This is a genomic window from Phocicoccus pinnipedialis (assembly GCF_903994035.1).
GTDB classification, from domain to species: Bacteria; Bacillota; Bacilli; order Staphylococcales; family Salinicoccaceae; genus Phocicoccus; species Phocicoccus pinnipedialis.
The window spans coordinates 230,685-346,027 of record NZ_CAJEWB010000010.1; the positions used below are offsets into that span (position 1 = coordinate 230,685).

Annotated in this window: 132 protein-coding genes and 1 riboswitch (2 of these 133 cut by a window edge); of the genes, 20 read left to right on the forward strand and 112 right to left on the reverse strand. The window is 34.7% G+C overall.

The features are described from left to right. The 14 genes from aroC to H9D55_RS05440 form a co-directional block, all read right to left on the reverse strand. On the reverse strand, window positions 1-813 hold the 5' portion of the coding sequence (gene aroC, locus H9D55_RS05375) for a chorismate synthase (RefSeq protein WP_186077528.1). The gene continues 354 nt to the left of window position 1, outside the view; 813 of the gene's 1,167 nt are visible here — the first part of the coding sequence; its start codon is at window positions 811-813; its stop codon lies off the left edge, out of view. A 65-nt stretch (window positions 814-878) separates the two neighbouring features. After that, window positions 879-1,325, reverse strand: a complete 447-nt coding sequence (ndk, locus tag H9D55_RS05380) for a nucleoside-diphosphate kinase (RefSeq protein ID WP_186077530.1) — start codon at window positions 1,323-1,325, stop codon at window positions 879-881. Between the two features lie 61 nt (window positions 1,326-1,386). Then, window positions 1,387-2,343 (reverse strand): polyprenyl synthetase family protein, encoded by a 957-nt coding sequence (locus tag H9D55_RS05385; RefSeq protein ID WP_186077532.1) that lies wholly within the window; start codon window positions 2,341-2,343, stop codon window positions 1,387-1,389. Then, window positions 2,336-3,034 (reverse strand): demethylmenaquinone methyltransferase, encoded by a 699-nt coding sequence (locus H9D55_RS05390; protein WP_186077534.1) that lies wholly within the window; start codon window positions 3,032-3,034, stop codon window positions 2,336-2,338. The genes H9D55_RS05385 and H9D55_RS05390 overlap by 8 nt, the downstream gene beginning before the upstream one ends. A 13-nt stretch (window positions 3,035-3,047) precedes the next feature. Beyond that, window positions 3,048-3,482, reverse strand: coding sequence for a hypothetical protein (locus tag H9D55_RS05395; protein WP_186077536.1), 435 nt, complete (start codon window positions 3,480-3,482; stop codon window positions 3,048-3,050). A 56-nt stretch (window positions 3,483-3,538) separates the two neighbouring features. After that, on the reverse strand, window positions 3,539-3,811 hold the full coding sequence (locus tag H9D55_RS05400) for an HU family DNA-binding protein (protein WP_186077538.1): 273 nt from the start codon (window positions 3,809-3,811) through the stop codon (window positions 3,539-3,541). Window positions 3,812-3,921: 110 nt separating this feature from the next. Continuing rightward, window positions 3,922-4,641 (reverse strand): hypothetical protein, encoded by a 720-nt coding sequence (locus H9D55_RS05405; protein WP_186077540.1) that lies wholly within the window; start codon window positions 4,639-4,641, stop codon window positions 3,922-3,924. Beyond that, a complete protein-coding gene (locus H9D55_RS05410) occupies window positions 4,634-4,840 on the reverse strand; it encodes a DUF2768 family protein (protein WP_186077542.1) in 207 nt (68 codons plus the stop codon). Before H9D55_RS05410 ends, H9D55_RS05405 begins: the two co-directional genes overlap by 8 nt. A gap of 5 nt (window positions 4,841-4,845) precedes the next feature. Further along, window positions 4,846-5,895: an NAD(P)H-dependent glycerol-3-phosphate dehydrogenase gene (locus tag H9D55_RS05415; protein WP_186077544.1), complete on the reverse strand. Its 1,050-nt coding sequence runs from the start codon at window positions 5,893-5,895 to the stop codon at window positions 4,846-4,848. A gap of 14 nt (window positions 5,896-5,909) precedes the next feature. Then, complete coding sequence (gene der / locus H9D55_RS05420) at window positions 5,910-7,223, reverse strand: ribosome biogenesis GTPase Der (protein ID WP_186077546.1); 1,314 nt, start codon at window positions 7,221-7,223, stop codon at window positions 5,910-5,912. A 95-nt stretch (window positions 7,224-7,318) separates the two neighbouring features. Beyond that, on the reverse strand, window positions 7,319-8,506 hold the full coding sequence (gene rpsA / locus H9D55_RS05425) for a 30S ribosomal protein S1 (RefSeq protein WP_186077548.1): 1,188 nt from the start codon (window positions 8,504-8,506) through the stop codon (window positions 7,319-7,321). 41 nt (window positions 8,507-8,547) lie between these two features. After that, window positions 8,548-9,150, reverse strand: a complete 603-nt coding sequence (locus H9D55_RS05430) for a lysophospholipid acyltransferase family protein (RefSeq protein ID WP_186077550.1) — start codon at window positions 9,148-9,150, stop codon at window positions 8,548-8,550. Continuing rightward, on the reverse strand, window positions 9,151-9,801 hold the full coding sequence (gene cmk, locus H9D55_RS05435) for a (d)CMP kinase (protein ID WP_186077552.1): 651 nt from the start codon (window positions 9,799-9,801) through the stop codon (window positions 9,151-9,153). It abuts the gene before it with no gap. A gap of 26 nt (window positions 9,802-9,827) precedes the next feature. Continuing rightward, window positions 9,828-10,907: a LysM peptidoglycan-binding domain-containing protein gene (locus tag H9D55_RS05440; protein ID WP_186077554.1), complete on the reverse strand. Its 1,080-nt coding sequence runs from the start codon at window positions 10,905-10,907 to the stop codon at window positions 9,828-9,830. A 197-nt stretch (window positions 10,908-11,104) separates the two neighbouring features. On the opposite strand from H9D55_RS05440, the gene H9D55_RS05445 reads away from it, so the two are divergent. Further along, window positions 11,105-11,329, forward strand: a complete 225-nt coding sequence (locus H9D55_RS05445; RefSeq protein WP_186078193.1) for a ferredoxin — start codon at window positions 11,105-11,107, stop codon at window positions 11,327-11,329. 13 nt (window positions 11,330-11,342) lie between these two features. On the opposite strand, the gene H9D55_RS05450 is transcribed toward H9D55_RS05445, so the two are convergent. From H9D55_RS05450 to H9D55_RS05490, 9 genes are all read right to left on the reverse strand, one after another. Beyond that, a complete protein-coding gene (locus H9D55_RS05450; protein ID WP_186077556.1) occupies window positions 11,343-11,915 on the reverse strand; it encodes an ECF transporter S component in 573 nt (190 codons plus the stop codon). After that, on the reverse strand, window positions 11,902-13,608 hold the full coding sequence (locus H9D55_RS05455) for a HAMP domain-containing sensor histidine kinase (RefSeq protein ID WP_186077558.1): 1,707 nt from the start codon (window positions 13,606-13,608) through the stop codon (window positions 11,902-11,904). Before H9D55_RS05455 ends, H9D55_RS05450 begins: the two co-directional genes overlap by 14 nt. Continuing rightward, on the reverse strand, window positions 13,605-14,318 hold the full coding sequence (locus H9D55_RS05460) for a response regulator transcription factor (RefSeq protein ID WP_186077560.1): 714 nt from the start codon (window positions 14,316-14,318) through the stop codon (window positions 13,605-13,607). The genes H9D55_RS05455 and H9D55_RS05460 overlap by 4 nt, the downstream gene beginning before the upstream one ends. A gap of 14 nt (window positions 14,319-14,332) precedes the next feature. After that, window positions 14,333-15,532 (reverse strand): c-type cytochrome biogenesis protein CcsB, encoded by a 1,200-nt coding sequence (gene ccsB / locus H9D55_RS05465; protein ID WP_186077562.1) that lies wholly within the window; start codon window positions 15,530-15,532, stop codon window positions 14,333-14,335. 6 nt (window positions 15,533-15,538) lie between these two features. Then, window positions 15,539-17,182: a cytochrome c biogenesis protein ResB gene (locus tag H9D55_RS05470; protein WP_186077564.1), complete on the reverse strand. Its 1,644-nt coding sequence runs from the start codon at window positions 17,180-17,182 to the stop codon at window positions 15,539-15,541. 12 nt (window positions 17,183-17,194) lie between these two features. Further along, window positions 17,195-17,728, reverse strand: a complete 534-nt coding sequence (locus H9D55_RS05475; RefSeq protein WP_186077566.1) for a redoxin domain-containing protein — start codon at window positions 17,726-17,728, stop codon at window positions 17,195-17,197. An 81-nt stretch (window positions 17,729-17,809) separates the two neighbouring features. Further along, on the reverse strand, window positions 17,810-18,541 hold the full coding sequence (locus tag H9D55_RS05480; RefSeq protein WP_186077568.1) for a pseudouridine synthase: 732 nt from the start codon (window positions 18,539-18,541) through the stop codon (window positions 17,810-17,812). Then, entirely contained in the window at window positions 18,538-19,080 is a 543-nt protein-coding gene (gene scpB / locus H9D55_RS05485) for an SMC-Scp complex subunit ScpB (protein WP_186077570.1), read from the reverse strand. Before scpB ends, H9D55_RS05480 begins: the two co-directional genes overlap by 4 nt. Before the next feature lie 2 nt (window positions 19,081-19,082). Continuing rightward, window positions 19,083-19,793: a segregation and condensation protein A gene (locus H9D55_RS05490; protein WP_186077572.1), complete on the reverse strand. Its 711-nt coding sequence runs from the start codon at window positions 19,791-19,793 to the stop codon at window positions 19,083-19,085. A gap of 65 nt (window positions 19,794-19,858) precedes the next feature. Here H9D55_RS05490 and H9D55_RS05495 point away from each other — a divergent pair, with 65 nt between their 5' ends. Next, entirely contained in the window at window positions 19,859-20,347 is a 489-nt protein-coding gene (locus H9D55_RS05495) for a DUF309 domain-containing protein (protein ID WP_186077574.1), read from the forward strand. A 104-nt stretch (window positions 20,348-20,451) separates the two neighbouring features. Here H9D55_RS05495 and deoB read toward each other — a convergent pair whose 3' ends face one another. Genes deoB through H9D55_RS05515 form a run of 4 tightly spaced genes read right to left on the reverse strand, consistent with a single transcriptional unit; the run spans window position 20,452 to window position 23,564 of the window. Beyond that, window positions 20,452-21,624 (reverse strand): phosphopentomutase, encoded by a 1,173-nt coding sequence (gene deoB, locus H9D55_RS05500; RefSeq protein ID WP_186077577.1) that lies wholly within the window; start codon window positions 21,622-21,624, stop codon window positions 20,452-20,454. Window positions 21,625-21,631: 7 nt separating this feature from the next. After that, a complete protein-coding gene (gene xerD, locus H9D55_RS05505) occupies window positions 21,632-22,522 on the reverse strand; it encodes a site-specific tyrosine recombinase XerD (protein ID WP_186077579.1) in 891 nt (296 codons plus the stop codon). Continuing rightward, the gene (gene fur, locus H9D55_RS05510) at window positions 22,509-22,970 is read right to left on the reverse strand and encodes a ferric iron uptake transcriptional regulator (RefSeq protein WP_186077581.1); all 462 of its coding nucleotides are present in this window, start codon (window positions 22,968-22,970) and stop codon (window positions 22,509-22,511) included. The genes xerD and fur overlap by 14 nt, the downstream gene beginning before the upstream one ends. A gap of 51 nt (window positions 22,971-23,021) precedes the next feature. Beyond that, a complete protein-coding gene (locus H9D55_RS05515; protein WP_235963119.1) occupies window positions 23,022-23,564 on the reverse strand; it encodes an NUDIX hydrolase in 543 nt (180 codons plus the stop codon). A gap of 79 nt (window positions 23,565-23,643) precedes the next feature. Here H9D55_RS05515 and H9D55_RS05520 point away from each other — a divergent pair, with 79 nt between their 5' ends. Further along, complete coding sequence (locus H9D55_RS05520; RefSeq protein WP_235963120.1) at window positions 23,644-24,549, forward strand: aldo/keto reductase; 906 nt, start codon at window positions 23,644-23,646, stop codon at window positions 24,547-24,549. Window positions 24,550-24,583: 34 nt separating this feature from the next. Here H9D55_RS05520 and rnz read toward each other — a convergent pair whose 3' ends face one another. Continuing rightward, window positions 24,584-25,498, reverse strand: a complete 915-nt coding sequence (rnz, locus tag H9D55_RS05525) for a ribonuclease Z (RefSeq protein WP_186077584.1) — start codon at window positions 25,496-25,498, stop codon at window positions 24,584-24,586. Between the two features lie 97 nt (window positions 25,499-25,595). Here rnz and H9D55_RS05530 point away from each other — a divergent pair, with 97 nt between their 5' ends. Continuing rightward, window positions 25,596-26,438 carry a helix-turn-helix transcriptional regulator gene (locus tag H9D55_RS05530; RefSeq protein ID WP_186077586.1) on the forward strand — a complete coding sequence of 281 codons (843 nt, stop codon included), beginning with the start codon at window positions 25,596-25,598 and terminating at the stop codon, window positions 26,436-26,438. Window positions 26,439-26,486: 48 nt separating this feature from the next. Here the strand turns inward: H9D55_RS05530 and H9D55_RS05535 are convergent, their stop codons facing one another. Beyond that, a complete protein-coding gene (locus H9D55_RS05535; RefSeq protein ID WP_186077587.1) occupies window positions 26,487-27,602 on the reverse strand; it encodes a M20/M25/M40 family metallo-hydrolase in 1,116 nt (371 codons plus the stop codon). A gap of 77 nt (window positions 27,603-27,679) precedes the next feature. Here H9D55_RS05535 and prli42 point away from each other — a divergent pair, with 77 nt between their 5' ends. After that, window positions 27,680-27,781 carry a stressosome-associated protein Prli42 gene (prli42, locus tag H9D55_RS05540; RefSeq protein ID WP_186077589.1) on the forward strand — a complete coding sequence of 34 codons (102 nt, stop codon included), beginning with the start codon at window positions 27,680-27,682 and terminating at the stop codon, window positions 27,779-27,781. A gap of 32 nt (window positions 27,782-27,813) precedes the next feature. Here the strand turns inward: prli42 and H9D55_RS05545 are convergent, their stop codons facing one another. The 5 genes from H9D55_RS05545 to lpdA all read right to left on the reverse strand — a co-directional run bounded on the left by H9D55_RS05545 (window position 27,814) and on the right by lpdA (window position 32,995). After that, on the reverse strand, window positions 27,814-28,251 hold the full coding sequence (locus H9D55_RS05545; RefSeq protein ID WP_186077591.1) for a BrxA/BrxB family bacilliredoxin: 438 nt from the start codon (window positions 28,249-28,251) through the stop codon (window positions 27,814-27,816). A 61-nt stretch (window positions 28,252-28,312) separates the two neighbouring features. Next, window positions 28,313-29,593 (reverse strand): dihydrolipoamide acetyltransferase family protein, encoded by a 1,281-nt coding sequence (locus H9D55_RS05550; protein WP_186077593.1) that lies wholly within the window; start codon window positions 29,591-29,593, stop codon window positions 28,313-28,315. A 10-nt stretch (window positions 29,594-29,603) separates the two neighbouring features. Continuing rightward, the gene (locus H9D55_RS05555; protein WP_186077595.1) at window positions 29,604-30,587 is read right to left on the reverse strand and encodes an alpha-ketoacid dehydrogenase subunit beta; all 984 of its coding nucleotides are present in this window, start codon (window positions 30,585-30,587) and stop codon (window positions 29,604-29,606) included. After that, complete coding sequence (locus tag H9D55_RS05560; protein WP_186077597.1) at window positions 30,580-31,575, reverse strand: thiamine pyrophosphate-dependent dehydrogenase E1 component subunit alpha; 996 nt, start codon at window positions 31,573-31,575, stop codon at window positions 30,580-30,582. Before H9D55_RS05560 ends, H9D55_RS05555 begins: the two co-directional genes overlap by 8 nt. Window positions 31,576-31,585: 10 nt before the next feature. After that, window positions 31,586-32,995: a dihydrolipoyl dehydrogenase gene (gene lpdA / locus H9D55_RS05565; protein ID WP_235963141.1), complete on the reverse strand. Its 1,410-nt coding sequence runs from the start codon at window positions 32,993-32,995 to the stop codon at window positions 31,586-31,588. A gap of 197 nt (window positions 32,996-33,192) precedes the next feature. Between lpdA and H9D55_RS05570 the strand changes: the two genes are divergently transcribed. Then, window positions 33,193-33,444: a DUF2627 domain-containing protein gene (locus tag H9D55_RS05570; protein WP_186077601.1), complete on the forward strand. Its 252-nt coding sequence runs from the start codon at window positions 33,193-33,195 to the stop codon at window positions 33,442-33,444. Here the strand turns inward: H9D55_RS05570 and recN are convergent, their stop codons facing one another. The 13 genes from recN to H9D55_RS05635 form a co-directional block, all read right to left on the reverse strand. After that, window positions 33,445-35,109 carry a DNA repair protein RecN gene (recN, locus tag H9D55_RS05575; RefSeq protein ID WP_186077603.1) on the reverse strand — a complete coding sequence of 555 codons (1,665 nt, stop codon included), beginning with the start codon at window positions 35,107-35,109 and terminating at the stop codon, window positions 33,445-33,447. Between the two features lie 13 nt (window positions 35,110-35,122). Continuing rightward, entirely contained in the window at window positions 35,123-35,575 is a 453-nt protein-coding gene (ahrC, locus tag H9D55_RS05580; RefSeq protein WP_186077605.1) for a transcriptional regulator AhrC/ArgR, read from the reverse strand. Window positions 35,576-35,660: 85 nt separating this feature from the next. Next, window positions 35,661-36,443 carry a TlyA family RNA methyltransferase gene (locus H9D55_RS05585; RefSeq protein ID WP_186077607.1) on the reverse strand — a complete coding sequence of 261 codons (783 nt, stop codon included), beginning with the start codon at window positions 36,441-36,443 and terminating at the stop codon, window positions 35,661-35,663. After that, the gene (gene dxs / locus H9D55_RS05590) at window positions 36,430-38,307 is read right to left on the reverse strand and encodes a 1-deoxy-D-xylulose-5-phosphate synthase (protein WP_186077609.1); all 1,878 of its coding nucleotides are present in this window, start codon (window positions 38,305-38,307) and stop codon (window positions 36,430-36,432) included. The genes H9D55_RS05585 and dxs overlap by 14 nt, the downstream gene beginning before the upstream one ends. 79 nt (window positions 38,308-38,386) lie before the next feature. Beyond that, window positions 38,387-39,256: a polyprenyl synthetase family protein gene (locus tag H9D55_RS05595; RefSeq protein ID WP_186077611.1), complete on the reverse strand. Its 870-nt coding sequence runs from the start codon at window positions 39,254-39,256 to the stop codon at window positions 38,387-38,389. Beyond that, the gene (xseB, locus tag H9D55_RS05600) at window positions 39,246-39,452 is read right to left on the reverse strand and encodes an exodeoxyribonuclease VII small subunit (RefSeq protein WP_186077613.1); all 207 of its coding nucleotides are present in this window, start codon (window positions 39,450-39,452) and stop codon (window positions 39,246-39,248) included. Before xseB ends, H9D55_RS05595 begins: the two co-directional genes overlap by 11 nt. Continuing rightward, complete coding sequence (gene xseA / locus H9D55_RS05605; protein WP_186077615.1) at window positions 39,445-40,785, reverse strand: exodeoxyribonuclease VII large subunit; 1,341 nt, start codon at window positions 40,783-40,785, stop codon at window positions 39,445-39,447. Before xseA ends, xseB begins: the two co-directional genes overlap by 8 nt. A gap of 12 nt (window positions 40,786-40,797) precedes the next feature. Next, the gene (gene nusB / locus H9D55_RS05610) at window positions 40,798-41,163 is read right to left on the reverse strand and encodes a transcription antitermination factor NusB (protein WP_186077617.1); all 366 of its coding nucleotides are present in this window, start codon (window positions 41,161-41,163) and stop codon (window positions 40,798-40,800) included. Window positions 41,164-41,175: 12 nt separating this feature from the next. Then, complete coding sequence (locus tag H9D55_RS05615) at window positions 41,176-41,526, reverse strand: Asp23/Gls24 family envelope stress response protein (protein ID WP_186077618.1); 351 nt, start codon at window positions 41,524-41,526, stop codon at window positions 41,176-41,178. A 12-nt stretch (window positions 41,527-41,538) separates the two neighbouring features. Next, window positions 41,539-42,885 carry an acetyl-CoA carboxylase biotin carboxylase subunit gene (gene accC / locus H9D55_RS05620; RefSeq protein ID WP_186078195.1) on the reverse strand — a complete coding sequence of 449 codons (1,347 nt, stop codon included), beginning with the start codon at window positions 42,883-42,885 and terminating at the stop codon, window positions 41,539-41,541. Then, window positions 42,885-43,325 carry an acetyl-CoA carboxylase biotin carboxyl carrier protein gene (gene accB / locus H9D55_RS05625; protein ID WP_186077619.1) on the reverse strand — a complete coding sequence of 147 codons (441 nt, stop codon included), beginning with the start codon at window positions 43,323-43,325 and terminating at the stop codon, window positions 42,885-42,887. The genes accC and accB overlap by 1 nt, the downstream gene beginning before the upstream one ends. Window positions 43,326-43,420: 95 nt before the next feature. Continuing rightward, complete coding sequence (gene efp / locus H9D55_RS05630) at window positions 43,421-43,978, reverse strand: elongation factor P (protein WP_186077621.1); 558 nt, start codon at window positions 43,976-43,978, stop codon at window positions 43,421-43,423. 11 nt (window positions 43,979-43,989) lie between these two features. Then, entirely contained in the window at window positions 43,990-45,051 is a 1,062-nt protein-coding gene (locus H9D55_RS05635; RefSeq protein WP_186077623.1) for a M24 family metallopeptidase, read from the reverse strand. Window positions 45,052-45,173: 122 nt separating this feature from the next. Between H9D55_RS05635 and H9D55_RS05640 the strand changes: the two genes are divergently transcribed. Continuing rightward, entirely contained in the window at window positions 45,174-45,734 is a 561-nt protein-coding gene (locus H9D55_RS05640) for a hypothetical protein (RefSeq protein ID WP_186077625.1), read from the forward strand. Window positions 45,735-45,745: 11 nt separating this feature from the next. Continuing rightward, on the forward strand, window positions 45,746-45,967 hold the full coding sequence (locus H9D55_RS05645; RefSeq protein WP_186077627.1) for an SA1362 family protein: 222 nt from the start codon (window positions 45,746-45,748) through the stop codon (window positions 45,965-45,967). 17 nt (window positions 45,968-45,984) lie between these two features. On the opposite strand, the gene H9D55_RS05650 is transcribed toward H9D55_RS05645, so the two are convergent. Continuing rightward, window positions 45,985-46,803, reverse strand: a complete 819-nt coding sequence (locus H9D55_RS05650) for a lipoate--protein ligase family protein (RefSeq protein ID WP_235963121.1) — start codon at window positions 46,801-46,803, stop codon at window positions 45,985-45,987. Between the two features lie 84 nt (window positions 46,804-46,887). Here H9D55_RS05650 and H9D55_RS05655 point away from each other — a divergent pair, with 84 nt between their 5' ends. Beyond that, on the forward strand, window positions 46,888-47,274 hold the full coding sequence (locus tag H9D55_RS05655; RefSeq protein ID WP_186077629.1) for a rhodanese-like domain-containing protein: 387 nt from the start codon (window positions 46,888-46,890) through the stop codon (window positions 47,272-47,274). Window positions 47,275-47,319: 45 nt separating this feature from the next. Here H9D55_RS05655 and gcvPB read toward each other — a convergent pair whose 3' ends face one another. From gcvPB to H9D55_RS05705, 10 genes are all read right to left on the reverse strand, one after another. Beyond that, on the reverse strand, window positions 47,320-48,804 hold the full coding sequence (gene gcvPB / locus H9D55_RS05660; RefSeq protein WP_186077631.1) for an aminomethyl-transferring glycine dehydrogenase subunit GcvPB: 1,485 nt from the start codon (window positions 48,802-48,804) through the stop codon (window positions 47,320-47,322). Then, complete coding sequence (gcvPA, locus tag H9D55_RS05665) at window positions 48,797-50,140, reverse strand: aminomethyl-transferring glycine dehydrogenase subunit GcvPA (protein ID WP_186077632.1); 1,344 nt, start codon at window positions 50,138-50,140, stop codon at window positions 48,797-48,799. The genes gcvPB and gcvPA overlap by 8 nt, the downstream gene beginning before the upstream one ends. A gap of 29 nt (window positions 50,141-50,169) precedes the next feature. Further along, window positions 50,170-51,246 carry a glycine cleavage system aminomethyltransferase GcvT gene (gcvT, locus tag H9D55_RS05670; RefSeq protein WP_186078197.1) on the reverse strand — a complete coding sequence of 359 codons (1,077 nt, stop codon included), beginning with the start codon at window positions 51,244-51,246 and terminating at the stop codon, window positions 50,170-50,172. A 67-nt stretch (window positions 51,247-51,313) separates the two neighbouring features. Then, a riboswitch (glycine riboswitch) is annotated at window positions 51,314-51,400 on the reverse strand. Window positions 51,401-51,474: 74 nt separating this feature from the next. Further along, entirely contained in the window at window positions 51,475-51,960 is a 486-nt protein-coding gene (locus H9D55_RS05675; protein ID WP_186077634.1) for a shikimate kinase, read from the reverse strand. Between the two features lie 155 nt (window positions 51,961-52,115). Further along, entirely contained in the window at window positions 52,116-52,529 is a 414-nt protein-coding gene (locus H9D55_RS05680; protein ID WP_186078198.1) for a competence type IV pilus minor pilin ComGF, read from the reverse strand. Next, window positions 52,510-52,704 (reverse strand): hypothetical protein, encoded by a 195-nt coding sequence (locus H9D55_RS05685; protein ID WP_186077636.1) that lies wholly within the window; start codon window positions 52,702-52,704, stop codon window positions 52,510-52,512. Before H9D55_RS05685 ends, H9D55_RS05680 begins: the two co-directional genes overlap by 20 nt. Window positions 52,705-52,762: 58 nt before the next feature. Further along, window positions 52,763-53,215, reverse strand: a complete 453-nt coding sequence (locus H9D55_RS05690) for a prepilin-type N-terminal cleavage/methylation domain-containing protein (RefSeq protein ID WP_208454736.1) — start codon at window positions 53,213-53,215, stop codon at window positions 52,763-52,765. Next, a complete protein-coding gene (comGC, locus tag H9D55_RS05695) occupies window positions 53,169-53,498 on the reverse strand; it encodes a competence type IV pilus major pilin ComGC (RefSeq protein WP_186077640.1) in 330 nt (109 codons plus the stop codon). The genes H9D55_RS05690 and comGC overlap by 47 nt, the downstream gene beginning before the upstream one ends. A gap of 11 nt (window positions 53,499-53,509) precedes the next feature. Next, entirely contained in the window at window positions 53,510-54,565 is a 1,056-nt protein-coding gene (gene comGB / locus H9D55_RS05700; protein ID WP_186077642.1) for a competence type IV pilus assembly protein ComGB, read from the reverse strand. Further along, window positions 54,528-55,520 carry an ATPase, T2SS/T4P/T4SS family gene (locus tag H9D55_RS05705; RefSeq protein WP_186077644.1) on the reverse strand — a complete coding sequence of 331 codons (993 nt, stop codon included), beginning with the start codon at window positions 55,518-55,520 and terminating at the stop codon, window positions 54,528-54,530. Before H9D55_RS05705 ends, comGB begins: the two co-directional genes overlap by 38 nt. Before the next feature lie 154 nt (window positions 55,521-55,674). Here H9D55_RS05705 and H9D55_RS05710 point away from each other — a divergent pair, with 154 nt between their 5' ends. Next, window positions 55,675-55,920: a DUF2626 family protein gene (locus H9D55_RS05710; protein ID WP_186077646.1), complete on the forward strand. Its 246-nt coding sequence runs from the start codon at window positions 55,675-55,677 to the stop codon at window positions 55,918-55,920. 32 nt (window positions 55,921-55,952) lie between these two features. On the opposite strand, the gene H9D55_RS05715 is transcribed toward H9D55_RS05710, so the two are convergent. After that, entirely contained in the window at window positions 55,953-56,567 is a 615-nt protein-coding gene (locus tag H9D55_RS05715) for an MBL fold metallo-hydrolase (protein ID WP_186077648.1), read from the reverse strand. 92 nt (window positions 56,568-56,659) lie between these two features. On the opposite strand from H9D55_RS05715, the gene H9D55_RS05720 reads away from it, so the two are divergent. Then, window positions 56,660-56,899, forward strand: a complete 240-nt coding sequence (locus H9D55_RS05720) for a DUF2759 family protein (protein WP_186077650.1) — start codon at window positions 56,660-56,662, stop codon at window positions 56,897-56,899. A 33-nt stretch (window positions 56,900-56,932) separates the two neighbouring features. On the opposite strand, the gene H9D55_RS05725 is transcribed toward H9D55_RS05720, so the two are convergent. The 9 genes from H9D55_RS05725 to H9D55_RS05765 form a co-directional block, all read right to left on the reverse strand. After that, window positions 56,933-58,357 (reverse strand): rhomboid family intramembrane serine protease, encoded by a 1,425-nt coding sequence (locus H9D55_RS05725; protein ID WP_186077652.1) that lies wholly within the window; start codon window positions 58,355-58,357, stop codon window positions 56,933-56,935. Further along, window positions 58,347-58,919 carry a 5-formyltetrahydrofolate cyclo-ligase gene (locus H9D55_RS05730; protein ID WP_235963122.1) on the reverse strand — a complete coding sequence of 191 codons (573 nt, stop codon included), beginning with the start codon at window positions 58,917-58,919 and terminating at the stop codon, window positions 58,347-58,349. Before H9D55_RS05730 ends, H9D55_RS05725 begins: the two co-directional genes overlap by 11 nt. Window positions 58,920-58,993: 74 nt before the next feature. Beyond that, window positions 58,994-59,629 (reverse strand): phosphate signaling complex protein PhoU, encoded by a 636-nt coding sequence (phoU, locus tag H9D55_RS05735; RefSeq protein ID WP_186077656.1) that lies wholly within the window; start codon window positions 59,627-59,629, stop codon window positions 58,994-58,996. Between the two features lies 1 nt (window position 59,630). Next, window positions 59,631-60,464, reverse strand: coding sequence for a phosphate ABC transporter ATP-binding protein PstB (gene pstB / locus H9D55_RS05740; RefSeq protein ID WP_186077658.1), 834 nt, complete (start codon window positions 60,462-60,464; stop codon window positions 59,631-59,633). Between the two features lie 12 nt (window positions 60,465-60,476). Continuing rightward, the gene (gene pstA, locus H9D55_RS05745; protein WP_186077660.1) at window positions 60,477-61,352 is read right to left on the reverse strand and encodes a phosphate ABC transporter permease PstA; all 876 of its coding nucleotides are present in this window, start codon (window positions 61,350-61,352) and stop codon (window positions 60,477-60,479) included. Beyond that, a complete protein-coding gene (gene pstC / locus H9D55_RS05750; protein ID WP_186077662.1) occupies window positions 61,352-62,269 on the reverse strand; it encodes a phosphate ABC transporter permease subunit PstC in 918 nt (305 codons plus the stop codon). The genes pstA and pstC overlap by 1 nt, the downstream gene beginning before the upstream one ends. A gap of 23 nt (window positions 62,270-62,292) precedes the next feature. After that, entirely contained in the window at window positions 62,293-63,240 is a 948-nt protein-coding gene (locus H9D55_RS05755; RefSeq protein ID WP_186077664.1) for a phosphate ABC transporter substrate-binding protein PstS family protein, read from the reverse strand. A 140-nt stretch (window positions 63,241-63,380) separates the two neighbouring features. Next, complete coding sequence (locus H9D55_RS05760) at window positions 63,381-65,468, reverse strand: peptidoglycan D,D-transpeptidase FtsI family protein (protein ID WP_235963124.1); 2,088 nt, start codon at window positions 65,466-65,468, stop codon at window positions 63,381-63,383. Between the two features lie 203 nt (window positions 65,469-65,671). Further along, window positions 65,672-66,274, reverse strand: coding sequence for a superoxide dismutase (locus tag H9D55_RS05765; RefSeq protein ID WP_208454737.1), 603 nt, complete (start codon window positions 66,272-66,274; stop codon window positions 65,672-65,674). 126 nt (window positions 66,275-66,400) lie between these two features. On the opposite strand from H9D55_RS05765, the gene H9D55_RS05770 reads away from it, so the two are divergent. Both H9D55_RS05770 and ispG read left to right on the forward strand, forming a co-directional pair. Further along, window positions 66,401-67,126: a DUF1189 family protein gene (locus tag H9D55_RS05770; RefSeq protein ID WP_186077668.1), complete on the forward strand. Its 726-nt coding sequence runs from the start codon at window positions 66,401-66,403 to the stop codon at window positions 67,124-67,126. Between the two features lie 77 nt (window positions 67,127-67,203). Next, a complete protein-coding gene (gene ispG, locus H9D55_RS05775) occupies window positions 67,204-68,325 on the forward strand; it encodes a flavodoxin-dependent (E)-4-hydroxy-3-methylbut-2-enyl-diphosphate synthase (protein ID WP_186077669.1) in 1,122 nt (373 codons plus the stop codon). 160 nt (window positions 68,326-68,485) lie between these two features. Here ispG and H9D55_RS05780 read toward each other — a convergent pair whose 3' ends face one another. From H9D55_RS05780 to H9D55_RS05800, 5 genes are all read right to left on the reverse strand, one after another. After that, window positions 68,486-68,908: a Fur family transcriptional regulator gene (locus H9D55_RS05780; RefSeq protein ID WP_186077671.1), complete on the reverse strand. Its 423-nt coding sequence runs from the start codon at window positions 68,906-68,908 to the stop codon at window positions 68,486-68,488. Then, window positions 68,886-69,734 carry a metal ABC transporter permease gene (locus H9D55_RS05785; RefSeq protein WP_186077673.1) on the reverse strand — a complete coding sequence of 283 codons (849 nt, stop codon included), beginning with the start codon at window positions 69,732-69,734 and terminating at the stop codon, window positions 68,886-68,888. Before H9D55_RS05785 ends, H9D55_RS05780 begins: the two co-directional genes overlap by 23 nt. Further along, window positions 69,727-70,524, reverse strand: a complete 798-nt coding sequence (locus H9D55_RS05790) for a metal ABC transporter ATP-binding protein (protein ID WP_186077675.1) — start codon at window positions 70,522-70,524, stop codon at window positions 69,727-69,729. The genes H9D55_RS05785 and H9D55_RS05790 overlap by 8 nt, the downstream gene beginning before the upstream one ends. A gap of 94 nt (window positions 70,525-70,618) precedes the next feature. Beyond that, on the reverse strand, window positions 70,619-71,515 hold the full coding sequence (locus tag H9D55_RS05795; protein WP_186077677.1) for a deoxyribonuclease IV: 897 nt from the start codon (window positions 71,513-71,515) through the stop codon (window positions 70,619-70,621). A gap of 10 nt (window positions 71,516-71,525) precedes the next feature. Continuing rightward, window positions 71,526-72,848, reverse strand: a complete 1,323-nt coding sequence (locus H9D55_RS05800) for a DEAD/DEAH box helicase (RefSeq protein ID WP_186077679.1) — start codon at window positions 72,846-72,848, stop codon at window positions 71,526-71,528. A 137-nt stretch (window positions 72,849-72,985) separates the two neighbouring features. On the opposite strand from H9D55_RS05800, the gene H9D55_RS05805 reads away from it, so the two are divergent. After that, window positions 72,986-73,948: a 4-hydroxy-3-methylbut-2-enyl diphosphate reductase gene (locus tag H9D55_RS05805; RefSeq protein WP_186077680.1), complete on the forward strand. Its 963-nt coding sequence runs from the start codon at window positions 72,986-72,988 to the stop codon at window positions 73,946-73,948. Window positions 73,949-74,095: 147 nt separating this feature from the next. On the opposite strand, the gene H9D55_RS05810 is transcribed toward H9D55_RS05805, so the two are convergent. The 6 genes from H9D55_RS05810 to H9D55_RS05835 all read right to left on the reverse strand — a co-directional run bounded on the left by H9D55_RS05810 (window position 74,096) and on the right by H9D55_RS05835 (window position 80,093). Continuing rightward, complete coding sequence (locus tag H9D55_RS05810; RefSeq protein ID WP_186077682.1) at window positions 74,096-75,163, reverse strand: Nif3-like dinuclear metal center hexameric protein; 1,068 nt, start codon at window positions 75,161-75,163, stop codon at window positions 74,096-74,098. Continuing rightward, entirely contained in the window at window positions 75,150-75,836 is a 687-nt protein-coding gene (locus tag H9D55_RS05815) for a tRNA (adenine(22)-N(1))-methyltransferase (RefSeq protein WP_186077684.1), read from the reverse strand. Before H9D55_RS05815 ends, H9D55_RS05810 begins: the two co-directional genes overlap by 14 nt. A 74-nt stretch (window positions 75,837-75,910) precedes the next feature. After that, window positions 75,911-76,282, reverse strand: a complete 372-nt coding sequence (locus tag H9D55_RS05820) for a c-type cytochrome (RefSeq protein WP_186077686.1) — start codon at window positions 76,280-76,282, stop codon at window positions 75,911-75,913. Window positions 76,283-76,385: 103 nt separating this feature from the next. After that, the gene (gene rpoD, locus H9D55_RS05825) at window positions 76,386-77,492 is read right to left on the reverse strand and encodes an RNA polymerase sigma factor RpoD (protein ID WP_186077688.1); all 1,107 of its coding nucleotides are present in this window, start codon (window positions 77,490-77,492) and stop codon (window positions 76,386-76,388) included. 24 nt (window positions 77,493-77,516) lie between these two features. After that, window positions 77,517-79,271 carry a DNA primase gene (dnaG, locus tag H9D55_RS05830; protein ID WP_186077690.1) on the reverse strand — a complete coding sequence of 585 codons (1,755 nt, stop codon included), beginning with the start codon at window positions 79,269-79,271 and terminating at the stop codon, window positions 77,517-77,519. Window positions 79,272-79,286: 15 nt separating this feature from the next. After that, window positions 79,287-80,093, reverse strand: a complete 807-nt coding sequence (locus H9D55_RS05835) for a pyruvate, water dikinase regulatory protein (protein ID WP_186077692.1) — start codon at window positions 80,091-80,093, stop codon at window positions 79,287-79,289. A 324-nt stretch (window positions 80,094-80,417) separates the two neighbouring features. On the opposite strand from H9D55_RS05835, the gene H9D55_RS05840 reads away from it, so the two are divergent. Continuing rightward, the gene (locus H9D55_RS05840; RefSeq protein WP_245202367.1) at window positions 80,418-81,788 is read left to right on the forward strand and encodes a glycine--tRNA ligase; all 1,371 of its coding nucleotides are present in this window, start codon (window positions 80,418-80,420) and stop codon (window positions 81,786-81,788) included. A 42-nt stretch (window positions 81,789-81,830) separates the two neighbouring features. Here the strand turns inward: H9D55_RS05840 and recO are convergent, their stop codons facing one another. From recO to H9D55_RS05875, 7 genes are all read right to left on the reverse strand, one after another. Beyond that, the gene (recO, locus tag H9D55_RS05845) at window positions 81,831-82,571 is read right to left on the reverse strand and encodes a DNA repair protein RecO (protein ID WP_186077696.1); all 741 of its coding nucleotides are present in this window, start codon (window positions 82,569-82,571) and stop codon (window positions 81,831-81,833) included. 9 nt (window positions 82,572-82,580) lie between these two features. After that, complete coding sequence (gene era, locus H9D55_RS05850) at window positions 82,581-83,486, reverse strand: GTPase Era (protein ID WP_186077698.1); 906 nt, start codon at window positions 83,484-83,486, stop codon at window positions 82,581-82,583. After that, window positions 83,486-83,893 carry a cytidine deaminase gene (gene cdd / locus H9D55_RS05855; RefSeq protein ID WP_186077700.1) on the reverse strand — a complete coding sequence of 136 codons (408 nt, stop codon included), beginning with the start codon at window positions 83,891-83,893 and terminating at the stop codon, window positions 83,486-83,488. The genes era and cdd overlap by 1 nt, the downstream gene beginning before the upstream one ends. A 15-nt stretch (window positions 83,894-83,908) precedes the next feature. Then, on the reverse strand, window positions 83,909-84,256 hold the full coding sequence (locus H9D55_RS05860; protein WP_186077701.1) for a diacylglycerol kinase family protein: 348 nt from the start codon (window positions 84,254-84,256) through the stop codon (window positions 83,909-83,911). Window positions 84,257-84,260: 4 nt separating this feature from the next. After that, window positions 84,261-84,722, reverse strand: coding sequence for an rRNA maturation RNase YbeY (gene ybeY, locus H9D55_RS05865; protein ID WP_186078201.1), 462 nt, complete (start codon window positions 84,720-84,722; stop codon window positions 84,261-84,263). A 4-nt stretch (window positions 84,723-84,726) separates the two neighbouring features. Then, window positions 84,727-85,668: a PhoH family protein gene (locus H9D55_RS05870; RefSeq protein ID WP_186077702.1), complete on the reverse strand. Its 942-nt coding sequence runs from the start codon at window positions 85,666-85,668 to the stop codon at window positions 84,727-84,729. 71 nt (window positions 85,669-85,739) lie between these two features. Beyond that, the gene (locus H9D55_RS05875) at window positions 85,740-87,344 is read right to left on the reverse strand and encodes a M20/M25/M40 family metallo-hydrolase (protein ID WP_235963125.1); all 1,605 of its coding nucleotides are present in this window, start codon (window positions 87,342-87,344) and stop codon (window positions 85,740-85,742) included. 129 nt (window positions 87,345-87,473) lie between these two features. On the opposite strand from H9D55_RS05875, the gene H9D55_RS05880 reads away from it, so the two are divergent. Further along, complete coding sequence (locus H9D55_RS05880; RefSeq protein ID WP_186077704.1) at window positions 87,474-88,829, forward strand: alanine/glycine:cation symporter family protein; 1,356 nt, start codon at window positions 87,474-87,476, stop codon at window positions 88,827-88,829. Between the two features lie 32 nt (window positions 88,830-88,861). On the opposite strand, the gene H9D55_RS05885 is transcribed toward H9D55_RS05880, so the two are convergent. The 15 genes from H9D55_RS05885 to lepA form a co-directional block, all read right to left on the reverse strand. Further along, window positions 88,862-89,584: a YwiC-like family protein gene (locus tag H9D55_RS05885; protein WP_186077706.1), complete on the reverse strand. Its 723-nt coding sequence runs from the start codon at window positions 89,582-89,584 to the stop codon at window positions 88,862-88,864. Between the two features lie 91 nt (window positions 89,585-89,675). Further along, on the reverse strand, window positions 89,676-90,293 hold the full coding sequence (locus H9D55_RS05890) for a hypothetical protein (protein WP_186077708.1): 618 nt from the start codon (window positions 90,291-90,293) through the stop codon (window positions 89,676-89,678). Between the two features lie 11 nt (window positions 90,294-90,304). Next, entirely contained in the window at window positions 90,305-91,312 is a 1,008-nt protein-coding gene (gene floA / locus H9D55_RS05895; protein ID WP_186077710.1) for a flotillin-like protein FloA, read from the reverse strand. Window positions 91,313-91,328: 16 nt separating this feature from the next. Next, complete coding sequence (locus H9D55_RS05900) at window positions 91,329-91,973, reverse strand: NfeD family protein (protein WP_186077712.1); 645 nt, start codon at window positions 91,971-91,973, stop codon at window positions 91,329-91,331. Between the two features lie 142 nt (window positions 91,974-92,115). Further along, window positions 92,116-92,292, reverse strand: a complete 177-nt coding sequence (gene rpsU, locus H9D55_RS05905; RefSeq protein ID WP_186077714.1) for a 30S ribosomal protein S21 — start codon at window positions 92,290-92,292, stop codon at window positions 92,116-92,118. A gap of 104 nt (window positions 92,293-92,396) precedes the next feature. Continuing rightward, entirely contained in the window at window positions 92,397-93,062 is a 666-nt protein-coding gene (gene deoC, locus H9D55_RS05910) for a deoxyribose-phosphate aldolase (RefSeq protein ID WP_186077716.1), read from the reverse strand. Between the two features lie 15 nt (window positions 93,063-93,077). After that, window positions 93,078-94,448 (reverse strand): tRNA (N(6)-L-threonylcarbamoyladenosine(37)-C(2))-methylthiotransferase MtaB, encoded by a 1,371-nt coding sequence (mtaB, locus tag H9D55_RS05915; protein ID WP_186077718.1) that lies wholly within the window; start codon window positions 94,446-94,448, stop codon window positions 93,078-93,080. Window positions 94,449-94,517: 69 nt separating this feature from the next. Then, window positions 94,518-95,234, reverse strand: a complete 717-nt coding sequence (locus H9D55_RS05920) for an RsmE family RNA methyltransferase (RefSeq protein WP_186077720.1) — start codon at window positions 95,232-95,234, stop codon at window positions 94,518-94,520. Window positions 95,235-95,236: 2 nt separating this feature from the next. Then, complete coding sequence (gene prmA, locus H9D55_RS05925) at window positions 95,237-96,172, reverse strand: 50S ribosomal protein L11 methyltransferase (protein ID WP_186077722.1); 936 nt, start codon at window positions 96,170-96,172, stop codon at window positions 95,237-95,239. Window positions 96,173-96,175: 3 nt separating this feature from the next. After that, entirely contained in the window at window positions 96,176-97,309 is a 1,134-nt protein-coding gene (gene dnaJ / locus H9D55_RS05930) for a molecular chaperone DnaJ (RefSeq protein ID WP_186077723.1), read from the reverse strand. Between the two features lie 81 nt (window positions 97,310-97,390). Beyond that, window positions 97,391-99,226: a molecular chaperone DnaK gene (gene dnaK, locus H9D55_RS05935; protein ID WP_186077725.1), complete on the reverse strand. Its 1,836-nt coding sequence runs from the start codon at window positions 99,224-99,226 to the stop codon at window positions 97,391-97,393. 24 nt (window positions 99,227-99,250) lie between these two features. Beyond that, window positions 99,251-99,838, reverse strand: coding sequence for a nucleotide exchange factor GrpE (grpE, locus tag H9D55_RS05940; protein WP_235963126.1), 588 nt, complete (start codon window positions 99,836-99,838; stop codon window positions 99,251-99,253). 13 nt (window positions 99,839-99,851) lie between these two features. Further along, window positions 99,852-100,811 carry a heat-inducible transcriptional repressor HrcA gene (hrcA, locus tag H9D55_RS05945; RefSeq protein ID WP_186077729.1) on the reverse strand — a complete coding sequence of 320 codons (960 nt, stop codon included), beginning with the start codon at window positions 100,809-100,811 and terminating at the stop codon, window positions 99,852-99,854. Between the two features lie 235 nt (window positions 100,812-101,046). Further along, a complete protein-coding gene (hemW, locus tag H9D55_RS05950; RefSeq protein ID WP_186077731.1) occupies window positions 101,047-102,165 on the reverse strand; it encodes a radical SAM family heme chaperone HemW in 1,119 nt (372 codons plus the stop codon). Window positions 102,166-102,213: 48 nt separating this feature from the next. Beyond that, window positions 102,214-104,037: a translation elongation factor 4 gene (gene lepA / locus H9D55_RS05955; protein ID WP_186077733.1), complete on the reverse strand. Its 1,824-nt coding sequence runs from the start codon at window positions 104,035-104,037 to the stop codon at window positions 102,214-102,216. Between the two features lie 164 nt (window positions 104,038-104,201). Here lepA and rpsT point away from each other — a divergent pair, with 164 nt between their 5' ends. The 3 genes from rpsT to H9D55_RS05970 all read left to right on the forward strand — a co-directional run bounded on the left by rpsT (window position 104,202) and on the right by H9D55_RS05970 (window position 106,974). Beyond that, window positions 104,202-104,444 (forward strand): 30S ribosomal protein S20, encoded by a 243-nt coding sequence (rpsT, locus tag H9D55_RS05960; protein WP_186077735.1) that lies wholly within the window; start codon window positions 104,202-104,204, stop codon window positions 104,442-104,444. Window positions 104,445-104,580: 136 nt separating this feature from the next. Further along, window positions 104,581-105,738, forward strand: a complete 1,158-nt coding sequence (locus H9D55_RS05965) for a hypothetical protein (protein ID WP_186077737.1) — start codon at window positions 104,581-104,583, stop codon at window positions 105,736-105,738. Window positions 105,739-105,747: 9 nt separating this feature from the next. Then, window positions 105,748-106,974, forward strand: a complete 1,227-nt coding sequence (locus tag H9D55_RS05970) for a metal-dependent hydrolase family protein (RefSeq protein WP_186077739.1) — start codon at window positions 105,748-105,750, stop codon at window positions 106,972-106,974. A 34-nt stretch (window positions 106,975-107,008) separates the two neighbouring features. On the opposite strand, the gene holA is transcribed toward H9D55_RS05970, so the two are convergent. Continuing rightward, on the reverse strand, window positions 107,009-107,971 hold the full coding sequence (gene holA, locus H9D55_RS05975) for a DNA polymerase III subunit delta (protein ID WP_186077741.1): 963 nt from the start codon (window positions 107,969-107,971) through the stop codon (window positions 107,009-107,011). Between the two features lie 91 nt (window positions 107,972-108,062). Here holA and H9D55_RS05980 point away from each other — a divergent pair, with 91 nt between their 5' ends. Continuing rightward, entirely contained in the window at window positions 108,063-108,197 is a 135-nt protein-coding gene (locus tag H9D55_RS05980; protein ID WP_186077743.1) for a YqzM family protein, read from the forward strand. Between the two features lie 30 nt (window positions 108,198-108,227). Here H9D55_RS05980 and H9D55_RS05985 read toward each other — a convergent pair whose 3' ends face one another. From H9D55_RS05985 to yqeH, 10 genes are all read right to left on the reverse strand, one after another. Then, complete coding sequence (locus H9D55_RS05985; protein ID WP_186077745.1) at window positions 108,228-110,459, reverse strand: DNA internalization-related competence protein ComEC/Rec2; 2,232 nt, start codon at window positions 110,457-110,459, stop codon at window positions 108,228-108,230. Further along, a complete protein-coding gene (locus tag H9D55_RS05990; RefSeq protein ID WP_186078205.1) occupies window positions 110,456-110,923 on the reverse strand; it encodes a ComE operon protein 2 in 468 nt (155 codons plus the stop codon). The genes H9D55_RS05985 and H9D55_RS05990 overlap by 4 nt, the downstream gene beginning before the upstream one ends. Before the next feature lie 3 nt (window positions 110,924-110,926). Beyond that, window positions 110,927-111,493: a helix-hairpin-helix domain-containing protein gene (locus tag H9D55_RS05995; protein WP_186077747.1), complete on the reverse strand. Its 567-nt coding sequence runs from the start codon at window positions 111,491-111,493 to the stop codon at window positions 110,927-110,929. Between the two features lie 111 nt (window positions 111,494-111,604). Beyond that, complete coding sequence (locus tag H9D55_RS06000; RefSeq protein WP_186077749.1) at window positions 111,605-112,324, reverse strand: class I SAM-dependent DNA methyltransferase; 720 nt, start codon at window positions 112,322-112,324, stop codon at window positions 111,605-111,607. Next, the gene (gene rsfS, locus H9D55_RS06005) at window positions 112,314-112,649 is read right to left on the reverse strand and encodes a ribosome silencing factor (protein WP_186077751.1); all 336 of its coding nucleotides are present in this window, start codon (window positions 112,647-112,649) and stop codon (window positions 112,314-112,316) included. Before rsfS ends, H9D55_RS06000 begins: the two co-directional genes overlap by 11 nt. Before the next feature lie 4 nt (window positions 112,650-112,653). Continuing rightward, on the reverse strand, window positions 112,654-113,223 hold the full coding sequence (gene yqeK, locus H9D55_RS06010; RefSeq protein WP_186077753.1) for a bis(5'-nucleosyl)-tetraphosphatase (symmetrical) YqeK: 570 nt from the start codon (window positions 113,221-113,223) through the stop codon (window positions 112,654-112,656). Further along, window positions 113,210-113,776 (reverse strand): nicotinate-nucleotide adenylyltransferase, encoded by a 567-nt coding sequence (gene nadD / locus H9D55_RS06015; protein ID WP_186077755.1) that lies wholly within the window; start codon window positions 113,774-113,776, stop codon window positions 113,210-113,212. The genes yqeK and nadD overlap by 14 nt, the downstream gene beginning before the upstream one ends. Continuing rightward, entirely contained in the window at window positions 113,776-114,069 is a 294-nt protein-coding gene (yhbY, locus tag H9D55_RS06020; RefSeq protein ID WP_186077757.1) for a ribosome assembly RNA-binding protein YhbY, read from the reverse strand. Before yhbY ends, nadD begins: the two co-directional genes overlap by 1 nt. Continuing rightward, window positions 114,066-114,854 (reverse strand): shikimate dehydrogenase family protein, encoded by a 789-nt coding sequence (locus tag H9D55_RS06025; RefSeq protein ID WP_235963127.1) that lies wholly within the window; start codon window positions 114,852-114,854, stop codon window positions 114,066-114,068. Before H9D55_RS06025 ends, yhbY begins: the two co-directional genes overlap by 4 nt. A 2-nt stretch (window positions 114,855-114,856) precedes the next feature. Then, window positions 114,857-115,343, reverse strand: partial view of a ribosome biogenesis GTPase YqeH gene (yqeH, locus tag H9D55_RS06030; RefSeq protein ID WP_377275352.1) — the final stretch only. The gene runs 620 nt beyond the window's last position; 487 of the gene's 1,107 nt are visible here — the last part of the coding sequence; its start codon lies beyond the right edge, outside the window — the gene reads right to left on this strand; it ends in the stop codon at window positions 114,857-114,859.

The window sequence follows — 115,343 nt, forward strand, 5'->3', positions numbered from 1 at the left end:
TTTACTTCCTGGCACTTCTCCCATTCGGAAACCCATACCAAACTCTACGCCTTTAAATGCGTTGATAGAAAGTAATGATTGTGCGATCTTAGCGTCGAGCTTAGTATCGTAATGAACGTGTGAACCTAATCCAATAATTGGGTTTTCAACGATTACCTCAACGATACCTCCGAGGGTATCGCCATCTTTCTTCGCTTGGTCAATCAAAGCTTCAGCCTTTTTAGTGCTTTCTTCTGATACCATTTTTACTGATGAAGATTTAGTTCCCTCAACTATTTCTTTAAATGTGTACTCTTTTTCATCGACCACAGTGCCTATGCGCACGACACGGCTTGTAATTCTAATATCTAATGCGTGTAGGAGTTCTAAGCATAATGCGCCAACAAGAACACGTGCAGTTGTTTCACGTGCACTTGAACGTTCTAATATGTTTCTTAAGTCTCGATGATTATATTTTTGACCACCAACAAGATCTGCATGCCCTGGTCTTGGACGTGTAATGACACGTTTCATTTCGCTCAGTTCTTCTTTAGTTAATGGTGTATCGCCCATGATTTTAGTCCAATGCTTAAAATCATCGTTTTGCACTTCCATCATTATTGGAGAACCGAGTGTTTTACCATGACGAATTCCACTACCGAAAGTAAATGTGTCCTTTTCAATTTGCATTCTACGTCCGCGACCATAACCGCCTTGACGCTTAAATAGTTCTTTTTGCATTCGCTCTTTATTTATTGGTAAATTTGATGGAAAACCTTCTACTATCGCTGTGACCTTCGGACCATGCGACTCACCTGCTGTTAAAAATCTCATGTCATCACCTCGTAAATGTATGTAAAATAAAAAGCTGAGTATTAAATACTCAGCTTTTTATTTAATTAGTAGATCCAATCTTTGTTAATTAAGCTGTAGTCTACTAGTTCTGATTCTTCAAAGAATAAATTGATTTCTCTGTCTGCACTCTCGAGTGAGTCAGAACCGTGAATAATATTTTTACCTACTGTAAGACCAAAGTCTCCACGGATTGTTCCAGGAGCAGCTTCTTGTGGGTTTGTAGCACCAACAACAAGACGTGCTGTTTTAATGATGTTATCTCCTTCTAATACCATTGCGAAAACAGGACCAGAAGTAATGAAGTCTACAAGCTCACCGAAAAATGGTTTGTCAGCATGCTCACCATAGTGAGTTTTTGCTAAGTCTTCAGATACTTGCATAAGTTTAGCACCTACGATTTTGAATCCTTTGTTTTCTAATCTTGCAACGATCGGTCCAATTAGGTTTCTTTGGACGCCATCAGGTTTAATCATTAAAAATGTTCTTTCCATTAAGTTATTCTCCTTTAAAAGTTCTTTACTTATTCTATCACTTTTTTATGTGTTTTGTATATTAATTTAATCGAGTACGTAGTTTTTCTACCATTTCAATTAGGTATTGTTTAATTGGCTCATCAATCTCTATGATATTTACGAGCGCATTATCTAAAAATTCATTACTCACTCTTTTGGAAGCTTCAATTGCTTTTGAGTCTAAAAGATATTTAATTAATTCATCTTTTCCTGATTGTTCTCTAGAATATGTTTTCAACATCTCTTTAAACTCAGAGTCTGTGTCTCTAAGAAGTAACACAGGCAATGTGTAATGCCCATTGCTTAAATCAGAAAACGATGGCTTTCCGAGTGTCTTCTTAGATGCAGTGTAATCTAGACAATCGTCTATAATTTGAAAACTCATTCCAATATTGTAACCAAATTCTGTAAGGTTTTTTCTCGTAACATCAGAGATGTGGGCTGCATAGGCACTTAGCTCAATACTAAGCATAATTAAAAGTGCGGTCTTTTTATAGATTTTTTCATAATAGTCTTCTATAGTCTGTGTATCATCAAATTGTGTGTCGAACTGAAATAATTCTCCAGTAACAATTTTTTTAATCATTGTAGAATAGGTTTTATGGAATTTTGGATCATGAATATCTGAAACAAGTCTAATTGCCGAAGAAATCAAGTAGTTTCCTGTATTAATCGCTTGAAAATACCCATGCTTATAATAAGTTGTTTTCCTATTTCTTCTTAGATTAGAGTCGTCAATGATGTCATCATGTACAAGACTTGCCATGTGAATTAGTTCCAAGCTAGCAGCTGTATGAAGAATTGAACTTCTGTACTCAGGTTGCCCTAGTTTACCTACTAAAATAGAAAGTATAGGACGAAGTTTCTTTCCACCTGTGATATAAAGGTCGAAGCTCTCATTACTCACAATACTCTTATTTGGTTGTAGAGCCAACTTTATTAACGCTTCAACCTCTTTAAGATCAGTCTTTACAAATGCCCGAATGCTTTTATTCATGATTAATTTGCTTGAAACCGATATGGGTAGCTGCCATCCCCAAGTTATGTGAAATTACTTTAATATTTATAAACTGACTCTTATTCATCATTTCTTTTAATTCTTCTTTAGATACAAAGTCTCTAGTCGATTCATATAGCCACTTATACTCTTCTCCACTTTTAGCAATTACTTGTCCAAATAATGGCATGATGCGACCAAAGTAAAAGTTAAATAACGCACGAACGATTTTATTTTTAGGGTTTGAAGTTTCTAGAATGACAAATTGACCACCGGGTTTTAACACTCTATAAACTTCATCGATAGCCATTTTGTAATTAGGTAGGTTCCTAAGTCCAAAACCAATTGTTACGATATCAAATGTCTTGTCATCATAAGGTAAGTTCATTGCATCCCCTTGGACAAGAGAAATATTGGCAATGTCTTTTGTTTTATGTTTCGCAACTTCCAACATTTTTTCACTAAAATCTAAACCAACTACATCAGCATTCTTATTCATCTCGGATAATTGTATTGTCCAGTCCCCTGTTCCACAACATAAATCGAGAATATAAGAATCACTTTTTACAAATATTTCTTTGTTTGTGCGATTTCTCCAAATATTATGCTGCTTAAAACTGATGATGTCATTCATCTTGTCATAATCTTTTGAAACCGTGTTAAAGATTGTTTGAATTCTATTATTTGCCATTAAAATCACCGTTTTACATTATTAGTTCAAGCACTTGGTCTATTTTATCGTCAATAAACGACTGATCTCTTAAGTAAAGAATAGGACCAAAATGTATAAATGTTTTTTCTGTTTTTTCAAGATCATTATGTTTTTGGTATAACGATTTTAAGTTAATTATTTCTTTAGAGATGTCTAACACATCAGTTAGAGTGTCGTATGCTTCATATTTTGCGAGTGTAATATAAAACTCAGATAAGTATAAGTCGCCATATAAAACATGATTTTCCATGTCTTTTATATCTGGTTCATTATCTAGAAGTAGCAATGCTAAGTTGTATGTAGCAACTGCTTTAACTACCTCAGGATTCTTATGAATATGTGTGTCATTATTAAAATATGAGATAATAGGTTCAAGAGGTCTAGTGAACTCATCATTAAAATGAGTTAAGATATCCATTTTTAACAAAGAAAATCCACCTTTATAAATGAATAGACCTAACATAAGTTAGGTCTAAAAATTAATTATTTTACTGCGTCTTTAAGTGCTTTACCAGCTTTAAATGCTGGAACTTTTGATGCAGCAATTTCAATTTCTTCACCAGTTTGTGGGTTACGGCCTTTTCTAGCAGCACGTTCGCGAACTTCGAAAGTTCCGAATCCGATAAGTTGTACTTTCTCTCCTGCTGTTAAAGCTTCTTGAACTGCTTCAAATACTGCGTCTACAGCTGCGCCAGCATCTTTTTTAGTTAAATCAGCTTTGTCGCTTACTGCATTGATTAAGTCAGTTTTGTTCATGTCAAATGACCTCCTATTATCTGTATAATGAATTAATCATTATGTTTGTACTTTACCATATGAAGCCTATCACTTCAATGTTTTTCACAGTTTAAAGCAAAAAACATAATTTATTTTTCCTTATGTTTACTGGTCATAAATATCACTGTGTTATTTTCATCGACTGTAAGTTCAGGACTATAGAGTGGTACAACTTCAGTATATTCGTAAAATACTGAGCGCACATCGTCACCAGTCTTAAATGCCAGATCTTTATCATCTATGATTTTCTGTGCGTCATTGCGGTAGTCAACTATAAACTCACGACCTCCGTTATAGAAGACGTTTAACTCTGCCCCTGTAAAAGGACTCGTTATAGTAGGGTTTTCATTTAAATGGTACGCATCAAGGTCTAATTGGTATACATTCGGGCCAATCATTTCGCCTAACTTAACATTGTCCCCAAGTATGTTGAGTCGCGTAGTTAGGCTCCTCACTTCTTCGGTGATTCTTAAATCTGCAACTTTTACTTTTGGATCTTCTTCAGCATCAATAATTACATAAAGATAATATCCACCATTTTCATAAGCAGAAGTTGGAACGTCAGATAGATATCCACGTAATCTACCAAAATCAATTTGGTGTTCTAGGTATTCTCTCTGTTCCGAGAGTGTTTTTATTGGCAAAATACCACTATTCGCTTTAGAAAATTCTTCAACTGCACGCTGTACCATTTGAACTTGTGCCTCTTTAGAAGCATCATTCTTTTCTTTTTCACTTTGAGGATATAAACATCCAGAAAGCATAAATACGACACTCATTAAAATAATTGATTTAATTATCTTACCCATGACTACTACCACCTAAGACTAAAATCATCGTTATGAAACTAAAAATAAGTAGCACCCATGCAATGATTGAAATGATTATACTTAAAAATCGATATGGAATCTTATACCTTGCTAGAAATATTAAAAGTGCAGCAAGTGCCATAGCTCCCATCGAATAAAATGAGACCCACATTAAATCCATTCTTGATATATCAAACATTTAATTTACTCCGAATCTATTCTATTTTTCATAAGCGCAATTAAACCATCTGTTTCAGACGTTTTATCTCTCATCATCAGACTATAGAATGCTTCTTCCTCTGATAGTTCTTCAAATAGATAGAGATATAAAACATTCGTGATTGGCATATCAATGTCAAACTGTTGGCTGAGTTCATATGCAGCTTTAGTTGTGTTCACACCTTCTACAACCATGCCCATGTTTTCTATAATATCATCTAAAGATTGTCCGCTAGCAAGCATCTTACCACATCTGAAGTTACGTGAGTGTTCACTCATTGCCGTTACGATTAAGTCACCAACACCAGTAAGTCCCATGAACGTAAGCGGGTCAGCGCCCATTTTAGTTCCTAGTCTTGCGATTTCATGTAGACCTCTAGTAATAACTGCTGATTTTGTGTTGTCACCGAATCCAAGTCCATCTAAAATACCAATTGCGATAGCGATGATATTTTTAAGTGCTCCTCCTACTTCAACTCCAATTAAGTCTTTGTTTTCATAAACACGGAAATGTTTATTGATAAAAGCGTCTTGAACAATTTTTCTTCCAGATTCATTTACTGACGCTGTACTCACTGTGGTCGGCAACATTAAAGAAACCTCTTCAGCGTGACTTGGTCCACTTAATACTGCAATATCAGTATAGTTATTTTCACTTAACTCTTCTTGAAGTACTTCCGATACACGTTTATGTGTGCCGAGTTCTAAACCTTTAGCAACGTGACAAATTAAGACTTTCTTATTTTGTTCTGTTAGTATCACGTTGATAGTCCTCGCCATCGTTCTCATTGCTTTAACAGGAACAGCAAGTACAAGCATTTCCCCGTGTGCGACTGCTACTTCAAGATCGTTAGTTGCTTTTATTGTTTCATTTAATTTAATATCTTTTAAATAGTTTTTATTTGAATGTTCTTGATTGATTTCGTGAACAGTATCATCATTACGACCATACATTAAAACATCATGACCGTTTTCATCTAATACCATTGCTAAACTTGTACCGAAACTTCCGGTACCAATCATTGAAATCTTCATATAATCCCTCTATTCTAGTTTCTTTGACGCGTAATAATATGGATAGGTGTTCCTGTAAAATCAAATGCTTGTCTTAATCTATTTTCTAAATATCTTTTATAACTAAAATGCATTAATTCCGTATCATTTACAAATAATACGAATGTTGGTGGTGCGACACTCACTTGAGTACCGTAGAAGATATTTAATTTTTTACCTGTTTTATCTCTAGGAGTAGGGTTCATTAAGACGCTATCAACTAAAACCTCATTTAACGTGCTTGATTGAACACGGCGTTTATGTGACTCATCACACAGGTTAATTAATGGATAGATTGTGTGAACTCGTCTAGTTGTTTTAGCTGAAACAAATGTGATTGGAGCATAATCTAAGAATAAAAATTGTTTACGAATTTCTTCTTCGAATTCTTTCATTGTGTGATCATCTTTATCAACTGCATCCCATTTGTTAACCACAATAACGATAGCGCGTCCTGCTTCATGTGCGATACCAGCAATTCTTTTATCTTGCTCACGAATCCCTTCTTCACCATTTAGAACAAGTAGACAGACGTCACTACGTTCGATTGCAACATTGGCACGTAGAACTGAATATTTCTCAGTAGATTCATAAACTTTACCGCGTTTTCTAATACCCGCTGTGTCAACAAAAGTGTAATCCACACCATCTACTGTGTATTTAGTATCAATCGCGTCACGAGTTGTACCTGCAATATCAGAAACGATTACACGTTCTTCACCAATAATTGCATTGATCAGACTAGATTTACCAACGTTTGGTCTACCAATTAGTGATACGTGAATAGAATCATCCTCTTCCTCCTCAAAGTTTAAATTGTCAAAGTGAGAAATTACCTCGTCCAGTACATCTCCGAGTCCGAGACCGTGTGAACCAGATACTGGGAATGGATCACCAATTCCCAGTGAATAAAATTCATAAATTTCGTTTCTCATCTCAAAGTTATCAATTTTATTTACCATTAACACAATTGGTTTCTTTGCACGTTGTAAAATTCGCGCTACATGAATATCGTCTTGTGACAAACCTTCACGACCATTTACAACCATTACAATAATATCAGCTTCGTCAATAGCAATTTCTGCTTGCATCGCGATTTGTTTTTGGAATGGTTCATCTTTAATCTCAATACCACCAGTATCGATAATATGGAATTCTCTACCTAACCATTCTCCTGTAGCGTAAATTCTATCACGAGTTACGCCAGGTGTATCTTCTACAATTGATTTTCTTTCACCAATAATACGGTTAAACAGCGTTGATTTACCAACGTTTGGACGGCCAACGACTGCAACTGTAGGCATATTCATATCTTTCCCTCATTTCAATAATATTTTACCATATTTCATTGTTAATTTAAGTCAACAAAAAAATAAAGAGCGATTTACATCGCTCTAAAATAAAATTATAAATCTAATTTTTTAAGTTTGTCACCAAGAATGTCTCCTAGTGTTAATGACTCTTCATCAGAATCAGAGTAAACTGTTGCGTTCTTTTGTTTAGTATCATTTTTTGGCTTTTCTTTTAAAGCCTTGATTGACAATGAAGTTTTTTCTTTATCTGGATCGAAGCCGATGATTTTAACATCAATTTCTTCTTCAGGTTTAAGTTCATCTTCAGGATGCCCTACGTGGTCATGAGAAATTTCTGACACGTGTACTAGTCCTTCTACTCCAGCTGCAACTTCTACAAATGCACCGAAGTCAACTAGGCGTTTTACCGTACCTTTAACTGAATCTCCTGTTTGGTGTTCGTTAAAGAATTTTTGGAACGGACTTTCCCCAGCTTGTTTAACAGATAGAGAGATTCTTTCTGTTTCAGGATCTACGCTAAGAACTTTAACATTTAAAGTTTCACCGATTGTTACAGCGTCTTCAACATTCTCTACCCTCTCGTAGCTGAGTTCAGAAATGTGAGCTAAACCATCGACACCGTTTACATTAATAAATGCACCAAAGTTTGTCGTACGAACGACTTCACCTTTAACGATGTCACCAACTACTAATTCATCAAGTACTTTTAGACGTTCTTCGTGTTGACTTTTCTCTTCCAATTTACGTCTATTTAAGATTACTCTGTTTTTTTCTACATCAACATCTTCGATTTTTACATCTAGTGTTTGTCCGTCGAATTGAGTTAAATCTTCAACGTATTCAGTAGAAATTAATGATGCAGGGATGAATCCTCTTACGCCAACGTCTACAACAAGTCCTGCTGGAACTACTTCAATAACAGTAGCGCTGATTGTGTCATCATTGTCTTTTTGTGATTGAAGTTCTTTGTAAGTAGCTTCGTTGTCATACTGGCGAATAGATAATATGAGTGTCGTATTATCTTCAACTTTAATTACTTTTGCAGTAACATCTTGGTCAAGAGTTGCTGCCTCATCTGTAGTTTCAATACGCTTGGATGTAAGTTGACTGATTGGTACAATTCCGACAACTCCATCTTCGAGCATAACTTCTACAAATTTTTCTTCGATTTTAGATACTTTACCAGTAACTGTGTCACCTTCACTGTATTTCTCGTTCTGCGTTTCTTCAGAAGTTTCATTAACTTCTAAGTTTTTTTCTAAATGTTCTTCGTTAGTCATGTGATAGCCTCCAATATAAAACCATTAATATTATAAAGTTCTTATATTTTGTCTCTTTTGTCAAGGATAAGGGGTGTTTTTAACATATTTCTTAGTCGTTCTTCTAATATTGCTGTAATTTCTTTACGTTTCTTACCTTCCTCAATTAATGCGTTTACGTCAATCGGTTTACCATAAATGAGTGTAATTCCTTCTTTTCTATTGTAAGAACCTTTAATTGCAACTGGTACAATTTGAGCATTACTCTTCATTGCAATAAAGCTTGCACCTTCTTGAAGTGGTTTTAATTTTCCTGATAAGTTTCTTCCACCTTCCGGGAAGATAAGAAGCATTTTACCATTTTTAACTGCATCAACAGATACTTTGAGTGCTGCGCGATCTCCTTTACCTCTGTTTACTGCAATTGCATTTAAATTCGTAATGAATTTCCCAAACATTGGATACTTGAATAATTCCGATTTTGCAAAGAATGACATTTCTCGCTTAGTGAATGCCGCTACGAGCGGTGGATCGTAAAGTGATGTGTGATTACTTGTAAGTAACACGGGGCCGTCATTGGGAACATTTTCTGCACCAATAACATTAATTTTGAATCTCAATCTATAGAATACTTTTACGATATTTTTTACAATGTTGTATAGCATTTATTGATCACCTGTAACTTTCTCATTAGCGAATTCAACAATCTTTGAAGTCACTTCATCAATGGTTAGAGCGTCTGTTGAAATGAGTACTGCATCTTCAGCTTGAACGAGTGGTGATATTTCACGAGTCATGTCGTTTGTATCTCTTTCAGTGATCTCATCAATTAAAACGGATAACTCGATGTTGTTGCCACGTGCATGTTCTTCAATTAAACGTCTCTGAGCTCTCACTTCTGGAGTTGCTGTCATGAAGATTTTAAGTTCGGCATCTGGTAGAACTACAGAACCAATATCTCTACCATCTAATACATACCCTTTTTTCGAAGAGATTTTTCTCTGTAGATCGACTAAAAATACTCTGACTTCTTTCAAAGCTGCAACACTAGACACTTGTTTTGTAATGTGACTTTCACGAATCATATCTGTAACATCCCTATCATTTAGGAATAGTTTACCTTCTTGAGAAAACTCAATATCAATAAGTTCAGAGAGTTCATTCAAGTCTGTTTCTTTATGCTCATGTAGGTAAAGTGTTATTGCACGGTACATCGCACCAGTATCTAAATATTTATAGCCTAATCTTGCTGCTACTTTTTTTGCGATTGTGCTTTTTCCTGCAGCAGCAGGTCCATCAATTGCAATGTTTATCATTTAAATTCAACTTCCATTCTTTAATGTTAAGGGATTATGAGTTCTTGTCCAACGCTTATTTCATTACCTGAAATACCGTTAGCATCTCTAATTCTTTGTACGTTTTCTTCTGAACCACTGCCGTAGTATTGAATTGCAATGCGGTAAAGGTTATCTTTACCATTAACAACGTGCACAGCGTTTACTACATCGACATCTTCCTCTGGTTGTTCGTCAACCTTTGGCTCTTCTTCAACTTCTGCTTTCTCAGACTCTTTTTCTTTTTCAGTTATTTCTTCTGACTCTGACTTAGAAGATTCCTTATCTTGCTTCTTTTTCTCTTCAATTGCTTTATTTGCTTCAGACGTCATAGATTCTTTTTCTGAATCGGAGTATTCTCTTACAGCTTCTTGGGTACTGCTATTATTATTACTCTCTGGTGTAACTTCTGATTTTTCTTTGTCTCTTGCAGCAAATTCTTTTTCGAGTTCAGATTTTTTCTGTTCGAACTCTTTATTAATTTCTCTTTTACCTGTAGTTTCCTTTTGCTCAGTGTTTATACTACCGTTATTAACTGCTGTGTAATCTTTTTCTTCTGGCCAAAAATTACTGATGATCATAAATGCAAACAACAATGTAATAGGTACAAGAATTAAAAGTAATAATGCTCTTATTTTGCGTTTATTATTTTCTGAACGGAATCCAGTTAGCATGGTTGCTTTTAAGCCTTTAAGTTTATCTTTAGATTCTCCTAGTTCATCGTCTAGCTGTTTGCTGTACTTATCCTTTGCTGTAAGTAGTGATTTTTTTGCTCCAGTCGCAAGACTGGCTAAAGAGACATTAGCGGCTAGTTTTTTCTTGTTGTCTTTTTCTTCTGTTACATTATTTGAATGTTTTTGTAAATTACGTCTTTTTTCTTTAGTTACTTGTTTGTTTGTACTATTTGGTGGAGTATTTTTCACACTACTCTTTTTAGACGTTTTTTTGGTTTTTATATCTTCGTCTTTGTACTTTGCACTTCTGCTGAGTTCAGGATCAACTTTTGTGCGTCGTTTACGACGATTTGGGGTATCTTTGTTCTGCTCACGTCTAGTGTGCTCCATATCTTTGTAAAAATCATCCTTCATGGCGCATGCTCCTATACTCGGTATTAATCATAATTATAATATTTATATGCATAATTTTAAAGTACTATCAGTCAAATGACTGACTATTCATGATTGTAACAGTTTTTATTGAAAAAATTAGTGTTTACTCTTAAAATAATATTAGGCAGAATTGTTGAGAGGTGAACGAATTGTCTTGTAAATACACAATTGTTGATATGGATACATGTATTGCTTGTGGAGCTTGCGGTGCAGCGGCTCCAGATATATATGACTATGATGACGATGGCATTGCATATGTAATACTAGATGACAACCAGGGTACAACAGCTGTACCCGAAGAGCTTCTAGAAGATATGGAAGACGCATTTGATGGTTGTCCTACTGACTCAATTAAAGTAGCAGACGAACCATTTGATGGTGATGCTCTGAAATTTGAATAAAAAATACACGCTATTATAAGCGTGTATTTTTTTCTGTAATATTCCTTAAAACGGGTATTATCTTTATGTGAACAAGATAAATAACTGCTCCAACTAATAAGCCTTTTACGATGTTGAATGGGATGATACCAACTGTTATTAAAGTCTTTAGGTTCTCTACAATATCCCGTTGATCAATAATCATTCCGTATAACGGTAGTAGTACGAAGTAATTTAAGAGTGATAAAATCACAGTTAAAACAAGTGTGCCTACTAAAATACCAGTAATCAGTGATTTATTTGTCTTCTTATTACGATAAATCAAATAAATCGGTACTAAAAAACTAATTGATGCTAATAGGTTTCCAATTGGTCCAATTGGTTCACTCGCTGCAATAATAGCGTATAGAACAATTTTTAAAATGATGATTAAAAAGCCAACGCCTCCACCAAAAAGGGCAAAACCAATATATGCTGGAATGTCAGCGATATCAATTTTTAAGAACGGTGGAAAGAATGGTAACGGAACATTTATCAACATTAAAATAAATGAAAGTGCAGATAATATTCCGATAATAATAATGTTTTTTGTACTAAAGTGTTTCATGGCTTGTTCCGTCCTTATTAAGTACTATAGTGAAAGTAGTGCCTTGTCCAATTATACTATCGACAGTGATATCTCCACCATGTCCATTGATGATACTTTTTACTATGCTTAAACCTAGCCCTGTTCCTTGTTTACCTCTTGTTCTTGCTTTGTCTTCCTTGTAGAATCTTTCAAAGATTCGTCCGAGTGATGATGCTTTGATACCTTTACCAGTGTCTTTAACCTCTATGAACACTTGTCTTTTGTTTTCCGTTAGAATAATTGAAATCGTATCATTTGGTTCTGTATATCGTATTGCATTGTCAATTAAATTAGTAAACACTTGATTCAGTTTATCATAATCAAATGGAATTAAACACTGATTCAGTTCGGATTTATATTCAAAATTAATGTGATTTTTCTTGAATTCAAAACGAAATTTTTGCGCAATATCTTTGATAAGTTCGACAATATCATTCTCCATGATATTCAAAAGACTTTGACCACTTTCTAGTTTAGAAACAATAATAAGTTCATTAACTAAAGTGTTCATTCGGTCAGATTCATCTTTAATAATAGAAATCATCTCACGTACGTCATCCTCATCCGTCACGACACCATCTAGAAGAGCTTCTGAGTACCCAGTGAGCATCACCATTGGAGTTTTAAGCTCGTGGGATACGCTAGATATGAATTCGTGTCGCAGCATCTCTAAACGCTGTTCATTAGTGATATCTCTTATTGTGAGCGTCACACCATAATTAACATCCGTATACGCAACGTTCTTAAAGCCGAGATTCAAATAGCTTTCATTTACTTCATATTTAAACGAAGAATCACTCTTATGGTATAACACGTCAATGATTTCGTCGTTTATCTTTTTAACGAGCGTACTATCCTGTGTAATTTCGCGCATCCATCTTTCACCTTCAGCATTTTTATAAATCGCGTATAAGTCTCTATTGAAGAATACAATTCCATCAGAAATAGATGAAAAGATATGCTCTCTTAAATTTTTCTCATGTTGAAGGTCACTAATACTACTCTTAATGTCTTCGTTCATCTTATTGAAGGCGAGCGTTAACTCCCCTATCTCATCGAAACTCTTCACTTTAAGAGGTTTATAATTACCTTTAGCGATATTAAATGCACCGTTTTTAAGTTGGATTAACGGTTCCGTAATACGTTTGATAAGTAAAAAACCAAAGATTGTTGTAATCAAGAAGATAAAAAATGCACTCAAAGATATAATCATCGTGATATCTCTAATAGACTGATACGTTGGAGTCAGGTCACTATATTTGATAAGTGCTGTATTTTCATCGAAAAAACTCGACATATCATGTATGTTGACCATATATTTTCTCTTACGCGCATCTGTAATAATAAAACGTGATTCAGCATTTTCAGACTCTATGATCGTCTCATAAATGAGTTGGTCAATATCTGAATCCGTTGAAATGAACTCACCATTTTTATAAATGATTAAATTATCTTCTATGTTGATAAGTTGCTCGTCAATTTCATTAGAATGGTTAATCAAGATATCTGACTCTATTCTAGACAGATCCTTTTGTAGCTGCGCTTCTGTACTGTTTAGTGCATAGTTTTTAAAATAATAACTCAAAGTGATCGACAATATAAGTAAAACTGCAGTCACTATTATGATAATAGTTAACCACAGTTTTACTACAATGCTATTGAACGTTCTCATTCTGGGTTTTCCTCAAATTTATACCCAATTCCCCAAACAGTCTGAATCATGAGACTTGCTTCGGGTGAAACATCGTTTAATTTTTCTCTTAATCTCTTAATATGTGTATCTACCGTTCTAAGATCTCCATAGAATTCATAGTTCCACACTTCTTTTAACAGTTCTTTTCTATCGAATACTTTTTCAGGACTCATAGCTAAGAATAAAAGTAAGTCATACTCCTTGGGAGTTAAATTGACGAGCTCTCCATTAGCTGTTACTTTATGCGCATCGTTGTCGATTTCTAAGTGTTCAAAGACAATAATATCGCGATTAGTAGAGTCAAATTTTAAATAAGCCGTTTCACTTGAACGTTTTAAAATTGCTTTTGCACGTTGTAATACTTCTCTAGGACTAAACGGCTTAGTAACATAGTCATCTGCACCAGCTTCAAATCCTTCTAATACATCAGCCTCTTCACCTTTTGCCGTAAGTAAAATGATTGGTGTAGATTTATGTGTTCGAATTTGTTTGGTCACTTCAATACCGTTAAGGCCTGGCATCATGATATCTAAGATAACCAAATCAAAAGATTCGTTCAGTGCGAGTTCTAACGCATCATCTCCGTTATCTGCTTCGACAATTTCAAACAAATCTGTTTCTAGATAAAGTACAACGAGCTTACGTATTCTCTCTTCATCATCTACAACTAAAATTCTCTGTTTATTCAAACGAAATCCCTCCCTTAAGCGTAAGAATGGAGTCCAGCAACAATTAAGTTAATTGCGATCATATTGAATAATATGATAAGGAAACCGATAACTGCAAGCCAAGCTGATTTTTCTCCCTCATATCCCCTGTTTAACCTTAAGTGAAGGAAGATTGTATAGAACATGAATGTAATGAATGCCCATGTTTCTTTTGGATCCCAACCCCAGAAGCGACTCCAAGCTTCTTGAGCCCAAATTGCTGCGAAGAATAGACCACCGAGGGCAAATAACGGATAACCAATAATTACTGAACGATATCCAATATCGTCCATTAAGCTTAGGTCAGCATTCTTAGCTAATGGTTTAACCACAGAATATAAACGTCTTCTAAATATGAGTCGCAGAATACCGTAAAGTACAGTACCTAAAATAACTGACCAAACAACAGTGTTCAGACTATGTGCTTTAATAATCGGTGGTAAGCTAATACCTAAGTTAAAGTGGTCTGCTGGTTCATAGTTATTCTCTCCAACATGATCCACAGCTTGTGCACCATTATAGTTAATTAGACTTGGTAAGTGATATTCCGCAATAGCGTTATTACCTGATTGATCTACATACAGGAAATCATTTTGGTAACCAACGCCGCGCATGACACTAATTGAAATAATAAATGCAAATACTACTACGATATTCCACATTAAAAATTCTAACATGCGTGCGCGAATTGATTTTTCCTCAGCAGGAATGATTTTTAAGAGATAGATAAAACCTGCCACAGCACTCATTGATAAAATTCCATAAGATAATGTAACAGTCGTAACGTGAATAAATAACCAGTTACTCTGAAGTGCTGGAATTAATGGTGCAACGTCAGTTGAAAAAATACTTCCATACCCGAGTAAAATTAATGAAATCGGAATTGCAAATAGTCCAAAGACTTTTGTTTTGTAATATGCGTAAGTTATTAAATAACCTGCAATCAGCATGATTGAGAACATTGCAATAAATTCAAACAGGTTTGATACGGGTGCATGACCTGTAGCAGCCCATCTAAATGCGAAATAAACAAGTTCTAAAATAAATGCGATGACCACAATGACAACCGCGATTTTTGCGTTTCGTTCTTCATGTTTAGAACGAATACTTAATGCAAGAGGAACTAAAGCAATGAGTAACAAAATAAACGCTATAAATATAGAAGTGTTACTAATCTGTAAAAATGTATGTTGCATTAGAAATTATCCTTTCATTCTATCATTGTGCTCTACTTCGTCTTTGTCATTTACTGAATCTACTCCATGTTCGTTTAACACAGAGTTCAATTCTTTTTTAAGACCATAGTAATTTTTATTTGTATGAGCCGCAATCGATAGTCCCTTTTCTTTATTGATCCAAATGCGTCTATGGTTAATATAAGATCCGATAAACACACCGAGCAAGAATATAATAAATCCGATACCAATCATATGCATCGTTAAGTCTTTTTTAAGTGTAAGCACTGTAGCAATCTCGTTTTCCATAGATACAAATTTAACTTTAAATTCATTATTTGGCGTGATTTCATCAGTGTTTTGAATCTGTAATAGTGAAATTTCAGGCGTTTCTAATGTTTCATTGTTCACTTGGAATATGAACGCTGGATTTCTAGGAACTGGAGATTGTGAAAGAAGTTCTCCTTTTTTACCAATTTCTAAGAAGTCAGGTGCAAATGCTCTAAGCTGAATATCTGTTTTATCATCAATTGAGTAGTCGCTGTCCGGATCTTTTAAATCGACAGTAAACTCTTCACCAATTTGTTTATCATTGCTATCGACGAGCTTGAATGTCATTGATTTCATTGAGCTATTGTCGAAGCTCGATTGGTATAATTCGTAGTTGTCAAACTTGTAGGGATGGTTGACACGAATTTCATCTTTGTCGATTTCTTTTAAATCAGGTTCGCTACCAACTACATCAGATGATAAATTTTCATAAAATATAATGTTCGTTTGATAGTTACTCGCTAAATCACCTTGCATTGCGAGTGACTTATCAAAGACAGAGCCACTACCTTTGTCATAAGTATCTAAGATAAATTTTTCGTTTTTAACGTAATATTTGTTATCTGTTGTTGGAATTTCAACAGTTTCTCCTTCTGGTACATAAACAATTTCGTCAATATACATACCAGGGAAGAATCGTAGCATACTTCCAATTAGAACGATGATTAAACCAGTGTGGTTGATATATGGACCCCATCTTGATAATCTGCCTTTTTCAAATAGTAAATGTGGGCCATCTTCAGTTACTTTGTAGCGTTTAGATTTAAGTCCCTCTACAATTTTATCGATATTCTCTTTTGTTATTTCGTCACTATTTAAAGTGAGGCGCTGTCTTCTAAAGAAAGAAGGATGCTTTTTTGCACGTTGGTTTTTCAGTGACTTATAAAGAGGTACACCACGGTCAACTGAAGCAGCAATGATTGAGAGTGCTAGCATCGCATTTAATAATACGAACCACCAAGATGAATATAGGTTATGGAATCCGAGCTTGTAATATAGATATCCAAATGTACCGTAGTTATCAGCGTAATATACTTCTGGATCCACTCCAATTGGAATGAAATACTGTTGGGGTAATATTGTACCTATTGCTGCTGCAAGAGCAATCAGTGCAATGATAATCACACCATTTCTGATTGATGTAAAGAAAATCCAAATTTTATCGAATATAGATTGGGATTTTACTTTAGAACGAACAGCACTTCCGTCATAACGCATGACGTCTTTAATTTTCTTTTTATCATAGTCTTCATTAATCATGAGGCCACATGACTGACAAAGCTGAGTACCAGGTGAATTGACATGACCACAGTGTGGACATTTAATTTCTTTTAATTCCAAAATTTACACATCCTACTCTTGTACTGCTTCAATAAATGATTCAATATCTTCTTTTGTTAATTGATACTCTTGTTTTTTTACGATCTTATTGCTTTTATTTACAGCAATTGTTGTTGGTAATGGTCCAATGTTGTATGCTTTCGTTACACTTCTGTTTGGATCAAGAAGCATAGTTAAATTCATATCCTCGCCAAGACCACGTAAAAACTGGTCAATTTGTTGTGGTTTTTCTGAAACGTTTACAGTAATGATTGTTACATCATCATCGTTGTGTTCTATTGATGCTTGGTTTAAGTCAGGCATCTCTTCTCTACATGGTTTACACCAAGTCCCCCAAAAGTTGATGATAACACCTTTTTCTTTTGTAATTTCATGTAGTTGAAACTCTTCACCATCCAGTGATTTTAATTTAAAATCTACTGCAGTATCGCCAACTTTTGTAGTGGCATTATCTTTTGTGAAGTTAAACCATAATGTAATCCCCGTTAAAACAACTATTGCTAAAATAGTTGAAATACGAATGATATTACGTGTCCTTTTCTTCACTCAAAATCCCCCTTAAACACTAATATAGCTATTATAACATTAGAAAAGCCGTCATTCATTGACGGCTTTATGACAAATGAATTATTGTGACACCTGTTTTGAATGTCCAATTAATTTCTTAACTTCATGAGGTGTTAAGAAACGATATTCACCTGTAGGTACACCTTCTATTGTTAAGAAATCAAAGCCAATTCTTTTTAATTTTTTAACTTCTTTACCAAAGTATTCAATCATACGTCGGACTTGTCTGTTACGCCCCTCATGGATGCTTAATTGTATAATCATATCCTTATTCTCAACATCACGAATAATCTCAACTTCTGCAGGTGCAGTTTTCCCGTCTTCTAACATCACACCAGTTTCAAGTTCTGCAATCTGTCTTGGAGTTAAATGGCCATCAACACGCACACGATAAGTTTTTGGAACCTCATATCTTGGATGGGTCATGTAGTTTGTGAAGTCACCGTCGTTTGATAAGAGGAGGATCCCAGAAGTATCATAGTCTAAACGGCCGACTGGATATATTCTTACACCTAGATGATCAAAATTATCGACAACAGTTTTTCTGTCTTTATCATCTTCAACACTTGAAATTTCACCTGTTGGTTTGTGATAAAGAATATAAATTGGTTCTTCATTTTCAATTTGAATGCCGTTAACTTCAACATTATCTTTATTTCCAATAAAAGTTGCTAGTTCTCTAACTACTTCGCCATTTACTTTTACTTTTCCGTCTAAAATGAGTTGTTCTGCTTTTCTTCTTGAGGTAATTCCTGCGTCTGCAATTTTTTTATTTAATCTTACTTTTGTCATTCCATCTCTCCTTGTAAATTACTGAAAAATAAATCGATATGTTCTTGTTCTTCTATCGTTTCAGCAGTTGGTAATTCGTCTATTGATTTTAAATCGAATACTTCTAAAAATCTTTGAGTCGTTTTAAAAAATGTACGTCTGTCTTCATCAAAGTGTACACGTTCAATGAGTCTTTTTGAAAGCAATGTGTTTAATGGACCGTCTGGCGATACACCTCTCAACTCTTCAATCATTCCACGAGCAACCGGTTGGTTATACGCGATGATTGCGAGCACCTCTAATGCCGCGTTAGATAGCTTGTTCTTAGGTGCACTGTCTAGTAATCGCTCAATATACTTAGACATCTTTTTTGTCGTTTTTAGAAAGTAGGTGTTACCATGCTGATCAATTACAAAATTGCTTTTGTTATAAGAGTCAACTACTTTCTCTAATTGCTCTTTCGTGATTGGTACATGTTCAATCAGTGTTTTCTCATGTATGCCAGAATCACCTGCAATATAAAGTAATCCTTCAATGATATCTATTTTAGTTAATTCCATTATTAGCTTTCCTTTATTTCTTTAATATAAAAATCTGTTTGAGACTTAATGTCTATTCTAAAATGATTGAGACGAACGAGGTCAAGAAGAGTAATAAACACTTGGACAACCTGATTAATTGGCTCATCAAAATGGAATAGTTCACCAATGCTCAATTGTTTTTTTACCCTAAATTTATTCTTTAAAAATTCACGTGCATCTTGATCAGTAAATGGCTCTCTCTCAACATAAATATGAACATCTTCTTCAACATGTACGCGAGATTTTACTTTCTCGTAGGCCTCTAGAAGTTCATTCAAATGAATGACAATATTTTCATCGATCTCTCTCTCTTCAAACACGTGTGGTGCTTTAATGAATTTTTTATCTGCAGTTTCTTTAATAACTTTTAGATTATCTGCGTAAAACTTGTAGTTTTGATATTCTAAAAGTTGTGAAACAAGTTCGTCCCTAGGGTCTTCGTATGATTCTTCGATCGCGGGTTCAGGAAGTAGCATTTTACTCTTGATGCGTAAAAGTTCGCTAGCCATAACAAGATATTCACTTGCGATGTTTAACTCGAGCTCTTTCATTTTGTGTATATAAGCTAAGTATTGTTCAGTTAATAAACTCATTTGAATATCATCGATATCAATTTCAAACTCTTTAATTAAATGTAATAATAGATCTAGTGGTCCTTGAAATACATCAAGTTGAACGGTATAGTGTTTCATTAAAATGACCTCAAATTAAGGATGTGTACAAGATGCATAATACGCTTCTGCATCATTTTTATAATATGTTAATTATAGAACAAGATTATTTCGAATGCCATGAAATCATGGAAGATGCCTGGAAAAGTAAGGGCACTTTTACCAAGATGGATAAAGAAGTGTTTCTCGTTCTAATTGCGACTGCAGAGTATCATTACAGGCGTGACAATTTAAATGGAGCAAAACGTTCTTATATTAGAGCTTTAAATATCTTTCATTCTCATCCATTTAACTTAAACTCTATTGGACTTAAGGAATCATTTATAGATTTAATAGGTGAAAGAATAAAGGAAATAGATGATGCTCCATTTAAGCCCCTTTCCTATCCAATCATTGATTCTGTATTTAATGCACTCTATGAAGCTTCAGACTTTGATTCCATAACTGAGTTTGAATCATATTTAAATGAGATACATATAAAGAATCATGAAACTGTACATCGCCATAAAATTCGTGATCGGACAGATGTAATAGAAGAAAGATTAATGGCGCTTAACAGAAAAAAACGCGACTAACGTGTCGCGCTTTTTTTATGCAAAAATAACCCAGTAAAGAATACCCCAAACTAAAGAAAAGGCCAATATAAATAAAAATACAGCTTTTTGATGCTTTTTATTCATTAAAGAATCTCCTTTAAGAAACTTTTACCATGTGTGTGGTATTGAACTTCAAAGTTTTCTGCAATTGTTGCTGCAATATCTGCGAAGCTTGAACGCTTATTAATTTCACCATATTTTAAATCTTTTTTAGAAGTGATGAGCAAGGGTACATATTCACGAGTGTGATCTGTTCCAGTGTGTGTTGGATCGTTTCCATGGTCTGCTGTAATGATCAACAGATCATCATCACGGAGTGCTTCAATGATTTCTGGTAAACGGTTGTCAAAGTCAACTAACGCATCGAAGTAGCCCTCTGGGTCTCTTCTATGCCCATATTCTGCATCGAAATCAACAAGATTTGTGAATGATAAACCTTTAAAGTCTTTATTAATGACTGTGAGTAACTTATCTATACCATCCATATTGTTTTTCGTACGCAATGCTTCTGTAATTCCACTTCCATTAAAGATATCAGAAATTTTACCAACTGAAATCGTATCGAAACCAGCATTTTTAAGTACATTAAGTACGGTATCACTAAATGGACTTAGCGCATAATCGTGCCTATTTCCCGTTCTCTTAAACGCCCCTTTACGTGGACCTACAAATGGACGAGCGATTACTCTACCTACTAAAAATTCATCTTCCATTGTAAGTTCTCGGACGATCTCGCAAATTCCATATAGTTCTTCGATCGGAATAATATCTTCATGCGCTGCAATTTGTAACACAGGATCGTTAGATGTATAGATGATTAAATCACCTGTTTCCATATGATGTTCACCAAATTCATCGATTACTTCAGTACCACTTGCAGGTAAGTTACACACAACCCCCCTGCCTGTTTTTTCTTTAATTTGATCGATTAGTTCATCTGGGAATCCATTAGGATATGTTTTAAATGCTGTTTCAATGTTTAAACCAGCAATTTCCCAGTGACCAGTCATCGTATCTTTTCCTTGTGAGATTTCTTGCATCTTTGTATAGAATGCTTTTGGTTCAGTAGTACAACCGATGTTTGGTAATACATCGATACAACCAAGACCGAGTGATTCTAAATTTTTAAATGCTCCTGTTTTACATTCAAGCGTATGTTTTAATGTATGTGTCCCTTTATCATTAAATTGATCAGCATCTGGTGCTTCTCCTATACCAACTGAATCCAAAACAATTAAATGTATGCGATTAAACATTGTATACCTACTTCCTAGGGTGAAATTTTTTGTACATCTCTCGAATCGTTTTTGCTGATAAATGCGTGTACATTTGAGTGGTTGAAATATCACTATGACCAAGCAACTCTTGCACAGCTCTCAAATCTGCACCATTTTCAATGAGATGTGTGGCAAATGAATGCCTAAAAGTATGGGGTGTTATATTTTTTTTCGTATTACTTACTAATTGATATTTTTTAATCATCTTCCAAAGACCTTGTCTTGTGAACCCCTTACCTCTTTGAGTTAAAAATAAATGAAATACGTTTTCAGTCTTTAGAAAATTTAGCCTGACGTTCTTAATGTAGTGATCTAATATTGCTGCAGAGCGATCTGTGATTGGAATAATACGTTGTTTATTCCCTTTACCAATGACATTGATAAAGCCCATATCAATATTAACATCATCAACCTTGATATCAATTAACTCACTAACACGAACACCTGATGCATATAATAACTCCATGATTGCATGGTCTCTTTGACCAGCCATTGTGTTGTCCGGAGATGTAATTAACGTTTCCATCTCCTCAACTGTCAAAACATCTGGTAATGACTGCTCGATTTTCACTCTGCTGAGTAGTTGTGCAGGGTTATTTGATGTATGTTGATTGTTTTGCAAGAATTGATGAAAATTTCTTAAAGTGGATTGTAATCGTGCAATTGTTTTTGTTTGCTTACCATCAAGAGATTCTTCTTTAAGAAAAGCAGTTAGGTCTTGAGGTTTTACATCTACGAGATTCAGCTTTTTACTTTCTAAATAGTCACGATACCGTTTAAGATCTTGCGTATATGCATCAATTGAAGAACGTGATAGACCTTTTTCGATTTGTAGGTATGATTTATACTCTAAAATTTTAATTTCAGTCTGATCCATTCGCATCCTCTTTCAGCTGACATTCTCTGCATACACCATGGAACGTAAGCCTATGATCCATAATCATAAATCCATATTCGTGTTCGATGATTTTTTCAACATCACTGAGAAGATCGTCTTCAACTTCTTGTACTTTACCGCATTTCACACAGATTAAATGGTGATTAAAGTGTTTTGTACCAGTCTTTCTGAAGTCGTATCTTGATACGCCATCTCCAAAGTTCATCTTCTCTAAAATTTGAAGATCAGATAGAAGTTCAAGTGTGCGATAAACGGTAGCAAGTCCAATCTCAGGATATTCTTCCTTAACACGAAGAAAAACATCCTCTGCACTGAGATGACTGTTTTTATTCTCTAAAAGAATTTTTAATGTCACTTCACGTTGAGGCGTCAGTTTAAACCCAGCACTATGCAGTTGTTCTTTAACGTTCTTTATCTTAGATTCCACCTAAACCACTCCAAATTATGTCTACTATAGTATACATGAAGAAATCGTAATTTAGTAGTGAGAAATTACATACTGAACAGCTGCAATTGTCTTTGCATCCTTAAAGTAATTTTCTCTTAACTTTTGCTGTAATTCGTTAACAGGTACTTTTATAATATCAACAAATTCATCGAGATCTAAATCCTGTTCATCTAAAGTAATATTTTTAGCTTCATACAAATGAATAATCTCATTAGAAAAACCAGGTGAAACATAAAACTCGTAAATTTTAGACACAGATTCTGCTACAAGTCCTGTCTCTTCTTTTAACTCTTTTCTGGCAGTTTTTTCTGCAGAATCATTTGGTTCTATTTTGCCCGCAGGAACTTCAATAAGAATATCTTCTGTTGATATTCTGTATTGTTTTACGAAGTACATCTCATCGTTATAAATAGCAATTATTCCAACTGCTCCTTGGTGATAGACAACTTCTCTCTTAGCTTCATTACCGTTAGGTAATACTACATCTAGCAAGTTCACATCAATAATATTACCTTTATAAATTGAAATACTCCGAACTGTTTTTTCAAGCAAATGTTCATTGTTTTTATTCAAATCATATTCCCCCATTATAATTTTATCTGTTATTGGGTATAGTATCATATAACTATCTTAAAACAGGAAGGTGTATCTTGTGAAATATATCATAACAAAAGATAATCAATCGATATCAAGATTCAGTTTAGGTTGCATGAATCTACCACTTGGAAACATAAAAGAAACCAATGATATTTTAAGGCTCGCCTTAGAATTCGGTGTGAATTACTTCGATACAGCAGACCTATATCAGTACGGAAAAAATGAAGCGACGGTCGGACCACTCCTTCATGATTACAAGAAACACTTTGATATTAAAATCGGCACAAAGGTAGGGAATGAATTTGATTCTGCTTTAAGGGAAAAGATTCGTTGGAATCCTAGTGGCGATTATATCAAACAGGCTGTTATAGACTCTAAACTTAGATTAGGTAATCCATTCATTGATTTGTATCAATTACATGGCGGAACAATTGAAGACAACATGGATGAAACAATTGCGGCTTTTGAAGAGTTAAAAAGAAAGAAACTAATAAAGAGCTACGGTATTTCATCCATTAGAAAGAATGTTATAGATTACTACAAATCTAACTCGAATATCGCAACACTAATGACAGATATGAGTATTTTAAAAACTCAAGGTGAAGAGTTTTTAGATGACGAAATAGTTACACTTGCACGTGGAGGTTTAATGCAAGGTTTGCTCACTAAAAACCATGAAGAAGTTTTAGTGAAAAAGTTCAAAAAAGGAACAAACGGTTATACTTACGATAAGTTAAAACAGATGCTTATGATGCTCACTGATTACAATCATTCTCTAGAAGCAATTGCTTTTAGATATTTAGACTATATGAACGTCGTGACATTAAACGGTGTGAGCTCTGCTAAACAGCTGGAACAAAACATTATGCATTATTTAGATTCTGCAAGCATCTCCGATGATGAAATCAAAGAGATCAGAAGCAACATCAAAACGTTGTACTACGAAGAACACAGAGTCTAAAAAAATCTCCGAGCAATAAACTTGCGCGGAGATTTTATTTAACCTGAAAAGAAAAGAAATCTTCTGCGATATACGTTTGTTCAGGTAATTTTTGTTTAATGTTGTTTAAGAAGTTTTCATCATATCGATTACTGATATGTGTAAATATTGTCGTATCGATATTTAATGATTTAAATAACTCCATCACCTCATGTATCTCACTATGACCAAACTCATGTGCTTTTTCGCTCTCATTATCTAAAAATGTAGCTTCATGAATAACAACATCGCTGTTTTCAATTAGTCTCTTATATTCGCTATCTTTAATGAGGCGTGTATCCCCATGAATCGCAATCTTTTTACCTGGAGTGACTGGTCCTAAAAATTCACTTGTGTTGTAAGTAATACCATCATGTTCGAAAGTATTGCTCTCTTTAATTTCAGCATAAATTGGTCCTGGTCTGATACCGACTTCTTTTAACTTATCCGCATCTAATGATCCTTCTTTATCAGGTTCTTTAAATACAAATAGATAGCTATCAATTGGATGATCCAATAGACGAACATCTACTTGGTATCCTTCAACTGAAAGGGTCATACCGTCATGAATTTCATGTACATAAAATGGATAGTTTAAATGAGTACCAGAAATTTGAAATGTGACTTCAAGCCATTCCTCTATGCCTTTTGGTCCATATATATGTAGTGGTTGGTTCTCCCCACCTTGAAACGCTCTACTTGATAAAAATCCAGGTAGTCCGTAGATATGGTCTCCATGTAAATGTGTAATAAATATATGGTTAATTTTTCTGGATTTAATATTTGTATGTAAGAGCTGATGTTGTAATGCTTCTCCCACGTCAATTAAAAAATATGCGTTAATTTCTGGAATCAAATCCAGTATGATAGACTGTGTTTTTCTCTCTTTAGAAGGTAGCCCAGCCCCTGATCCTAATACTGTTAGCCTCATACATGTACCTCTTTTCAAATTGACTTTATTATATCACAACTAAGCTTGTCTTTTAACACGCATCATGGAATAATAATTAAAGAAGACAGGTGAAATTATGGAAACAATTCATTTTATAGAAAAGTTTATCGTATATATTGAAGACCATTTGCGTGAGAATATAGACTTTGACTCGGTGTTAGCGAATGATGACATTGAAACAAAATCATTTCTCACATTATTTACTTCCCTTGTTGGAATGACACCAAGAGAGTATCAGGAAAAAAGACAACTTACAGAGATTGCTATAGAGGTATATGACGGTCACAGAAGACTCGTTGACATCATCAAGTACTACAATCAGCCAGACTTGGAATCATTCAAGGATAAGTTTCAAAAAGAATTTGGTATTAGTGTTTATGATGTCGATAAACATATTAATTCGATTCCATTACAATTGCGTGTTTCTTTTGAAATCAAACCGACGACTAAGAAAGACCCATTTACCGAATCTAGATATCATGAGAGTATACGATTAATTGGGATTACGGAATTTTTTGCCGCTAACAGCTATGACTACACTAAGAAGTTTAGATACTTAAACTATCTAATGAATAGTGGAATTGTTGGTGAAATTTTAAAGCATAACAATGGACAGGTCAAAGGTTTAGTTGTTTTAGAGCAATATTATGAAGGTGATATTCAAGTGTTTGTAGGCACACCATCATCATTTGATACTGTATTTGAAACAATATACACGCCATCTTCAAATTATCAAATATTTGAATCGAATGGTTTAATCGAAAATGAGATTCCAAAACTCTATGAACATATTTATAGAAAATGGCAATTAAAAGAGCGGTATGACATTGAAACAGAGTTTTCAATCGAAGTGATCAAAGGACTTGTTAATGATATTGAAGATGAATGTATAATACAAGTTTGGCAATCTTATTTTTAATTAAAAGAAAGAGCATATTAAATATGCTCTTTCTTTTAATTTTTTCTTCTATTTTAAAGCTTGTAGTTTTATGATCTCAATAATCATTTCAGTGATCTTGTAAAGCTCTTCTAATGGCATTCTTTCTTCAGTGGTGTGTATTTCTTCATAACCGAGTCCAAGTATCGCAATATCGATACCTTGTCCTGCAAATACGTTACCATCACTTCCACCACCTAGTGAGATAATATTTGCTTCGCGACCGATGTTCTCAGATGCTTTAACAGCAAGTTTGACTACGTCACTATCTTCTTTAGCATGTAATGCTGGATACATAAATTCTACGAATACATCTACTTTACCACCAAGTTCTTCAGCCGCTTGTTTAAATGTTGCTTCAATGTGTGCAGTTTGGTCTGCAAGCTTTTTCTCGTCTAAGCTACGAGATTCCAATAGAACATAAGCGTAATCACTTACGATGTTTGTAGATTTACCGCCTTCGATGCGTCCTACGTTTGCTGTTGTCTCTGCATCGATACGACCGAGTTTCATGTTGCTGATTGCTTTTGCAGCAATGTTGATTGCAGATACACCAGCTTCTGGTTCAATACCGGCATGTGCAGGCTTACCATGAATGTGAACTTCAATTCTATTTTGAGAAGGAGCACGGTTAACAATCGTTCCTACTTTACCAGTACCATCAACCGCATAACCAAATTTAGAGTTTAATACTGAAGTATCAAATGCTTTTGCACCAACAAGCCCGGTTTCTTCTCCAACTGTCACAACTACTTCAACGTCACCATGTGGAATGTTTTGTTCTTTAATCGTACGGATTGCTTCAACAACTGCTGCAATGCCCGCTTTGTCGTCAGAACCAAGGATTGTTGTACCATCTGTAACGATGTAGTTCCCTTTTATGCTCGGTTTAACACCATTACCCGGTGCTACAGTGTCCATGTGAACCATGAAGTTGACAGGCTCTATATCTTCTTCACCTTTTAGCACAAAGAATAAGTTACCTGCACCGTATCCTGTTGTGTTTTTTGTATCATCTTCAAAACCAATGAGTTCCATTTCTGAAAAAAGATTAAATAAATGATCCGCGATTTCACGTTCATTTCCAGATTCAGAATCAATCTGTACGAGTTCTAATAAATGATTAACAAGTCTTTCCTTATTCATTTCTTCCACTCCTAGTTGATAATCGACAAATAAGTCGGTAAAATAAAAATATATTAATATAAATGAGGTCGAACTATATGTCTAATAAAAAACTTCAACGTGCCATTATTTGGGCAATGATTATTCTAATTGTTGTTTCAGGACTAATGATGGGTATCAGCTATCTAACTGGCTTCTAACAAATAAAAGTGGTCTAGCGACCACTCTTTTTTTATATTTCTTCACCGTGCTCCATGTACCATGCTTGAAGGTCCGTGATAACACTCATCACGTCATGCCCTTCAATTTCATGTCTCTCTACCATATCTACAATTTTACCATCTTTAAAGAAAGCAAACGATGGCGATGAAGGAAGGTAGTCTGGCGTTCTTTCACGTACCGCTTCAGTCGCCTCTTTGTCCTGGCCAGCAAACACTGTAAGTAGTCGTGTGGGTAAATGATCGTAGTTCAGTGAATGAATTGCAGCTGGTCTAGCAATACCTCCAGCACAACCACATACTGAGTTAATCATTACTAGTGCTGTACCTTCTTTATCTAGTTCACGGTTAACATCTTCAGCAGTGAGTAGTTCAGTGTATCCTGCTTCAGTCATTTCTGTACGGGCATTTGATACTAGGTCATTCATATATAAATTAAAATCTAGTTCCATTTAATAATCTCCTCTTACTCATTTATATTTAGTTTATGCTTATGAGTATAATTTGTAAAGGTTAGAGATTGGATTGATTAGGATCAATATTTTCAATTAATTCTTTAACTCTAGCTAAGAACTTCCCCGCAACTAATCCGTCTAAAATTCTATGATCAATAGACATACATAAATTCACCATATGACGTGCAGCTAGCATATCATTAATGAAGACTGGTTTTTTAATGATTGATTCAACTTGTAGAATGGCCGCCTGAGGGTGATTGATAATCCCCATTGATTGTATAGAGCCAAATGCACCTGTGTTGTTCACTGTGAATGTACCACCACTCATATGACTTTGAGTTAGCTTATTACTTCTACCTAAAGTAGCAAGTGTACCAACCTCTTCTGCAAGTCCTTTGATTGATAGTCTATCTGCTCCTTTAATAACTGGAACATATAAATTATCATCAGATGCCACCGCAATTGAGATGTTTATATCATCATGAACGAGTATCTCTTCATCTTGCCATGTACTGTTTAGAATTGGATACTCAGCCAAAGCTTTCGTTACTGCATCAATAAAGAATGTAAAGTAAGTTAAATTAACCCCTTGATTCTTATAGTTTTCTTTATGCTTATTTCTTAGTGCAACAAGATTAGTAGCATCTACTTCCATCATTAACCATGCATGCGGAATCTCTGTAACAGATTGAGTCATTTTGTTCGCGATTGCTTTTCTTACACCTGAAACTGGTATACGCGTTCCTTTTAGAGAAGTGCTGTTATTAGTTGTCGGTGGTGTTTGTACATGAATGCTTTCATGTTTATTTTCTTTGACAGGTGTTTCAACTTTGTTCTTATTTTTACCACCACTAGCTATGAATTTTTCAATATCTTTTTTTGTCACTCGTTCTAAGGCACCAGTGCCTTTAACTTCATTTAGATCGATGTTGTTTTCTGAAGCGAGTCTCATCACTACTGGCGAGATTCTCATTCCTGATGGTTTTTCTACGAAAGTTGATTTAAATTTAGTATTAGTTGATACAGACACATTCTTTTTTTTATCTTCAATTACTCTTTCTTGTAATTCTTCAACAGGTTCTTCTGCACTTGAGCCGTCGCCCTCTACTTCGATTTTTAATATCGGTGTGCCGACACTAACTGTCTCACCTCTTTCTACAAGAATTTCATTTATTACACCATCAAATAAAGATGGAACTTCTGCTGTTACTTTATCCGTTAGTACTTCACATAATGGGTCGTATTCTGAAACAGTATCTCCAACGTTTACTAGCCATTCTTCAATCGTACCTTCGTGAACACTTTCACCTAGTTTTGGCATTTTAATAATTTCCATCTATATCCTCCTAGTGTTCTGCAAGTTCTTTCATTTTGTTATAAATTTTGTCTGGGTTTACCATGAAATAGTCTTCCATTGGTGGCGCATATGGCATTGCAGGTACATCAGGGCCAGCAAGTCTCATCACCGGAGCATCTAAATCATAGAAGCAATCCTCGCTGATTATCGCAGATACTTCACTCATTACACTGCCCTCTAAGTTGTCTTCAGTAACTAATAATACCTTACCAGTTTCTTTTACATGTTTTCTAATACCTTCTTTATCTAGCGGATATATTGTTCGAAGGTCTACAATTTTAGCTTCATAACCATCGTCTTTTAGACGCTCTGCCGCTTCAATCGCCATGTGTACACAAAGTCCATAAGTAATAACTGTAATATCATCACCATCACGCTTCACGTCTACTTCTCCAATTGGAACAACGTATTCACCTTCCGGTACCTCTTCTCTTAAGAAACGATACGCTTTCTTATGTTCAAAATATAAAACAGGGTCGTTATCTCTAATCGCTGCAATCAGTAAGCCTTTCGCATCGCTCGGTGTTGATGGAATAACTACTTTTAATCCTGGAGTAGATGCAAATACACTCTCAATTGATTGTGAATGATAGAGCGCTCCATGAATTCCACCACCAAATGGTGCTCTTATTACTAGTGGACAATTCCAGTCACCGTTTGAACGGTATCTAATCTTAGCTGCTTCACTTAAAATTTGATTTGTTGCAGGTAAAATGTATTCAGCAAATTGAATTTCACCTACTGGTCTTTTACCCATCATTGCTGCACCAATTGCAGTACCTGCTATCAGTGATTCTGCAAGAGGCGTATCTAATACTCTATTTTTACCATATTTGCTCTGTAAACCGTCTGTTACTTTAAATACGCCTCCTTTTTTACCTACGTCTTCACCTAGAACGAATACATCGTTGTCCTTTTCCATTTCAAAATCAAGGGCATCTCGTATCGCCTCTAAATAGGTCATTTTAGCCATTGTGAACCTCCTCATATACGTTCAGTAATGCATCTTCTGGTGCTGCATATTCTGCATTTTCTGCATATTTAGTCGCTTCATTAATTTCAGCTTTAATTTCATCTTCTAATTCAGCAAACCAGTTTTCGTCGATGTCTGTTTCATCGAGGATGTATTGTTTAAATGTATTTATGCAATCTGTTTCTTTTAATGATGCAATCATTTCTTTGTCTCTGTATTTATCGTCATCGTCTGATGAGTGCGCACCAAGTCTATGAACAATCGCATCAATTAATGTTGGACCTTCGCCATTCACAGCTCGGTCTCTAGCTTCTTTAATAACACGATATACTTCTAAAGGATCGTTACCGTCTACTTGTTCTCCATGCATGCCGTATCCGATAGCACGTTTCGATAAGTCTTTTACTGCATATTGTAGTTCTGACGGGACACTAATTGCGTATCCGTTGTTCTCAATCATACAGATGAATGGTAATTTATGAATCGCTGCGAAGTTTAGACCTTCATGGAAGTCTCCTTGAGACGTAGAACCTTCACCTAGTGTTGCGAACGAAACCCCTTCTGCATTATCTAGCATCTTTGCATATGCTGCACCTACAGCATGGAGTACGTGCGTCGTAACTACAGACCCTTGAGTTAAAATATTATGTTTTTTTGATCCGTAATGTCCTGGCATTTGTTTACCACCACTAGAGATATCTTCTTTCTTAGCAAACGCTGATATCATGCTGTCTTTTGCAGTTACCCCAAATTCAGTCACTACACCTAAGTCACGATAATAGGGACTTAAGATATCATGTTCTTTGTCTAATGCATAAGCAGCACCAACCTGAGCTGCCTCCTGTCCCTGACATGAAATGACGAAAGGTAATTTACCCGCTCTGTTTAATAACATCATTCTCTCATCTAAACGACGTGACAATAACATGATCCTGTACATATGTTTTAAATCATCATTATCTAATCCTAATTCAATATGCTTTGCCATAATGAACCTCCTATTTATGAATTGCCATTCCTAAAGCATCTAATGAAGCTTCAAAAATACCTTCTCCTACTGATGGATGTGCATGAATCGTTTCTTTCATTTCTGACATGCTTACATCTAAGAATTTTGCGAGAGATAACTCGTTTATTAATTCGGTTGCATGTGCACCAACAATCGTTGCACCTAAAATAGATTCGTGTTCATCTACGAGCAACTTTACGAATCCAACTCCATCATTTTCAATGACAGCTTTAGCAACACCAACTAATGGAAATTTATGTGCTTTATATTTAGTATTTGACTCCTTTAATTCGTCTTCAGTGAATCCAATAGAAGCAATTTCAGGATTTGTGTATACACATCTCGGTACTGCACGATAATCAAGCTCAATTGGTGTTTGATGAGCAATTTTTTCTACAGCAATTAGGCCTTCTTTTGTCGCAACATGTGCGAGTTGAAGTTTACCAATGCAGTCCCCAATCGCGTAGATATGAGATTCTGCTGTCTGATAAAATTCCGACGTCTCAATGTATCCTTTATCTGTCTTAATCTTAGTATTAGAAAGTCCAATATCATCCGTTAATGGTACACGTCCGATCGCAACAAGTACTTGATCGAATTCAACACTCTTACCATCTAACTCAACAGTCATAGACGATTCATTTTTAGTGAAGTCAGACTCTACTAAACGTGTACTAGTATGGATAGCAACATTTTTCTTCTTAAATGTATCTTCAATGATTCTTGATGCGTCTTTGTCTTCTAATTTTAGTAAACGATCCTCTACGTCTACAATTGTGACATTAACACCTAAATCAGATAAGAGTGAAGCAAATTCTACGCCGATAACACCACCACCGATAATCAATATAGACTCTGGTAACGTTTCTTGAGTCAGAATGTGGTCACTTGAAATCACAATCTTATTGTCAAACTCTAAGTATGGTAATTCACGAGGTGTTGTTCCTGTAGCGATTAACACATAGTCATTTGTGAGAACATCACTTTCACCATCTTCTCTTTCGACAGCAACCGTTCCACTGATAGGTGAGAAAATAGAAGGTCCCAGCATTCTTCCGTGACCGTTAAAGACATCAATTTTATTCTTTTTTATAAGTCCGTGGATACCTTTATACATTTGATCCACGATTTTATCTTTTCTAGCTACAATTTTTTTATAATCAAAATTAATTTCTAGATCAGTGATACCAAGCTCATTTGTTATTTTAATTTGCTCTATTAAGTCAGCAGACTTAAGTAAACTTTTGGTTGGTATACATCCTCTATGTAAACATGTGCCACCTAGTTTCTGTTTCTCAACAATAGCAACACTGAGGCCTAGTTGGCTTGCTCTGATTGCAGATACATAACCACCTGTTCCGCCTCCAATTACTACTAAATCATAATGTTTAGTCATAATAGCCTCCAATTGTCTGTGGTCATACCACTTATTTACCTAAAAAAATTTCAGATATACTGAAATTTGGCATATCAATTAGTATAATATAAGTTATTAGGTCTTCAATTATCTAATCTATATTCTATTATACAATACTGAAATGATTTTTGATTGCGAGACCTTATATTCAGAAAATAACAAAAATATGTGGTGATGTTTTGAAAAAAATAATTGCGCTATTAGTACTTGTAATTCCAGCTCTGTTTGCAGCTTACGGAATAAAACTTATGAGAGATGCAGTGTTCGCTATCGCGATACCTCCATTCAGTTCAGTAGCGCTTCAATTCGTAGTTGGACTAATTCTAACAGTTCTAGGTATCTGGTTTGTTGCGGGATACATTCTTCATAGGGAAAAGAAAAATAAACGAGCCCAAGAACGTTTTATGAAAGAAAAAAACTCTAGTAAATAATTATTTACTAGAGTTTATTAATTCTCGGGCGTTGATAATTGCAGCTTCATTTAGTTTTGAGCCACTTAACATACGAGCAATTTCATAAGTGTGTTCTTCTTCATTTAGGTACTTAGCAAGAGAGACTGTTCTTCCTTCTATCACTTCTTTATATACATTTAGATGATGATCCGACGTAGCAGCTGCTTGAGGCAGATGAGAAATTGTGAATACTTGTCTTGTTTTGGACAGTAATTTCATTTTTTCTGCCATCTTGGTTGCTACGTAACCACTAACTCCTGTGTCAATCTCATCTAAAATTACGAGTGCTTGATTCTCAAAATTTGAGAATATCGTTCTTAAAGCAAGGTTTAATCTAGAAACTTCCCCACCAGATGCAATTTTGTTTAGTGGTTTCATTGGTTCTCCTTTATTTGTTGAAATCAAAAATTCAACATTTGAAAAACCTTTTTCATTAAATTGTCCTTCTTTTACACTAATCTCTATTGCTGAATGCACCATATCTAAATCTTGAAGTTCTTTTTCTATAGATGTCTCGAGGAAGTCTTTTCTATCAATTCTAAGTTTATGCAGTTCTTTTGCATGGGATTCCATCTCTTTAAACGCGTTATCTTTTTGTACTTGCAACTCTTCGTAAGAAGATGAAAAGTTAACTAAAGCTTCTATATCTTGTTCTAAACTATGCTGTAAATCAATGAGACCTGTGAAGGTCTCATTGTATTTACGTTTTAGGTAATTTATTGAACTTAAACGTTCCTGAATTTCATTTAGCCTGTTTTCATCGAACTCTAAGTTCGTCATATCTCGATTCACTTCACTGTTTAATTCTCGAAGTAAATGATAACCGCTCTCGAATACCTCTCGATAGGACTCATAATTCGGGTCAAATTGTACGATGCGATCTAGCAGTGTGTATATCTCATAAAGCTGAGTCTCTACACTCTGTTCACTGTTAAACATAGATTCAATCGATTGCAAGGTTTCGTGCACTGTTTCATAGTTCATAAGATACTCTAACTCTTCTTCGAGCTCTTTTTCCTCATCAATATTAGTAAGATTAAGCGCACTGATTTCATTTAATTGAAGCTTCAAATTATCTAGTTGCTCTAAGCGATTTCGGTCTTTATATTCAAGCTCTTCAATGCGTTTTTTAATTGAATTATGATTTTTATAAGAGTTTTGATAGTCTTTAAATACTTGTTCTTCTTCAAGTTCGATAAAAAGATCCAAATAATTTAATTGATTTTCTCTGCGTAAAATATCATCATGCGCATCTTGAGTATGAATTGTAAATACTTCACTCATGATTTCTCTCAATGCTGTTAGGGTAACGAGCTGGTTATTAACTTTTATGATACTCTTCTTATTTTGCATAATTTCTCTACGAACAATAAATACTTCGTCGACTGGAATATTGTAGTATTCTAAAACTTGGTTTAACTTTTCTGTATCTGGAAAATCAAAAACGCCTTCAATTACAGATCTCGCAGTATCATAACGAATATCCTCTGTACTCGCACGCTTTCCGCCTAAGTAACCCATCGCTTCGATTAACATAGATTTACCTGCTCCAGATTCACCTGAAATAACTGTTAATTTGTCATATAGATCGAGTTCTATGTTTTCAAGCACAGCGAAGTTCTTAATGTTTAAACGAAGTAACATGCTTTACACACCTTTAAATTAAATTGAAAATACGTTCTTTAATTGTTTGTAACGCCTCTTCACCACGGCAGATGAGTAAGCATGTATCGTCACCACATATAGTTCCAACAACTTCTTCCCATTCTAGTTGGTCTAGAATTGCACCAATTGATTGTGCGTTACCTGGTAATGTTTTTAAGACAAGTAGATTATCATGTGAATCTAATTTAACAAAGCTATCCATTAAGTATCTTCCTAGTTTTTCTAATGGGTGGTACTTTCTGTCTTGAGGCATACTGTATACATATGAACCATCTGCAGTGGGGACTTTGAATAATTGTAATTCTTTAATGTCTCTTGAAACTGTGGCTTGTGTCACATCAAATTTTTGTTCTAATAACTTCTCAACCAACTCTTCTTGTGTTTCGATGTTGTGACTGGAAATAATTTCTCTAATTTTAATTTGGCGCACAGACTTATTTGACATAAGATATCACCTTTCTTTGAACATGTATATTTATTCGAATATACCACAATGTGAATAATAAATACAATTCAAAAAATCACAGCAATTAAAATATTGCTGTGATTTCTTCGTTCGTTAATTTATTGTTATTATCATCATTAATGATGTGTAGTAAAAATTCAGTATTACCTTTAGTTCCTTTAATTGGCGATTCAATGATTTGATAAGTACTAAATCCGATAAACGCACACTCATCAACAACGCGTTCAATAGTGAGCTTTTGAGTCTCTTTACTCCTGATTATACCGTCTTGTTCTCGCTCTTCTAAATAGCTTTCAAACTGAGGTTTAATAAGTGCTATGACCTCATAATTATGATTCCATAGCGCTTTGATATGCCTCAATATTGGAATTATAGACGTAAAGCTCACATCTATTGTGATTGTATTTGGTAATTCACGGATTTCATCTGTAATGTCTTTAAAGTTCGTCTGTTCAAGAACTATGACTCTTTCATCTACTCTAAGACTATAGTCTAATTGATTTGTCCCTACGTCCACTGCGTAAACAAGTCTCGCCCCATGCGCCAGAGCACAATCTGTAAAACCACCAGTAGAGCTACCGATATCAACGATGACCTTATCGTTGATGTCTAGGTTAAATACAAGAATTGCCTCACGGAGCTTTAGTCCACCACGAGAGACAAATTCTTTGATATTTTTAAAACGAATATTTGCCGTTTCTTCAACTATGATGTCAGAAGGTTTATATACAGGTGTATTATTGTTTAATACTTTTCCTGCCATGATGAGTCTTCTTATATCCTCTATCGTGCCTAAATTAAAATGTTCGTAAAGATAAAGGTCCGCTCTTGTCTTATTTTTTTTCATTACTTAAAATCTCAAGAACTTTGTTTATAATATTTTCTTTAGTCAGACCAACTTCTTCTAATAATTCTGATACGCTACCTTGTTCTACATATGTGTTGTCAATTCCAATACGTTTTACTGTAGTACCTAAGTCATGATCCATAACGTATGACTGAACGAGTGCACCTAGTCCACCAGTAAGCATCGCTTCCTCAACTACTAGAATTGGTTGTCCAGATTTTGCGATCTCTGTGATTAAATCAGTATCAATCGGTTTAATAAAGCGAGCATTTATGATATTAACGCTAATACCTTTTTCTTTTAAAGCCGAATTAGCTTCTAGTACATCTGTGAGCGTTGGACCATAGCTTATAACTGTGATATCAATACCTTTTTGCATTGTTTCCCACTTACCAAGTTCAATCTCAGATCTTTCTTCGTTCATATCTACACCTAATATATTGCCTCTTGGGTATCTGAATGCGATTGGACCGTTATAGTCTACAGCAAAGTCAATCATCAATTTTGCTTCTTTCTCGTCTCTAGGCATAACTACTACCATGTTAGGCAATGGTAATAAGAAGGTAAGGTCAAACACACCGTGGTGTGTTTCACCGTCTGCACCAACTAAACCACTGCGGTCAATTCCAAAAAACACATTGAGCTTTTGACGATCAATGTCATGTAATACTTGATCGTAACCTCTTTGTAAAAACGTTGAGTAAATCGCAACATAAGGTTTCATACCGTAACTTGCAAGGCCACCAGCCATAGTCACGACGTGTTGTTCAGCGATACCAACATCGAAGAAGCGTTCTGGCAATTCATTTTGAAATTTATGCAACTTAGAACCTACTGGCATTGCTGGTGTTAATGCGACGATCCTTTCGTCTTTTAGCGCATGCTCAAATACTGAGTTAGACATGAACTCACTCCATGACATAGTGCCACCGGAACCAATCGATTCACCTGTTTCAATTTTATAAGGTCCTAGACCATGCCAAGTACCAATTTCATCGTTTTCTGCATGTTGATATCCTTTACCTTTTTTAGTAATCACATGTATTAGAACTGGACCACTTGATTCATTAGCTGATTTTAATGCACGCTCAATGTCATGGAAGCTGTGTCCGTCAACCGGACCAATATATTTAATACCAAGTTCCTCAAAGAAAACGCCATTTACAACTAAATATTTTAAGCTGTCTTTTACTCTATCTGCAACGCCTCGAATAGATGAACCCACAGATGGTATCTTAGATAATAACTCTTCTACATCATATTTAATTCTGTTGTAACTTGTATTTGTACGAATACGTCCAAGCATATTGTGTAAAGCACCGACGTTTGGTGCAATACTCATCTCGTTATCATTCAAAATTATAGTCATCTTAGTTTTATCTGAACCAATATGGTTTAATGCTTCTAAAGCCATACCGCCAGTTAAAGCTCCATCACCAATGATTGGGACAACAGCGAATTGTTCGCCTTTAATGTCTCTCGCTTTAGCTATACCCATAGCTGCTGATAGAGATGTTGAAGAATGGCCAGCTTCCCAAACATCGTGTTCTGATTCGCTGAGTTTAGGGAACCCAGATAACCCTTTATATTGTCTTAATGAATCAAACTGATTGATTCTGCCTGTTAAGATTTTATGAATGTATGCCTGATGTCCAACATCAAAGATAATTTGATCCTCTGGTGAATTGTAGAATTTATGGAGTGCAATTGTGAGTTCAACGACCCCAAGGTTTGCGCCAATATGGCCACCCGTCTTAGCACAAGATTCAATTAAAAATTTTCTGATTTCTTGAGCAATTTCTTTCAATTCATCTTCACTTTTATTTTTTAAAAATGAGGGATCTTCTATATTATACAAATCCATATAGCACCCACCTTTTTGTACTTTATTCATTATATCATTTTAAGTATAATCGCAAAAAGAAAAATGATGACTTAAGTCATCATTTTTCTCTATTTACTATAGATTCTACGAGTTCTTCTAATATTGATATATTTATATCATTCTCTAACTCATTTAAAATATCAAACATTTCGCTTCTTAAGTTATTTTTTACCTCTTTTGCACCATCTAATCCTAGAAGTGATACATAAGTGTTCTTTTTATTTTTTTCATCGCTACCAACTGTTTTACCGAGAGCTTCGGTCGTCCCTATCACGTCTAAAATATCATCTGTAATTTGGAACAGTAGTCCGAGCTTCTCACCGAATATCTTAAGTAGTTTTTTGATGTGTGCTTCACTATTTGCAATGATAGTTGCTGCTTCGATTGCCGCTACGATTAATTCACCTGTTTTATTGCGATGAATTTCTTCTAGCTCTTCGATTGTTAAATCCTTATTCGTAGCTTCAATGTCCAGCATCTGTCCACTGATCATACCAAGTTGGCCTGCATTCTTAGAGTATAATTGAACGAGTTCTACAATTTGTGTAGCCGTTAAGTTTGCCTTAGTAAGTAGATTAAAGCTCTCTGTTAATAGGTTGTCACCAGCTAAAATCGCAGTTGCTTCGCCAAATACGACATGATTCGTCGGCTTTCCTCGTCTTAATTGATCATCATCCATAGCAGGTAGATCATCATGTATTAAAGAGTACGTATGAATCATTTCAAGTGAAGCTGCAGGAATGATTCCAAGATTAATATCAGTACCAAGTGTTTCTAAAGTTTGTAGTAACAGCAAGGGTCTGAATCTTTTACCGCCTGCATTAATAGAATAAATGCTCGAATCCAATAGAGATTCATTGATAGTATTCAATTTTAATTGATCAATAATTTCGTTAACTACAGAATTTAATAGATTATTACTCTCCATCTGAATCATCCTTAGTTAATTCTTCGATATTCAGTTGTGCATTTTTAAGAATATCATCACATTCTTTAGTTAATATTACGCCTTCTTTATATAGCTCTAATGATTCTTCTAAGGTGATTTCATCACTATCTAGCTTAAGAACAATTTCGTCAATTCTTTTCAATTTGTCTTCGAACGATTTATATTTATTAGTCATCTTTCTCCACCTCAATAACTTTAGACCAGACTGTACCTTTATTTAACTTTGTTTTCATCGTATCATTTAGAGAAATTTCGTCGATATCTGTAATAACTTTTCTATCTATAGTTGAATAAGAATATCCCCGTTTTAGTATAAGCAGTGGAGATAAGGAATCTAAAAGATCAATTTTGTTTTTTAGACGTAGTTTATTTCTGTCTTTTTGATTCTTAATTAACTGCTTTATTTGTTCATTCTGCCTTAATACATGAGCTCTGTTTATCTCAATTTGATTATTTTTAATCGTTTTAAAAATCTGTGCTTTTCTAATTTCGAAGTAATGATTTTTATCAGTTAATAAGGACATGATACTGTGCTCTAACTCTCCGACGTACTGATCTAACTTTTGAACTTGTTGATCATAAAGTGCAGACGGGTTCCTAAACTTATAATAGTTCTTAAGCATATCTAATTCTTTTCTTTTATATTCGATCTTTAAGTTCATGTGTTTAGACAATGTATACTCATAATTTTTAAAAAGTTCATATAATGCAAACTGGTCGGGTACAGCATGCTCAATTGCTGCTGTTGGCGTAGTTGCTCGAAGATCACTCACAAAATCAACTAATGTTGTATCGGTTTCATGACCAATCCCTGTAATTATTGGAGTGTTAAGGTCAAATACAGTCCTCGCAACATCGATATCATTGAACGTCCAAAGATCCTCTATCGATCCCCCACCACGAGATAAAATGATCGTGTCTGCGTTAAGAGAATCTGCAAATCTAAGGTGCTTGATTACATTTTTTTTACTTCTCTCACCTTGCATGAGTGTATTTAGAATCGATATCTTAACAAGTGGAAATCTTCTTTCTACAGCTGTTATCATATCCCTAACCGCAGCACTTGTTTTAGAAGTGATCAAAACAATGTGCTTTGGATATTTTGGTATTGGTTTTTTATGTATAGTATTAAACAATCCTTCACTTCTAAGGCGTTTAATGTTTTCATCTAGTTGTAAAAACAGCAGCCCTACACCATCTAAAATCATGTTTGACGCATTGATTGAATACGTACCGTTACCTTTATAAACAGATACTCTACCATCAACGATAACTTTGTCTCCATCTTTTGGTCTAAAGTTTAGCTTTTCTACTTGAGATTGGAACATGATTCCTCGAATCTGGCTGTTTTCATCTTTTAACGAAAAATAAAGGTGGCCAGAAGAATGCAATTTAGCATTTGATAGCTCACCTTGAACAAAGACCCGTTCAAGATACGGGTCTTTGACAAATTTCTCTGCAATATATGTTGTTAATGCGTTAACTGAAAGATACCTATCTTTAGTCATTTCATCACTCTTTTAATAGTTCTTTAGAACACCGTTAATAAACTTATAGCTATCGGATTCACCATAAATTTTCGCAATCTTGATTGCTTCATTAATTGCAACTTTCTTTGGAATATCTGTCGCTTGCATCTCAGCGATTGTCATTCGCAAGATGTTGCGGTCAACTTTCCGAATACGGTCGATTGTGTAGTTCGTTAGGTTACTATTGATTGATTCATCAATCTCTTCTTGATGTTCTATATAGTAATAAACGATTGTTTTTAAGTACTGCTCGATCTCCAACAATTCTTTAAATTTAATTTCATTTAAGGTCACAATATCTTTTTCGAGTTGAAAAAGAATCTGAAATGCTTTAATTCTAATCTCATGTCTATTCATTCTATACACCTATTATTTAATAATATTCACGATATGAATATTGATTTCTGAAATGTTGATTTCAAGCATATTGTTAACAGCTGTTTTAATATTATCTTGAATTGTTTCAGCAATACTGTGAACATTCCTGTCATCGCTAAGATTAACATATACTGAAATTTTTAAGTCTCCTTCAACATCTTCCACACGTATACCTTTTGCACGGTATTTCTTACCAAATTTTTCGATTGTACCACTAGCAAGTGTGTTGTTCAATGAATGGACACTCTTTGTTTCTAATACGGCTATACTAGATATCACTTCTAATACTTCGTTTGATATCGTAATATCTCCTGTTGATTCTGTTCTAGATTGTATTAACATGCTCTCACCTCATCAGTTAATTATATCATGTTGTTCGAGGAAATTTGTATTATAATCATTATTTAAAAAGTCATCATTTTCAATAATTCTTCTATGGAATGGAATAGTCGTATCAATTCCCTTAATTTCAAACTCATCTAATGCACGCTTGGCAATTCTTAGTGCATCGGTTCTATCATCACCAAAAACAATAAGTTTAGCGATCATTGAATCGTAGTACGGTGGAATTATATATCCAGCATAAGAAGCTGTGTCAAGTCTAACTCCAAACCCACCAGGAGCAAGAAATTCTGTAATTTTTCCTGCTGAAGGCATGAAGTTTTTAAATGGATTTTCTGCATTGATACGGAATTCAAACGCATGTCCTTTAAATTCAATATCTTCTTGTTTAAATGGAATCGGTTCTCTCATCGCAACTTTCAACTGCATTCTAACAAGGTCGATTCCTGTGATCATTTCAGTTACAGGGTGTTCAACCTGAATACGTGTATTCATCTCCATGAAATAATATTCATTCGAATCTAGGTCATAGATAAATTCAATCGTACCAGCATTCACGTAGTTAATAGATTTCGCTGCACGAACTGCAGTTTCTCCCATTTCTTTACGAGTTTCTACATCAATAATTGGACTTGGTGCCTCTTCTACTAACTTTTGCATTCTTCTTTGTACTGTACAGTCACGCTCACCTAGATGGATCACGTTACCATGATAATCACCTAATATTTGAATTTCGATGTGTCTGAAATTTGTGATGTACTTTTCAATGTATAAATCACTGTTACCAAACGCACTTTCAGCTTCTTGTTTAGTTAAACGATAGTTTTGAACAAGTTCATCTTCGTTATGTGCAACTCTGATTCCTTTACCTCCACCACCATGGCTCGCTTTAATGATGAGTGGATACCCAATTTCTTGACCAATTTTTTTAGCATGTTCAACAGATTGTACAACACCGTCAGACCCTGGTACTGTAGGAACATTCGCTTTAATCATCGTTTGTTTAGCAACATCTTTAACCCCCATGAGACTGATTGTTTCATGGCTTGGTCCAATAAAAGCAATGTTAGACGCTGCACACATTTCTGCGAAATCACTATTCTCAGCTAAGAACCCATAACCTGGGTGAATCGCATCACAATTAGTCTTTTCTGCAATTGTGATGATGCTGATCATATCTAAATAACTATCTTTAGAAAGTTTAGGTCCTATGCAATAGGATTCTGTAGCTAGTTTCCGGTGTAAACTGTCACGATCTGCTTCAGAATAAATTGAAACCGTTTCAAGACCTAATTCGTGACAAGCACGAATAATTCGAACCGCAATCTCACCGCGGTTAGCTATTAAAACTTTTTTAATCATTTAATTCTGAATAATGGCTGATCAAACTCAACCATTTCTCCATCTTCAACTAAAATCTCAACAATTTCACCGGCAACCTCTGCTTCGATTTCGTTAAATAATTTCATAGCTTCTAAAATACATACTACAGAGTTGTTTGAAACTTTATCTCCAACTTTTACATAAGCATCAGCTTCGGGTGAAGGTGCTTTGTAGAATGTACCCACCATAGGTGCTTTAATAAACGTACCTGTTTCAACTGGTGTAACTGAATCTTTTACGCTTGTTTGTTCAACAGGCTGTGCAACTGGTGTCGCTACTGGTGCAGTAGTGCTATAACTAATTTGTGGAGTCTCTTTTTTAAGGACGATGTCCACTTCACTATCTTTATATGAGAGTTCTGTGAGTTGTGCTTTTTCCATTTTATCTAATAGTTGATCAATGTAATCTAAATTCATATTCCTATCTCCTAATAATATAAGATATTACCATTTTACCGATGTGGTCGTACCAATTCAACGATTAATAAAAAAAAGCAGATTAAATCTGCTTTTTATGCACGTGAAACATAGCTGCCGTCTTCAGTACTTACAACAAGTATCTCACCGTTTTCGATAAATAATGGCACCTGAATCGTTAAACCAGTTTCCATTGTTGCTGATTTTGTACCACCAGAAACAGTGTCTCCTTTAAGACCAGGTTCTGTTTCAACAACTTGTAGTTCAACTGATTTTGGTAGTTCAACACCAAGTGTTTCACCTTCATACATCATGATAGATACTGGCATGTTTTCTTTTAAGAATTGAACTTCGTGTTCTAATTGACCAGCGTTAACAGAGATTTGTTCATAAGTGTTGTTATCCATGAACACATAACTATCCCCATCTTGGTATAAGTATTGCATTTTATTATTGTCAATTTGAGCACGTCCTACTTTTTCTCCTGCTCTGAAAGTTTTTTCTTGGATTGCACCAGTTCTTAAGTTGCGCAACTTTGAACGTACAAAAGCGGCACCTTTACCTGGTTTAACGTGTTGGAAATCAATAACTCTCCAAATACCGTTGTCTACTTCAATTGTTAAACCTGTTTTAAAATCGTTAACTGAAATCATTCATTTTCCTCCTAGTTAGATACAATAATAAAATCTTTCGTTGAATGTGTTAATTTCTTAAGGCCATCTTTAGTTACGATCGCATCATCTTCTATACGAACGCCACCAACATTATCAATATAAATACCAGGCTCTATAGTGATTAACATGTTTTCTGTAAGAACAATGTCGCTTTTTTGGGCAAGTGCTGGTCCTTCATGTACTTCTAAACCAAAACCATGTCCTAGTGAATGTCCAAAGTTTTCGCCATATCCATAAGACTTAATTACGTCGCGCGCAATACTATCAGCCTCTTCACCTGTCATGCCAGCCTTGATTTCATCTAATGCTTTTAGTTGACTCTCAAGCACAATTTTATACACTTTTTCCATTTCGCTTGTAACATCTTCTACAGCAAATGAACGTGTAATATCTGAAGCATAACCTTCATAGTAAGCGCCAAAGTCTAATGTGACCATGTCGCCACGCTCAATTACTTTATTGCTAGCTGCTCCGTGTGGTAATGCTCCACGATATCCACTAGCAACGATTGTATCAAAGCTTGGTTTTTCAGAACCGAGTTGAGCCATCTTATATTCAAGCTCGTTACGAACTTCCAGTTCAGTCATTCCACTCTTTACAAATTTTAAAATGTGTACGTATGTTTCGTCAACAATTTCACAAGCTTTTTGGATTTTTAAAATCTCTTCTGAAGTTTTTACCATACGAATTTTTTCTACTTCTCCAGTTAATGGAACGAGATCAAAATCATTTTTTAGAGTTTCATAGATATTAAAGTTTACGTGTTCAGATTCAAAACCAACTGTCTTAAATCCTTTTTCTTTCAGGAACTCTGTGACAAATGGAAGTAGACCTTTATCTTGTAAGACAAATTCAAAGTCTACAGATTCTTTAGGAGCTTGGTTCTTATATCTAAAGTCTGAAATTAAATATTTATTATCATTAGTATAAACTACGGCACCGCTCGAGCCGCTGAAACCTGAAACATAACGTCTGTTATAGGGGCTCATAATTAATAATGCATCTAGATTGTTTCTTTCTAATATCTGATTTAACTTCTCATATTTGATCATTAATGACATCCACCTTTCAAACCATATTTTACATTATTTCGAATAATATTCATATGCTTTTAATTTTTATTGTGCAATGTGTTAAACTAAAACACAGAATATAAAAGTGAAGAGGTCTAATTATGAAGCGCTTCTTAATCATTTTAAGTATTATTTTTATGCTAGGGGCATGTTCATCTTTCAACAAGGATGATTCTCATAAAGAAAAACAAGATAAGGTTTCTGAATTACAAAAAGATTTACAGTCTGCAGAAGTTAAAAATAAGCAATTAAAAGCAGATATTGAGCATATTGGTGCTGAAATCGCTAGAATTGAAAGAGATTCTAAAGATGAAAATATAACAATTTATAAAGAAACAGTCGATCATTATGCAAAATTACTTTCACGTGAAATTGATTCATTAAAAGATCAGACGACATATTATAAGAAGACAGATATCATTAATATTGAAAATATCAAAGATATCGAAAAAAACATAAAAACCATTGTAGATGACTACAATAGGGAAGTAGATAAGCTCAAATTATCAAATACGCTAAGCCGACAAGACAAAAAAATTGAAGTCTTCAACGATGTGTTAATAAAAAATATGGAAAATGTCACGAAAGCGTATGAAGAAAAAGACAAAGAAAAGATTTTAAATGCACTCGCTGAGCTTCACGATACAGTAAAATTTTTATAAGGATGTAACGAATGAAAAAAACTCTATTTTATATTTTTATCGGAATTGCGATTATTGGACTGATTATGAACTTAGGAAATATTTTCAACCTCATATTTAATGTGTTGGTTTCTATCGCAATACTTTTAGCAATTCTTTATGCAATTTATTACTTCTTTATTTTAAGTGAAGAAGAACGTAATTATAGAAAAGCAATGAGACAAACTAAAAGAAAAAGGAAGTTTAGAAAGTAATCTAAACTCCTTTTTAATTATCTCTTGTAGTTCCATTCTTTTGAAGCATATTTGGCAATTAAAGATTCGAGTTCTTTATAGTCTGTTTCAGTCAATTCATATCCTACTGTATTTACATCAAGTCCGTCTTCGAATCCTTTTTTAAATGCAATATACATATCGTCGATCGTTATAGTTTTATCCGAAATATCATTAATTGCTACAGCTTTTTCTAAGAACGTTGATTTCATCTTGTTTTTAAAGCGCTCGTTAGTAAATTTAAACATATCGAACAAGTGATCGATGTCTACGTCTAACAGAATTGAGCCGTGTTGCATGATGACACCATCCGAGCGCGTTTGAGCACTCCCAGCAATCTTTCTTCCTTCAACGACTAATTCATACCAACTTGGAGTATCAAAGCATACACTACTACGTTCTTCCCTTCTCTTTTCTTTGTCAGGGATGCTAAAGTGTGCATCAAGACCGAGGTTATTAAACCCTTCTTTAATACCTTCAGAAAGTATTCTATAGCTTTCAGTTACGCTTTTCGGAATATCTTTATAATCTTCAGGTAAAACTAAACTATATGTTAGTTCTTTGTCATGTAGGACACCACGACCACCTGTTTTTCTTCGTACCAACTGATATCCATATTCTTTAACTTTTGGAATATCAATTTCTTTTTCTAATTTTTGAAAATATCCAATTGATAGTGTTGGAGTTTCCCATTCATATAGTCGAATCACAGGTGGGATATCCCCACGTCTGACTTTATTCATTAATAGTTCATCTAAAGCCATATTATAAAATGCATCTTGTTTCCCACTTTTAATATAAAGCCAAGTATTATCCACAAAATTACCTCCGAACTTTTCCTTTTAAAACCTTATGAAAACTACTATAATTAAACTATTGTAACATATTGAGGAGAGATTTTTTTGAGTACAACAACTATAGTATTACTCGTAATTTTAGCGTTAATTATTGTCTTCATGATTGTTAATGCTCTTTTGAGTATTAAAGGTGTAAACATTGTAGACGAGGAAGAATTCAGCAAAGATCTAAGACGTGTTCAACTCATTGACTTGAGAGAGAAAGACCCATATAAATATGGGCATATCTTAGGTGCTAGAAACATTCCAATGACTACATTTAGCCAAAGAGCTAGCGCACTTCGTACCGATCAACCAGTATATCTTTATGATCAAAATGGTAGAACTGCATTAAGAGCTGCTCGTATCTTAAAAAAACTAGGTCACTCTGATATTTATGTATTAAAACGTGGTATCAGTAAATGGACTGGAAAAATTAACTCTAAAAGTTAATACTTAAATATAAAAATAGGTCGATTTTCATCGACCTATTTTTTATTATTTTTTCTCTTCAATGATGTCTTCGCGCTCAAATCGTAGGACTGGTTTACGAGCTGCTTGTGTTTCATCAAGTCTTCCTATAACTGTGTTATGAGGAGCTTCAAGAACTAAATCAAGATCTTCTTCTACTTCTTTCGCAATATTTAACATTGCATCTATAAAGTTGTCTAAAGTTTCTTTAGATTCAGTTTCAGTAGGTTCAATCATAAGAGCTTCTTCCACGTTTAATGGGAAGTAGATAGTTGGTGGGTGGAAGCTGTAGTCAAGTAATCTCTTAGCTACGTCTAACGTTCTCGCACCTTGTTTCTTTTGTTTAGAACCACTTAACACGAATTCATGTTTACAATGTTGATCAAATGGAAGCTCATAAGTGCCTTCTAATCTGCGCATGATGTAGTTTGCATTTAATACAGCATCTTCAGAAACTTTCTTAAGTCCGTCTGGCCCCATAGTTCTAATATACGTATAAGCACGCAAGTAAATACCAAAGTTACCAAAATAAGGTTTAACACGCCCAATACTTTGTGGTAAATCGTAATCTAATTTGAACGTGTCTCCTTCTTTAATGATTAATGGTTTTGGTAGGAATTTAGCTAGGTCAGCTTTAACCCCAATTGGACCTGAACCAGGACCACCGCCGCCATGAGGACCTGTAAAGGTTTTGTGAAGATTAAGGTGAACTGCGTCGAATCCCATGTCTCCAGGGCGTACTTTTGACATGATCGCGTTTAAGTTTGCACCATCATAGTAGAGTTTACCACCAGCTTCATGAACGATATCTCTGATTTCTAAGATATCTTTCTCAAATAAACCGAGAGTGTTTGGGTTTGTTAACATTATTGCCGCTGTGTCATCCCCTACGACTCTTTTTAGGTCCTCGATGTCAACTAAACCCTTCTCGTTTGATTTTACTGTTACAGTGTCAAATCCTGCAACAGTAGCTGATGCTGGGTTTGTACCGTGAGCTGAATCAGGAACAATAACTTTAGTTCTGTTATGATCTCCATTAGCTTCGTGATAGGCTTTAATCATCATTAATGCAGTCCATTCACCTTGAGCTCCTGCTGCAGATTGTAATGAGATTTCATCCATTCCAGTGATTTCTTTTAGTGACTCTTGTAAGTCGTGAACAATCTCCAATGAACCTTGGATTGCTTTTTCGTTTTGTAACGGATGAGAAGTTGCGAAACCATCAATACGAGCAACTTTTTCGTTGATTTTTGGGTTGTATTTCATCGTACAAGACCCTAAAGGATAGAATCCTGTGTCAATACCCCAGTTTTTATTAGAAAGTTCAGTGTAGTGCCTAATTAAATCTAACTCACTGATCTCAGGTAATTCTGCTTTAGTTTTACGGATAAATTTATCATCTAATAATGAGTTAATGTCCTTAGTCTCAACGTCCACTGGTGGGAGTGAGTAAGCAAATCTATCTGCAATACTTCTTTCGAATATTAATGGGCTCGCGTCTTTTCTAGCCATTATATTCACCTAACCTTTCAACAAATTCATCAATTTCTGCTTTAGTACGTAGTTCAGTAACTGCTACTAACATGTGGTTTCTATACTCGTCGAAGCTTAGACCTAAGTCGTATCCACCGATGAAACCACTGTCGTATAATTCATCGTTAATTTCAGTTACATCTTTATTTAATTTAACGACAAACTCGTTAAAGTTAACATCTCCTAATACTTTAAAACCTGCTGCTTTGAATGCTTCTTTTGCATAGTGAGCTTTTTGTATATTTGCTTCAGCCATTTCAATGGCACCACGCTTACCAAGAGCACTCATCGCAATTGATGAAGCAAGTGCATTTAATGCTTGGTTAGAACAGATGTTAGAAGTCGCTTTTTCACGACGGATGTGTTGTTCACGTGCTTGTAATGTTAATACAAATCCACGTCTACCTTCGTCATCAGTTGTTTGACCAACAAGACGTCCTGGCATTCTTCTCATTAACTTCTTAGTAGCTGCGAAGTAGCCACAGTGTGGTCCACCAAATTGTGCTGGAATACCGAATACTTGAGTATCACCCGTTACAATATCAGCACCAAATTCACCTGGAGGTGTTAATAATGAAAGTGCTAATGGGTTACTATTTACTACAAATAGACCTTTATGTTTGTGAGCGATTCTCTCAATCTCTTCTAAGTCTTCGATAGTACCGAAAAAGTTAGGATATTGTACAAGTACCGCACCAGTATCTTCGTTTACAAGTTCATCTAATTTAGTAAGATCTGTCTTTGTTCCATCTAGTGGCGCAACGACAACCTCAATGTTCTGTCCTGCACAATAAGTCTTAACAACTTCCAACGATTGTGGATGTACTGATTCAGAGATAACAATTCTCTTTTTACGAGTTGTACCAGCCGCCATTGTTGCTCCTTCTGCAAATGCAGTTGGACCGTCATACATTGATGAGTTTGCTACTGGTAGTCCTGTTAACTCCGAAATAAGTGTTTGGAATTCAAAAATCGCTTGTAACTCACCTTGAGATACTTCAGGCTGATATGGCGTGTATGCAGTATAGAACTCTGAACGTGAAATAATTGAATCTACAACTGAAGGAATATAGTGATCATAAACACCTGCACCTAAGAATGATGAGTGTGTTGTTGAAGTTATATTCTTACTTGCTATTTTGTTTAACTCTCTTAATAAAGAGTACTCGTCCTTCGCTGGCTTTATGTTTAGCTCACTTTCGAAACGAACCGATTCAGGAATATCACTGAATAATTCAGAGATATCACTTACGCCGATTGCCTCGAGCATCTCTTTTTTGTCTTTTTCTGTTACTGGTAAATAACGATGACTCATATTTACACTCCTTAAAAATTTAATTATTTTTATTTAAAGTTTCTAATAAATTTAGCAGATACTTCTCTATTACGTATTTTTATAATAAATTCTTTATCTAATTCATAGAAATCAGTATCTACTAATGCAAATCCGAAAGATTTTTTAGAAGAAGGTGATTGTGTACCACTCGTTACTTCTCCAACTTTATTTCCAGCGTTGTCTAATACTTCATAACCAGTACGTGCAATACCTTTACCTGTAATTTCAAATTTAGAACTACGACGTTTTACACCGTTTTCTTTTTGGTTTTTAAGAACTTCTTGACCGATGAAATCACCTTTATCAACTTTAACTGCAAAACCAAGTTTTGCTTCTAGTGGTGTTATATCTGGTGAAAGTTCTTGACCATGTAATGGTAATCCTGCTTCCATTCTTAGTGTGTCACGTGCACCAAGTCCGCATTCTACTGCGCCAAGCGCTTTAAGCTTTTTCCACAAGGGAAGAACATCCTCAGGTTTTGTGTAAAGCTCAAATCCATCTTCTCCTGTGTAACCACTTTGAGAAAGAAGTACATTAAACCCTGCAACTTCAACATCTTGTTTGAAGTTGAACATCCCCATTTCACTAATGTCTTCATCAGTTAATGATTGAATTAATTTACGAGAATTTGGACCTTGAATAGCAATTTGTCCGTATTCACTTGATACGTTTTCTACTTTTGCATCAAAGCCTTCAACACCATTTAATAAATCGAAGTCATGATCAGTGTTTGCAGCGTTTGGAACAAGAAGAAAATCATTGTCCGCAAGCTTGTAGATAACTAAATCGTCTTCTACCCCACCTTTTTCATTACATAGGAATGTATACTGTGCTTTATCTAATGATAATTTTGATGCATCATTTGTAAGTGTGTAGTTTGCAAACTTTTCAGCTTCTGGGCCAGTAATTCTAATTTCACCCATATGAGAAACGTCGAATATACCAACATCTTCTCTTACTGAATTGTGTTCTTCTTTGATACTAGTAAATGATACAGGCATCTCCCAGCCACCAAAGTCTACAAGTTTCGCACCAACTTCGTGATAATACTCATTCAATGGTGTTTTTCTTAATTCACTCATAATATCCTCCTTAAATATAAAAAACAGGACAATATACAATATATTGCCCTGTTGAATTTCTTCAGGATTACGTCCCAATGCCGTCCTTTTGCCTGAGAGATTCACCCTACGGCTTGCTCCTTCGGCGACGAATAACGTTCTCTCCAGCATTGTTCATCCGTGTATATTCTATTGTATCCGTATACATTATAGCCCTTTCTTTAGACGAATAGCAAGGAAATTGAGTTTATATTATTTTTTATGCATAAGTATATTGTGAATAATTTCATTAACACTATCACAACCATTGATTGTATAATCTGTTAGTTCTTCATATAAAGGCCTCCTTTTCTTATATATATCATCTAAATCTGATTTATTAAAATTTGTTAAAGGTCTGTTTCTATCATTCTTTATTCTATTATATGCCACTTCGAAAGGGGTATCTAAATAAATAATATTAGATTCTGTATTCATAAGTAGATTATAAGATTTTTGATATGTGACAATCCCACCACCGGTAGAAATTATTGCATCACTTTTGATCACTTTGTTGAGTGCTTCAAACTCTCTTTCTCTAAATCCATTTTCTCCATATTCATTAAATATTTCTGGAATACTCATTTGGTACTCGTTTACAATAAATCCGTCTAAATCGACGAAAGCCTTATTTAATTCTTCAGCAATATTTTTGCCAATCGTCGTTTTACCTGAACCCATAAATCCAACTAAAATCATGTTATCACCTATTTAGTATTTGAATAATTTCTTTTTCGTATAATCCAATTATACTATTACTAACTTTAATCACCATCAATACACGTGACATATACCAGTAAAATATTCCTGCAATATAGCTGAGTAAAAATACTGCAGAGATACTTACAAAGCCATCATTTCTTTGTAGTAATAAGTTCAATCGTATTTTGACCACCTATTCTTAACTTATAGTTATCTTTCGTCTCCTCTAAATTGAACGAGGAAACATCATACATCAATGTTATAAACCCATTATTGTTAACAGATTTTATTAACCGCCCATCAAAATATCTATAGCTCACGATTCTCTTGTCATTTTTAATTTGTATTTCTCTTTCAGATATTATATTGATATCATACTCTTCTGTTACATTTAGTTCGCTATAAAAATCTAATATAAATATGTCAATATCAAAGGAATTCTCTGGTATTTTTACCTTTTGAAAAAACTTTAAAATAATCGGAAATAACACCACAATCATAGAAATTAAAAACAATGAAATAAGTACTTCAAGTAAAGTGAACCCCTTATTCTGTTTTAATTGCATCTATGCACCACACTTTTTTCTTGTTGCAAATCTTATCCGCTTCAAACAAATATCTATTAGATTCTTCAATTTTTATGCCAGATTTAAGATCTATATATACATTCCTGTGAAAATCAAGTTTATCGAGTGTACGTATTTCAAGCAGATGTGCGCCAATTACTGCTGGTATGATCAATGTGACGATAATGCTTATAATCGATAGAGAGAGGAAAGTGTCTACGAGTAAGAACCCCTTATTCGATGCGCAATCTTCCTTTTTGAATTTGGAATATAAGCTTTGAAGTTTTGTTTTCACAAGATACATAAATTGTTCCAAATGCACTCGAATCTCCTTTACTATTAAATGAAAATTGTGTAAGACTACCTTGCTTTAAAATACAAGAATTAATTTCTAAAATTTCTGTCGTATTATCTTTCATATCTAAAGTAATAATTTGATTACTTTTGTAATCAATTCTTATGAAAATTAAACTTTCTTTTAACATCGCATCAAACTGTTTTTTCTCTAAAAAATATTTAATGTTCTGTACTTCATCCGAACTATGGTTGCCTTCAAACCCTGGAATATGAATGATCACAATAAATAGAAGGATGCTCACGACAAATAACGTGAGCATCGATTCTAAAAGAGTAAATCCATCATTCCCGAATCGCTTGTCCGTTAACAATCGTAATAGAGTCTCCATTTGAGCATGTCGTCTGATTTGAATTTAAGTAGTCTGGTACGAGTTGCGCAATAGAAGTTGGTGCAACTCCTTCATTCAATGTATAAGCCTCTATTTGTCCTTGCACGACCTTTACTTGAGCAGAACATCCAGTTTCTTGTACATTTTTACTTTGTGCAGCAATATTTGGAATAATCAATATGATTAATACCGAAATAACGAGTAGTACAAGTAACATTTCTATTAAAGTGAATCCGTCTTCTTTCTTACTATTTTGAACTGCTTTTTTAAATATATTACTCATTTAAAGACCTCCTAATTTAACTGAGACATCATTTGAAACACGGGGAGTACAATGACTAAATATAAACAAACAATTAATATTCCAAGCACAGAAAAAATTATTGGCTGTATTCTAGAAGTTGTTCTTTCAATTCTTAAAATAATGTTCTCTATCGTATATTCGCTGTACAAGAGTAGTTCCTTACCTACATTTGAATTTAATTCACCGTGTTTAATAAAGGAGTGAATCTTTTCGTCAAGATAGGCAGTTTGCTCTACGGCTTCTGAAAAAGAGAGACCTTGTACAATTCCAAACTCAATTTTTTCAGCAACTATTTTTAAGTATGGATTTAGATCCTGTTTTTTAAAAATATCCAAAATTACTTTAAGTTCGATTCCACTTTTAATGAGATACCCAACCTCACGAGCAAATTTATATGAAATATAATATTTAAAATAGGAACGTATTATGGGTACTTTATATGCCATAGACATCATTTTGTACTTATTCTTTTGTTTGAATATTAGTATGAAAGAAATAATAATTACTGTGGCACCTAATAAAAGGAGCAATGCAGTTTTAGGCAATATGTTTAGAACACCCATAAGTATTTTAATAAGTGTTCCTTTTTCAACATTCATAGATAAAAATAAGGAGTTAAACTGAGGAATGACTGTGTAGTTTAATATCATGAGCATGACTACAAATATTGAGAGTAATATTAATGGGTACTGAACAGCCTTAAAGATATTCTTAATGGTTTCACGTCGCTTTTTAAGATATACGCTCGTCTCTATTAAGTTAGAGACGATTTCACCATGAACATCTGCTAGTTCTGTTTGAGAGATTACAGAGTTTCTATAGCCTAGATATTTTAATATTTCAGTTAAGTTATTACCAGACTTTGCCAATTCAATACCAGTACTTGTTTCGTTAGGATTAAGTACATCATACTGCCTGAAGAGAAAAAGAAGTGCATCTTTTTGAGTAAATCCATTTTGAAGAAGTTCTGCGAGCTTTAATAGGAAGTCTGCATCAAGATTTTTAAGTCTATTGATGCGTTTCCTTGAAATAGAGGTAATCTTCAAGTGAAATCACTCCTTTTTTAAATAAGTCCTCAACTTTTATTGCGATGGTTTTAATCTCAACGGCAGCATCATTTAATATTTTAACGATCTCCTCTTTGTGAAGAGCTTCATACACAATGAATGATTTATCTTTAAAATGCATTATCCGTTGGTTGATAATTAATGTAAGAGCTTCTTTAAGTTCTTCATTCAAAATATCGAATTCTCTAAGACGCATTAATGCACTTACTGCACTCTTTGAATGAAACGTTGAAATGACTAAATGACCTGAAAGGCTCGCACGAACGAGCTCTTTAGCAATCTTATTATCGCGAATTTCACCAAACATTATTATGTCAGGATCGCACCTTAGAACACCACGTAATATGTGTCCATAGTCTAGTTGTGCCTTTTCATTTATTTCAACTTGAATAATGCGCTCAATATTAAATTCAATTGGGTCTTCTATACTAATTACTTGTCTGTCTCCAATAGCTACAATCTCTTCTAGAAGACGATACATAATTGTACTTTTACCAGAGCCAGTTGGACCTGTGAACAAAATCAGACCTTGATTATGCATCATCTTTTGTTTTAAAAATATAAAATCTTCCTCATCTTTAAAAAGTTTCCTTGATTCAATGTTCTTCACGCTATTGAGTATTCGAATAACAATTACTTCATTCATCAGTGAGATTGGTAATGTTGAAATCCTAATATTCATTGGTTCATCTTCAACTATTATTTCAATACGTCCACTTTGTGGGATACGATATTCATTAACATCGAGATCTGCAATAAACTTAAGGTAGTTCACTAATCTTTTATACTCTTCTAGGCCCACAGTTTGAACATCAAACATTTTACCTCTTTTTCTTGCACGTATAATGCCACCTTTATTCTGGTACATGATATGAATATCCGTATAATTATTATCACGTGCCTCTTTCAAAATATTGTTTAATTGTGTTTTCATATGTCCTCCTATATACATATATATGAAAAAGACTTGTTTACTTTTTTAATAATAAACTTTTTTTGTATTACTAAAAGCTGAAATAGTATTTACAATGCATGCCTAGTTCATTATAATTAAGATAATTAATAGGTTCAGGTGGGAGGACAACTCGATGGATAAGGTATTTAAAATGCTGGGCTTTTGGACAGCTATGTTTGCTATTTTGTTCTATATCGGTGATATGACAACAATGGCATTCTTTTTCCTTGCACAAACTGGTTTCTTTGTATTACTTGGTTATATGAAACTAACTGAAAGAATGTACATGTATGTATTCGTAGCATACTTAGTATTCTTCTTCGTAGGATTTACTTATTATTCTACATTCTTAATGGAACCAAGATTTGGTAACCAATAAAAAAATACACGTCCATATGGACGTGTATTTTTTTATTTTATATAGGGGTTCTCATACATTTCTTCGATAATTGTTGTTGGCATTCCATGTCCAGGATAGACATCCATGTCCTCATCTAGTTTAAATAACTTTTCTTTAATGGAATGCATCAATTCTTTTTCATTACCCATATATAGATCCGTTCTTCCAACGCCTTTATTAAATAGCACATCACCTGATATAACTAAATTATCAAATACATATGACTTACTTCCTGGTGAGTGTCCTGGTGTTGCCAGGACTTCAAACTTGAATGATGGAGTTTCAAATGAGCCTTCTTTTATCTCTTCACGTTTCACTTTCGCAATTACAGATTCACCATAACGACTAGAACCGTTGAGAGCAGGGTTTTCTATCCATTCATATTCTTCTCCCCCAAGGTATGTCATTACGTCGAGATCTTTCGCTACCATATTGAGTGCTCCGATATGGTCAAAGTGTGTATGTGTAAGGAATATACCTTCTACCTCTAATCCCCTTGATTTAATTTCTGATAAAATCTTTTTTCCATCGTAAGACGGGTCGAAAACAATCGCTTTTTTATCTTCGTTGTAAATGATATAGCAATTCGTTTCGAGTGGTCCTAATGGTAAAGTAATGATTTCCATGTAATTCACCTCAAATTAATATAGACAATCTCTTGTTTCAATTATACAATATATATAAGTGATATGTTTATAAATGCTAAGGGGGATGAAAAATGCCTTTCATTAATACAGGTGAGTTATTTAATATTGGTAACACTACAATTCACATTGGTGTAAACACACTTTCACTACTTATGCTTTTAATTGCAGTAGTAGCAGTATTTGCACTTGTGAACTCGATTAGAGCTAAAAACATTTTAGCGATTATCTTTAGTGTTGGTGCAATCGCAACATTTGGTTTCTTTGCACTTGCAACAATCTTCACTTTTGGATATCCAACATTAGGTCATTAAGAATAAAAACACGAACATAAATGTTCGTGTTTTTTAATACCCTTTACTTCTCATATCTTCTTCAATCGCTCTTAACTCTTCATCATAAATATTTTTTCTATCAATCTTTTCAATTAGCTCTTTCATACCTTCATAATTATTCGCTTTTCTTAATTCATAGAGCTTATATTTTAAAGCGAGTTCGTTTTTAGAATCGAGTTCGTAACTTTTGTTATAATTTTCTTTTGCTTTCTCAAAGTCACCAGATACGTCATACAATTTAGCTAAAATATAGTAAGTTGTACTTGTTTCTTTATTATATTCAAAAGTCTCATTAACTATTTCTAAAGCTTTCTCATACTGTTTCTCATTCAAATACCTCAGACCCACTTCATCTACAGGTTGATATGAATCATGCTTTAGTACAATACTCCAAAGAATAATTGGTGTTACGAGCATCAATACTAATACTGGAAGCGTAATTCTCCATTCAATGCGCTTGAACTGGAATAATACGCCGAGCATTAAACCATAAATTATTCCGCCTACATGTGCATAGTGATTAACATTGTTAAAGAAACTAGATACAATACTTATTATGATAAATATCAGCGATATCTGAATGATTAGCTTTGTGTTGATCTTTTTATTGATAAGCATATATACAACGAGTACTCCAAGTAGACCATATATAGCTCCACTTGCACCAAGGGAAAGACTGTCCGTAATAAATGTTAATGACATCACGTTCGCTAATACTGCGGTAATAATGTATGCCACGATCATATGGACGTGGGAATAAATGCTCTCTACGAACTTACCGAGGATATATAACGCAAATATATTAAATAAAAAATGTTCCACGTTCGCGTGTAAAAACGCACTCGAAATTAGCCTATAGTACTCCCCTTGAACAACATCAAAATGTGTCAGTCCGAGTTGGTTTGTAAAGTGATTCGAACCTCTAATGTGAATGTAAAAAAGATTCATTAGGAATATTAAAGTGTTAATCATAATTAAAACACTTGTCATTGGTGTTGATTTAATCATGTACATCTCTAGTGAATTCACAGAGAGAACGCGTCTTTGATACCAGTCATTTTGTTTCGGGTTTTTATACTTTGTATCAATTTTATAGAAAGGACTTAAGATAATCTCTCCAATATTATCAATACCGTAGTGAGTAACACGAAGCTTTTTCGATTTAAAGTTGCGTTTATTCTTTTTAGAGTTTAAATAATAAATATTTACTCTCTTAACCTCAAAGCCAGCAATTTTATCAAAGCTACTTTTATTCAGGTATATTGTTTCTGTGACACCTTCAACATTAATATCTTCAATTGGTTTTTCGTTGATGCACATTAATGTACGAGTCAACTTATTCTTGAGCCAAATAGTATCGGTCTCGCGCTCATAATACGCTGTAATATATTTTGTGTATCTTATTATTTCATATGCTGCTTGCCACTTATTTGCCATCTTTTCTAATTTCTTTCGCGTTTATTATTTTTGTTGGAGTAATTAAAATATCTACAGGCAAATCGTGAGACTCCACTATCACGTCACCAAACTGTTCATCAAATAATAGAGAAACAGTCTCTCCAAAATATTTTTCTAGGAAACGATCGTAAAAACCGCCACCGTAACCGGTTCTGAAGCCTTCTTCATTGAAAATTAACCCTGGCACTATTAAAAGATCCATTTGATTATTTAAATCATTTGAACTATCTGGGATTAGAATATTCTTCTCATCTGTCGAAATTTCATTTCTAGACCTAATTTCATAAAAGTTCATGTCTTTCGTTTTGTAATCACATTTAGGGCCGTACACTTTCACACCACTGCCAATAAACGTATCAATGATTGGCCAAGTATCTAACTCATGACTCATCGACAATACAATACCGACAGATTTAAAATTTTTACCATTTAAAAAAACTTCTAAGTTCTTATAGATACTGGACTCTTTATTTAATTTTTCAGCAGAACTAAACCTATTAAGCTTCGAAATCATATCACTTCTCAACTCTTTTTTATTCATCATATACACCCCATAATATCCATTCTATCAAATAATTATCGAGATAAAAATAAAAGAACCATCATTTGATGGTTCTACTTGTACCTTTTTCCTGTAAGTGTGAAGTATATGTGTTCACCTATATTTTCGATGTGATCTCCGATTCGCTCTAAATATTTTGCTGTCAGTTGAATTTGTCCCGTCACGAATGCATCAGTTTCTTCGTAAATATCAGACAATGTGACCTGTACAAAAATTTGGTCGATATCCTGGTCTCTTTCAATGATCTCATTCACTAAGCTAAGATCATCTTTTTTCATCGCAACCATAGCATCGTCCAACATCAATTTAGCTAGTCTGATCATAGTCGTTAAACGAAGTAAAATTTGCTTATTTAATATTTGTGTTTTTCTAGACACCTCTGCAATATTAGAAATATTATCACCAATTCGCTCTAGGTCTTCTGCAATCTTAATACATGAAATAATCAGTCTTAAATCAGAGGCTACTGGTGATTGCTGTGTGATTAAAGAAACAGCTTGATCATTTATATCTATTTCAATTTTATTGATATCGACATCACTATAAATTAACTCCTGTGCAAGTACACGATTGTTTTCTTCTAATACAATTACGAGCTCCTCAAATTTCAAGGATAAAAGCTTAGACATTTTATAAATGTTACTTCTTAGATTTTCCAAATCGTTAGTAAACTTTAAGCGTGCGCTCATATTATCCGAACCTACCTGTCACATAATCTTCTGTACGTTTGTCATGTGGATTTTCAAAGATGATGTTTGTGTCATTAAACTCAATGACATTACCTTGATAGAAGAAAGCGGTCTTATCTGATACACGTGCTGCTTGTTGCATATTATGTGTCACAATAATAATTGAGTATTCCTTCTTTAGTTCTTGCATTAAATCTTCAATTTTTATCGTAGAAATTGGGTCTAATGCACTGGTTGGTTCATCCATTAATACAATGTCTGGTTCTACTGCGAGTGTTCTAGCAATGCAAATCCTTTGTTGTTGTCCGCCAGATAAACCGTATGCATTGTCATTTAGACGATCCTTAACTTCGTCCCATATTGCTGCCTGTCTTAAGCTCTTCTCAACAATTAGGTCTAGAGTCTTTTTATCTTTAATACCGTGAATTCTTGGACCATATGAAACATTATCATAAATTGATTTAGGGAATGGATTTGGCTTTTGGAATACCATCCCAACTTTTGTACGTAGTTCCTCTACTGACATATCTTTATCTAAAATATTCTTATCGCGGTAGAGAATCTCTCCCTCAGTAAGTACGCCCGGAACCATTTCAACCATGCGGTTTAATGATTTGATAAATGTCGATTTGCCACAACCAGATGGTCCGATAATTGCACTAATTTCATTTTCATGGAACGATAAATTTATGTCTTTTAACGCATGGTTTTCCCCATACCATAGGTTGAAATTCTTTGCTATAAAAATTTCATTGTTTTGTGTCACAGTCGGTGACGATTCAAGATCCTTGTTAGCTAAATGAATTGCACTTGTTTTTTCTTTAGTCATAATCATCTTTAAACCACCTTAATATCTTTTCGAATACTTGTTACGAATAACAATTGCAACTAAGTTCATCATCATTAATAAAGCTAAGAGTACGATAATTCCTGCTGCTGTTAAGTTCTGGAACTCTGCTTGTGGCATTTTTACCCAATTGTATATCTGCATTGGCAATGCTTGGAAACTGTCTAGAGGTGAGCTAGGTGTTGCTAATAATGCGACTGGAATACCAATAACTACAAGTGGTGCAGTTTCCCCTATCGCACGAGATATTGCAAGTATAATCCCTGTAATAATACCAGGAATAGCAGCTGGTAGAATGATTCTATAAACAGTTTGCCATTTAGATGCCCCCATGCCGATAGATGCTTCACGAACAGCAACTGGTACGGTTCTAAGTGCTTCCTGAGATGCAACGACAATTACTGGCATAATCATTAACGCAAGTGTTAAACTTGCAGCGAGTACTGAGTTACCTAAACCGAATTGTCTAACAAAAATCGTTAAACCTAAAAGTCCAAATACTACTGAAGGAACTCCAGCTAAGTTTGCAATGTTTGTCTCTACAAATTTAGTGAATTTATTCTTTGGCGCATATTCTTCTAAATATAAGGCTGTCCCTACCGATAAAAATATGGCAATAGGTGTTGTGAACGCCATAAGCCATAACGTCCCGATTATCGCCCCTTTAACTCCCGCTCTTGATGGTCTGCTTGAACTAAAATTAGTGAAAAAATCTAGCGTTAAATATCTCCATCCATCAAGTAGTGTTGTACTTAATAAAACGATGAGAATCACAAGACCAATTAAAGTGGAGAATAGGAATAACATCTTCATGAGATTGTTCTTCATGATTCTTGGATTGCGTTTTTTATCGATTACTTCAGCATCCATTAACATTAATATTCCTCCCTAAATCTCTTAGTGATCCATTGTGAAATCATGTTCATTACGAGTGTAAATATAAACAATGTGATACCAACAGCATAAAGACTATAATAAACATCTGTTCCATACGCAGCATCACCAGACGTGACCTGCACAATGAAACCAGTCATCGTCTGCAACGATTCAAATATATTAAAGCTAGAATTTGGTGTTGAACCTGCCGCAATAGACACTATCATTGTTTCTCCTATTGCTCTTGATAGACCTAAGACGATTGCTGCCCCCAATCCTGAAACTGCGGCCGGCAAAACTATTTTTGATACTGTTTCAAATTTAGTTGCACCCATTCCGAGTGAACCTTCCCTAAGAGAGTTTGGTACAGAAGATAGCGCATCCTCTGTTAAACTCGCGATCATTGGTAAAATCATTATTCCCACGACAATACCTGGACTTAAGGCATTAAAGTGGTTCAGTGACGGTATGAAACTTTGTAAAAAAGGGGTTACAAATGTTATCGCAAATGCACCGTAAACAACAGTAGGAATACCTGCAAGCATCTCCAAAACTGGTTTAATTATGCTACGCATTCTATCTGGTGCGTATTCACTTAAATAAATTGCCGCTCCTATACCAGTTGGTACCGCAACAACTGCCCCGATTAGTACGATTTTTAATGTGCCTAAAATTAATGGAAATATCCCCCAAGACGGCGTGCTACTAAATGCATTCCATCTTGTAGAAGTTAAAAATTCTTCAATCGATACCCGCTCAAAGAAATGTACTGTTTCAATAATCAACGTGTAAAGTATTCCTATTGTTGTTAAAACTGAAATGATAGTAATAGAAAACAGTACAATAGGTACTGTTTTCTCTACTAGTTTAGATTTTTGGTTATGTTCGATACGTTCACGAATGTTTAAATCAACCATTCATATTGCCTCTTTCTTAAAAACTATTTAATGGATTCCAGTTTATCTTGTTCTTCTTTTAACTTAACATCGTCTAATCCAACATACCCCGCTTCAACTGCAGCGTCTTGTGAGATTTCTAGAGTGTAATTCAGAAATGTTTTAACTGAATTATTCTCTTTTACGCTTTTGTTAGATACGTAGATATATAGTGGACGTGATAACGGGTATTCAAAGGATTTAACATTTTCTTCAGTAGGTTCAACTGCTTCTTCGTTGTCTGGACCTTTGATTGAAATAGCTTTAAGTGTGTCTTGGTTGTTTAAGTAGTAGTTGTATCCGAAGAAGCCTATTGCGTATTCATCAGATGCTACAGCGTTCACTACTTGGTTTGTATCTTGGATTAATTCACCAACAACGTCTTCGTCATTCATAACTTCTTCAACAAAGAAATCATGTGTTCCATGTGACTGGTCTGGACCGTAAACTTTAATCTCTTCATTAGGGAAATCTGATCGAACATCTTTCCAAGTCTTCGCTTCACCTTTATAAATTTTATAAAGTTCCTCGAAGGTTAAATCTGTAACAAAATCGTTTGACATGTTTACTGCAACTGTTAAGCCATCTGTACCAACTTGTAACTCAGTGTATTCAATACCAGCATCTTCTAATGCTTTCTTTTCTTCATCTTTAATTCCACGTGAAGCATTTTGGAAATCCGTTTCACCTGCGATAAACTTATCAAATCCAGCGCCTGTACCAGATACTCCAATTTCAGCAGCTTTACCGTATTCTGCGTTAAATTCTTCATTTACGATTTCAAGGATTGGGAAAACCGTGCTGGATCCATCTCCAATAATTTTTTCATTTTTACTTAATTTAGCATTGTCTGAACCATCTGCTTTTTCCGAATCTGCTGATGTACTTCCACATCCTGTGAGTACAAACCCCATTAAAAAAATGGCTAAAAGACTTAATAACTTTTGTTTCATAAGTGACCTCCGAATATTTAAATAATATATATTACAGTTTCAATAATAAAACCTTAATATGAATATTAAATAAACGTACTGTAAAGAATATGTAAATTTTGATTCAGAACAAAAAAAGACTAAGAGTTTAACTCTTAGTCTTAGTATGTGCCTTCTTTTATTCTTGGATAGAACTCATCCAGGCTGTAATTATATGGTTTCTTTTTAGGCTGTCCGTATTCTAACTCATAATACTTTTCAACGAGATCTTTACCTAAATATTGAGCCGGAAAGAACGGAATTGTCATTGGCATTGTTGGCCATATAATAGAGAACGCCATATCTGGGCTATCAGCTGGAGCATAACCTAAATATGTCTGATTTAATACAGAATTCCCTTCTCTGTATGCTTCGGCAGTGCCTGTCTTACCAGCTGCTTTAGGTTCTAGGTTATGGAATGCATCCCAACCTGTACCATAGCGATCTGTTGTTTGATCATGTTTGTTAAATACATCAAACATACCGTTATGAAGTTGTTCTAATTCTTTATTATTAATTTGAACAGTATTTAGCACGTTCGCATTAAATGTTTTAACAATAGGACCGCTATCATTAGCATCATATTCTCTCACTTCTTTTGCCAAGTGAGATTGAAGACGACTACCACCATTTACTACTGTTGAAATGTATTGTGCAAGTTGCATAGCTGAATACGTATCATATTGTCCAATTGCGAGATCTAAATAGTTACCTGGATTATTTGTTAATGGAGGTGCAATGCCTGTTTCCTCGTTTGGTAAGTCAATACCTGTAGAAACACCTAAACCAAATTGGTTTAATCCATTTCTAAGTTTAAAACTATTTTCTGAAATATCAATTGGTAAAGGCATATTCTTTTCATATTCTAAACCAAGTAATTTTAGGGCAATCTTCATCATATAAACGTTAGATGAAACCATGATTGCTTCTTGATCATCAACATCAACTTTACTGTCTCTGTTAAAGAAAGATGCTTTTTCAGTACCATCTTGGAATACCATCGGTTCATCTGTTAAAAATTCACCAGGTACAAGAACATCATTTTGATAACCCGTAACTACTGTACCCATTTTGACTGATGAACCTGGTACGTAGGTTACAGCAAATGTACCGTAATCAAAGTCCTCTATCTTACCATCTTCATTGATGCGCTTCCCTACCATCGCTAAGATTTCTCCGTTATGTGGATCTTGAACGACAATATTTACTGCATCGATATACTCTGGATGAATATCCCACTCCAGGTCGTTATCTTGATCGTTTCGTTTTTTCGCTTCAACAGCGAGTTTTCGTAAAGATTTAAGATGATGTTCAGCGAGCTTTTCAACTTCCTTTTGAAGTTCTATATCAATAGTTATATATAGATCATTGCCTGGTTTTCCAGGACGAACAACCTCTTGACCGAGTATCTTTCCTGAACGATCTGTAGAGTATTTCACCTCTTCTTTTGTACCTCGTAATATATCTTCATACTGGAATTCTAGATATGACTTACCTACCCGATCGTTATTCGAGTACCCAAGTGATTTGTAGTATTCCGTAAGCTCTTTAGGTAATCCTTCTTCAGATGAGCTCACGTCACCAAAAATTGTTCTTAGCGTGTTACCGAATTTATAATCACGCGTCCAATCCATTCCTGTCGTAATACCATCAAGCTGATCTAAATCTTGGTTTACTCTTGCAAACTCCTCTTCAGTTACACCCTTAGATTTTACTGCTACTGGATTCAGTTCTGATGCAACTATCATTCGGACATAGATACTTAATACGTTAAGGTCTTTATCAGTAAGTAGCATGTCAACGAACTCTTCACTCAGCTGATTGTATGATTCATTATAGAAATCAGAATTAGAGATTGCACCATCTTTAAGTAATTGTGCTTCATCTGATAATTCTCTAAGTACTTGATCAAAATAATGGTTAAGTACATAATCTTGTTTATCACGTAATGCTAAACGCTGATCGTCTACAGTAATGTATTTAGCCAATTCATGCGCTAAATTAAAAATTTCTTGATTGGACATATTTCTATGACGTGTAAAGAATATGGCTCGCTCTGACTTGTTACCTACAAGGAGTTTACCATTTCTATCATAAATCTGACCACGTGGTACATTTTGGTTAATTTCAACATACTGAGCGTTTTCTACACGCTCCTGATAAGAATCTCCTTTAATGATTTGAAGGTATCCGAGACGCAAAATAAGCAATAGACAAAGTAGAAAAACTACTACAAGGACTAGGCTTACTCTCGATTTGAATAGTTGATATTTAATCGTTTCGGAACTTTTCTTTTTGACACGTCTCAATTTAAAAACCTACTTTTATGTATAGAATATTTAATTCATTTTATCAAAGAATAAGTAAAATAAAAAGACTGAGGGCTACTCCACTCAGTCTTTTTATAAAAAAATTATTTCGCTTCTTGGAAAAGTTCGTTAACTTTGTCCCAGTTTACTACGTTCCAGATATTTTTTAAGTATTCTGGACGTTTGTTTTGGTATTTAAGATAGTAAGCGTGCTCCCATACATCTACACCAAATACTGGTTTTTGACCATCCATTACTGGATTGTCTTGGTTAGGAGTTGACACGATTTCTAATCCGTCATTACCTACGATTAGCCATGCCCAACCAGATCCAAAGCGACTAGCTGCTGCAGCTTCAAATTTCTCTTTAAATGAATCAACAGAACCAAACTTATCTTCGATCGCTTCTTTTAATTCAGCAGGGATTTCTTTTTGTTCAGGAGATAGTAGTTCCCAAAATAGTGAGTGGTTATAGTGACCGCCACCATTGTTGCGAACTGCAGTTTGAATATCTTCTGGTAGTGATGATAAGTTTTTAACAAGTTCTTCTAAAGACTTATCTGCAAATTCTGTTCCTTCTACTGCATTATTTAGGTTTGTAACGTAAGTGTTATGGTGCTTAGAGTAGTGAATCTCCATTGTCTCTTTATCGATTGATGGTTCTAAAGCATCATAAGCATATGGTAATTTTGGTAATTCAAAAGCCATAATAAAAATTCTCCTCCCAAAAATTGTTTACATCACAAATATATCAAGAAGATGGTAGAATAACAATGTAAAAGCTTGTTATTCAATATAAATAAGACTTCTGTCTGATATTAAGGATGTTATAAAATGAAATATTTCGAGTATTTAAAAAGGTTAATAACCTTTAAAAAATACCCACTATTTAGAACCATACCCTTTAAACAGGTGCTTTTAAACATACTGATAATTGGAATGATACTTTCAATTCCGTCAATCACCCACCAACAAAGTACACGAAGTGCAATGCACAAACTCAGTCAAGTCGAAGAGCAAATTCCAACTTTTGAAATAAAAGATAACACCTATTACGGAGACGATAAAATTATTGATAGTGGTAATATAAAAATTAAATTTACAAATAGTAATGAGGTAGATACAAGTACTGAGATTTCGTTTTTAAAGAATGGAATCTATATTAGTGGATTCGAAGATCAACTCATCCCTTATTCTAACTTTGGTGAAATTCAAAGTAATGAAGATTTAATAGCTTATGCGAATCAACAATCACAAGACAAACTATTTTTTATGATAGTATTCATCTCAATTCAGGTATTTGTGCTCGCATCATTTGCTTTTATTATCCTACTTGTATTATCATTTATCCTTGATTTTATCTCAAAACAATTAAATCGTAAGAGTGATTATATGAACTGGTTGAAACTAGAATCGTTCGCATTTGTGTTCGCATCTATACTCCAGTTGCTCATTCTTTTGATATTAAGAGAAACAACATTCTCCATATACTTAGTCACGATACCATTTCTCATATACTATTACTCGAAATTACCCGTTTTAAAGCGAAAGATAGGATGAGTTCCATTACAAAAATTATATCTTCATGTATAATGGAATTACTCTAATTAGCATTATTATTATTGAGGAGATTATAAATGTCTGAAATTACACATCGTAAAAATACAAGACCAGTCCGAGTTGGTAACTTAGTGATTGGTGGTAGTGATGAGATTATCATCCAAAGTATGACAACAACTAAAACACATGACGTTGAGGCAACTGTTGCTGAAATTAAACGTTTAGAAGAAGCAGGTTGTCAAATTGTCCGAGTAGCATGTCCAAAAGAAGAAGATGCGCTCGCAATTGCAGAAATAAAAAAAAGAATTGATATTCCACTCGTTGTGGATATACATTTCGATTACAAGTTAGCACTTATTGCGATCGAAGGTGGGGCAGATAAAATTCGTATTAACCCAGGTAACATCGGTCGACGAGAAAAAGTAGAAGAAGTTGTAAAAGCATGTAAATCAAAAGGAATTCCAATTCGTATTGGTGTAAACGCAGGATCACTCGAGAAACATATTATTAAAAAATATGGTTACCCTACTGCAGATGGCATGCTTGAAAGTGCATTACACCACATCAAGATTTTAGAAGACTTAGACTTCTACGACATCATTGTTTCTATGAAAGCTTCCGATAATAAGTTAGCAATTGAAGCCTATGAAAAAGCAGCTAAAGCATTCGACTACCCACTTCATATAGGCATTACTGAATCTGGCACACTATTCTCAGGTACAGTTAAGAGTGCTGCTGGACTAGGCGTCATAATTTCAAAAGGTATCGGGAATACTATGAGAATTTCATTGTCTGCCGATCCAGTCGAAGAAGTAAAAGTTCAGAGAGAACTCCTTAAGAGTTTTGGCCTTGCTTCAAACGCAGCAACACTGATTGCATGTCCAACATGCGGACGTATTGAAATTGATTTAATTGCTATTGCAAATGAAGTTGAAGAATATATTGCAAATATCAAAGCGCCACTAAAAGTTGCGGTTCTCGGATGTGCTGTAAACGGTCCAGGAGAGGCACGCGAGGCAGATATCGGTATCGCTGGAGCACGTGGAGAAGGACTACTATTTATGCATGGTAAGACAGTTCGTAAGGTACCAGAAGAAACAATGGTAGAGGAACTAAAGAAAGAAATTGATATCCTAGCTGAAGAGCATTATGCGAAAGAACGCCAACGTAAAAAACAATTACAAGCAGAGAATCAATAAAAATAAAAATAAAAAGACCCTAAAACAGATTTATCTGAATTAGGGGTCTTTTTTTGATCATTTTTAAGATATTTGAACAGTAATAATTGCAGCGTTAAAATTTTTTAATTAATTTAGTTAAAATAAAAAGTGTCACATAGAAAGTGTTACAGTTATTTTTTTATGCTGCCTTCTTCTGACATTTCGTACATAATCCATACAGTTCTATTTTATGACTATTAATCTTGACGTCTTCTAATTCATCTTTCCATATTTCGACCGGGCAATATTGCACAACTTTTATAAGCCCACATTTCTCACATATAAAATGATGGTGGTGGTGATCACTACATGAAATCGTGTAATGTAACTCACCTTCAAACGTCGACTGCTCTAATATGTTTACCTCATACATTGTATATAAGTTACGGTAAATCGTATCGTAGCTTATTCCCGGATACAATGCATTCATATGTTCATAAACTTCTTTAGGACTAACATATTTATTAAGGTCACTAAAATATTCTATAATACTAAGTCTTTTCTCAGTAACTTTTAAATCATGTGTTCTAAGTAATTCTCTATAATTCACGTGCTCTATCACTCTGACTCACTCCTATCTTCTTTACCAAAAATGTAAGTGTCAATATCATGATAGCAACAAGTACGATTGTTCCTCCAGGTGATATATTAAGTTGGAATCCGAGGAATAGCCCAATGATTACTGATAATTCTCCAAATAGGATACTTACAAAAATCAATTGCTTAAAACTAGATGTAATACGTATTGCAGCTGCTACTGGCAATGTCATCATTGCACTTACAAGTAAAATTCCGACAATTCGCATAGATGCACTAATTACTAGTGCGACTAATATAATAAAAATAATATGAATAAAACGATTAATCTTCATTACTTCACTATATTCTTCGTCAAAAGAGAGTAAAAACATCTCTTTATATAGAAGAATGATGAACGTAACTACCACAATGCCGATAATCGCAATTAAGATTAAATCTCCAAGTGTAACCGCACTAATACTTCCAAATAGATATCCAAACAAATCCTGATTAAACCCGTTTGATAGACTTAGGAATATTACAGATAATGCGATACCCAGACTCATAATAATTGGAATTGAGATCTCTGAGAAGTTTTTATATGCTGTGCGCATCTTCTCAATTCCTAAAGCACCAAGTATTGAGAATACAATTCCTGATATAAGAGGGTTAATTACGAATCCGGTAATACTCGTAATGTATAATCCGAATGTGATACCACCTAATGAGATATGGGATAGAGCATCTGCAATTAAGCTCAGTCGTCTCACAACAATAAATGCACCAAGTAATGGTGCAATCAACCCTACAATCAGACCACTAATAAATGAGTATCTTATAAAATCAAATGTCAATAAAGCTTCAATCATGGTGTGACACCTCGCAGTAATCACGATTATGGTCATGACTTACGAGTTGAAGCGGATATCCATAAACTTTCGAAAGATCCGCTTCATTCAAGTTTCTGAACTCTTTATTCGAACCATGAAAGTGTAGAAACTCATTTAAGCATGCTACTTCGTCCGCTTGGTCAATGACTACCCCGATGTCATGGGTAACAAGTAAAATTGTTGTACCTGCTTTTTTTAGCTTTGTGAGCACTTCATAAAAACTACGAATGTTTCTCGCATCAATACCTTCTGTTGGCTCATCAAGCACTAGAATTTCAGGATTATTAATAAGCGCACGTGCTATAAACACTCGCTGAGTTTGACCACCTGAAAGTAACGAGATATTTTTATTTCTCAAGTCTTCAATATCTAATAGTTTTAAAACATCGTCCAGTCTAATATAGTCTTCTTTTTTATATCTAGAAAACAGACCGCGTTTCTTTGTTAAGCCAGCGAGTACTACCTCTTCAACCGTCGCAGGAAATCCTTTAGCAAAAGATGCTGCTTTCTGTGAAACGTATCCAATTTTCTCACTGAACGTAGAATCTTTCGGCTTCTTACCGTCAATTAGAATCTCGCCAGTCTGTAGTTTCTTAATACCAAGGATCAGCTTTAGTAGCGTAGATTTACCAGAACCGTTGGGGCCTACAATAGCGACGAAATCTCCTTTATGTATAGTTAAGTTAATATCTTTTAGTGCTGTTGTGTGTTCCATTCTATCTCTATATTCATAACTTATATTATTTATTTCAAATACCACTTGAGTCATCACTTCACTCCTTAATCTATAAAATTATAACGTAACCATTACGATTTGTAAATGTAAACTCATAAAAAAAAGAACGCGAAATGCGTTCTTAAATTTAGACCATATTTGGATTTATTTTTTGTAGTAGGTTTGGGTCAAATTTACCTGACTTAATCATTTCAATCTCGTATCTGTAAGGTGGTAATTTATCATTTTTGTCTGGACCAACGAATGGTGTTTCTAAAATTTTTGGTAGTCCGTCGAATGCTTCATGATGTATGACTTGCATTAACGCATCAAATCCAATGTGTCCGAAACCAAAGTTTTCGTGCCTGTCTTTTTTTGCACCAGTTTCATTTTTTGAGTCATTTACGTGAACGACTTTGATGCGATCCAGTCCAACTATCTTGTCGAATTCTGTTAATACATCGTCAAGATTGTTCTTGATATCGTAGCCTGCATCATGTACGTGACACGTATCAAAAGTGACTGATAATCTTTCGTTGTTTGTTACACCATCAATAATTTGAGCGATTTCGTCGAAGTTTCTTCCAATCTCACTCCCCTTACCAGCCATCGTTTCTAATGCAATTTGAACGTCATGGTCTTCTTCCAATACGATGTTGAGGCCTTTTATGATCGATTGAATACCAACCTCAGCACCAGCACCTACGTGTGCTCCTGGATGAAGTACAATTTGTCTAGCACCTAGTGCTTCTGTACGTTTAATTTCTTCAATTAAGAATTCCACACCATGTTCAAATACACCTTCACGTGTTGTGTTAGCGATGTTGATGATATAAGGTGCATGGACAACGATATTAGAAATACCATTCTTTTTCATGACCTCTTGACCACGTTCAACATTTAGGTCTTCAATAGGTTTTCTTCTCGTGTTCTGTGGTGCACCTGTATAAATCATAAACGTGTTTTCGCCATAAGAAGCTGCTGTTTCTGCTGATGCTTCTAACATTTTCTTACCGTTCATCGGTACATGTGATCCAATTAACATTTAAATACTCCTATCTTTGTTTTCTACTTTGTCTTTTAGTGCGTACGGCATGTTTTTTTCGCTCTTCACGCTCGAGCTTCTGTAACTTAGTTCGCATTTTCTTTTTGTAACCAGGCTTTACTTTTTTAGGTTTTCTTACTTTATAAGTTAAATCATTATCTAATGAAGCTTGCTGTTTTCTTCTGTTCGTACGTTTATTTCTATCCTTGATTTCTTTTAGTTCACCACGGATGATATCTTCGTGAACAAACTTATACCCTTTTTGTTCTAAAATATCTACTAAATGTTGTTCATCTGGAGAATAAAGCGTGATTGCTACCCCGCTATATTGTCCACGACCTACACGACCTACACGGTGTGTGAAAAACTCAATCTCCTTAGGAATATCAAAGTTGATGACGTGTGATGCACCATCAAAATCAAGTCCACGTGAAGCAAGGTCACTTGCAATTACCCAATGATACTCTAGGTTCTCGATTTTCTTAACTTCTTTTTGACGTTCTCTTGGTTTTAATCCACCGTGGAATAAACCTACGTTGATACTATTTTCTAATAGATATTCAAACAGTTCATCAGCACGTTCTCTACTGTTCGCGAAGATAATACCAATATAAGGTGTCACTGTCTTAGTGATTTTAAGAATTTTGTCTTTCTTGTCTTGGCTTTTTACAGGAACCAAGCTGTAATGAATAGAAGTCTTGTTCTTCGGAGTATCAATTACGATTACTTCCGATTTGCCTACGTACTTACTTAAGAACGTTTGTAATTGTTCTGGAATAGTTGCTGAGAAGATTAAGAACTGCGCGTCAGAATGAATGGCGTTTGACACTTGATCAATTTGTTCTAAGAAACCAAGGTCGATCATTAAGTCGGCTTCGTCTATTACGATCATCTTAGTTTCGCTAACTTTTAAAGCTGAGTTAGCGATTAAACTCTTCACACGCGTTGGTGTACCTATTACAATGTGGGGCTGACTATTGGCACGTCTGAAATCTCTTTCTAATTCTGTACCACCAACGAACACCTTTGCTTCTATCTCTGGGAATGAAACAAGAAGATCTTTAGTCATTTGATTGATTTGTCTTGCTAACTCTCTAGTTGGTGTGAGAATTATAGCTTGAGTTGATTTATCATCTTGAATAATTTTACTAATAATTGGTAATAAAAATGCATGTGTTTTACCACTACCGGTCGCTGATTGTGCAATTACATTTTTATCTGACATCACTCTAGGAATAACTCTTTCCTGTACCATCGTAGGATGAGTAAAGTGGATATTATCAATTGCTTTTAATAAAGTGTCATCAAAATTAAATCTTTTAAAAGCATTCATGTTTTCACCTATTTCTATTTTAAACTCGTTAACCATTATACATGATATACTGCATGATTCCTATTAATTATTCAGTATTTCGTTTGATTTGAAATTCATAGAATATCGGCTATAATCATTAGGGAGGAGGCTTCTAAATGAATATAATTAAAATTTCTCCACGTGGTTATTGTTATGGAGTCGTGGATGCTATGGTGATTGCTAGAAACGCATCTCTAGATAAGAATTTACCGCGTCCAATATATATTCTCGGTATGATCGTCCACAATAAACATGTGACAGATGCATTTGAAGAAGAAGGCATCATCACTTTAGATGGTCCTAACCGTTTAGAGATTTTAGAACAAATTGAAACAGGTACGGTAATCTTTACAGCACACGGTGTATCACCAGCAGTTAAAGAACGTGCTAAAGCAAAAGGACTCACGTGTATTGATGCAACGTGTCCTGACGTTGAGTTCACTCATGAACTTATCAGAAATAAAACAAAAGACGGATACGATGTTATATATATCGGTAAGAAAGGTCACCCAGAACCAGAAGGTGCAGTTGGAGTTGCGCCTGACAATGTGTTCTTAGTAGAAGATCTCGAAGATATTAAAGAACTTCCAGAACGATTACATGAATCTAAGATGATTGTTACGAACCAAACGACGATGAGTCAATGGGACGTAAAACACCTGATGGAAGAACTAGAGAGACTCTACCCTCACATTGAAGTTCATAGAGAAATTTGTTTAGCTACACAAGTTAGACAAGAAGCAGTAGCAGAGCAAGCTAAAGATGCAGAGCTACTGATTGTTGTAGGAGACCCTAAAAGTAATAACTCTAACAGACTTGCACAAGTTTCGAAAGAAATCGCACATACGAATGCATACAGAATCTCATCACTGTCAGAACTTAAACTTGAGTGGTTGGAAGGTATTGAAACAGTTGCAGTAACAGCAGGTGCTTCAACACCAACACAAATAGTGAAAGAAGTAATCACATTCCTTTCAAAATACGATGGTACAGACAATACAAAGCCAGAGTCAACTGTACCAAGTCAAAAGATTTTACCTAAAATCAAAAACCCAGAACCTGTAAAGATTATGGAATAAAAAATACCCCCTAAGTTCTTTATCGATAACTTAGGGGGTATTTTTGGTAGAAATAACTTTTTACTCTTTCAATTAATTACAGAAATGATTTTAACTGATTTACTTACATATTATTTCACCACTATTTTAAAAATAGTTCGATAATGTCTATCTTTCAAAAGGATCCGTGATTACTGTGGTCTCAACAACTTCAACATCTACTTCTTTTTCTAATAATTGCTTTAGACCACTGATCATCAGGTATTCTAAATGGTGGCCAGCGTCTATAATTATAAATCCATCTCTTTTTGCATCGAGTGCTTCATGGTATTTAATATCTCCTGTTATTAAACAGTCTGATTTTTTCATCGCTTCTTTGATATAACTTGCGCCGCTACCACCAATAATAGACACTTTCTTAATTTTCTCTTCATGACCTTTTACGACGGAGTGTACCTTCCTGCCCAGTATTTTTTCTATATTACTAACTAAGTTCTCGAGTGTACCATTGAAGTTCGCATATACCCCTAACCCTTTTTCAACAGGTTTCTTAATTTCAATTAAGTCATAGGCTACTTCTTCATAAGGATGTGCATCTACCATTTGGCGTACCATATCCATATTACCGTTAAAGATCGTTTCTAACACATATTCATCTACATATTCTAAAATGTCACTTTGTCCAATATAAGGTTCTGCTGAACTTAAAGGCTTGAACTGTCCCTTTACAGGATACTGATAAAAACACTCTTCATAGTCGCCTTGTTTACCAAATCCTATTTTTACAAGTTTTTCTTTAAATGATTCGATTTCTTCTTCGGGCACATTGACTCTCAACTTCATATCTTTTTCTACTTGTGGAATCAATATTTTGTGGTTCTTGAGACCAATAGTTTCAGCAATCATCGCACTCACACCATCGGATTGGAAATCTAAGTTAGTATGTAATGCAATTACATTGATGTCATTTTTAATAATCTTTTTAACCAGCATGCTTTCTGCATCATCTGTGATTGTTTTAATTTTAGAGAAAATAATTGGATGGTGCGCAAGAATAGCATTAACATTTTTTGAGATTGCTTCATCTACTACTTCTTCTGTGACATCTAATGTCGTCATTATACCCCTTACTATGTCTGAACGGTCTCCAATCAATAATCCTGTATTATCCCATGATTCACTGTCCTTAAAAGGTGCAATAGTATTTAAGACATTTAGTAGATCATTTACTTTCATTATCAAAAACCGCCTTTATTCTATCGTATCTTTTTTGTAAAGTTTGTAATGCTGCTTTATTTTTACTCTTCTTTTTAATCGTTTTTATAACATTTTTAATGTGTTCTTCTTCTCCAGCTAATCTTTCAATAAACATATCACTTCTTTTTTCTAAGTTAATTGGGCCGAAGTATAGTTCCTCTTCTGAGTACTCCTTTTGACCATAATCCATTACAATTGTTTCATAGTACAAATCTTTCTTTTCGTCTTTCACAATTGTTTCATCAACTACATAGTACCCTCTTTCAACAAGCACACGACGAATCGGCTCGGCGAACGTATTTGCTGATAAAATGAATCGTGGTTTATTGATCAGTTGATCGAATCCTTCTTCAATAATATCTGCAATAAGAGGTCCACCCATTCCACAAATTGTTATTGAATCTACAGTTTCACTTTCTAAAACTAATAAACCTGAACCGAGTCTCACATCGATTTTTTCACTTAACGCGTTTATTTTTACATTTTTTAATGAGTTTTCATAAGGGCCTTTAACTACTTCACCACAAATTGCTGTTTTTACTATATCGTTTTTAACAGCATAAATTGCTAAATAAGCATGGTCTGATCCTACATCTAGCAGAGTATTTCCTTGGATGTATTCACTTACTTTTAATAATCGATTATCTATCATAAACATACCTCTTAATTTTTAAGTATAAAAAAATAAACTCCCAACATACTCGTGGGAGTTTTATTTTACAGTTATTACTCAGTGAAGTACTGATATAATACTTTCATATCATCATCTGAAATTTGATCTTCAGAGTGTGCAGGCATAGCGTTTTTACCGTTTCTTACAATATCATGGAAATCTTCTTCTGCCATGCTAGTACCTTGTAAGGCAGGTCCCATAGCACCTGAGAAGTCTTGACCGTGACATGAAGCACAGTTTTGTTTAGCATAACCTTCAGCATCGAAGTCACCGCTAGATGCTGTATCTTCTCCGCCTTCCTGTTCTGTTGCAGCATCTTTCTCGCCTTCGTCTGACGTGTTAGCGCCATATGAAGATAATAAGAACACTAAACCAACACCAAGGAAAATAATAAGTAAAAATGGAATGATTGGATTTCTATTCATTCACTTGCCCTCCCTAATTGTTTCACATATTCATATATAATTGTATAGTACTTCTACAAAAATTCCAATGACAATTTAATCAAATCTCACAATTTGTTCACATTTAATCCATGAAGTCTTTTAATTTCTTACTTCTTGATGGATGTCTTAGCTTTCTAAGTGCTTTTGCTTCGATTTGACGTATACGTTCTCTTGTTACACCAAACACTTTTCCGACTTCTTCTAATGTACGCGTTCTACCATCATCAAGGCCAAATCTTAAGCGAAGAACATTCTCCTCACGATCAGTTAAAGTATCAAGTACATCTTCTAATTGGTCTTTTAACATTTCGTAAGCTGCGTGTTCCGATGGACTCTGTGCCTCTTGGTCTTCAATGAAATCACCTAGGTGACTGTCGTCTTCTTCACCAATTGGTGTTTCTAATGAAACTGGTTCTTGAGCAATTTTTAGAATTTCCCTCACACGTTCAGCTGGGATATCCATTTCTTCTCCAATTTCTTCTGGAAGTGGTTCACGACCTAAATCTTGAAGTAATTGTCTTTGAATACGAATCAGCTTGTTAATCGTTTCTACCATGTGTACTGGAATACGTATAGTACGCGCTTGGTCTGCTATTGCACGTGTGATCGCCTGTCTAATCCACCATGTTGCGTATGTTGAGAATTTAAACCCTTTTGTAAAGTCGAACTTCTCAACTGCTTTGATGAGTCCCATATTACCTTCTTGGATTAAATCAAGAAATAGCATTCCACGTCCAACATATCTCTTAGCAATACTTACTACAAGACGTAAGTTTGCTTCAGCTAGTTTATTTTTCGCTTCTAGGTCACCAGCTTCAATACGTTTAGCAAGTTCAACTTCTTCTTGAGCTGTAAGTAAATCTACACGGCCAATTTCTTTTAAGTACATACGAACTGGGTCATTGATTTTAATACCAGCTGGAGCACTCATATCTTTTAAATTTAATTTATCATCAGTATCTGAAGAATCTTTTTCGTTAATTAGTTGAATCTCTTGTTGCGTTAATTCTTCGAAAAAATCATCCATTGCATCAGAATCTAAATCAAAGTTCTGCAGTTTATCTGCAATTTCTTCATGAGATAATTGACCCTCAGCCTTACCTTTTTCAACGAGAAAATTTTTCACTTGTTCAAGTGATGTAAGATCGAGTTCTGCCTCGACTGTAACTAAAGCTTTTTTATTAGCCATTGTTATCCCCCTAAAATAATAGTCTTACAATTTGTGCGATTGATCGAGTTCTATAAGTAGTTGTAGAAGTTCTAGTTGACGATTTATGTCACCTAGAAGTTCTGCCTCTTCGATTTCTTTTTGTAACTTCTCTCTATCCTTCATACTGTTCTTAATACCACTTAAGTCGTTGATATAATCATCTAATTGACTAATACTGTCAATTATAGGAAGATTATTGTTCATCAATTGTTCTATTATTGTAATTTGGTCGTCATCTAGGTATGAATATAAGCGAGAAATATCTAAGTCTTCTTCGGTACTATAGTATTCGACTAACTTATTAAATATACCATAATTTATCATTGAATTAAAAATTTCTAACTCATAATCTTTAATAAATCTGTCTAAATATTCTTTTTTGTTGATAAATGTTTTCAAAAGCAACTTTTCTTTAAAATCTCTCGGTGACGTTTCAGTAATATTCCTCATTACAGAAGGATTTATTCGTTTCACAAGCTGACGCTTATTCGGTAACCTCCTGTAAATAACACCTTGATCTACCTCAAATAACTCTGCGATTTCACTTACTAGCCTATTCTGTTGAATATCATCATTAATATATTTTAGAAGCTCGATGAGTTCTGTTAATCGTTCCGTGTAGAGTAAATCATTTCCTTTGGCTTCCTTAATAGATTTCTGTGCTATATATAGTAAAAATGAAATCTTGTTTTCATAAACATACTTTTCAAATGCTTCAACACCCTTTTCGACAATAAGCTCGTCAGGATCTTGTCCTTCACCTAACGGAATAACGTAGACATTCAAACCAGACTTAAGAAGGTTCTCGCCGATAGATTTTGTTGCCGCATGACCAGCAGTATCTCCATCAAACATTAATGTGACATTTTCACATGAGCGTCTTAAAATTTCTACTTGTTCATTTGAAAGACTCGTACCCATTAAACCGACAATATTTTTCACCTTTGTCGTCTTTACTTTTAAGACATCCATATGTCCTTCCATTAAGAAAATTTCATTTTTTGTTCGAATCATTTTGAATGCATCAAATAAATTATAGAAAAGTCTTCTCTTTTGGAATAAATCTGTTTCTGGTGTATTTAAATATTTCGGCTTAGATCCATCTGTACTTCTAGAGGTAAAACCAACAAAGTTTCCTTTATGATTCTTTATTGGAATCATGATTCGATTTCTAAATCTATCGAAGTAGGAGAACGTTTCTTCATTTCTAGATAAAATTCCCGCTTGGAACATCGCTTCATTAGAGTATCCTTTTTCACTTAATGCCTTGATTGCAAAATCATTCATGTTAGGGGAAAGACCAATTTTCTCTTTCTTAATATCTTCTAGAGTGAATCCACGGTCTAACATGTAGTTAAGTGCTGACTCACCTTCTGTTGTCTGAACTAAAATTTGATGATAGAGTTCTACCATTATGTTGTGCATGGAAATGAGTTGCATATCTTTAGAGTTCATTTCAGATTTAGAAACTTCAACATTTACACCTATTTTTTGTCCAAGCTTATATACTGCTTGTTGAAAATCTAAATTATCCATTTCCATCACAAAGTCAATCATTGATCCGTGCGCTTTACATCCAAAGCAGTGATAGAAGTCTTTTTCTGGATTAACGTTAAAAGAAGGCGTTTTTTCGTTATGAAACGGACAAAGACCTAAATAGTTATTCCCTTTTTTTTCTAAATCAACGTATTCAGATATAACACTGACGATATCTGTTTTTTCGCGTATCTCATCAATCGTTTGTTTACTAATCGTCATTTGCATTCATACTTTCTATATATCTAATAATTTCATTATTTCATTTGCTGACTCTTCAATTGCTTTGTTAGAAACATTGATCGTCTGACAACCCAGTTTGCCAACGATTTCGTCGAAATAATCCAGTTCCTCTAAGATTCTTTCGCTCTTTCCATAATTAGCACTATCTAAAAGGCCTAGTTGAGAGAGCCTTTCTTTTCTAATTCTATACAAAGGTTCACTGTCAATTTTAAGTCCAATGATCTTGTTTGAATCAATTTCGAACAACTCTTTTGGTGCTGATACTTCAGGTACTAAAGGTACGTTTACTACTCTATACCCTTTATGAGCAAAATATTGAGATAATGGTGTTTTTGAAGTTCTAGATACACCTAGCAACACAATATCTGCCTTTAATAGACCACTTGGATCTTTACCATCATCATATTTGACTGCAAATTCAATCGCATCGATTTTTTTGAAATAGTCTTCATCTAAAATGTGTACACGTCCTGGTTCGTAGAACGGTGTGACTTCAGTTTTCGATTCAATAGCTGTCATGATCGGACCCATAATATCTACATGAGTAATCCCATTTTCCTCTAAAACTGAATCAACGTACTTTCTTAATACAGGTTGTATAATCGTGTAGACAATAATGACGTTATCGTTTTGGTGTTGACGAATTACAAAATCGAAATCCTCTTTTTCCTTAATGTGCGGATAGCGTGTGATAATTTTTTCATCGATTTCAAAATTAAACTGAGAGAGCCCTGCTCTTGCTACAAACTCACCCGTTTCTCCAATGGAGTCTGAAACGATGACTATTTTAAAAGATGCCAAAATATCAGTCCTTCGAAAATTTACTTTGATATGATATTATATTATATTTTTGCTAATATTGGTACCTATCAAAATTACCATGTTCCTTGCATTATTATTATTTTTTATTTATAATAATTGTGAAAGCGAGCTAAGGGCGGTGAAAGCTTAGCAAATCCAAATGGCTTAAAATTATATATATAAAAGTGAGTATAATGTAAGTTTTATATACTAAAATGGGTGGAACCGCGGGCTATATGCTCGTCCCTGGATAACAAATTTTGTTATCCAGGTTTTTTTATGGAAAAGGAGAAGATTAATTTGACAAAAAAACACACGTATACAATGGATGAACTTGTAAACTTTGCGAAAACACGTGGATTTGTATTTCCTGGTTCTGAAATTTATGGGGGTCTTGCAAATACATGGGACTATGGTCCACTTGGAATTGAATTAAAAAATAACGTAAAACAAGCTTGGTGGAAAAAATTCATTCAAGAATCACCGTACAACGTAGGTATTGATGCGTCTATTCTTATGAACCCGAAAGTATGGGAAGCTTCTGGTCACTTAGAAAATTTTAACGACCCAATGATCGATTGCCGTTCATGTAAATCAAGACTGCGTGCTGACAAACTTATTGAAGATGTTATGCACAAGGAAGACGACACTTTTGTAGCTGATGGTTTATCATTTGATGCTATGAAAAACATCATTGAAGAAAAGAACATCAACTGCCCAGTATGTGGTAAACATGAGTGGACAGACATCCGTCAATTCAACTTAATGTTTAAAACTAGCCAGGGGGTAACAGAAGGTTCTACAACGGATATTTTCCTTCGTCCTGAAACAGCACAAGGCATCTTCGTTAACTTTAAGAATGTTCAAAGAACGATGAGAAAGAAATTACCATTTGGTATCGGTCAAGTTGGTAAATCATTCCGTAACGAAATTACTCCAGGTAACTTCACATTCAGAACACGAGAATTCGATCAAATGGAACTTCAATTCTTCTGTAAACCAGGAACTGAAATGAAATGGTTCAATTACTGGAGAGACTACGCTGACAAGTGGTTAAGAAGTCTAGATATGGATATGGATAATATTCGTATGCGTGACCATGATGAAGATGAGCTTTCTCACTACTCTAATGCGACTACAGATTTCGAATACAATTTCCCATTCGGTTGGGGTGAGCTATGGGGGGTCGCAAGTCGTACAGACTTTGACTTGTCTCGTCACATGGAATTCTCTGGCGAAGACTTTAAATATCATGATCCAGAAACAAACGAAAAATACGTTCCATTCGTAATCGAACCATCACTTGGTTTAGATAGAATGACGTTAGCTTTCTTAGCGGATGCATACACAACTGAAGCGTTAGAAGATGGACAATCAAGAACTGTTCTTAAATTACATCATCAATTAGCTCCTTTTAAAGCAGCAATACTTCCTCTTTCTAAAAAGCTTTCGGAAGATGCTATGAAAGTTTACACACAACTTGCAAGTGACTTCAACGTGGAGTTTGACGAAAGTCAATCTATCGGTAAACGCTACCGTCGTCAAGATGAAATCGGAACACCATTCTGTATCACATTTGACTTTGACTCATTAGAGGACAACAAAGTGACTGTGCGTGATAGGGACACTATGGAACAAGAAAGAATCGACATCAAAGATCTTAACGAATATTTAGATAAAAAATTTAAATACTAACAAAAAAATGCACATAAATCCTTCTTGGGTTTATGTGCATTTTTATATATCAAGCATTTTTCTCGCTTTAAAATATTCACCTGAATATTCCAAAAATAACATTTCGACAAATCTAAACATTTTTTTAGCTGTTTCCGTATTAATGTCAATTGAGTTAAGATCGTTTATTCTCACGTGTTTTAAAAATGCAATCAAATACACGATTCGTGGCTCTATAAAAACAGAACGGCCAATACTCTCTTCTGTTTGGCAATCTGTGCAAAGCAATCCGTGAAATTTAAAGCTATAACGATTTAATTTCTTAAAATCATATGATCCACAAGACATGCATCTTTCAATATTTAATCCTACTCCGTATTTTGGAAATAGTTTAATGAGTACGAAAGATAGGACAGCGTACATTTCGCTACCATCATCCAATCGGTCGAACGCAATTTTACAAAGGTCATAAAGATTCTTATCAGGATAGTCTTCCTCAACAACCCTACTGATAACTTCAAGTACATAACTCGCCCCTGTATATAAATCAAAATCGGCATTCATATTTCTATAAGGATGAATTACATCTACTTCAGTAAGTGTTCCCATACCGCGATACCTCGAATAAGTAAACAGTATGTTTTGGAATCCTTGTTTCAAACTCGTAAATGGACTATTTATCTTATTAAAGCCTCTCGCCATAAGTGGAACACTTATACCATTTTCTGTCAGTATAGTAATAATTCGGCTAGACTCACTGTAGTTTGTCTGCCGAATCATTATTGCTTTATCTTGGTAAATCATAGACTCACCCTAATATTCTTCATCTCTATAGCCCAGGCTACGAATAAACTGTGTCTTATTTCTCCAGTCTTTCTGGACCTTCACCCAAAGCTCTAAATATACTTTGCTACCAAGTAGATTCTCGATGTCTTTACGCGCTAACGTTCCAATACGTTTAAGCATTTTACCGCCTTTACCTATAACCATACCCTTTTGTGAATCCCGTTCTACATAGATCGTTGCTTGAACGTGTACTTTTTCACCTTCATTTTCAGCTTTCATCTTCGTCACTTCCACCCCGATCGAGTGTGGGATTTCTTGTTCAGTTAAATGAAGTGCTTTTTCTCTGATTAACTCGGAAACAATAAAATGTTCTGGATGGTCTGTCACCCTGTCTTTAGGGTAATACATTGGCCCTTCAGGTAAGTGAGTTTCGATCACTTTTAAGAGCGAATCAACGTTGTTTCCTTGTAGCGCACTGATAGGTACGATATCACTAAAATCCAGCTCATCTTTGTAGCTTTCAATAATCTCGATAATTTCATCTGGATGAATTAAATCGATTTTGTTAATAACTAAAACTATCGGTGTTGAACTGTTTTCAAGCATATCGATGATGTATTTATCTCCAGGTCCCTTTTTTTCAGTGGCATTAACTATAAAAAGAATCACTTCACTTTCACGAAGTGTGTTTCTAGCGACTTTCATCATGTGTTCCCCAAGCTGATGCTTAGGCTTATGAATTCCTGGTGTATCAATGAAGATCATCTGTGTATCATCTGTTGTGTATACACCTTGAATTTTATTTCGTGTCGTTTGTGGCTTATCACTCATAATTGCGATCTTTTGTCCAAGCACACGGTTCATAAATGTCGATTTACCAACGTTTGGACGACCAATTATAGTGATAAAACCAGATTTAAATCCATCAAACATTATTCCATATCCTTCCCAGAGAACCCTAAAGGTAATAATTCATCTACAGTACGCTTAATGACACGACCATCTTTAGATGCCATATAAACCGGCATATCATCTGACGTTAATTCTTTTAAGACTTGTCTGCAGACGCCACATGGACTTGCTGGATCTGGTGCATCGGTAATTACCACAATTGCCTTAAATTTCGTCTTACCGTTCGCATATGCAGAAACAAGCGCTGTTCTCTCTGCACAAATTGTAGCTGGATAAGATGCATTTTCTATATTCGCACCATAAATGTATTCATCATCTTCAGTAATTAATAATGCACCTACATTAAAATTCGAATAAGGCGTATAAGCACGCTTTTGTGCTTCCTGAACCTCAACTAACCACTCTTCTTTAAAAATTCCATCGTTCATATTTAAAACTCCTTATTAATTGAATAAACCTATTATTTTTGGAATAAATACCATTACACCCACTACTACAGCGTAAATACATGCCAAAAGTACAGCTAAAGCTGAGATATCTTTCACATGTTTCGCTAATGGATGATATTCTTTCGTCACGAGATCTATTGTCTCTTCAAGCGCTGTGTTGAGTGCTTCTAATATCAATACTACAATTATTGCTGAAAAAATGAATAGCCATTCTATTCCATTTAAATTGAGCATAAACCCAAACATAATTACTACAATACTCGTTAGGAGATGTGCCACGAAGTGGTAATCTTTCGTAATGATATAATATAGACCTTCAAAAGGATGCTTAAGACGTTTCATTACTTTACCCTCTAGGAATACCAAAAGCGTCTAAAATTTCTTTTTGAATCCCAAACATCTCTTTTTCCTCTTCTTCATTCATGTGGTCAAATCCAAGTAAGTGTAGGAACCCATGTAAAGATAAAAACATAATTTCCCTCTCGTATGAATGTCCATACTCGGTTGCTTGTTCCCTTGCACGATTCGTGTTAATGATGATATCACCTAGCACTGATGGCATTCCCTCAATAATAGGCTCGTCTTCATCATCAAGAAATGCGAAAGAAATGACATCTGTCACTTCATTTTTCTCACGGTAATTACGGTTTATTTCTTGAATTTCAGAGTCTGATACAAAAGATACAGATACTTCCGCTTCGTCTTTCAACTCAAGATGGTTATACGCAAAATTTAAAAGTTTATCAATTTGTGCTTCTTCAACTTCAGTAATATATTCATCTCTATCTGTAAAATCAATAGTAATCATCATTTTACCCCTCATATGCTCGAATTATTTTAGTCACGAGTGGATGTCTCACGACGTCCTCAGCTTTGAAATGATTCACTCCAATGCCTTTGATTCCTTCTAACATACGGACACTTTCAATCAGTCCGCTCGTCGTATTTTTCGGTAAATCAATTTGAGTCTCGTCACCAGTAACAACCATTTTAGAACCAAATCCAAGCCTTGTTAAGAACATTTTCATCTGCATACTCGTCGTGTTTTGAGCTTCATCTAGTATTACAAATGCATCATTGAGCGTACGCCCTCTCATATACGCAAGTGGCGCGATTTCAATGATTCCACGTTCTACTAAGCGGTCTGTTGTTTCAACTCCAAGAACTGTATGTAATCCGTCATATAGCGGTCTCAAGTACGGATCTACCTTCTCTTTTAAGTCACCTGGCAAGAATCCGAGGTTTTCCCCAGCTTCTACTGCAGGTCTCGTGAGTACAATGCGCTTAATCTTATTATCTTTCAGCATTTGACATGCTAGAACAACAGCTAGAAATGTTTTACCGGTACCTGCTGGTCCCACACCAAATGTTAAATCATAATTATTGATCATCTCGACATATTCTCTTTGACCACTTGTCTTCGGTCTGATCGGCTTACCTTTAAAATCTTTTGCAATTGTTTCTTTGTATAAGTCTTCTAGGTATTCAAGTGTGTCTTTACGTGACATTTGGATTGCTGCCTCAACATCACGAAGTCCAATCGTGTTGCCTTGATGCATAATCTTTAACAAATTTTCTAATATAGTTTCAACTTTAGAAACCTCAGCATTGTCTTCGCCCGTCACTCGGATTTCATTTCCAAGTGTATGAATTGAAACATCAAATTCCGTTTCGAGAGCTTTTAAATGAGCGTCATTTGCGCCTATTAATTCCTGTGCCTCATCTAAATTATCTAAATGTATTACATTAGTCATGAACTGACTCCTTTATAATCTACTGCTTTAAATTTACCATATATGGCGTTATCTAGCTAAGGTTTAAGGCTTTATACATCTCGGTTTTTTATATAACAATTCTGAATTACCGACTCTAAAATATAAGGAAGTTCACTGAAAGCACTCTTTTTAAGCACACGCTCACTCACTTTATGTGCATCCTTACCAATTGGACCAATATTAATAATAGGTGCAGAAATTTCACGAATACTGTCAAATGGGATGGAATACGAGCGTCCGAATGATGGTGTATTTTCTTCGTATACAGCATCGCTTAAATTATTTGATGTATATTGTACATAGCTTAAATCACAAATTCCATTAAAGTATCTTACCTCTTCAGAAATTCTACCTAGCTCTGAGGCTGATCTAATGACTTCTGATACTGCGAGTTTAACATCAAGATCATCACTGCTATTCGCCGCAGGATAATATGGTGGTGTATAGAACGTAATTACGGCAGGTCCAATACTTCGCATCACAGTCATTAAATCATCAACTATTTGAACACTTTTCATGTGAGATTCTGTAACTTTTTGTTCTGCTTGATTAATTATGGTTTCAACAGTCTCTCTCCCCAGTTCGTTCACTGCTTTAACATAAAGTTCGCTGTACGTTATAACGGGTACAGATACACCGCCAGCATAGAATCCCGTATCAAATTGTTCGTTTAATACTGTCGTACATGATTCAACAGCTTTTTCTACTACACTGTTAAACGTTTCAAATACTTCTTCTGCATTTCGATTAAATATAAAAGCATTGTATAAACTCACTGTTTTAAACGGAGTCTGGACATCGTAATGATCTTTAATATCTCTCATGTAAAGTGATACGAGTGGCGGTGTGATTTCATCTTTAAAGTTTTCTATAAATAAAGGATTATACTCAAGTGACTGATTGATATAACTCATTATGTAGTTCGAGCTAATACCGTTTAACGCATTACCAACATGTGTCTCTAACCCATATACAAAGACTCCCGGCATGATTTTTCCAATAGTACCTGAATATACGTAGTGATTTGTATCACTACCTTCTTGTTGGAATGTAGGTTCACTGTTTAAATGCAGGCGGATGTTTAGGTTTTTACGTTCTTTTAACTCTTTTAATGTATCAATTGCTGCTAACATACCTTTAGAACCGACTTCCTCATCCGGAACTGTAACTAACACTAGGTTAATATCCCACTCTTCTATTATCGCTTTCTCTATTAAAGACATATGTAACATAAGCCCAGGCTTCATATCCATGACTCCACGTCCAAATAAGTACTCATTTGAATTCAAGTCTTTAATTGCATCATTATCAAGGTAGCTATTATCTTTCTTAAAGTGCTCCGTTATTTTATCAGTATCAAATGCGTACTCCTTGTATTCTGCATAGTCATCAACACCTACTGTATCAAAGTGACTAATTAAAACAATTGTATCTTTACTTGTTTTTCCTTCATAATGTGCAATGAGTGCTCGGCGATCGTCATCCGTGTGTGCAAATTGAATACGATCTTGCTGTCTGAAATACGGGAGTTGTTCAAGATTATTTTTTACAAGATCAACAAAACTTTTTTCTCCCTTTGAGTGTGTTATTGTGTCGTGCAAAACAAACTGTTTAAGTAAATTTTCTCTATCTACACTAGTCTGCCAAAGTTCCATTATTTTCACCTCATACATAGTTCTATAATTTTAGATTACACGTGTTTAAAATTTTTTACTACAATTTTTAATAAATTATCGCAATTTGGATTTTTATAATGTATGATAAAAACAAAAAAGAGGTGGAATATGGAGTCAATTGTAAAATTTACAGATTGGTTATGGGGATATCCCATTGTTATTTTGTTATTCTTTGCAAGCGTTTACCTAAGTGTGTATCTAAAAGGGGTTCAATTTAGACATTTTTTCTATATCATTAAAGAAACGTTCTTTAGTGTGAATAAACCTGCTAAAGGGGAAGGAACAATTACACCAAGACAAGCATTGACATCAGCATTATCATCAACCGTCGGTGCCGCTAACATTATTGGAGTACCTGTAGCAATTGCCCTAGGAGGTCCAGGAGCGGTTTTCTGGATGATCTTAATCGCATTTTTTGGTATGGCGTTAAAGTATAGTGAAGTTGTACTTGGTGTGTTTTATCGTGAGAAGAATGCGGCAGGAGAATTTGTCGGTGGACCGACTTACTACATGAAAAAAGGTATTAAGAATAAGAAACTTGGTGCATTTCTTGCATCGTTTTTTGCTATAGCAATCGTAATTGAAATTATTCCAAGTACAATGGTCCAAGGAAACTCTGTTGCTTCAACAATTGAAGACACATTCAATATTGCACCATGGATTACAGGAGTTGTTGTTGCTATTGTAACTTCACTTGTCGTCTTTGGAGGAGTTAAACGCATCGCAAGTGTGACAGAAATTGTCGTACCGTTTATGGTGTTTTTCTATCTATTATTTGGGTTTGTTATTATCCTTATGAATATTACAGCTATTCCCGAAGTTGTGATACTGGTAATTGAAAAAGCATTTAAACCAGATGCAGCTGTCGGTGGTGGAGTTGGTGCAGCTCTTGCAACGACAATTCGTTGGGGCTTTGCACGTGGCGTTTATTCAAACGAATCCGGAATGGGAACGTCTCCTATCGCTCACGCTGCTGCGAAAACAGATCATCCTGTTCGACAAGGATTCTGGGGGATTGCTGAAATAATTATTGATACGGTGATTATATGTTCGACTACTGCATTTGTTGTCTTACTCTCAGGAGTGTACAAATCAGAAGAGGCTGATATCAATCCAGGTGCGCTCACTGCTCGTGCATTCGGAGACACGTATGGGGCTGTTGGAAATATCTTTGTATCTATATCTTTAATATTTTTTGTAATATCGACAATTATTGTCATCATATTTTATGGGTCACGTATGACTGAATATTTATTTGGATTATGGGCAGGTAAAGTGATGAAATTTATATACGTTATTGCGATAGTACTCGGCGCAATGAGTCTTGGTAATAATGTGTGGAATCTACTCGATTTAACACTTGCATTTGTACTTATACCGAATATAATTGCAGTACTATTACTTGCACCTAAAGTAAAAGAACTTACAATAGATTTCTTTAAGAATGTAAAACCAAATGACTAAAAAACTGTCTCTAAATGAGACAGTTTTTTTAGTCATATCATTAAATAAATTCCACACCACACTGTTACCCAACATGCATGCACAATTTCCATGATTCCTAGTTTCTTTGGTGTCCAACCTTTACCATATACATAAATCGCACGAAGCATTCCAAATACAAATCCAATCCCTAGTAAATAATGCATAAATAGCATACATACAAATACAAACGTATTATAGCCAAAGCTCAAATATTTATAGAGTGGGTTATTCTTTTCTCTAATAACTGTTTTAACAACAAACGTTACACCCAAAAAGTATAAAAATGAAATAGCGAATGTAAACAACACACCGAAATTAATGGCATGTGCATTTAAGTATGATACTGCTGCTCCAGCAATAGAGAAGATTATAATTGCAGATACATCATTTAAAATATTTCTCTCATCTTTTTTCTTTGCATAATATCCATTTACAATTCCAAACGGTATCATAGTTAAAAAGAAATATATGATTCTGTAATCAACAATAAATGGATATATGAAAAACACTAAGGCGATACTCGCAAAAAGAACTGCAGATTGTATGTAACCATACTGCTTTTTTCTTAACATTTTAATAAAGAATAGAATTTGATCTGCTGCAAGAAATATCAGCAACCATCCGATTATAAAAAGAACCTGTGAAATATTAAAACCATTTGCAAGTATTCCAATAATTGGTGGCATAAATACCATTGCCCATGCACCATGTTGGTTTTGCTTTTTAAACTTCATGATAAGCACCTCACAACTATAATTATAGCGAAATAATTATAGTATGAATGGTGAAACTTTCACATATTTGTGAAAAAAAGAAACGAAGATGTTATCTTCGTTTCTTTCTTGATTTAGGTGAACCTAGTATTTCATTCATAATCACACCATTTACAAATGCTTTTTCATCGAATGTAATATCAGCAACGGTGAAGATTGATTTTAACTTCGGATCCTTAACATTATCCGCTTCATCAATCACTTGTTCTGAAACTTGAATAGTAGATTCTACAGCTTCTGAAGTATTTACTTCTGATCGTGAAACTTGGTATCGTTCGCGCACTCTATTTTCAGTACGTTTACCAGTGTCTCTCGCCGCTCTCTTTGTACGTTCAATACGTCCATTAAGATCTTGTTCTAATCTTTTAGAATATTGCTTAGAAGTATTTAGTTGTTTTGGTTGTTGCTTCGTTTGTTCTTCTTGTTCTAGTTTCTGGTATTCCTCTTTGAAGTCATCGACAAGTGTTTGCCAAATACTTTTGTTGCTGTCATCAAGATTCTCATTATTTATGGGTTTTTGGTTAGGTAAAGATGGATACCTAGATTTTGGTCTCTCAAGCTTATCTAAATCAATTCTTCTTTGTTGCCTCTTTTTTGACTCTTGAGCAGATTGTATGACTGAAAAGGCAATACCTATACCAAAAATGAGTAGTGGAACTATAAATTCCATGTGATCACATCCTACTCTTTATCGTTATATTGAGTTGGGTTCGTCAACTTATTGATTGAATCTCTCATGCTTGTATCTGCTTCAATATTTTTTAAATCATAGTACTCTGATACAGAAATATGACCTTTTTCTAATGCTATAGCGAATGCAAGAGGGACTTTAGATTCTGCTTCTACAACTTTAGCTCTCATTTCTTGAACTCTTGCTTTCATCTCTTGTTCTTCTGCTACAGCCATTGCACGACGTTCTTCTGCTTTTGCTTGAGCGATATTTTTATCTGCAACTGCTTGTTCTGTTTGAAGATCTGCACCAATATTTTTACCGACGTCTACGTCAGCAATATCGATTGAAAGAATTTCAAATGCTGTACCTGAGTCAAGACCTTTATCTAGAACAGTTCTTGATATACGGTCTGGATTTTCAAGAACCGATGTGTGATGTTGTGATGAACCAATTGTAGATACAATACCTTCACCAACACGCGCAACGATTGTCTCTTCACCTGCACCACCTACAAGTCTTTCGATGTTTGCACGTACTGTAATTCTTGCTTTAGCTTTAACTTCAATTCCGTTCATAGCTACACCCGCAATAAATGGTGTTTCAATAACTTTAGGGTTTACAGACATCTGTACTGCTTCCAATACGTCACGCCCAGCTAGGTCAATTGCGGCACATCTTTCAAATGTAAGACTAATGTCTGCACGTTGTGCTGCGATTAATGCGTCAACAACACGGTCAACGTTACCACCAGCAAGATAGTGTGACTCAAGTTGATTCGTTGTCACTTGTATACCCGCTTTTCTTGCCTTAATTAATGGTTCAATAACTCGCTTTGGCTTAACTCGTCTTAACCGCATCCCAACTAGTGAGAAAATACCTACTCGAACACCTGCTGCAAGTGCAGAAATCCATAAACCGATTGGTACAAATGAAAGAATAATCGATAAAACAATTAGTCCGATGATTAGAAAAAAGACTAATGCGACTGCTCCTCCAGAAAGAAATCCAACTGTCATATAAAATCACTCCTAATTAGTTTACAGGTCTAACAACTATCCTAGTTCCTTCTACATACACTACTTTAACATCCACGTTGGCATTGATAAAGGTACCTTCTGCAACTGCATCTATTCTATTATCATTAATTAAGACAGTCCCAGATGGTCTTAAAGGAGTTAATGAAACCCCAATTTCACCGACAAGGTATCCCCTGTCGTCAAACGAAGTATAACCGCTTTCAGTATCTGTAGCATCAGTCAAAATTAAGCGTTTCCATATAGGAACTCGTTTTTTCTTCATTTTAATAAATACACCTACTTCTATTAACGTGATGACAATTACTATTAGAAGTACAATCCCATATATTTTTGGATCAGAGGTAACCATTATAATACTAAATATAATCATTGCTAATCCAACTGCTCCAAGAATTAATCCGATAACAAAAAACTCTATAGTAAGTAATATGACGCCAAAAAACAATAGTATCAATGACATATACGTAAAGCCACTATTAAAAAAATGTCCGATGTAATAGATACTAATTGACATGATTGCTAATAGTGTCGATACATTGATTTTTTCAGAAAATACTTGGTAGACGATACATGAAAAAAATATCAACAGTAATATACCTGAAGTCACAGGATAGGTAATAAATGATACAAAAGATTCCATATTGTTAGCCTCCTTTTTAGTATACATGAATCAAATTCAATTAAACAATAATATATAAAAAAAGAGACGATATAATTATCGTCTCATGATATATAGTCATGTTACTCGAGGGAGCTTACACTCAACTATATAAAATAATTTATTATCTAAATTTACGTTTACGTGCTGCTTCTGACTTCTTCTTACGCTTTACAGAAGGCTTTTCGTAAAATTCTCTTTTTCTAGCCTCTGCAATTGTACCGTTCTTAGAAACTGTACGCTTAAAACGACGAAGTGCATCTTCGATTGATTCGTTTTTTTTGACTACTGTCTTACTCATAAGTGTGTCCCTCCCTCCGAAATAACACATAGAACATTATTAAAGGTACAAGTGTACCATAGAAATATTATATTATACATTATCAATGATGGTCAACTATTTATTTAATAATTAGAGTCACTGACCTCATGATTGACGATTTTAACTCCGCTTGAAGCGCCGAGTCGCGTGGCACCTTTTTCAATCATTTCAATCGCATCTTCATAACTGCGAATTCCACCACTGGCTTTAACACCAAGGTCTTCACCGACTGTCATTCTCATTAATGCAACGGCTTCAATAGTAGCACCACCACCGTTAAATCCAGTGGATGTTTTAACGTAATCTGCACCAGCTTCTTTAGATAGTTCACACACTTTTATGATTTCATCTGAATCTAACATTGCAGATTCGATGATTACCTTCACTAATGCTTCTGTATCCGCTGCATCACATACTGCTTTGATATCATTATATACAAGATCAAAATTTCCTGATTTTAATGCACCGATGTTAATTACCATATCAATCTCATCAGCACCATTTTGAATTGCATTTACTGTTTCAAATGCTTTAGTTTCACTTGTTGATGCGCCTAGAGGGAATCCAATCACAGTACATACTTTCGTGTTTGAATCTTTTAGAATATCTGCGCAAGTTTTTACCCAAGTGGGATTGACACAAACACTGAAAAAGTTGTGTTCTTTTGCTTCTTCACACAATTTAAAAATATCATCTTGAGTTGCTTCTGGCTTTAATAAAGTATGGTCGATATAATTTGCTAATTTCATGAATGTTTCCTCCACTTAAATCTCGATTTTATTGATTAATTTACGGTCAAGATATGCATATTCTTTAACCATTGGTTTTTCAAGTACTCTAACGAGTTCACCTTTAGAGACAGGGTATCCGGGTTCAGTAATTTTAACTTTAACAAGTTCACCCGTCAGAGATTCGTCACCATCGATTTCAACTTTAAGGTAGTTATCAGAGTGTCCAATTAACTTACCCTTTTTTGAAGTCTCGGGAATAATTTCTAATACATCATCTCTAAACCCTTCAGCATAGCTTGTTGCTAGACGGTCTGATAATTCGATTAGTTTGGATACACGCTCATGCTTAACGGTCTCATCTACTTGGTCAGACATTCTCGATGCTGGTGTACCTGTCCTGATAGAGTAAGGGAAAACGTGTAGCTCTGAGAAATTGTGTCTCTCTATAAAGTCATAAGTCTCCATGAACTCTTCTTCAGTCTCACCTGGGAATCCTACGATAACGTCTGAAGTAATAGCCACACCTGGCATGATACTTTTCAGTTTTTCAATTCGTGATTCAAAGAATTCCATCGTATACTTTCTTCTCATACGTTTTAACACAGTGTCACTACCAGACTGAATTGGAATGTGTAAGTGCCTAACAATCTTATTCGATTTATCGATAACTTCAATCACTTCATCAGTTAATTGACTCGCTTCAATGCTTGAAATACGCAGACGGTTTAAGCCTTCTACCTCTTCAAGATCGCGTAATAACTGTGCTAAATTGTAGTCTTTCAGATCTTCACCATAACCACCCGTGTGAATACCAGTTAGTACGATTTCTTTATATCCTTCTTGTACAAGTTTAGTTGCTTGTTCAATAACTTTTTCTGGATCTCTTGAACGCATTAAACCACGAGCCCAAGGAATGATGCAGAACGTACAGAAATTGTTACAACCTTCTTGAATTTTAAGAGTCGCACGTGTTCTATCTGTGAAGTAAGGTACATCCATTTCTTCGTAAGTGCGTTTTTTCATGATGTTTTTTACACCATTGATCGGCTCACGTTCTCTATGATACTGTTCTACATAACCTAAAAGTTTGTCGCGATCCTCAGTACCGATGATAATATCTACACCAGGGATTGCCATAATTTCTTTAGGAGCTGTTTGTGCGTAACAACCAGTAACAGCGATAACTGCATCTGGATTTTTACGGATAGCACGACGAATAACTTGTCGACTCTTTTTGTCACCAGTGTTGGTAACTGTACATGTATTTATAACGAATACGTCCGCGTTCGTATCAAAATCAACTCGTTCGTATCCGTCTTCTTTAAATATTTGCCACATTGCTTCAGTTTCATAGTGGTTCACCTTACAACCAAGCGTATGAAATGCAATTGTTTTGTCATTCATGAAATCAAATCTTTCCTACTTAAATTTAGACTAATTCTAGCATAAAACCCTTGTAGATACAATGTGCTCTTATTCCATTACAGCGTCAATTACAGATAACATATATAATGGTGCTGTCTCAGCACGCAGAATTCTTTCACCGAGTTTTACAAAAGATAAATTATCAACTTCAATTTCTTTTTTTGAAAAACCGCCTTCTGGCCCGAAAATAATAGATAGATTATCAAACTTTTTATTATTATTTAACACATCGATGAGTGATTCTGACTTTGTAAAATTCAAATCTTCATATGCAAATAAATTTAAGTCATACTGAGATAAATCAATCGACTTTAAATTTCCCACGAATTCTATAGTCGGCACTGTTAATCGTTTCGACTGCTCACTCGCCCCTTGAATAATTTTTTTGAATCGCGTTAAACGATTTTTTCTCTTTTTATCATCTAATTTCACAACTGCACGATCTGCCTCGTAGATTAAAAATACATCTGCACCAAGCTCAGTAGCTTTCTGAATCATAAAGTCGAATTTTTCACCTTTTAATAATGGACAAATGACAGTTTTAGAGATATTACTCTTCTGAACATCTATTTCTTCTATTGTTAGGTATGTAAGTGGTGAAACTTCTGTAATCTCTGCTTTATAAACTTTGTTGTCTATGTCAACAATTCGGAAAGTATCACCTAAAGACATACGCATCACATTTAACATGTGATGCGCGTCTTTTTCTAAGTCTGTATAGTTTTTATTTAGTTTTAGAGTATTTAAAGAAAAGAATTGTTGCATAGTTAGTCCTCTTTCTTAGCGAGTATACTTATCCAACCGTTATCTTCTAATAGTTCAAGTACTGTAAATCCAGCACTTTCCAGTTTAGTTAATATATCCTCTTTTTTCTCTACAATGATACCACTTGAAATAAAGTGACCTCCAGGTATCAGGCAGTTGTATGCATCTGTGATCATCATCTCGATAACATGAGCGAGAATATTCGCCATTACGATAGTATATTTACGCGTTTCGTTCTTAAGTAAATCAGAACTGCGTACTTCTACCCCATCGATATCGTTTAATTTTAAATTTTCTCTTGCTACTTTTAATGATAATTCATCAATATCTGTTGCCGTTAAATCTCTTGCCCCCATTAAATGAGAACCAATAGTAAGAATACCTGAACCTGTACCAACATCGATAATTTTATCTTCTGGTTTCACAATTTTTTCAATGAATTTTAGGCACATTGAGGTTGTAGGGTGATCGCCTGTACCAAATGCCATACCGGGATCTAATTTAATTAGACGATCATCTGCTTTAATTTCGTGATCATCCAGTTCCCAAGAAGGAACAATCATAAACGTTTCCGACACTCTAAAACTATGGAAATACTTTTTCCATTCGTTTTCCCAGTCTGTTTCTTTTACTACATCTTGAGTTATATTTATATCATCTTTATCAACTAAGCTTTTTGTTTCTTCTATAAAAGTCCTAATTTGAGCGAGTTTTTGATCAACCGACACACTTTCATCAAAATACACTGTTAATCTGATATCTGACTCTGGGTAATCATCTGGATTTAATCTAAATTTATTATCGAAATCTTCAACTCCTGATTTCATAATGTCCATAGAGTAATCTACAGAGATACCATTTGAAATATCTGTTAAAAATTCCGTAAGCATTTCTTCATTTTCAACACTCGTATTTATAGAAATCTTGTGCCAGTTCATATATTATTCTCCTTTAAAGAATCTCTTTGCCTTTTCTGTAAAGCTTTCATTTGATTCTTTTATCGTTTGTCCATTTAATTCTGAGAGTTTTCTAAATAAGTCTCTCTCTTCTTCAGATAATTTAGATGGTGTTTGCACTTTAACTGTAACGATTTGGTCACCATATCCAAAGCCATTGACGTTCTTAATTCCTTGTTCTCTTAATCTAAACTTACGTCCTGATTGTGTTCCACCAGGTACTTTCAGAGATACTTTACCTTTAAGTGTAGGAATTTCAATTTCATCACCTAGTGCTGCTTGGGAGAATGTGATTGGTAATTCATAGTGCACATCGTCACCATCACGCTCAAATCTGTTGTCTGGCTTTACTCTAAATACGATATATAAGTCTCCTGCTGGACCACCATTAATTCCTGGCTCACCTTGACCTTGAAGTCTAATTTGTTGCCCGTTGTCAATTCCCTCTGGAACTGTCACTTCAATTTCTACATTCTTAGTGATTGTACCTGCACCATGACATTTGTTACATGGATGTTCGATTTCTTCACCTGTACCTCCACATGTTGGACAAGTCCGTTGTGTATGAATTTTTCCAAATGGCGTATTTTGCTCAACAGTAACTTGACCCGTACCAGAACATGTATGGCAGGTTTTTTTAGAAGTTCCAGGTTGAGCCCCTACACCATCACATACGTCACAAAGGATTTCTTTTTTGATTGAAACAGTCTTAGTTGCACCGAATACTGCTTCATCAAATTCAACTGTCATTGTGTATTGTAAATCATCTCCGCGTCTTGGTGCGTTTGGATCCATTCTTCTTGAGCCACCGAAAAAAGAACTGAAAATGTCTTCGAAGCCGCCGAAGCCACTTGCTCCTCCAAATCCACCAAACCCATTTCCGCCTCCAGCGCCTCCACTAAAAGCGCTGTGACCGAAGCGATCATACTGTGCACGTTTTTCATCATCATAAAGTACATCATATGCTTCTGTTACTTCTTTAAATTTTTCATCTGCATCGTCGTCTTTATTTATATCCGGGTGATATTTTTTTGAAAGTTTACGATACGCTCTTTTAATATCATCTTTTGTAGCATTTTTCTCGACGCCTAGGACGTCATAATAATCTTTTTTAGCCAAATTCTCGCCTCCAACATTCCAATATTATCATTTAAAAAAGTCAAAGCCAATCCATTTGGCTTTGACTTTTGTTATTAGATCTTATTTATTATCGTCATCTTTAACTTCTTTAAAGTCTGCATCGATTACATCTTCATCTTCTGAACCAGTAGATGTTTCTTCAGTGCCAGCTTGTCCCTGTTCTTGTTGCATTTCTTGGTAGATTCGCATTGATACAGCTTGAAGTGCTTGTTCTAGAACTTCTTTCTTAGCCTTGATATCTTCTGAGTCATCACCTTTTAATGCTTCTTCTAATTTAGATTTAGCATCTTCGATTTGTGATTTTTCATCATCAGAAACTTTCTCACCAAAGTCTTCAATAGTCTTAGTAGAAGAGAATACGAGTTGGTCAGCTTCGTTACGTAGATCTACTTCTTCACGACGTTTTTTATCTGACTCTGCATTTTCTTCTGCTTCTTTAACCATTCTGTCGATATCTTCATCAGATAGGTTAGATGATGATTCGATTGTGATTCTTTGTTCTTTACCAGTACCTAAGTCTTTTGCTGATACGTTAACGATACCGTTTTTGTCAATGTCAAAAGTCACTTCTATTTGTGGTACTCCACGAGGTGCTGCCGGAATATCAGTTAACTGGAAACGACCCAGTGTTTTATTGTCAACTGCCATCTCACGTTCACCTTGTAGAACATGAATGTCTACTGCTGGTTGGTTATCAGATGCTGTTGAGAATACTTGAGATTTACTTGTTGGAATTGTTGTGTTTCTTTCGATTAATACAGTGTTAACGCCACCCATTGTTTCGATACCAAGTGAGAGTGGTGTTACGTCAAGTAAAACTACGTCTTGAACGTCTCCTGCTAATACTCCACCTTGGATCGCTGCACCCATTGCTACTACTTCGTCTGGATTTACAGAACGGTTAATTTCTTTACCAGTTTCTTTTTTGATTGCTTCTTGTACTGATGGGATTCTTGTTGAACCACCAACTAAGATTACTTCATCAATATCATTGAAATTTAAGCCAGCATCTTTGATTGCATTTCTTACAGGTACCATTGTTCTCTCAACTAAATCGTGAGTTAATTCATCAAATTTAGCACGAGAAAGAGTTGTTTCTAGGTGTAATGGACCAGCTGCTCCTGCAGAGATAAACGGTAATGAAATTTGAGCTGACGATACACCTGATAAGTCTTTCTTGGCTTTTTCAGCTGCATCTTTAAGTCTTTGCATTGCCATTTTATCTTGTGATAGGTCAATTCCATTTTCTTTCTTAAATATATCCACTAAGTGAGCGATGATCTTATCATCGAAGTCATCTCCACCAAGCTCGTTATCTCCGCTTGTAGCTAATACATCGAACACACCATCTCCAAGCTCTAAGATAGATACGTCAAATGTGCCCCCACCTAAGTCAAATACTAAGATTTTTTCTTCTACTTCATCTTTGTCTAACCCATAAGCAAGTGCTGCTGCAGTTGGTTCGTTAATGATACGTTCTACTTCCAGTCCTGCAATTTTACCAGCATCTCTAGTTGCTTTACGCTGTGAGTCGTTAAAATATGCAGGAACAGTGATAACTGCTTTCGTTACTTTTTCTCCAAGATAGCTTTCTGCTGTTTCTTTTAATTCTTGTAAAATCATTGCTGAAATTTCTTCTGGCGAATAAGTTTTTCCTGCTGCTTCTTCTTTGTGGTCAGAACCCATATGACGTTTCACTGACATGATTGTATCTGGGTTTGTGATCGCTTGACGTTTAGCAACTTCACCTACTTGACGCTCTCCATCCTTGAATGAAACTACTGATGGAGTTGTTCTGTTACCTTCACGGTTAGCAATTACTTTTGCTTCTCCACCTTCTAATACAGATACTACTGAGTTCGTTGTTCCTAAGTCTATACCGATAATTTTACTCATATTATTAATTCCTCCAATATTTTATTATTCACTTACTTTAACCATTGCTGGTCTTAACACTCTTTCTTTTAACATATAACCTGTTTGGAATACTTCAATTACAACTCCACTGGATACACCTTCAACAGCCTCTGTCATTACTGCTTGGTGGAAGTTCGGGTCAAAGTCTTTGTCTTGAGCATCAATTAATGTGATTCCATTTGAATTCAGTTTATTAATAAAATCGTTATAAACAATCTCTACACCTTTATGAAGTGATTCAAACTCTTCAGAATTTCCAGAAATTTGAAGTGCACGTTCTAAGTTGTCAATAACTGAAAGTAAATCCTCAGCAAATGATTGATTTTTATATTTATTATTTCTTTCCGCTTCTTCTCTAGTTCTACGTTTATAGTTTTCGAACTCTGCATAAAGCTTCAAGTATTTGTTTTCTTCTTCTTCTAATTTAGATTTCAAAGTGTTTAATTCTGAACTTTCTTCATCCACTTCTGGCTCTGTAGTTATTTCTACAGTTTCTTCATTAGAAGATGCCCCTTCATCTAAAACTGGCTCAGTGTTTTCTTCTTCATTACCAGTTTTTGTGATTTCTTCATTTACATCTTCTTTTTTCACAAAGTCACACTCCTTATTTTCTAAATGCATTCACTGCTTTAATTACATTTTTGTACCTCATCATCTCTGGTCCTATAATCATAAGCTGTCCTTCAAAACCATTCTGATTAATATCCGTCGTAATTATAGATAGTGTTTGATAATCTTCTCGTAGTTCGTGACCGAATAATACACTGATTGGATTATCGTCTGTTTTAACCACTGGTAATCGTGCATGTTCAATATCTTCATAAAGTGTTTCTAACGTTTCGATTTCACTTTGGAAATCTTTTAATAGAAACTGTAGTCCAGAATAAGCAACAATCTTGTTATTCTCACTAATATTTTGTTCAATTTTATGGACGAGCTTTGTCACAAACTGCTTGATTCTAAAGTCATCTAAATAGTGGTAATACTTTAGAATGTCCATCACGTCTACAACAGGTCTTTCTCTAAGTAGATTATTTAGCACTACACCAACTTTTTCCATTTCTTTATCTGATATATGTGCTTCCTTTTCTACAGTGAACTTCCGAACAGATTCACTATCCATCACTAAGATTATGAGTACCAAATTCTCTGATATCGGTGTCAGATAAACACCTTTAATGATCGCTCGTCCATCAGTTAGAGTAACATATGTTAAATGCTGTGTCTCTTCACTGAAAGAATGTGCGATTGTTTGACCTAGAACCTCAATATCAGAAAGGGACGCGTCTATCTCAAATTTAAGACTCTTTTTTGAATCGTATTTCATTGAGATATTTTTTATATAATGTTTAAGTCCATTTCTTGATGGAATTCTACCTGATGAGGTATGTGCTTTTGTGATGTACCCTTCTTTTTCTAAAACTGCCATTTCATTTCGAACAGTTGCGCTAGAAATATTCATATTGTACTTATCAATTAAGTGTTGTGAACTCACTGGAGTACCATCATCTAAAAAGTCGTCAACTATAAAATAAAGAATTGATTTCTGCCTTTCCGTAAGCACTCTACCCACCTCGTTAGCACTCTTATCTATCAAGTGCTAATTCAATATTAACCCATTGGTCAAAGTATGTCAACACTTAACACTCATGTTTTTTAAGCACTTTAAACTATTGGTACATTAGTGTTTAGAGACTTTATAATTATATTAATCAAATAAGAACAATTAATATATTAGCAATAATTATTAAAGAGTGCTAATAATACACATAAAAAAGAGTTTCCTTTTGGAAACTCCTTTAATCATCTATTAGAAAATCCACGAATATATCGTTACCGATCATTCTGCCTTCATCTGTCAAACTTATATAATGGTCATTCTGTTGTAAGTGTCCGAGATTTATATGCTTATCTAATGCTTTACCATAGACATCATATATAGGCATATTAAATTTATCTTCAAAGCGTTCAATTGATACACCTTGATTTAAGCGAAGTCTAAGAAACATTTCTTCTTCCATCATATCCGTTTTATTTAATTTGATTTTTTCTTTTACTACGTTTTTATGATCATTCATCGATTTAATATAATGAGTAACTGGTTTAATATTGTAGTATCGCATGTCTCCAATGTAACCGTGACTCCCTGCTCCAGCTGCTAGATAGTTTTCATTTAACCAATAAGTCTTATTGTGTTGAGATTGAAATTCTTTTTGACTAAAGTTAGATATTTCATATTGTGGATATCCAATGTCATTCAGTCCGTTGATTACTCTACCGTATATTTCCCCTTCTTTAATTGATGAACCTATCGACATCTGTCCTCTATTAATTTTGTTATAGAATACAGTATGCGGTTCAATAATTAGTGAGTACCATGATATGTGCTTTGGTTTTAAAATTTCAATATTCTTTAAACTATCTTCAATATCCATTAACTTTTCACCTGGTAAATTATACATTAAGTCGATTGAGTAATTATCCAATCCAATCTTATTCATATGTTCTATTGAACGATAAATATCATCAAAATTATGTGTACGACCAAGAACTTTTAATAAATCGTTGTTAAATGTTTGAACCCCTAGAGAAATACGGTTTACGTCATAATCTTTTAGTAGAGAAATTTTCTCTGTCGTTAATTCGTCCGGGTTTGCTTCAAATGTATATTCAGACACTTGGCCAAACTTATTCTTAATTGTCTGTAATAAAAACTCTAGCTGCTTCATAGATAACGATGTTGGTGTGCCTCCACCAACATAAATCGTTTTTAAATCTGTAACTGGAAATGAATCAATTTCTTGCTTTAATGCCATTAAGTATGCATCTACTGGTTGGTTTTTAATGAGTACCTTATTGAAATCACAATAAGTGCAAATTCGATTACAAAATGGAATGTGAACATATAAACTTCTCAAATCACCACTCCTAAATATAAAAGAGAAATCTTTCGATTTCTCCTAGCCTTAATCTTCGTCCATTTTTAAAACTGCTAAGAAAGCTTCTTGTGGAATTTCTACAGATCCTACTGCTTTCATTTTCTTTTTACCTTCTTTTTGCTTCTCTAGTAACTTTCTCTTACGCGAGATATCCCCACCATAACACTTCGCTAGAACGTTTTTACCAATAGATTTAATGTTCGTTCTTGAAACAATCTTGTTTCCAATCGCTGCTTGTACTGGTACTTCAAATTGTTGTCTCGGAATAAGTGTCTTGAGTTTATCTACTAAAGCTTTACCTCTTTCGTAAGCAAAGTCCCTATGAACAATTAAACTTAACGCGTCAACTTGTTCCCCATTTAATAGGATGTCCATCTTTACAAGTCTTGATTCTCTATATCCAATGATTTCATAATCGAGTGATGCGTAACCTTTAGTGTGAGATTTTAACTGGTCAAAGAAATCAAATACGATTTCTGACAAAGGTATCTCATAGATGATGTTTACACGTATATCATCTAAGTAATCCATTGTAATGAATGTTCCACGTTTACGCTGACATAGCTCCATTACAGCACCTACGTAATCACTTGGCACCATGATTTGTGCTTTTACGTAAGGTTCTTCAATATAATCAATCTTTTGTGGATCAGGCATTTGAGATGGGTTATCTACTTTAAGCTCGCTTCCGTCTGTTAAAGTAACTTTATAAATAACGGATGGTGCAGTTGCAATTAAATCAATGCCAAACTCTCTTTCAATACGTTCTTGAATAATCTCCATATGAAGCATTCCTAAGAAACCTGTACGGTAACCGAATCCGAGTGCTTGTGATGATTCTGGTTCGAACTCTAATGCTGAGTCGTTTAATTGAAGACGTTCTAGTGCTTCTCTTAAATCAACATAGTCCGCTGAGTCAATTGGATATAAGCCACAGAACACCATAGGATTTAAACGTTTATATCCAGGTAATGCTTCTTCAGCAGGTCTATCGTTTAGTGTAATTGTGTCACCTACAGGTGCGTCAGAAACTGATTTTATTGAGGCTGCGAGATATCCTACGTCACCAACAGTTAATTCTTTAACTGGCAGTTGAGCTGGTGTGTTTATGCCAACTTCTGTAACTTCAAACACCTTACCATTAGACATCATTTTGATTTCATCTCCAGCTCTTACAGTTCCTTCCATGACACGTATAGAGGAGATGGCACCTCTGTATTGATCATAGTATGAGTCGAAGATTAATGCTTTTAGTGGTGATGCAGGGTCTCCACTTGGTGCAGGTATGATTTCTACAATTTTTTCCAAGATATCATCAATACCAATGTCTGCTTTTGCTGAAGCCGGAATTGCATCTTCGGCAGGAATACCAATTACATCTTCAATCTCTTGAGCAACACGATTTGGATCTGCTGCTGGTAAGTCAATCTTGTTGATGACTGGCACCATTTCTAACTCATTATCTAACGCTAAGTATACGTTAGCGAGAGTTTGTGCTTCAATACCTTGTGCAGCATCTACTACTAGTATCGCACCTTCACATGCTGCAAGTGAACGAGAGACTTCGTAAGTAAAGTCTACATGTCCTGGTGTATCAATCAGATGAAAGATATATTCTTGACCATCACGAGCAGTATATTTTAATTGTACTGCGTTAAGCTTGATCGTAATTCCACGTTCACGCTCTAAATCCATCGCATCCAAAAGACGATCTTCCATGTCTCTTTTTGCTACAGATTCTGTATGTTCTAACAGACGATCCGCGAGACTAGATTTACCATGATCGATATGTGCGATGATTGAAAAGTTTCTTATATGTTTTTGTCGTACTAAACGTTCTTTATCTGTCATAAAATTTCCAACACCCTTTTCTACAATGCTAATATTTTAACATTTTGCCCCGTTTTTCTCAATTCATTTTCATCTCAATATTGCAAAATCAATATAAATTTGGTAAAATATTTCTTGTTGCAATCAAAGTTGTACAACTTTTTAACTCTGGAGGTGTAACATAAATGGCAAATATCAAATCTGCAATTAAGCGTGTTAAGACGTCAAACGCTGCGGGCGAACAGAACATTGCACAGAAAAACCAAATGCGTACTGCTATCAAAGCTGCTCAAATGGCTAAAGCGGACGGCGCAGAAAATGCTGATGAATTAGTAAACGTTGCTTTCAAACATATCGATAAAGCTGCTAAGAAAAACTTAGTTCACAAAAATAAAGCAAGTCGTATGAAATCACAACTATCAAAATAAACTTCTCTTTCTAGAGAGGTTTATTTTTTTACGTATTTTCATTTGAAAACGCTTTATAATTAAAAGTTCTGAAAATTCCTTTTATTATAATAACTTTCATGTATAATGAGTTTTATTAATCTTTAGGAGGAGTTTAATGAATTTTGAACCAATCGTAGCATTCTTTCTGCTACTTCTATTACTAGCAATTGGAGAGATTATCTCTATTTGGACTAGAGCACGGATACCAATGTTGTTAGTCGCAATGATTGGATACTTAGTTTTAACATGGACTGGCGTGTTTCCTGAAAACATTACAGATCAGTCCACGATTCCAGCATTGGCATCTGTCGCAATTGCTCCTCTTATTGTACATATGGGGACACTTATGGGCTTAGATGTTTTAAGGAAACAGTGGCGTGCAGTTGTTATTGCTCTTGGTGGTTTAGCTGGTTCTTTAATATTAGTGCTTACAATCATTACGTTAATATTTGATTTTCAAACAGCAGCCAGTGGTATTGGCCCGATTTCCGGTGGTGTGATAGCCCTCTTAATTACTACAGAACGCCTCACAGAACTCGGATTAACATCTATAATTGTAATACCTATTATGATACAGGCATTTCAATCACCAATTGGCATGCCACTTGCTACTTACTTCATGAGAAATTATAGTAAATATTTCTTAAGTCATAAAGAACAATTTAAAGAAAGTTATGCTTTAAGCTTTAATGAGGAAAATCATGCAACGAAAAGACCGAATATTTTACAAAACAATATCATTTTACTTACTATTGTTATTGGCTTTGGAGCTCTCGCAATGTTACTTGGAAATGTAACACCAATACATTATACGCTTTACTCACTCGTGTTCGGTATTCTGTTAGTTCATTTAAAAATTATTCCAAAAGCAGTTTTAGATAAAGCAAACTCATTCTCTTTTTTAATGGTTGCTCTTATGATTGTTGTCATAAACACAATGGGAGGAATTACGCCTAGTGATGTTATTAACAACCTACCGGCAGTGTTAATGTTACTGTTAGTCGGTATTTCGGGTCTTTTAATTGGTGGTTTTATCGTTTCGAAACTTGTAGGATGGCATCCAAATAAAGGTATGCCCGTAGCACTTACAGCACTTTTTGGTTTCCCAGCTGACTATATTCTTTGTGAAGAAGTTGCACGAGGAGAAACGGATAATGAGAGAGATAGAAAAGTACTCTTTGATGAACTTGTATCACCAATGGTCATCGGTGGTTTTGTAACAGTGACTATATCATCAGTGTTTATCGCAAGTATTATTATGGGTATGATTTAGGAGGATTTTATGTCAAAATTATTAGTAAAAAATATTAGTTTAATAAACGGATCAGGTGATCCATTAAAAGAAAATACATCTATATTGATTGAGGATGGTGTATATACAGCAATCAATCCTAAAAATATTAGTGATACTGCAGATGTTATTGACGGAGAAGGTAAATATTTACTTCCGGGTATGATTGATACACACGTGCATTTAGCAACTGAGTTTCAACCTCTTGCAGAAAAAATTGCAACACCATTTTCTTATAATTTCTTTCATTCTATAGAGTTTGCAAAACGTACGATTGATGCAGGAGTCACTACTGTCCGTGATGCTTATGGTGCAGACCTAGGATTTAAAAAAGCAATTGAAGATGGACTTATAGATGGACCACGAATGCAAATTTCAGTATCTGCACTTTCAATTACAGGTGGTCATGGTGATTCTATGAACTATTCCGGAATTGAAGTTCCATTTATCAAGCCACACCCAGGATTACCTTCAAACATCGCTGACGGTGTAGAAGAAGTTAGAAAAAAAACGCGTGAAATTTTAAGAGCAGGAGCTGATGTAATTAAGGTGATGGCAACTGGCGGTGTATCTACACCAACAGATCATCCTAGGTTCACTCAGTATTCATTAGAAGAGTTAAAAGTAATTGTAGAAGAAGCAGAATTCAGAAACGGTGTTAAAGTCATGGCTCACGCTCAAGGAGCTGAAGGTATTAAACAATGTTTAGATGCAGGCATTCATTCAATTGAACACGGCATTTACCTTACTGATGAAATTATAGAACAAATGAAAGAACAAGGAACGTACCTAGTACCTACCCTACTTGCACCATTATCAGTTATTGAATTTGCTGAAGAACTTGGAGTATCAGCAGTTGGTCTCAAAAAATCAAAAGAAGTATTACAAGATCATATTGATAGCTTCAAAAAAGCATACAAGGCTGGGGTAAAAATCGCAATGGGAACAGACGCCGGAGTTTTCAAACATGGGACGAACTTAAGAGAATTAGAACTCATGGTACAACACGGTATGACTCCAATGGATGCAATCGTAGCATCCACTAAAGTTGCTGCAGAATGCATGCAATTGGATAATGTCGGACAAATTAAAGAAGGATATTTAGCGGATTTTATTTTAGTAGATAAAAATCCTTTAGAAGACATTGCAATTCTTAAAGACATTGACAACATCTTAGTTGTTGCAAAAGAAGGAAAAATTTTAAAAGATATTAGATAATATAAAAATGAGATGTATAATTTTTTACATCTCATTAAATTTTAGTTAAGAATACTTCAAATAACGCTTCTCGTTCAAGATAGCTCGTCTTAAACTGATAGTCCATATCCCTACATAATATCATTTTGTTTAAAAGATAGTTTAATGGATATCGATCAATGGTTCTATATGCAAGTTTAACCCGATACGGATGTACTCTTAGTCTCTTCGCAATAGCGTCAGAGTTCAGACCTTCTTGTTTTAAGATTTTAGTTTGATAAAGCAGTCTAAATTGTCCTGCAACAAGTCCTAATAACTTTATTGGTTCTTCTTTTTGCAGCATAAGATCTCTAAACAGCATAACTGCTTCTCGTTTCTCGTTTTTAAGTAAATAATCTGTAAGTAAAAATACATTCTGCTCTAAGCTTTTACTGATTACTTCTTCTACATGTTTAGTTGTGATTTCATCATCTACATATAGTAGAAGTTTTCCAAGTTCTTGTTTCACTGTGTCGTAATGAATACCTGTTCTTTCAATGATCATATTTATTAATGAGGGATTGAACCTCACATTCTCTCTTTCTATTACAGAGCGTATGTAGTCACGAAGTTCGGCTTCTTGCATTTCTTCTACTTCAAACAATTCACTTTTCGTCTTAGCAATTTTAGTAATCTTTTTACGACTATCAAGATTTTCAGACTGAACAGAAAATATCAGTAGTGTATCATCTTCTTTATTTTCCAGATACTTAATCATTAAGTCTATATTGTGGTCTACTGTATTTCTAGAACGTATTGCAGTAAAAAGCGTTGCATTTTGAATAATAATTGCTTTTTTATTACTTAGAAATGGTAATGTTTGTGCCTCTTCAATGATTGATTCTATTGTTGTATCATTATAGTCTAATACGATTCTATTAAAATCATCTACTTCGCCGACATAATCTTTCACAAGAGTATTTACTTGCTCTTCGACACGGACTCTATTTGTCCCATAAACAATATTAATTAATTTCATTTCATCCTCCATATCATCTCTTGTTTATTATAGTATAGATTTTTTTCTCATTCTACATTATACTAGAGATAACGAATAAGGGGGTTATGTCATGAACAAGTTCGAGAAAAATGTACAATCTAAAAACAACGACGTAATCGATTCAGGACTCGCATTTGTAGTTGGGTTCGCAGCACTTACTCTAATTTATGTAATTGCACAAGTATTTGGAATCGTTGCTGGATAAAACAAGCTACTATGCATGTAGCTTGTTTTTTTATTCTTTTTTTACGCAATGATCCTTCTGTTTAGACAATTTGGACCTAATACACATTTTATTTCTCTTAATAATCATTTCAATCATTCCATCATCTTTTGTATTTAAAATGAACTTATCATTTTGCGTTAACCGTTCTATTACTACATTATGTGGATGCTTATATCTATTATTTACACCTGCACTAACTAGCGCATAATTAAAAGATAACTGAACGAGTTCTTCACTAGTACTCGTATCAGAACCATGATGACCAACTTTGAGTACATCAAATGTGTTTAGTATTGGTATTATCTTTTTCTCTTCTTCAATTCTCGCATCTCCTAAGAACAAAAATGAAAATTTATTTAACGAAACATCTAAAATAATTGAATTGGCATTTGATTCTTTAGTGAATTGCTCTTTTATTGTTAAATTCCTTATTCTTATATTTCCAATGTTAAATTGGGATAAATGATCACTGTGTATTAACTTTGAATGTTCTCCCTGATATGACTCTAAAAAGAAATCAAGCTTATCATCATTTAAATTAATCATAATTCGGTTTACATCTATGTTTTCATATATATGACTAAATTCTCCAATATGATCATTATCAAAGTGCGTAAGTACGAGTAAATCAATCTTCCGTATACCCTGTTCTTTTAAATAAGGCAACACCGTCTTATCTGAAAGTCTAACCCTTGGTGCTTCTCTATAATAACGTCCACCAGTATCTATTAATATCGCAACATCGTTCTTTAGATCTTGTATTAAAAGTGAATCTCCCTGACCTACATCTATCATTGTCACTTTAAAATCATTTTTACTGTAGTTAGCAAAAGTAATAATAACTGTAAGAAGTAGGACGATGTGAACGACCAATTGCTTAAACTTCTTTCTTGCGACTGTTTTAATGATAAAATAAGTGAGTAAGATAATTAAGATAGTAATATACGCGTTAAAATTTTTGATGACAACACGATGTTCTATCACAGTGCTTAGAAATAAAATAAATTTATGATTGTATGAAAAGATTATATTTAGAATTGAGTCGAGTGTTACAGGAAAGATTGTGAAGAGTGCAACGTTAAATATTAATGTTGCAGGAAATATAATAAGCGTAAACAATGGGTCAAAAATTAGGTTCATTAATAGACCACTTAAAGATATCTCATTGAAGAACACGAGTATTATTAACAGTGTTGAGAATTCCGCTATAAGTGTTATTAAGAAAAGTTGTAAGATTGAATGCATATTAGAAATGTTTTTTCTGCAAAGTAATATCGTAAACGTCGTTAAGTATGAAAGTGCGAATCCTGCATTATAAATAATAAATGGACTAAACCCCAATTGAACAAGTGCAGAGATAGATATGACCGCAACATATGGCTTCTTTTTTAAGAACGAGGATATTATTAATAGTGTTGACATAAATACTGCTCTAAATACACTCGGATTGAAAACGTTGATTAGTAAAAATAATATAAGCATAATAATAGTTATCATTTTTATAATCTCAATTGGTATTCTAAACATCTTTAATATCACAAAAATAGCAACTGACAAGTACGCAACGTGTGTTCCTGATATTACATACAGATGATAGATTCCAAGTTTTTGTAGTGCATAAAATAATTCATTCGTAAGAAAGATCTTACTTCCTATAGAAAGCATCAGCATATCTCCGATGTAAGAATGCTCTGAACTTGCTTTCACTTTTACTATGTAGTTAAAACGCATTTCATTTAATTTAGTGATAAACGTATGTTTATATCTATAACAGGTAATTTCTGATAAATCTTCCAAGTATATTTTGCCACTAAGATTCTTAGACAAGTTTTTCCTAATCTCATTACGCTTAATAAAGTTGCGTTCAATTTCAGCATTAACCACATCAACTTTTGTTAATGTGCGACAGACACTTCCAATTGGAATTCTCTCTCCTTTCTCTACATACATAATAAAATTTTTATTATCAGATTCAATTTTATAACCTATATTATCCTCATAATATTCATAATCAATTACTCTAAATGTAACTATAGGTGATTCTGTTGACCTCAAGTCATAGTTATAATAAATAGTACCAAATATTATTAAACCTAATGCATACAATACCGTTTCTTTTAGATGGAATCCTTTTCTAATAAGCTTAAAGATAAAAACAGACAAAAAAAATAACCCAAGTACTGGGTTACTCACAATTAAACAACTGATTACAATGATCATCACACTGTTAAAGAATATCATAGTGATGACTCGTCTAGGAATTTTTTTAGGCGTATAATATCCAAATCTACTTTAGTAGCTGTAGCACCTGTCTTTTCAATAAGTTCAATCGCATATGGATGATTTCTATAGTTTTCTCTATAGTAGATATTAATAACACCGGCTTGTAGTAAGGCTTTTGTACAGTTAATGCATGGAAAGTGTGTAACGTACACACTAGCTCCTTCAGTTGACACACCATTCTTAGAACATTGCAATAGTGCGTTTACTTCTGCATGTATAGTACGGATACAATGTCCGTCTTCTATATAACATCCGTGATCTGTACAGTGGTGTTCACCAGATACTGCCCCATTATATCCACCAGCAATAATACGGTTATCCTTTACTAAAGTCGCACCCACAGAAAGTCTTGAGCATGTCGATCGTAATGATAGTAACATCGCTTGTGCCATGAAGTATTCATTCCAATTAATTCTCTTCATCATTTAATCTCCTATTGTTATATAAGGTTTTAAATTCTCTAGTGTTTTCTCGCCAATACCAGGTATGTTAAGTAAATCTTCCATTTTCATAAACAAACCATTTTCTTCACGATAAGCTAAGATTGTCTGAGCTTTCTTCTCACCAATACCATTTAAGGTCATGAGTTCTGCTTCATTTGCTGTGTTTACATTCACTTTTATTTCCTCATCCGTTTTTGTGTCATTTAAAGAGATTGTTTTAGGCATCGTTTCACCTTTAATCGGCACATAAATTATCATTTCATCTTTAAGCTTCTCAGCCTGGTTTATGAGTGCTAAGTCCGCATCACTTGTGATTCTTGCAAGTTCTATAACATTTTTCACACGACCATCTTTCGGCACTTCGTAAACTCCTGGATTATAAACTGCACCTTTCACTTCAACAAATACTGTGGAGAGTGGTTCAGGTGTTAATTCATCTTCTGTTGGTGCTGCACTGATACTCTCTATTTCTGAGTGTTCTATGACTTCAATCGGATGGTTTTTATCCTTAAAGAACAAGAATAATGATGTAAATAAAGCAACAAACACAGCAAAAAATCCTAGCCATTCTTTGTATTTAAAAAATAATTCAGTAATAGTTTACACCTCCATAAAAGAATCTCTTATAAACATATAGGTGTTTTTACTGAATTATCTTTTTTATTTTAATTTAATTATGAAAAAATTTCTTTCGCATACGTCTAATACATCATTATCAGGATCAAAATCACTGAACGTTGAGATAACATCAAAACCTAATTCATCCAGTAGTTCCACAACAGTTTGATGTTTAAATCCCTGCTGATAATGAGTTTCTTGATACTTATCGTATTTGTTGTCTTCATCTTTAATAAAATAGGTGATATCATGAATAACAGACAGCTCTTCGACGCCATTTGATACTTCCCAGATATAAGTAATTTCTGGTGTATCATCCATATAGATTTCTCCGTCGAATTCATTCAATATTTTAAATTCACTATGCATATCAAAAATAAATACACTGTTTTCATTCATATGGTTACTTACACTTAAAAGAGCGGTCTTTAATTCATTAATATTAGAAACATAGTTCAATACGTCAGCTGTAGCAATAATGAGATCAAAAGATTCATCAAGTTCAAAATATTTCATATCTTGCACATAGAATTCACAGTTTGGTGCATTACTCTCAGCTATTTCTATCATTGTAGCTGAATTATCGATACCAACTCGTTTGTCTGCTACAAGCCTATTCAGAATTTCACCTGTACCACATCCAACGTCTAAGATTGACGTGTTTTTATTATATTTATTGATAATGTCTAACCAAAGATTATAGGGAAAGTCGTAGTTCATGACTTTGTATACATAACTAAACTTTTCGTATTTAGACTTCAATTGCTTCTCCATCATAGAAGAGACGCTCAAGATTATAGTATTCACGTTCTGTTTTCATAAACACATGCACAATCACGTCATCTACATCGATTAATACCCACTTACCTTCTCTGTATCCTTCAATATGTGTATCAATCTCTAATTCTTCTGCTACTTCTTGTACTTCATCAGCAATCGCTTTAACTTGTCTATCTGAAGTACCGTGACAAATAATCACGTAATCACTTACCGAGCTCGTTTGACTCACATCGAAGACACGAATATCGTATGCACGTTTGTCATCAACGGCATTTGTTAATTTATCTAAAATTAATTTAGAATCCAAAATATCATTCCTTTATATTACTGTAATAGTTATAACATTCAAAAGTTTTACTAAAAATCATGCGATCCTTAGAAATTAAGTGTAATAAGTTTGCTTTAGTAATTAAGAAAACAGCTTTGTCTAAATTCTTTTCACCAAAGACTACTTTTCTAATACCCTTTACTCCGGGGATTTCTCTTCTAGGTTCAATATAATCTGCAACAAACACAATTTTTTCAACAAGCGTCATATTACTTCTACCTGAAGTATGGTTCTCCATCGCATATAATACATCTGCATCAGTCACACCGTGTTCTGTTTTCATAATATGTGCTGCGATAGGACCGTGCAATATTTCAGATTTAAACTGGAGATATTCAGGGGCTAAATGAAACTTCTTAACAATTTTTTGCATGCCCTTTAAGTCATCATACTTCGCATAATCATGAAGCATACCAGCTAAAAAACACTTTTTCTCGTTAGCTCCAAAAATTTTTGCCATCTGAACTGCAGTATCTGCAACTCTACATGAGTGTTGGAATCTACGGTCAGGAAGTTTCGCTTTTGCTAGATTGATTGCCTCACTTTTCTTCATAAAGATTATGCTCCTTAATATATGTGTATACTTGTTCATTTAAAAGGTGTGAATATTGTTGTTCAAGTTTAATTCTCTTTCTAATCTCACTTGAACTGACTTCAAAAACACGTGTCTCTTTCTCTAGAAACGGCTTATCTATTCTTATATTACTTCCAGAACGTCTTAAAACGATAAAATTAGCAAGTTCTAAGAGTTCTTCATAATTATGCCACTTATCAAATGAGTTGTATTGATCTTCCCCCATTATAAAATAAAGTTCAGCACCTACGTGTCTTTTCATAAGTTCAAGCATCGTGTCATAAGTGTAACTCACGCCACTTCTTTCTAGTTCAAGTGAATCTATTTCTACAAAATCCAAGTACTTCGTTGCGCGTTTAATCATCTCAACTCTGTCAGAATCTTTAATAGGCTTATCCGTTTTATGTGGTGACTGTGCAGCGGGTATCACGATCACTTTATCTAAATCAAAATGCATCTTTGCTTCACCAATGGCATTTACGTGTCCGAGATGAATCGGATTAAAAGTACCTCCGAAGATACCAATTTTCATTATGGTAACTTGATTTCCTTGTTCTCTTTAGATTCACGATATAAAACAATTGTTTTACCAATGATTTGTGCAACGTGTGCATGTGTGCCTAATGCTAACTTTTCAGCGACATCATTTTTATCTTCTGGACTGTTCTGTAAAATAGACACTTTTAGGATTTCGTGGATTTCTAAATAATCGTCTATTTGAGATATTAAATTATCGTTCACGCCATCTTTACCAATTTGAAATACTGGTTTTAAATTATGAGCTATACTTCTTAAATATCTGCGTTGTTTTCCTGTTAAATTCATAAATTTTCCCTTTCTATAAAAGCGGCTCTTACCACTTCTCGGTTCCCTTTTTTATCTGTCCAAATTTCATATGCATCCATCGCTTGGCCGATCAGCATATCGAGACCATTCTTATTGTTTTCAAAATGACTCATAAATGGAGTGATTTCTGAATTATAAATTAAATCCATTCCAATTGTATCATCGTGAACTACTTGTTCCAAATTGAAAGATTTAAATGCATCTTCTCCGTTTAGACCAAGCGGTGTCGCATTAACAATGACATCGAATTTAGATTCATATTCGCTGCCAAAAATATGAATTTTAAAATTTTTATTCTCGAAACTTTTAAAGCTTTCCATGCGTCTCGCAGCAATCGTCACATCATGACCGAATGATAAGTGTGCCGAAAGAACAGCTTTGCTCGCACCACCAGCACCTAAGATAAGTACTTTTTTAAAGTCTTCACCAAATGCATCGGAGTATGATTGCTTATACCCTGTAACATCTGTATTATACCCTGTATATTTACCATCAACAATTTTTACCGTATTCACTGCACCAATAACACGTGCGCTATCGGATATATAGTCTAGATAGGGTATTATCGTTTCTTTGTGTGGCACTGTAACATTAAAACCTGAGAGATCATGAATCCTAGTAATTCCTCTTATATTTTTAATATCAATCGGTTCAACATCAATCGCAGAATATCTATGTCCATCATTATTCTCTGTGAAATTTACTTGATGTAAAAATGGTGAAAATGAGTGTGCAATCGGATGACCAATAACTGCAAAATTCATAATTACACTCCTTTAAATACGGATGGTCGAAGTGATACTTCTACCCCTTTTGGAACTGTAACATCTACTTCAACACCTTCATCAATAGATACAAAAGTTAGACCACTTATTAAGATATCACTTCTCTCTGTCGTTCTAAATGAAAATATGTCTGTGTCTTCGATTAGAATCGGACTCTCAATCTCTGGGGGTGCTAGTAATGTGTCGTAATGTTTACTATAAAAATCTGTTGCTGTTTCAGTTTTTGTTCTATGAATTTTAAGTTTATCTGACGCATAAACTGTGAAGCTACTTCTCTCACCTTTAACAAAATCGACGCGTGCTAGACTAGAGATGAAAAGTGTCTGTCCTTCATTTAACTGGAAATTTTTCGGTTTGATCTCTTTTTTTGGCATAATCACTTTTAAGTCTTTTGGTGAAATAAAGTGCGTCATCTGTGAATCAACCACAACCCCCGGTGTATCAATAAAGCTCTGTGTTTCTGAAATT

Coding starts and splice junctions, on each gene's coding strand:
- ndk (WP_186077530.1), bottom strand. CDS start 1,325: ATGGAAAGAACATTTTTAATGATTAAACCTGATGGCGTCCAAAGAAAC.
- H9D55_RS05385 (WP_186077532.1), bottom strand. CDS start 2,343: ATGAATAAAAGCATTCGGGCATTTGTAAAGACTGATCTTAAAGAGGTT.
- H9D55_RS05390 (WP_186077534.1), bottom strand. CDS start 3,034: ATGGCAAATAATAGAATTCAAACAATCTTTAACACGGTTTCAAAAGAT.
- H9D55_RS05400 (WP_186077538.1), bottom strand. CDS start 3,811: ATGAACAAAACTGACTTAATCAATGCAGTAAGCGACAAAGCTGATTTA.
- H9D55_RS05405 (WP_186077540.1), bottom strand. CDS start 4,641: ATGGGTAAGATAATTAAATCAATTATTTTAATGAGTGTCGTATTTATG.
- H9D55_RS05410 (WP_186077542.1), bottom strand. CDS start 4,840: ATGTTTGATATATCAAGAATGGATTTAATGTGGGTCTCATTTTATTCG.
- H9D55_RS05415 (WP_186077544.1), bottom strand. CDS start 5,895: ATGAAGATTTCAATGATTGGTACCGGAAGTTTCGGTACAAGTTTAGCA.
- der (WP_186077546.1), bottom strand. CDS start 7,223: ATGAATATGCCTACAGTTGCAGTCGTTGGCCGTCCAAACGTTGGTAAA.
- rpsA (WP_186077548.1), bottom strand. CDS start 8,506: ATGACTAACGAAGAACATTTAGAAAAAAACTTAGAAGTTAATGAAACT.
- H9D55_RS05430 (WP_186077550.1), bottom strand. CDS start 9,150: ATGCTATACAACATTGTAAAAAATATCGTAAAAGTATTCTATAGATTG.
- cmk (WP_186077552.1), bottom strand. CDS start 9,801: ATGATAAACATTGCAATTGATGGACCTGCTGCTGCAGGAAAAAGCACA.
- H9D55_RS05440 (WP_186077554.1), bottom strand. CDS start 10,907: ATGAAGGATGATTTTTACAAAGATATGGAGCACACTAGACGTGAGCAG.
- H9D55_RS05445 (WP_186078193.1), top strand. CDS start 11,105: ATGGATACATGTATTGCTTGTGGAGCTTGCGGTGCAGCGGCTCCAGAT.
- H9D55_RS05450 (WP_186077556.1), bottom strand. CDS start 11,915: ATGAAACACTTTAGTACAAAAAACATTATTATTATCGGAATATTATCT.
- H9D55_RS05455 (WP_186077558.1), bottom strand. CDS start 13,608: ATGAGAACGTTCAATAGCATTGTAGTAAAACTGTGGTTAACTATTATC.
- ccsB (WP_186077562.1), bottom strand. CDS start 15,532: ATGCAACATACATTTTTACAGATTAGTAACACTTCTATATTTATAGCG.
- H9D55_RS05480 (WP_186077568.1), bottom strand. CDS start 18,541: ATGACAAAAGTAAGATTAAATAAAAAAATTGCAGACGCAGGAATTACC.
- scpB (WP_186077570.1), bottom strand. CDS start 19,080: ATGGAATTAACTAAAATAGATATCATTGAAGGATTACTTTATATTGCA.
- H9D55_RS05490 (WP_186077572.1), bottom strand. CDS start 19,793: ATGAAACACTATACCGTTCAACTTGATGTATTTCAAGGACCACTAGAT.
- H9D55_RS05495 (WP_186077574.1), top strand. CDS start 19,859: ATGTTAATTATAGAACAAGATTATTTCGAATGCCATGAAATCATGGAA.
- deoB (WP_186077577.1), bottom strand. CDS start 21,624: ATGTTTAATCGCATACATTTAATTGTTTTGGATTCAGTTGGTATAGGA.
- xerD (WP_186077579.1), bottom strand. CDS start 22,522: ATGGATCAGACTGAAATTAAAATTTTAGAGTATAAATCATACCTACAA.
- rnz (WP_186077584.1), bottom strand. CDS start 25,498: ATGAGGCTAACAGTATTAGGATCAGGGGCTGGGCTACCTTCTAAAGAG.
- H9D55_RS05530 (WP_186077586.1), top strand. CDS start 25,596: ATGGAAACAATTCATTTTATAGAAAAGTTTATCGTATATATTGAAGAC.
- H9D55_RS05535 (WP_186077587.1), bottom strand. CDS start 27,602: ATGAATAAGGAAAGACTTGTTAATCATTTATTAGAACTCGTACAGATT.
- prli42 (WP_186077589.1), top strand. CDS start 27,680: ATGTCTAATAAAAAACTTCAACGTGCCATTATTTGGGCAATGATTATT.
- H9D55_RS05545 (WP_186077591.1), bottom strand. CDS start 28,251: ATGGAACTAGATTTTAATTTATATATGAATGACCTAGTATCAAATGCC.
- H9D55_RS05550 (WP_186077593.1), bottom strand. CDS start 29,593: ATGGAAATTATTAAAATGCCAAAACTAGGTGAAAGTGTTCACGAAGGT.
- H9D55_RS05555 (WP_186077595.1), bottom strand. CDS start 30,587: ATGGCTAAAATGACCTATTTAGAGGCGATACGAGATGCCCTTGATTTT.
- H9D55_RS05560 (WP_186077597.1), bottom strand. CDS start 31,575: ATGGCAAAGCATATTGAATTAGGATTAGATAATGATGATTTAAAACAT.
- recN (WP_186077603.1), bottom strand. CDS start 35,109: ATGTTACTTCGTTTAAACATTAAGAACTTCGCTGTGCTTGAAAACATA.
- ahrC (WP_186077605.1), bottom strand. CDS start 35,575: ATGTCAAATAAGTCTGTGCGCCAAATTAAAATTAGAGAAATTATTTCC.
- H9D55_RS05585 (WP_186077607.1), bottom strand. CDS start 36,443: ATGAAAAAAAATAAGACAAGAGCGGACCTTTATCTTTACGAACATTTT.
- dxs (WP_186077609.1), bottom strand. CDS start 38,307: ATGGATTTGTATAATATAGAAGATCCCTCATTTTTAAAAAATAAAAGT.
- H9D55_RS05595 (WP_186077611.1), bottom strand. CDS start 39,256: ATGGAGAGTAATAATCTATTAAATTCTGTAGTTAACGAAATTATTGAT.
- xseB (WP_186077613.1), bottom strand. CDS start 39,452: ATGACTAATAAATATAAATCGTTCGAAGACAAATTGAAAAGAATTGAC.
- xseA (WP_186077615.1), bottom strand. CDS start 40,785: ATGACTAAAGATAGGTATCTTTCAGTTAACGCATTAACAACATATATT.
- nusB (WP_186077617.1), bottom strand. CDS start 41,163: ATGAATAGACATGAGATTAGAATTAAAGCATTTCAGATTCTTTTTCAA.
- H9D55_RS05615 (WP_186077618.1), bottom strand. CDS start 41,526: ATGTTAATACAATCTAGAACAGAATCAACAGGAGATATTACGATATCA.
- accB (WP_186077619.1), bottom strand. CDS start 43,325: ATGAATTTAGATTACATTGATCAACTATTAGATAAAATGGAAAAAGCA.
- efp (WP_186077621.1), bottom strand. CDS start 43,978: ATGATTTCAGTTAACGATTTTAAAACAGGTTTAACAATTGAAGTAGAC.
- H9D55_RS05635 (WP_186077623.1), bottom strand. CDS start 45,051: ATGATCAAATATGAGAAGTTAAATCAGATATTAGAAAGAAACAATCTA.
- H9D55_RS05640 (WP_186077625.1), top strand. CDS start 45,174: ATGAAGCGCTTCTTAATCATTTTAAGTATTATTTTTATGCTAGGGGCA.
- H9D55_RS05645 (WP_186077627.1), top strand. CDS start 45,746: ATGAAAAAAACTCTATTTTATATTTTTATCGGAATTGCGATTATTGGA.
- gcvPB (WP_186077631.1), bottom strand. CDS start 48,804: ATGGCTAGAAAAGACGCGAGCCCATTAATATTCGAAAGAAGTATTGCA.
- gcvPA (WP_186077632.1), bottom strand. CDS start 50,140: ATGAGTCATCGTTATTTACCAGTAACAGAAAAAGACAAAAAAGAGATG.
- H9D55_RS05675 (WP_186077634.1), bottom strand. CDS start 51,960: ATGATTTTAGTTGGATTTATGGGTTCAGGTAAAACGACGATTGGCAAA.
- H9D55_RS05680 (WP_186078198.1), bottom strand. CDS start 52,529: ATGCAATTAAAACAGAATAAGGGGTTCACTTTACTTGAAGTACTTATT.
- H9D55_RS05690 (WP_208454736.1), bottom strand. CDS start 53,215: ATGGAGACTCTATTACGATTGTTAACGGACAAGCGATTCGGGAATGAT.
- comGC (WP_186077640.1), bottom strand. CDS start 53,498: ATGAGTAATATATTTAAAAAAGCAGTTCAAAATAGTAAGAAAGAAGAC.
- H9D55_RS05705 (WP_186077644.1), bottom strand. CDS start 55,520: ATGAAAACACAATTAAACAATATTTTGAAAGAGGCACGTGATAATAAT.
- H9D55_RS05710 (WP_186077646.1), top strand. CDS start 55,675: ATGGATAAGGTATTTAAAATGCTGGGCTTTTGGACAGCTATGTTTGCT.
- H9D55_RS05715 (WP_186077648.1), bottom strand. CDS start 56,567: ATGGAAATCATTACTTTACCATTAGGACCACTCGAAACGAATTGCTAT.
- H9D55_RS05720 (WP_186077650.1), top strand. CDS start 56,660: ATGCCTTTCATTAATACAGGTGAGTTATTTAATATTGGTAACACTACA.
- H9D55_RS05725 (WP_186077652.1), bottom strand. CDS start 58,357: ATGGCAAATAAGTGGCAAGCAGCATATGAAATAATAAGATACACAAAA.
- H9D55_RS05730 (WP_235963122.1), bottom strand. CDS start 58,919: ATGAATAAAAAAGAGTTGAGAAGTGATATGATTTCGAAGCTTAATAGG.
- phoU (WP_186077656.1), bottom strand. CDS start 59,629: ATGAGCGCACGCTTAAAGTTTACTAACGATTTGGAAAATCTAAGAAGT.
- pstB (WP_186077658.1), bottom strand. CDS start 60,464: ATGATTATGACTAAAGAAAAAACAAGTGCAATTCATTTAGCTAACAAG.
- pstA (WP_186077660.1), bottom strand. CDS start 61,352: ATGTTAATGGATGCTGAAGTAATCGATAAAAAACGCAATCCAAGAATC.
- pstC (WP_186077662.1), bottom strand. CDS start 62,269: ATGGTTGATTTAAACATTCGTGAACGTATCGAACATAACCAAAAATCT.
- H9D55_RS05755 (WP_186077664.1), bottom strand. CDS start 63,240: ATGAAACAAAAGTTATTAAGTCTTTTAGCCATTTTTTTAATGGGGTTT.
- H9D55_RS05765 (WP_208454737.1), bottom strand. CDS start 66,274: ATGGCTTTTGAATTACCAAAATTACCATATGCTTATGATGCTTTAGAA.
- H9D55_RS05770 (WP_186077668.1), top strand. CDS start 66,401: ATGAAATATTTCGAGTATTTAAAAAGGTTAATAACCTTTAAAAAATAC.
- ispG (WP_186077669.1), top strand. CDS start 67,204: ATGTCTGAAATTACACATCGTAAAAATACAAGACCAGTCCGAGTTGGT.
- H9D55_RS05785 (WP_186077673.1), bottom strand. CDS start 69,734: ATGATTGAAGCTTTATTGACATTTGATTTTATAAGATACTCATTTATT.
- H9D55_RS05790 (WP_186077675.1), bottom strand. CDS start 70,524: ATGACTCAAGTGGTATTTGAAATAAATAATATAAGTTATGAATATAGA.
- H9D55_RS05795 (WP_186077677.1), bottom strand. CDS start 71,515: ATGTTAATTGGATCACATGTACCGATGAACGGTAAGAAAATGTTAGAA.
- H9D55_RS05800 (WP_186077679.1), bottom strand. CDS start 72,848: ATGAATGCTTTTAAAAGATTTAATTTTGATGACACTTTATTAAAAGCA.
- H9D55_RS05805 (WP_186077680.1), top strand. CDS start 72,986: ATGAATATAATTAAAATTTCTCCACGTGGTTATTGTTATGGAGTCGTG.
- H9D55_RS05810 (WP_186077682.1), bottom strand. CDS start 75,163: ATGAAAGTAAATGATCTACTAAATGTCTTAAATACTATTGCACCTTTT.
- H9D55_RS05815 (WP_186077684.1), bottom strand. CDS start 75,836: ATGATAGATAATCGATTATTAAAAGTAAGTGAATACATCCAAGGAAAT.
- H9D55_RS05820 (WP_186077686.1), bottom strand. CDS start 76,282: ATGAATAGAAATCCAATCATTCCATTTTTACTTATTATTTTCCTTGGT.
- rpoD (WP_186077688.1), bottom strand. CDS start 77,492: ATGGCTAATAAAAAAGCTTTAGTTACAGTCGAGGCAGAACTCGATCTT.
- dnaG (WP_186077690.1), bottom strand. CDS start 79,271: ATGACGATTAGTAAACAAACGATTGATGAGATACGCGAAAAAACAGAT.
- H9D55_RS05840 (WP_245202367.1), top strand. CDS start 80,418: ATGGATGAACTTGTAAACTTTGCGAAAACACGTGGATTTGTATTTCCT.
- recO (WP_186077696.1), bottom strand. CDS start 82,571: ATGATTTACCAAGATAAAGCAATAATGATTCGGCAGACAAACTACAGT.
- era (WP_186077698.1), bottom strand. CDS start 83,486: ATGTTTGATGGATTTAAATCTGGTTTTATCACTATAATTGGTCGTCCA.
- cdd (WP_186077700.1), bottom strand. CDS start 83,893: ATGAACGATGGAATTTTTAAAGAAGAGTGGTTAGTTGAGGTTCAGGAA.
- H9D55_RS05860 (WP_186077701.1), bottom strand. CDS start 84,256: ATGAAACGTCTTAAGCATCCTTTTGAAGGTCTATATTATATCATTACG.
- ybeY (WP_186078201.1), bottom strand. CDS start 84,722: ATGATTACTATTGATTTTACAGATAGAGATGAATATATTACTGAAGTT.
- H9D55_RS05870 (WP_186077702.1), bottom strand. CDS start 85,668: ATGACTAATGTAATACATTTAGATAATTTAGATGAGGCACAGGAATTA.
- H9D55_RS05875 (WP_235963125.1), bottom strand. CDS start 87,344: ATGGAACTTTGGCAGACTAGTGTAGATAGAGAAAATTTACTTAAACAG.
- H9D55_RS05880 (WP_186077704.1), top strand. CDS start 87,474: ATGGAGTCAATTGTAAAATTTACAGATTGGTTATGGGGATATCCCATT.
- H9D55_RS05885 (WP_186077706.1), bottom strand. CDS start 89,584: ATGAAGTTTAAAAAGCAAAACCAACATGGTGCATGGGCAATGGTATTT.
- H9D55_RS05890 (WP_186077708.1), bottom strand. CDS start 90,293: ATGGAATTTATAGTTCCACTACTCATTTTTGGTATAGGTATTGCCTTT.
- floA (WP_186077710.1), bottom strand. CDS start 91,312: ATGACAGTTGGATTTCTTTCTGGAGGAGCAGTCGCATTAGTCTTTTTT.
- H9D55_RS05900 (WP_186077712.1), bottom strand. CDS start 91,973: ATGGAATCTTTTGTATCATTTATTACCTATCCTGTGACTTCAGGTATA.
- rpsU (WP_186077714.1), bottom strand. CDS start 92,292: ATGAGTAAGACAGTAGTCAAAAAAAACGAATCAATCGAAGATGCACTT.
- deoC (WP_186077716.1), bottom strand. CDS start 93,062: ATGAAATTAGCAAATTATATCGACCATACTTTATTAAAGCCAGAAGCA.
- mtaB (WP_186077718.1), bottom strand. CDS start 94,448: ATGAATGACAAAACAATTGCATTTCATACGCTTGGTTGTAAGGTGAAC.
- H9D55_RS05920 (WP_186077720.1), bottom strand. CDS start 95,234: ATGCAACAATTCTTTTCTTTAAATACTCTAAAACTAAATAAAAACTAT.
- prmA (WP_186077722.1), bottom strand. CDS start 96,172: ATGAACTGGCACAAGATTTCTATAAATACGAGTGTTGAAAATGAAGAA.
- dnaK (WP_186077725.1), bottom strand. CDS start 99,226: ATGAGTAAAATTATCGGTATAGACTTAGGAACAACGAACTCAGTAGTA.
- lepA (WP_186077733.1), bottom strand. CDS start 104,037: ATGACAGATAAAGAACGTTTAGTACGACAAAAACATATAAGAAACTTT.
- rpsT (WP_186077735.1), top strand. CDS start 104,202: ATGGCAAATATCAAATCTGCAATTAAGCGTGTTAAGACGTCAAACGCT.
- H9D55_RS05965 (WP_186077737.1), top strand. CDS start 104,581: ATGAATTTTGAACCAATCGTAGCATTCTTTCTGCTACTTCTATTACTA.
- H9D55_RS05970 (WP_186077739.1), top strand. CDS start 105,748: ATGTCAAAATTATTAGTAAAAAATATTAGTTTAATAAACGGATCAGGT.
- holA (WP_186077741.1), bottom strand. CDS start 107,971: ATGAAATTAATTAATATTGTTTATGGGACAAATAGAGTCCGTGTCGAA.
- H9D55_RS05980 (WP_186077743.1), top strand. CDS start 108,063: ATGAACAAGTTCGAGAAAAATGTACAATCTAAAAACAACGACGTAATC.
- H9D55_RS05985 (WP_186077745.1), bottom strand. CDS start 110,459: ATGATATTCTTTAACAGTGTGATGATCATTGTAATCAGTTGTTTAATT.
- H9D55_RS05990 (WP_186078205.1), bottom strand. CDS start 110,923: ATGAAGAGAATTAATTGGAATGAATACTTCATGGCACAAGCGATGTTA.
- yqeK (WP_186077753.1), bottom strand. CDS start 113,223: ATGAAGAAAAGTGAGGCAATCAATCTAGCAAAAGCGAAACTTCCTGAC.
- nadD (WP_186077755.1), bottom strand. CDS start 113,776: ATGAAAATTGGTATCTTCGGAGGTACTTTTAATCCGATTCATCTCGGA.
- yhbY (WP_186077757.1), bottom strand. CDS start 114,069: ATGAATTTAACAGGAAAACAACGCAGATATTTAAGAAGTATAGCTCAT.
- H9D55_RS06025 (WP_235963127.1), bottom strand. CDS start 114,854: ATGAATTTTGCAGTTATTGGTCATCCGATTGCACACTCATTTTCACCA.